The organism is Actinospineispora eucalypti, assembly GCF_039543365.1.
Classification (GTDB): domain Bacteria; phylum Actinomycetota; class Actinomycetes; order Mycobacteriales; family Pseudonocardiaceae; genus Pseudonocardia; species Pseudonocardia eucalypti.
Window position 1 is genome coordinate 507810 of the sequence record NZ_BAABJP010000015.1, and the last position, 115343, is coordinate 623152.

At 68.3% G+C, this 115343-nt stretch carries 105 protein-coding genes, 1 tRNA gene and 1 other RNA gene (2 of these 107 cut by a window edge); 56 read left to right on the forward strand and 51 right to left on the reverse strand.

Annotated elements, in window-relative coordinates; translation table 11 throughout:
• The 4 genes from ABEB12_RS18465 to ABEB12_RS18480 all read right to left on the reverse strand — a co-directional run.
• Positions 1-441, reverse strand: partial view of a TIGR03620 family F420-dependent LLM class oxidoreductase gene (locus ABEB12_RS18465; RefSeq protein ID WP_221497558.1) — the 5' portion only. The gene continues 414 nt to the left of window position 1, outside the view; the window shows 441 of its 855 coding nt (coding positions 1-441); it begins with the start codon at positions 439-441; the stop codon falls past the left edge of the window.
• A gap of 360 nt (positions 442-801) precedes the next feature.
• Complete coding sequence (locus ABEB12_RS18470; RefSeq protein WP_185059185.1) at positions 802-1530, reverse strand: Type 1 glutamine amidotransferase-like domain-containing protein; 729 nt, start codon at positions 1528-1530, stop codon at positions 802-804.
• A 68-nt stretch (positions 1531-1598) separates the two neighbouring features.
• Positions 1599-3788 (reverse strand): catalase/peroxidase HPI, encoded by a 2190-nt coding sequence (gene katG, locus ABEB12_RS18475; RefSeq protein ID WP_221497557.1) that lies wholly within the window; start codon positions 3786-3788, stop codon positions 1599-1601.
• A gap of 54 nt (positions 3789-3842) precedes the next feature.
• Positions 3843-4331 carry a transcriptional repressor gene (locus ABEB12_RS18480; protein WP_185059183.1) on the reverse strand — a complete coding sequence of 163 codons (489 nt, stop codon included), beginning with the start codon at positions 4329-4331 and terminating at the stop codon, positions 3843-3845.
• Between the two features lie 101 nt (positions 4332-4432).
• Here ABEB12_RS18480 and ABEB12_RS18485 point away from each other — a divergent pair, with 101 nt between their 5' ends.
• Entirely contained in the window at positions 4433-5143 is a 711-nt protein-coding gene (locus tag ABEB12_RS18485; RefSeq protein ID WP_185059182.1) for a TetR family transcriptional regulator, read from the forward strand.
• On the opposite strand, the gene ABEB12_RS18490 is transcribed toward ABEB12_RS18485, so the two are convergent.
• Positions 5103-6374 (reverse strand): hypothetical protein, encoded by a 1272-nt coding sequence (locus ABEB12_RS18490; RefSeq protein WP_185059181.1) that lies wholly within the window; start codon positions 6372-6374, stop codon positions 5103-5105. The two genes, ABEB12_RS18485 and ABEB12_RS18490, sit on opposite strands and share 41 nt — an antisense overlap.
• A 428-nt stretch (positions 6375-6802) precedes the next feature.
• Here ABEB12_RS18490 and ABEB12_RS18495 point away from each other — a divergent pair, with 428 nt between their 5' ends.
• Complete coding sequence (locus ABEB12_RS18495) at positions 6803-8542, forward strand: HNH endonuclease signature motif containing protein (protein ID WP_345702918.1); 1740 nt, start codon at positions 6803-6805, stop codon at positions 8540-8542.
• 62 nt (positions 8543-8604) lie between these two features.
• On the opposite strand, the gene ABEB12_RS18500 is transcribed toward ABEB12_RS18495, so the two are convergent.
• Complete coding sequence (locus tag ABEB12_RS18500) at positions 8605-9033, reverse strand: SDR family oxidoreductase (protein ID WP_185059179.1); 429 nt, start codon at positions 9031-9033, stop codon at positions 8605-8607.
• 111 nt (positions 9034-9144) lie between these two features.
• Entirely contained in the window at positions 9145-9801 is a 657-nt protein-coding gene (locus ABEB12_RS18505; protein WP_185059178.1) for an HAD family hydrolase, read from the reverse strand.
• A gap of 73 nt (positions 9802-9874) precedes the next feature.
• Between ABEB12_RS18505 and ABEB12_RS18510 the strand changes: the two genes are divergently transcribed.
• Positions 9875-10531: an FCD domain-containing protein gene (locus tag ABEB12_RS18510; RefSeq protein WP_185059177.1), complete on the forward strand. Its 657-nt coding sequence runs from the start codon at positions 9875-9877 to the stop codon at positions 10529-10531.
• Positions 10532-10635: 104 nt separating this feature from the next.
• Here ABEB12_RS18510 and ABEB12_RS18515 read toward each other — a convergent pair whose 3' ends face one another.
• The 4 genes from ABEB12_RS18515 to ABEB12_RS18530 are packed head-to-tail and all read right to left on the reverse strand — an operon-like array spanning position 10636 to position 13514.
• On the reverse strand, positions 10636-11469 hold the full coding sequence (locus tag ABEB12_RS18515) for a rhodanese-like domain-containing protein (RefSeq protein ID WP_185059176.1): 834 nt from the start codon (positions 11467-11469) through the stop codon (positions 10636-10638).
• A 26-nt stretch (positions 11470-11495) separates the two neighbouring features.
• Positions 11496-12485: a hypothetical protein gene (locus ABEB12_RS18520; protein WP_185059175.1), complete on the reverse strand. Its 990-nt coding sequence runs from the start codon at positions 12483-12485 to the stop codon at positions 11496-11498.
• A 46-nt stretch (positions 12486-12531) separates the two neighbouring features.
• On the reverse strand, positions 12532-12978 hold the full coding sequence (locus ABEB12_RS18525; RefSeq protein WP_345702919.1) for a MarR family winged helix-turn-helix transcriptional regulator: 447 nt from the start codon (positions 12976-12978) through the stop codon (positions 12532-12534).
• Positions 12975-13514 carry an NUDIX domain-containing protein gene (locus ABEB12_RS18530; RefSeq protein WP_185059174.1) on the reverse strand — a complete coding sequence of 180 codons (540 nt, stop codon included), beginning with the start codon at positions 13512-13514 and terminating at the stop codon, positions 12975-12977. The genes ABEB12_RS18525 and ABEB12_RS18530 overlap by 4 nt, the downstream gene beginning before the upstream one ends.
• A 115-nt stretch (positions 13515-13629) precedes the next feature.
• Between ABEB12_RS18530 and ABEB12_RS18535 the strand changes: the two genes are divergently transcribed.
• The 5 genes from ABEB12_RS18535 (at position 13630) to ABEB12_RS18555 (ending at position 16519) form a co-directional block, all read left to right on the forward strand.
• Positions 13630-14229: a NucA/NucB deoxyribonuclease domain-containing protein gene (locus ABEB12_RS18535; protein WP_185059173.1), complete on the forward strand. Its 600-nt coding sequence runs from the start codon at positions 13630-13632 to the stop codon at positions 14227-14229.
• Positions 14226-14738 carry a hypothetical protein gene (locus ABEB12_RS18540; protein WP_185059172.1) on the forward strand — a complete coding sequence of 171 codons (513 nt, stop codon included), beginning with the start codon at positions 14226-14228 and terminating at the stop codon, positions 14736-14738. Before ABEB12_RS18535 ends, ABEB12_RS18540 begins: the two co-directional genes overlap by 4 nt.
• 264 nt (positions 14739-15002) lie before the next feature.
• Positions 15003-15455, forward strand: coding sequence for an ATP-binding protein (locus ABEB12_RS18545; protein WP_185059171.1), 453 nt, complete (start codon positions 15003-15005; stop codon positions 15453-15455).
• Between the two features lie 30 nt (positions 15456-15485).
• A complete protein-coding gene (locus ABEB12_RS18550) occupies positions 15486-16073 on the forward strand; it encodes a TetR/AcrR family transcriptional regulator (RefSeq protein ID WP_345702920.1) in 588 nt (195 codons plus the stop codon).
• A 152-nt stretch (positions 16074-16225) separates the two neighbouring features.
• The gene (locus tag ABEB12_RS18555) at positions 16226-16519 is read left to right on the forward strand and encodes a hypothetical protein (RefSeq protein ID WP_185059170.1); all 294 of its coding nucleotides are present in this window, start codon (positions 16226-16228) and stop codon (positions 16517-16519) included.
• Positions 16520-16927: 408 nt separating this feature from the next.
• Here the strand turns inward: ABEB12_RS18555 and ABEB12_RS18560 are convergent, their stop codons facing one another.
• From ABEB12_RS18560 to ABEB12_RS18570, 3 genes are all read right to left on the reverse strand, one after another.
• Positions 16928-17788: a hypothetical protein gene (locus ABEB12_RS18560; protein ID WP_185059169.1), complete on the reverse strand. Its 861-nt coding sequence runs from the start codon at positions 17786-17788 to the stop codon at positions 16928-16930.
• A 730-nt stretch (positions 17789-18518) separates the two neighbouring features.
• Positions 18519-21842, reverse strand: coding sequence for an NERD domain-containing protein (locus tag ABEB12_RS18565; RefSeq protein ID WP_185059168.1), 3324 nt, complete (start codon positions 21840-21842; stop codon positions 18519-18521).
• A gap of 138 nt (positions 21843-21980) precedes the next feature.
• A complete protein-coding gene (locus ABEB12_RS18570; protein ID WP_345702921.1) occupies positions 21981-22946 on the reverse strand; it encodes a carbon-nitrogen hydrolase family protein in 966 nt (321 codons plus the stop codon).
• A gap of 787 nt (positions 22947-23733) precedes the next feature.
• Here ABEB12_RS18570 and ABEB12_RS18575 point away from each other — a divergent pair.
• Complete coding sequence (locus ABEB12_RS18575) at positions 23734-25371, forward strand: carbamoyltransferase C-terminal domain-containing protein (protein ID WP_185059166.1); 1638 nt, start codon at positions 23734-23736, stop codon at positions 25369-25371.
• 108 nt (positions 25372-25479) lie between these two features.
• Here ABEB12_RS18575 and ABEB12_RS42320 read toward each other — a convergent pair whose 3' ends face one another.
• The 4 genes from ABEB12_RS42320 to ABEB12_RS18595 all read right to left on the reverse strand — a co-directional run bounded on the left by ABEB12_RS42320 (position 25480) and on the right by ABEB12_RS18595 (position 28709).
• On the reverse strand, positions 25480-25962 hold the full coding sequence (locus ABEB12_RS42320) for a polysaccharide biosynthesis C-terminal domain-containing protein (protein WP_459115363.1): 483 nt from the start codon (positions 25960-25962) through the stop codon (positions 25480-25482).
• 223 nt (positions 25963-26185) lie between these two features.
• Positions 26186-26902 carry a pentapeptide repeat-containing protein gene (locus ABEB12_RS18585; protein WP_185059164.1) on the reverse strand — a complete coding sequence of 239 codons (717 nt, stop codon included), beginning with the start codon at positions 26900-26902 and terminating at the stop codon, positions 26186-26188.
• On the reverse strand, positions 26883-27380 hold the full coding sequence (locus ABEB12_RS18590) for a hypothetical protein (protein ID WP_185059163.1): 498 nt from the start codon (positions 27378-27380) through the stop codon (positions 26883-26885). The genes ABEB12_RS18585 and ABEB12_RS18590 overlap by 20 nt, the downstream gene beginning before the upstream one ends.
• 45 nt (positions 27381-27425) lie before the next feature.
• A complete protein-coding gene (locus tag ABEB12_RS18595) occupies positions 27426-28709 on the reverse strand; it encodes a hypothetical protein (RefSeq protein WP_185059162.1) in 1284 nt (427 codons plus the stop codon).
• A 1025-nt stretch (positions 28710-29734) separates the two neighbouring features.
• On the opposite strand from ABEB12_RS18595, the gene ABEB12_RS18600 reads away from it, so the two are divergent.
• Positions 29735-30052, forward strand: coding sequence for a hypothetical protein (locus ABEB12_RS18600; RefSeq protein ID WP_185059161.1), 318 nt, complete (start codon positions 29735-29737; stop codon positions 30050-30052).
• 1046 nt (positions 30053-31098) lie between these two features.
• Here ABEB12_RS18600 and ABEB12_RS18605 read toward each other — a convergent pair.
• Together ABEB12_RS18605 and ABEB12_RS18610 are read right to left on the reverse strand one after the other, a co-directional pair.
• A complete protein-coding gene (locus ABEB12_RS18605; protein ID WP_185059160.1) occupies positions 31099-31410 on the reverse strand; it encodes a hypothetical protein in 312 nt (103 codons plus the stop codon).
• The gene (locus ABEB12_RS18610; protein ID WP_185059159.1) at positions 31407-31574 is read right to left on the reverse strand and encodes a hypothetical protein; all 168 of its coding nucleotides are present in this window, start codon (positions 31572-31574) and stop codon (positions 31407-31409) included. The genes ABEB12_RS18605 and ABEB12_RS18610 overlap by 4 nt, the downstream gene beginning before the upstream one ends.
• A 215-nt stretch (positions 31575-31789) precedes the next feature.
• Here ABEB12_RS18610 and ABEB12_RS18615 point away from each other — a divergent pair, with 215 nt between their 5' ends.
• From ABEB12_RS18615 to ABEB12_RS18630, 4 genes are all read left to right on the forward strand, one after another.
• Positions 31790-32161, forward strand: a complete 372-nt coding sequence (locus tag ABEB12_RS18615) for a hypothetical protein (RefSeq protein WP_185059158.1) — start codon at positions 31790-31792, stop codon at positions 32159-32161.
• A gap of 7 nt (positions 32162-32168) precedes the next feature.
• Positions 32169-32699 (forward strand): DUF6879 family protein, encoded by a 531-nt coding sequence (locus ABEB12_RS18620; protein ID WP_221497556.1) that lies wholly within the window; start codon positions 32169-32171, stop codon positions 32697-32699.
• Positions 32700-33548, forward strand: a complete 849-nt coding sequence (locus ABEB12_RS18625) for a Scr1 family TA system antitoxin-like transcriptional regulator (RefSeq protein ID WP_185059157.1) — start codon at positions 32700-32702, stop codon at positions 33546-33548. It begins immediately after the preceding gene.
• Between the two features lie 137 nt (positions 33549-33685).
• Complete coding sequence (locus ABEB12_RS18630; protein WP_185059156.1) at positions 33686-34927, forward strand: hypothetical protein; 1242 nt, start codon at positions 33686-33688, stop codon at positions 34925-34927.
• Between the two features lie 147 nt (positions 34928-35074).
• Here the strand turns inward: ABEB12_RS18630 and ABEB12_RS18635 are convergent, their stop codons facing one another.
• The 4 genes from ABEB12_RS18635 to ABEB12_RS18650 all read right to left on the reverse strand — a co-directional run bounded on the left by ABEB12_RS18635 (position 35075) and on the right by ABEB12_RS18650 (position 40721).
• Positions 35075-35410, reverse strand: a complete 336-nt coding sequence (locus tag ABEB12_RS18635; protein ID WP_185059155.1) for a hypothetical protein — start codon at positions 35408-35410, stop codon at positions 35075-35077.
• Positions 35411-36900: 1490 nt separating this feature from the next.
• A complete protein-coding gene (locus tag ABEB12_RS18640; protein ID WP_185059154.1) occupies positions 36901-37251 on the reverse strand; it encodes a hypothetical protein in 351 nt (116 codons plus the stop codon).
• A 995-nt stretch (positions 37252-38246) separates the two neighbouring features.
• A complete protein-coding gene (locus tag ABEB12_RS18645) occupies positions 38247-39164 on the reverse strand; it encodes a hypothetical protein (RefSeq protein WP_185059153.1) in 918 nt (305 codons plus the stop codon).
• A gap of 237 nt (positions 39165-39401) precedes the next feature.
• Positions 39402-40721 carry a helix-turn-helix domain-containing protein gene (locus tag ABEB12_RS18650; RefSeq protein ID WP_185059152.1) on the reverse strand — a complete coding sequence of 440 codons (1320 nt, stop codon included), beginning with the start codon at positions 40719-40721 and terminating at the stop codon, positions 39402-39404.
• Positions 40722-40933: 212 nt separating this feature from the next.
• Here ABEB12_RS18650 and ABEB12_RS18655 point away from each other — a divergent pair, with 212 nt between their 5' ends.
• Complete coding sequence (locus ABEB12_RS18655; protein ID WP_185059151.1) at positions 40934-41236, forward strand: hypothetical protein; 303 nt, start codon at positions 40934-40936, stop codon at positions 41234-41236.
• A 782-nt stretch (positions 41237-42018) separates the two neighbouring features.
• Here the strand turns inward: ABEB12_RS18655 and ABEB12_RS18660 are convergent.
• Complete coding sequence (locus tag ABEB12_RS18660) at positions 42019-42639, reverse strand: helix-turn-helix domain-containing protein (RefSeq protein ID WP_185059150.1); 621 nt, start codon at positions 42637-42639, stop codon at positions 42019-42021.
• A 244-nt stretch (positions 42640-42883) separates the two neighbouring features.
• Here ABEB12_RS18660 and ABEB12_RS18665 point away from each other — a divergent pair, with 244 nt between their 5' ends.
• From ABEB12_RS18665 to ABEB12_RS42140, 15 genes are all read left to right on the forward strand, one after another.
• Positions 42884-43243, forward strand: coding sequence for a hypothetical protein (locus ABEB12_RS18665; RefSeq protein WP_185059149.1), 360 nt, complete (start codon positions 42884-42886; stop codon positions 43241-43243).
• Between the two features lie 134 nt (positions 43244-43377).
• Entirely contained in the window at positions 43378-43515 is a 138-nt protein-coding gene (locus ABEB12_RS18670) for a hypothetical protein (RefSeq protein WP_185059148.1), read from the forward strand.
• 103 nt (positions 43516-43618) lie between these two features.
• Positions 43619-43951: a hypothetical protein gene (locus ABEB12_RS18675; RefSeq protein WP_185059147.1), complete on the forward strand. Its 333-nt coding sequence runs from the start codon at positions 43619-43621 to the stop codon at positions 43949-43951.
• 6 nt (positions 43952-43957) lie between these two features.
• Positions 43958-44197, forward strand: coding sequence for a hypothetical protein (locus ABEB12_RS18680; RefSeq protein ID WP_185059146.1), 240 nt, complete (start codon positions 43958-43960; stop codon positions 44195-44197).
• Positions 44198-44270: 73 nt separating this feature from the next.
• Entirely contained in the window at positions 44271-44969 is a 699-nt protein-coding gene (locus ABEB12_RS18685) for a hypothetical protein (RefSeq protein WP_221497555.1), read from the forward strand.
• Entirely contained in the window at positions 44966-45136 is a 171-nt protein-coding gene (locus tag ABEB12_RS18690; RefSeq protein WP_185059145.1) for a hypothetical protein, read from the forward strand. Before ABEB12_RS18685 ends, ABEB12_RS18690 begins: the two co-directional genes overlap by 4 nt.
• A 358-nt stretch (positions 45137-45494) precedes the next feature.
• Positions 45495-45686, forward strand: a complete 192-nt coding sequence (locus ABEB12_RS18695; protein ID WP_185059144.1) for a hypothetical protein — start codon at positions 45495-45497, stop codon at positions 45684-45686.
• Positions 45679-47856, forward strand: a complete 2178-nt coding sequence (locus tag ABEB12_RS18700; RefSeq protein ID WP_185059143.1) for a type IV secretory system conjugative DNA transfer family protein — start codon at positions 45679-45681, stop codon at positions 47854-47856. The genes ABEB12_RS18695 and ABEB12_RS18700 overlap by 8 nt, the downstream gene beginning before the upstream one ends.
• Complete coding sequence (locus ABEB12_RS18705; RefSeq protein ID WP_345702922.1) at positions 47853-48806, forward strand: replication-relaxation family protein; 954 nt, start codon at positions 47853-47855, stop codon at positions 48804-48806. The genes ABEB12_RS18700 and ABEB12_RS18705 overlap by 4 nt, the downstream gene beginning before the upstream one ends.
• Entirely contained in the window at positions 48803-49828 is a 1026-nt protein-coding gene (locus ABEB12_RS18710) for a DNA-methyltransferase (protein WP_345702923.1), read from the forward strand. The genes ABEB12_RS18705 and ABEB12_RS18710 overlap by 4 nt, the downstream gene beginning before the upstream one ends.
• Positions 49829-49876: 48 nt before the next feature.
• Positions 49877-50509, forward strand: a complete 633-nt coding sequence (locus ABEB12_RS18715) for an antirestriction protein ArdA (RefSeq protein WP_185059141.1) — start codon at positions 49877-49879, stop codon at positions 50507-50509.
• Between the two features lie 136 nt (positions 50510-50645).
• Positions 50646-50963, forward strand: a complete 318-nt coding sequence (locus ABEB12_RS18720; RefSeq protein WP_185059140.1) for a hypothetical protein — start codon at positions 50646-50648, stop codon at positions 50961-50963.
• Positions 50964-51118: 155 nt separating this feature from the next.
• The gene (locus ABEB12_RS18725; RefSeq protein WP_185059139.1) at positions 51119-51349 is read left to right on the forward strand and encodes a helix-turn-helix domain-containing protein; all 231 of its coding nucleotides are present in this window, start codon (positions 51119-51121) and stop codon (positions 51347-51349) included.
• Positions 51349-52869 carry a tyrosine-type recombinase/integrase gene (locus tag ABEB12_RS18730; RefSeq protein ID WP_185059138.1) on the forward strand — a complete coding sequence of 507 codons (1521 nt, stop codon included), beginning with the start codon at positions 51349-51351 and terminating at the stop codon, positions 52867-52869. The genes ABEB12_RS18725 and ABEB12_RS18730 overlap by 1 nt, the downstream gene beginning before the upstream one ends.
• An 85-nt stretch (positions 52870-52954) precedes the next feature.
• Positions 52955-54832, forward strand: coding sequence for a recombinase family protein (locus ABEB12_RS42140; RefSeq protein WP_425572257.1), 1878 nt, complete (start codon positions 52955-52957; stop codon positions 54830-54832).
• Here the strand turns inward: ABEB12_RS42140 and ABEB12_RS18735 are convergent.
• Positions 54783-54858 (reverse strand) — tRNA-Ala (locus ABEB12_RS18735). The two genes, ABEB12_RS42140 and ABEB12_RS18735, sit on opposite strands and share 50 nt — an antisense overlap.
• A gap of 85 nt (positions 54859-54943) precedes the next feature.
• On the opposite strand from ABEB12_RS18735, the gene ABEB12_RS18740 reads away from it, so the two are divergent.
• Entirely contained in the window at positions 54944-56296 is a 1353-nt protein-coding gene (locus tag ABEB12_RS18740; RefSeq protein WP_185059137.1) for an AMP-binding protein, read from the forward strand.
• Between the two features lie 106 nt (positions 56297-56402).
• Here the strand turns inward: ABEB12_RS18740 and ABEB12_RS18745 are convergent, their stop codons facing one another.
• The 4 genes from ABEB12_RS18745 to mshB form a co-directional block, all read right to left on the reverse strand.
• Positions 56403-57089 carry a thioredoxin domain-containing protein gene (locus ABEB12_RS18745; protein WP_185059136.1) on the reverse strand — a complete coding sequence of 229 codons (687 nt, stop codon included), beginning with the start codon at positions 57087-57089 and terminating at the stop codon, positions 56403-56405.
• Between the two features lie 2 nt (positions 57090-57091).
• Positions 57092-57550: a MauE/DoxX family redox-associated membrane protein gene (locus ABEB12_RS18750; protein WP_221497859.1), complete on the reverse strand. Its 459-nt coding sequence runs from the start codon at positions 57548-57550 to the stop codon at positions 57092-57094.
• Positions 57551-57658: 108 nt separating this feature from the next.
• Positions 57659-58816: an MFS transporter gene (locus ABEB12_RS18755; RefSeq protein ID WP_345702924.1), complete on the reverse strand. Its 1158-nt coding sequence runs from the start codon at positions 58814-58816 to the stop codon at positions 57659-57661.
• Positions 58817-58854: 38 nt separating this feature from the next.
• Positions 58855-59688, reverse strand: coding sequence for an N-acetyl-1-D-myo-inositol-2-amino-2-deoxy-alpha-D-glucopyranoside deacetylase (gene mshB, locus ABEB12_RS18760; RefSeq protein WP_185061131.1), 834 nt, complete (start codon positions 59686-59688; stop codon positions 58855-58857).
• 215 nt (positions 59689-59903) lie between these two features.
• On the opposite strand from mshB, the gene ABEB12_RS18765 reads away from it, so the two are divergent.
• Together ABEB12_RS18765 and ABEB12_RS18770 are read left to right on the forward strand one after the other, a co-directional pair.
• On the forward strand, positions 59904-60272 hold the full coding sequence (locus tag ABEB12_RS18765) for a hypothetical protein (RefSeq protein WP_185059133.1): 369 nt from the start codon (positions 59904-59906) through the stop codon (positions 60270-60272).
• A 56-nt stretch (positions 60273-60328) separates the two neighbouring features.
• Positions 60329-61165 (forward strand): IniB N-terminal domain-containing protein, encoded by an 837-nt coding sequence (locus ABEB12_RS18770; protein WP_185059132.1) that lies wholly within the window; start codon positions 60329-60331, stop codon positions 61163-61165.
• 231 nt (positions 61166-61396) lie between these two features.
• On the opposite strand, the gene ssrA is transcribed toward ABEB12_RS18770, so the two are convergent.
• Positions 61397-61798, reverse strand: a transfer-messenger RNA (tmRNA) gene (gene ssrA / locus ABEB12_RS18775).
• Positions 61799-61911: 113 nt separating this feature from the next.
• A complete protein-coding gene (locus ABEB12_RS18780) occupies positions 61912-62565 on the reverse strand; it encodes a sigma-70 family RNA polymerase sigma factor (RefSeq protein WP_185059131.1) in 654 nt (217 codons plus the stop codon).
• A 63-nt stretch (positions 62566-62628) separates the two neighbouring features.
• Between ABEB12_RS18780 and ABEB12_RS18785 the strand changes: the two genes are divergently transcribed.
• The 5 genes from ABEB12_RS18785 (at position 62629) to ABEB12_RS18805 (ending at position 74959) form a co-directional block, all read left to right on the forward strand.
• Positions 62629-66651 carry an nSTAND1 domain-containing NTPase gene (locus tag ABEB12_RS18785; RefSeq protein ID WP_185059130.1) on the forward strand — a complete coding sequence of 1341 codons (4023 nt, stop codon included), beginning with the start codon at positions 62629-62631 and terminating at the stop codon, positions 66649-66651.
• Positions 66648-70766 carry an ATP-binding protein gene (locus tag ABEB12_RS18790; protein ID WP_345702941.1) on the forward strand — a complete coding sequence of 1373 codons (4119 nt, stop codon included), beginning with the start codon at positions 66648-66650 and terminating at the stop codon, positions 70764-70766. Before ABEB12_RS18785 ends, ABEB12_RS18790 begins: the two co-directional genes overlap by 4 nt.
• A gap of 93 nt (positions 70767-70859) precedes the next feature.
• The gene (locus tag ABEB12_RS18795; protein WP_185059128.1) at positions 70860-72674 is read left to right on the forward strand and encodes a protein kinase domain-containing protein; all 1815 of its coding nucleotides are present in this window, start codon (positions 70860-70862) and stop codon (positions 72672-72674) included.
• Positions 72671-73495 carry a hypothetical protein gene (locus ABEB12_RS18800; protein WP_185059127.1) on the forward strand — a complete coding sequence of 275 codons (825 nt, stop codon included), beginning with the start codon at positions 72671-72673 and terminating at the stop codon, positions 73493-73495. Before ABEB12_RS18795 ends, ABEB12_RS18800 begins: the two co-directional genes overlap by 4 nt.
• Positions 73496-73504: 9 nt before the next feature.
• Positions 73505-74959, forward strand: coding sequence for a serine/threonine-protein kinase (locus ABEB12_RS18805; RefSeq protein WP_345702942.1), 1455 nt, complete (start codon positions 73505-73507; stop codon positions 74957-74959).
• Between the two features lie 188 nt (positions 74960-75147).
• Here ABEB12_RS18805 and ABEB12_RS18810 read toward each other — a convergent pair whose 3' ends face one another.
• Both ABEB12_RS18810 and smpB read right to left on the reverse strand, forming a co-directional pair.
• A complete protein-coding gene (locus tag ABEB12_RS18810; RefSeq protein ID WP_185059125.1) occupies positions 75148-76062 on the reverse strand; it encodes an amidohydrolase family protein in 915 nt (304 codons plus the stop codon).
• Complete coding sequence (gene smpB, locus ABEB12_RS18815; protein ID WP_185059124.1) at positions 76059-76535, reverse strand: SsrA-binding protein SmpB; 477 nt, start codon at positions 76533-76535, stop codon at positions 76059-76061. The genes ABEB12_RS18810 and smpB overlap by 4 nt, the downstream gene beginning before the upstream one ends.
• A 129-nt stretch (positions 76536-76664) precedes the next feature.
• Between smpB and ABEB12_RS18820 the strand changes: the two genes are divergently transcribed.
• Positions 76665-77021 (forward strand): hypothetical protein, encoded by a 357-nt coding sequence (locus tag ABEB12_RS18820; RefSeq protein ID WP_185059123.1) that lies wholly within the window; start codon positions 76665-76667, stop codon positions 77019-77021.
• Positions 77022-77197: 176 nt separating this feature from the next.
• The gene (locus tag ABEB12_RS18825) at positions 77198-77707 is read left to right on the forward strand and encodes a hypothetical protein (RefSeq protein ID WP_185059122.1); all 510 of its coding nucleotides are present in this window, start codon (positions 77198-77200) and stop codon (positions 77705-77707) included.
• A 651-nt stretch (positions 77708-78358) separates the two neighbouring features.
• Here the strand turns inward: ABEB12_RS18825 and ftsX are convergent.
• Genes ftsX through ABEB12_RS18845 form a run of 4 tightly spaced genes read right to left on the reverse strand, consistent with a single transcriptional unit; the run spans position 78359 to position 82071 of the window.
• The gene (gene ftsX, locus ABEB12_RS18830; protein ID WP_185059121.1) at positions 78359-79255 is read right to left on the reverse strand and encodes a permease-like cell division protein FtsX; all 897 of its coding nucleotides are present in this window, start codon (positions 79253-79255) and stop codon (positions 78359-78361) included.
• Entirely contained in the window at positions 79255-79944 is a 690-nt protein-coding gene (ftsE, locus tag ABEB12_RS18835; protein ID WP_185059120.1) for a cell division ATP-binding protein FtsE, read from the reverse strand. The genes ftsX and ftsE overlap by 1 nt, the downstream gene beginning before the upstream one ends.
• Positions 79945-79974: 30 nt before the next feature.
• Positions 79975-81093, reverse strand: coding sequence for a peptide chain release factor 2 (gene prfB, locus ABEB12_RS18840; RefSeq protein WP_185059119.1), 1119 nt, complete (start codon positions 81091-81093; stop codon positions 79975-79977).
• Between the two features lie 18 nt (positions 81094-81111).
• A complete protein-coding gene (locus ABEB12_RS18845; protein ID WP_185059118.1) occupies positions 81112-82071 on the reverse strand; it encodes a sigma-70 family RNA polymerase sigma factor in 960 nt (319 codons plus the stop codon).
• Positions 82072-82147: 76 nt separating this feature from the next.
• Between ABEB12_RS18845 and ABEB12_RS18850 the strand changes: the two genes are divergently transcribed.
• From ABEB12_RS18850 to ABEB12_RS18905, 12 genes are all read left to right on the forward strand, one after another.
• The gene (locus tag ABEB12_RS18850) at positions 82148-82747 is read left to right on the forward strand and encodes a carboxymuconolactone decarboxylase family protein (protein ID WP_185059117.1); all 600 of its coding nucleotides are present in this window, start codon (positions 82148-82150) and stop codon (positions 82745-82747) included.
• Positions 82748-82851: 104 nt separating this feature from the next.
• Complete coding sequence (locus ABEB12_RS18855) at positions 82852-83421, forward strand: Uma2 family endonuclease (RefSeq protein WP_185059116.1); 570 nt, start codon at positions 82852-82854, stop codon at positions 83419-83421.
• 192 nt (positions 83422-83613) lie between these two features.
• Positions 83614-84591 carry an ABC transporter permease subunit gene (locus ABEB12_RS18860; RefSeq protein WP_185059115.1) on the forward strand — a complete coding sequence of 326 codons (978 nt, stop codon included), beginning with the start codon at positions 83614-83616 and terminating at the stop codon, positions 84589-84591.
• A gap of 5 nt (positions 84592-84596) precedes the next feature.
• Positions 84597-85544, forward strand: coding sequence for an ABC transporter permease subunit (locus ABEB12_RS18865; protein WP_185059114.1), 948 nt, complete (start codon positions 84597-84599; stop codon positions 85542-85544).
• Positions 85541-87691, forward strand: a complete 2151-nt coding sequence (locus tag ABEB12_RS18870; protein WP_185059113.1) for a dipeptide ABC transporter ATP-binding protein — start codon at positions 85541-85543, stop codon at positions 87689-87691. The genes ABEB12_RS18865 and ABEB12_RS18870 overlap by 4 nt, the downstream gene beginning before the upstream one ends.
• Before the next feature lie 4 nt (positions 87692-87695).
• Positions 87696-88682, forward strand: coding sequence for an ABC transporter permease subunit (locus ABEB12_RS18875; RefSeq protein WP_185059112.1), 987 nt, complete (start codon positions 87696-87698; stop codon positions 88680-88682).
• On the forward strand, positions 88679-89623 hold the full coding sequence (locus ABEB12_RS18880) for an ABC transporter permease subunit (protein ID WP_185059111.1): 945 nt from the start codon (positions 88679-88681) through the stop codon (positions 89621-89623). Before ABEB12_RS18875 ends, ABEB12_RS18880 begins: the two co-directional genes overlap by 4 nt.
• Positions 89620-91665: a dipeptide ABC transporter ATP-binding protein gene (locus tag ABEB12_RS18885; protein ID WP_185059110.1), complete on the forward strand. Its 2046-nt coding sequence runs from the start codon at positions 89620-89622 to the stop codon at positions 91663-91665. The genes ABEB12_RS18880 and ABEB12_RS18885 overlap by 4 nt, the downstream gene beginning before the upstream one ends.
• Positions 91666-91697: 32 nt before the next feature.
• Positions 91698-93374: an ABC transporter substrate-binding protein gene (locus ABEB12_RS18890; protein WP_185059109.1), complete on the forward strand. Its 1677-nt coding sequence runs from the start codon at positions 91698-91700 to the stop codon at positions 93372-93374.
• A 43-nt stretch (positions 93375-93417) separates the two neighbouring features.
• The gene (locus ABEB12_RS18895; protein WP_185059108.1) at positions 93418-95115 is read left to right on the forward strand and encodes an ABC transporter substrate-binding protein; all 1698 of its coding nucleotides are present in this window, start codon (positions 93418-93420) and stop codon (positions 95113-95115) included.
• Positions 95112-96776 carry an ABC transporter substrate-binding protein gene (locus tag ABEB12_RS18900; RefSeq protein ID WP_185059107.1) on the forward strand — a complete coding sequence of 555 codons (1665 nt, stop codon included), beginning with the start codon at positions 95112-95114 and terminating at the stop codon, positions 96774-96776. Before ABEB12_RS18895 ends, ABEB12_RS18900 begins: the two co-directional genes overlap by 4 nt.
• Positions 96773-98464, forward strand: coding sequence for an ABC transporter substrate-binding protein (locus ABEB12_RS18905; protein WP_185059106.1), 1692 nt, complete (start codon positions 96773-96775; stop codon positions 98462-98464). The genes ABEB12_RS18900 and ABEB12_RS18905 overlap by 4 nt, the downstream gene beginning before the upstream one ends.
• Here the strand turns inward: ABEB12_RS18905 and ABEB12_RS18910 are convergent.
• The gene (locus ABEB12_RS18910) at positions 98437-99711 is read right to left on the reverse strand and encodes an MFS transporter (RefSeq protein WP_185059105.1); all 1275 of its coding nucleotides are present in this window, start codon (positions 99709-99711) and stop codon (positions 98437-98439) included. The two genes, ABEB12_RS18905 and ABEB12_RS18910, sit on opposite strands and share 28 nt — an antisense overlap.
• A gap of 88 nt (positions 99712-99799) precedes the next feature.
• Here ABEB12_RS18910 and ABEB12_RS18915 point away from each other — a divergent pair, with 88 nt between their 5' ends.
• Positions 99800-100363, forward strand: coding sequence for a CGNR zinc finger domain-containing protein (locus tag ABEB12_RS18915; RefSeq protein ID WP_185059104.1), 564 nt, complete (start codon positions 99800-99802; stop codon positions 100361-100363).
• Here ABEB12_RS18915 and ABEB12_RS18920 read toward each other — a convergent pair.
• The gene (locus tag ABEB12_RS18920; protein ID WP_185059103.1) at positions 100353-102032 is read right to left on the reverse strand and encodes an ABC transporter substrate-binding protein; all 1680 of its coding nucleotides are present in this window, start codon (positions 102030-102032) and stop codon (positions 100353-100355) included. The two genes, ABEB12_RS18915 and ABEB12_RS18920, sit on opposite strands and share 11 nt — an antisense overlap.
• A gap of 112 nt (positions 102033-102144) precedes the next feature.
• Here ABEB12_RS18920 and ABEB12_RS18925 point away from each other — a divergent pair, with 112 nt between their 5' ends.
• On the forward strand, positions 102145-102708 hold the full coding sequence (locus ABEB12_RS18925; RefSeq protein ID WP_185059102.1) for a DUF2087 domain-containing protein: 564 nt from the start codon (positions 102145-102147) through the stop codon (positions 102706-102708).
• Between the two features lie 15 nt (positions 102709-102723).
• Here the strand turns inward: ABEB12_RS18925 and ABEB12_RS18930 are convergent, their stop codons facing one another.
• From ABEB12_RS18930 to ABEB12_RS18975, 10 genes are all read right to left on the reverse strand, one after another.
• Positions 102724-103887, reverse strand: coding sequence for an aminotransferase (locus ABEB12_RS18930; RefSeq protein ID WP_185059101.1), 1164 nt, complete (start codon positions 103885-103887; stop codon positions 102724-102726).
• Between the two features lie 88 nt (positions 103888-103975).
• Positions 103976-104464, reverse strand: a complete 489-nt coding sequence (locus tag ABEB12_RS18935) for a PIN-like domain-containing protein (RefSeq protein ID WP_345702925.1) — start codon at positions 104462-104464, stop codon at positions 103976-103978.
• Positions 104373-105059, reverse strand: coding sequence for a DUF433 domain-containing protein (locus ABEB12_RS18940; RefSeq protein WP_221497554.1), 687 nt, complete (start codon positions 105057-105059; stop codon positions 104373-104375). The genes ABEB12_RS18935 and ABEB12_RS18940 overlap by 92 nt, the downstream gene beginning before the upstream one ends.
• Before the next feature lie 118 nt (positions 105060-105177).
• Entirely contained in the window at positions 105178-106224 is a 1047-nt protein-coding gene (locus ABEB12_RS18945) for an acyl-CoA dehydrogenase family protein (RefSeq protein WP_185059099.1), read from the reverse strand.
• A 183-nt stretch (positions 106225-106407) separates the two neighbouring features.
• Entirely contained in the window at positions 106408-107580 is a 1173-nt protein-coding gene (locus ABEB12_RS18950; protein ID WP_185059098.1) for an acyl-CoA dehydrogenase family protein, read from the reverse strand.
• Between the two features lie 301 nt (positions 107581-107881).
• Positions 107882-108613: a tyrosine-protein phosphatase gene (locus ABEB12_RS18955; protein ID WP_185059097.1), complete on the reverse strand. Its 732-nt coding sequence runs from the start codon at positions 108611-108613 to the stop codon at positions 107882-107884.
• Entirely contained in the window at positions 108610-108939 is a 330-nt protein-coding gene (locus ABEB12_RS18960) for an NIPSNAP family protein (RefSeq protein WP_185059096.1), read from the reverse strand. Before ABEB12_RS18960 ends, ABEB12_RS18955 begins: the two co-directional genes overlap by 4 nt.
• The gene (locus ABEB12_RS18965) at positions 108936-110585 is read right to left on the reverse strand and encodes an ATP-dependent DNA ligase (protein WP_185059095.1); all 1650 of its coding nucleotides are present in this window, start codon (positions 110583-110585) and stop codon (positions 108936-108938) included. The genes ABEB12_RS18960 and ABEB12_RS18965 overlap by 4 nt, the downstream gene beginning before the upstream one ends.
• A gap of 98 nt (positions 110586-110683) precedes the next feature.
• On the reverse strand, positions 110684-111025 hold the full coding sequence (locus ABEB12_RS18970; RefSeq protein WP_345702926.1) for a hypothetical protein: 342 nt from the start codon (positions 111023-111025) through the stop codon (positions 110684-110686).
• A gap of 186 nt (positions 111026-111211) precedes the next feature.
• Positions 111212-111817, reverse strand: coding sequence for a hypothetical protein (locus ABEB12_RS18975; protein WP_185059093.1), 606 nt, complete (start codon positions 111815-111817; stop codon positions 111212-111214).
• Between the two features lie 325 nt (positions 111818-112142).
• On the opposite strand from ABEB12_RS18975, the gene ABEB12_RS18980 reads away from it, so the two are divergent.
• Positions 112143-112892, forward strand: a complete 750-nt coding sequence (locus ABEB12_RS18980) for an alpha/beta fold hydrolase (RefSeq protein ID WP_185059092.1) — start codon at positions 112143-112145, stop codon at positions 112890-112892.
• Positions 112893-113034: 142 nt separating this feature from the next.
• Here ABEB12_RS18980 and ABEB12_RS18985 read toward each other — a convergent pair whose 3' ends face one another.
• On the reverse strand, positions 113035-114189 hold the full coding sequence (locus ABEB12_RS18985; protein WP_185059091.1) for a uroporphyrinogen decarboxylase/cobalamine-independent methonine synthase family protein: 1155 nt from the start codon (positions 114187-114189) through the stop codon (positions 113035-113037).
• 129 nt (positions 114190-114318) lie between these two features.
• Between ABEB12_RS18985 and ABEB12_RS18990 the strand changes: the two genes are divergently transcribed.
• A protein-coding gene (locus tag ABEB12_RS18990; protein WP_345702927.1) for a helix-turn-helix domain-containing protein crosses the window boundary here: on the forward strand, positions 114319-115343 show its 5' portion. The gene runs 97 nt beyond the window's last position; the window shows 1025 of its 1122 coding nt (coding positions 1-1025); it begins with the start codon at positions 114319-114321; the stop codon falls past the right edge of the window.

Below are 115343 nucleotides of genomic sequence, written 5' to 3' on the forward strand. Positions count from 1 at the left end.
GTCGGCGGCCAGCCGCAGCACCTTGGGGCCGAGCGCGGCCAGCGCGCGCCGCTCGGTCGGCACCTTGCGCTCGTCCAGCACGTCCAGGTAGTTCACCAGTGCCTCGTAGGGCTTGGTGTACTCGGCGGTCGCCTCCGGGTGGCCGGCGCCGACGCCGAGGAGGAAGCGGCCGGGGTGGCCGGCCTCCAGCCGGTGGTACGAGTCGGCCACGGTGGCCGCGTCGGCCGACCAGATGTTCACGATCCCGGTGGCCACCGAGATGCGCTCGGTGGCGTCCAGCACGGTCTGGGGCACCGACAGGTCCGCCTCCGGCGACCCACCGATCCAGATCGCGCCGTAACCCAGCCGCTCGATCCCGGCCGCCCGCTCGGCCGTCATCCCCCACTGCCCGACCCAGACCCCGACCCGCCCCAGCCGCACCGGCGTGGCGTCAATGCTCATGATCATCCTCCCGTAGCTGTCGACTCCCGCCTCAACCATCCCGCACCCCCGCCCCATTCCGAGCGGCGCGGTCGGCCTTCCCGGGAGGCCTCCCGGGGGCGTGCCTCGATACTCGGTTCCGAGGCGCGGGGGGCGATCCGGCCCGCGATCGGTGCGACGGTTGCCCTACGACCACCTCCCGTGCCCGATCCGGGAAATGGGACCGCCCGGGAGGCGTGCCACGATGCCGCGGTGAGCATCCGCCCGCGTGCCCTGTGGCTCGGCCTGGCCGCCGCCTCACTGGCGGCCGTTCTGGTCGCCGCCGGGCTCCTGGTGTGGCAGCGCCAGGAGCTTCGGCGGTAGCGCCGGGCCGTTCGAGACTCAGAGCCGGGTGGCCGGCAGGGGCGTCTCCAGCGCCGAGCCGTCCGGGCGGCGTTCCACGAAGTACGCGCGGGCGTCGGCCCGCTCGGTGAGTACCTCGTGCAGCTCGCTGCCGTGGTAGAGCAGCCCGGCGCCGTCGTCGGTGGCGTAGCCGGGTGGCAGTTCGCCGTCCGCGATCAGCCGCTGGAACAGCGGCCGGCGCTGCGCCTCGCTGTCGTAGTGCACGCCGTTGGACCAGGGCAGCAGGGCGAGCCCGTTGGTCACCGGCTGGAGCTCGGGGCCGAACGAGTCGGTGGTTCCGCCGACGTGCCAGCAGATCGACCCGGCGGAGACGCCGGTGAGCACCACGCCGTCCTGCCACGCCTCCCGCAGCGCCGTGTCCACCCCGTGCAGCCGCCACATGGCCAGCAGCCCGGCCACGCTGCCGCCCCACGCCCAGATGACGTCCTGACTGAGCAGGTGTTTGCGCACGTCGTCCACGTTCGGCATGGGGAACAGGGAGACGTGGCTGCCCGCCCAGCCCTGCCGCCACGCGTTGTCGTAGAACGTGCTGACCAGCGCGTGGTCATCGCCGACGGCGGTGGGCAGCAGGCACACGCGGGGCGCCCGGCCGGTCACCCCGGCCAGCGCGACCGCCCGGTGGGTGAGCGCCCCGACCTCCCAGCGCAACCGCGCGGAGTACCGGAAACCGCCGGACGTGGCCAGGATGGTCGGACGCGATGCGGGCATGCCCGCACCTTAGGGCGTCCGAACGCCCGGGCCAGCCCCACGCGGAGGCCGGCCCGGGCGACCGGAGATCAGACCAGGTCGTAGCGGTCCAGCTGCATGACCTTGTCCCAGGCGGCGACGAAGTCCGCCACGAACTTCGCCTTCGCGTCGTCGCTGGCGTAGACCTCCGCGACCGCACGAAGCTCGGAGTTCGAGCCGAACACCAGGTCGACCCGCGTGCCGGTCCACCTGACCTCGCCGCTGGCCACGTCGCGGGCCTCGAACGAGTCGTCGTCGCCGGCCACCGACTTCCACTCGACGTCCATGCCGAGCAGGTTGGTGAAGAAGTCGTTGGTCAGCGTGCCCGGCCGGTCGGTGAACACACCGTGCTTGGACCCACCGGTGTTGGCGCCCAGCACGCGCAGGCCGCCGACCAGCACGGTCATCTCCGGCGCGCTCAGGTTCAGCAGGTTGGCCCGGTCCACCAGCAGGTACTCGCCCTGCAGCCGGTGGCCCTTGCCCCGGTAGTTGCGGAACCCGTCGGCGGTCGGCTCCAGGTGCGACATCGAGTCGACGTCGGTCTTCTCCTGGGTCGCGTCCGTGCGGCCCGGGGTGAACGGCACCTCGACCGGCGTGCCGGCGTCGGCGGCCGCCTTCTCCACCGCGGCCACGCCGCCCAGCACCACCAGGTCGGCGAACGACACCTGCGTACCGGAGGCGTTGAAGTCGGCCTGCACGCTCTCCAGGGCGCGGATCACCTGGGCCAGCTCGTCCGGGTTGTTGACCTCCCAGCCACGCTGCGGCTCGAGGCGGATGCGACCGCCGTTCGCGCCACCGCGCTTGTCGCTGATCCGGAACGACGAGGCGGCCGCCCACGCGGCGGAGACCAGCTGGGACACCGTGAGGCCGGAGTCCAGGATCTTCGCCTTGAGCGCGGCGATGTCCTCGGCGTTGATGACCTCGCCGGTGCGGGCCGGCACCGGGTCCTGCCAGAGCAGCTCCTCCGCCGGCACCTGCGAACCGAGGTAGCGCTGCTTCGGCCCCATGTCCCGGTGGGTCAGCTTGTACCAGGCGCGGGCGAACGCGTCGGCGAACTGGTCCGGGTTCTCGTAGAACCGCCGGGAGATCGGCTCGTAGATCGGGTCGAACCGCAGCGCCAGGTCGGTGGTCAGCATCCCCGGCGCGCGGTTGAGCTCACCGGTCTCCGGGTCCGGCACGGTGTTGCGCGCCGCGCCGTTCTTCGGCTTCCACTGGTTGGCCCCGGCCGGGCTGCGGTCCAGCTCCCACTCGTACTCGAACAGGTTGTGGAAGAACCAGTTGCTCCACCGGGTCGGGGTCGGGGTCCAGGTGACCTCGAGACCGCTGGTCATCGAGTCCCGGCCCTTGCCGGAGCCGAAGCTGTTCTTCCAGCCCAGGCCCTGCTGCTCGATCGGGGCGCCCTCGGGCTCCGGGCCGACGTTCTCCTCCTGGGCGGCGCCGTGCGTCTTGCCGAAGGTGTGCCCGCCGGCGATCAGCGCGACGGTCTCCTCGTCGTTCATCGCCATCCGGCCGAAGGTCTCGCGGATGTCCCGCGCGGCGGCCAGCGGGTCCGGGTTGCCGTTGGGGCCCTCCGGGTTGACGTAGATCAGGCCCATCTGCACCGCACCCAGCGGCTTCTCCAGGTCGCGGTCGCCGGTGTAGCGCTCGTCGCCCAGCCAGGTGCGCTCCGGACCCCAGTAGACGTCCTGGTCCGGCTCCCACACGTCGGCGCGGCCGCCGGCGAAGCCGAAGGTCTTGAAGCCCATCGTCTCCAGCGCGCGGTTGCCGGCGAAGACCATCAGGTCGGCCCAGGAGATCGCCTGGCCGTATTTCTTCTTGACCGGCCAGAGCAGCCGGCGAGCCTTGTCCAGGTTGCCGTTGTCCGGCCAGCTGTTCAGCGGCGCGAAGCGCTGCATGCCGGCCCCGGCCCCTCCCCGGCCGTCGTCGACCCGGTAGGTGCCGGCGCTGTGCCAGGCCATCCGGATCATCAGACCGCCGTAGTGGCCGAAGTCGGCCGGCCACCAGTCCTGCGACGTGGTCAGCACCTGGTCGACGTCCTTGGCCAGTTCGCCCAGGTCGACCGTGGCGAACGCCGCCGCGTAGTCGAAGTCCTCACCCAGCGGGTTGGCCGCCGGGACGTGCTTGCGCAGGATCGACAGGTTGAGCTGGTTCGGCCACCAGTCACGGTTGCTGCCGCCCTCGGTGGGGTGGGAGAAGCGGCCGGTCGAGACCGGGCACCCACCCGCACTCTCAGTGTTCATCTCTCCAACAACGGCGTCAGGCCTGTCAGACACGGGAATCCTTCCAAGATGTGCTCAGGAACTAGTTTCTCCCGCGCGCGCCGAACGGGGCGCGCGCTCGGTCCCAGCGCCGTCGGCGCTGGGTGTGGTGGAACAGTCGGGGCACAGGCCCCAGTAGATGACCTCGGCCTCGTCGATGGCGAAGCCGTGGTCATCGGACGCGGTCAGGCAGGGCGTGCCGCCGACGGCGCAGTCGACGTCGGCGATGGCGCCGCACGACCGGCACACGACGTGGTGGTGGTTGTCCCCGACCCGCGCCTCGTAGCGCGCGGAGGAACCCGCCGGCTCGATGCGCCGCACCAAGCCGGTCGAGGTCAGCGCGTTCAGCACGTCGTAGACGGCCTGGCGGGACACCTCGCCGAGGTCCGAACGCACGATACCGATGATCGAATCCGTATCGGCGTGCGGATGATCGTGTACCGCGGACAGCACCGCCAAACGGGGGCGCGTGACCCGCAGCGCGACCCCGCGCAACATGCGCTCGAAGTCCGAAGTCGTCGGCACGGCACCGAAGCTTGGTGCATTTTCTGGATTGAGTCAAGTTTTCAACCCGGCCGGCGCCGTCACCCAACCGGGTCGACTCGCCATCCCCCATGATGGCGGTGATGACCGACAGCACGAACGTGACCGGACCGGCGGGGCCGGCGGGCAACCGGCGCCGGCGGGCGGACGCGCGGGCCAACCACACCGCGCTGCTGGACGCCGCCGCCCGGGTGCTGCTGCGCGACGGCTACGCCGTTCCGCTGGACCGTATCGCCCATGAGGCCGGCGTCGGCGTCGGCACGCTCTACCGGAACTTCTCCGACCGGGACGAGCTAATCACGGCCGTGGTCGACCGCTCCTACAAGCTGGTCGCCGAGCTGGCGCGCGCCGCGGCCGAGAGCCCCGCCGAGCCGCTGGACGCGCTGGCCGGGTTCTTCGCCGGCGTGGTCGACCAGCGCGACCGCCTGGTCCTGCCGATGATGGGCGGCCCGGCCGTCACCGGCCGGATCAACCCGCACAGCTTCGAGATCAGCACCGCGCTTCAGTCGGTGATCCAGCGCGGCATCAGCGCCGGCACGATCCGCGCCGACGTCGGCGCGCCCGACGTGATGGTCGCCGGCGCGATGCTGGGCCAGCCGCAGCTGCCCCCGGAGGCGTGGCGGGTGGCCTCCCGGCGCATCGCGGCGGTCCTGCTCGACGGCCTGCGCGCCCGGCCCGACCAGCGCGAACTGCCGCTCAGCTTCACCCGGGAGGAGTTCTCCGCCGCGCTCACCGCGCCGGAGGACCGCTCTGCTAGATCCCGTACCGCCAGACGGTCAGTGAGTGGGCGCTGAACCACAGCCCGGCCAGCACCAGGCCGGCGGTGGAGGCGATGGCCCATCTCGCTTTCAGGCCGGACAGCACAATGGCCAGCGGCAACATGAGTGGAAACGCGGAGAGCAGTAGCCGAACCCGGTCCTGAACCAGCCCACCGGAACCGAATGCCATGCCGACGGTGAACAGGCAGTAGGTCCACACCGGCCACGGCAACAATCCGCGCGACCAGATGAGCGCGGCGCCGGCAACGACGATTACCGCCGCCGTTATCAAGGTGAACACATTGGGGTCGGCGGCGAAGGTGGCGAGCACCCAGGTGAGAGTGGTCGCGCCGAAGTCGATTTCGTTTCCCCAGCCCGCCTTGGTGATGGCGAAAAAGCCTCCGGTCATTCCGCTCTTGCGGTCCACCCAGAGCAGGTAGCCGAGCAGTCCGGCCGGGGTCAGCAGTGTCCCGAGAAGGGCCGGCCAGCCGGCCTGCTTCCGGTGCACCACGATCGCCGCGATCACCACGGGGATGAGCGGCACGCCCATCGGGCTGAGGTAGCCGGCGGCGGCCGAGCCGGCGATGGCCAGCCACCACCGCCGCTCCAGCAACCCGACCAGCGCCCACCCGACCACGGCGACCAGCAACGACTCCGGGTACGGCAGCGTGAACACCACCGACATCGGCGCCGCCGCGAGGGCCGCCACGGCGATCAGCTCGCCCCGCCGGTCGGCCCCGCAGTGCCGGGCCAGCCGGGCGACCGCGTAGCCGCCGACCACCCCGGCCGCGGTCGAGACGACCAGCCCGGCGGCGAGGTAATCGTCCCCGAGCAGCGGCGCGACCCCCCGCACCAGATGCGGGTATCCGGGAAAGAACGCCATCGCGCCGAATGGCGAGGGCATGTTGTGTGCGTCGACCATGCCGCGCGCGGCGGTCAGATAACCGAACTCGGCAATGCGCAGATACCACTGGCCATCCCAGGCCAGCAGGTTCACCGGCCGGCGGTTCCACCAGGCCATCACCCAGAAAAGCAGCGACCCCAGCAACCGAATGACCAGATAGAGCAGCGCGGGCGCCACAGCCCGCCGGACAGCCGCGGAACTCGACCAGGCAAAGGTTCGCGGCCGGGCGAGAAAAGGTCCTTCGAGGCCACCCAGAACGGAAAGCCAACCCCGCCGGGCCAGAACGGCGGCGACCATGCCGGTTGCCCCACCGGTCACCAGCAAAATCGCGGCGACCACCCACGGCGGCAACTCCATCGCCATCAAAGGGGTCCTTTTCCTGAGTACCGCCGCGACGACTCAGAGTGCCCCAGGACCCTTGCGGTTTCCTTGCAACGCGCCCCGGAACGGTCCGCCCGCATCGGTGGCCATCGAGATATCCCATCCCACCACCGCCGGCTGTCCCCATGTCATGGCCGCGAACACCACACCTGAGGACCACGGCTCCCTCGATCGCCGCGAGCACCGGCATCACCGCCCGTCGGGGCGCGAGAGCTCGCTGGCGACCAGCTCATATTTGATCTCTAGGCCGACGACGAAGAAGTACAGCGTATTCAACCCCGTTGACCCAGTGCCGCGGGTCCAGGTGCAACCCCGGGCGAGCGCGGCTCCCCGCCAACGCCCTACCCGACCAATATGCGTCAAATAGTCGAACGCATTTTCGATCGATGTGATATTATGGGCTTGTGGTGATGCTCTCGGTGCCGGTACCCGATCTCGAGGATCGGGCGTTGGATGCCGAACTCTATGCGTTTGTCACTTCGCTGGATCCGGATCGTGTGGCGAACCGGGATGTGCCGGCGGTGCTGGCGGCGGTGAGTCGGCTGCATGCCCGGTTGGGCGCGTTCAAGCTGGGCTGGATCAATGAAGTCACTCGCCGCGCCCCGAACGGTCCGCCGGATGGTGTGGATCGGCTGCGTGAGCCGCATCGGTTCGGTCCTGACGAGGTGCGGGTGACGCTGGCCTGGAGCCGGCAGCGCGCCGAGCGTGACAGCAGTGTGGCGCACGAGGTGATCACTCTGCTGCCCGATGTGTATGCGGCATGGAGCGAGGGGCGGATGGACGAGGCCAAGGCCCGCATCTGCCACACGTATCTGGCGAATCTCACCGCACCTGAACGCGCCGCCGTGTGGGCCGCGGTGGCGCCCAGGGTGGCCGGGTGGAACTCTGGCCAGTTGGCCGCGCGGCTGCGCAAGCTGACCCTCGGCGGGTGTCCGGAGAGGGTTGAGGAGCGCTATGCGCGGGCAGTGGAGGCCCGGCGGGCCGTGTGGTTCCTCAGTCCCGACGGCACCGCTTGCCTTGCACTGGACGGGGTGGCGCCCGGTGACGCGGCGGCGGCGAAGAAACGCATCACCGCACTGGCCCGCCGGCTGCGGCGCGCGGGTGCGCCCGGCACCTTGGATCAGCTGCGCGCCGACATCACCCTCGCCCTACTGGACGGCACCCTCGACGGCCTGACCAGCGAACAGATCCTCACCCACTTCCGCCCGGCCACTAACGGCGGGCGATTGGACCTATCGCCTACCGTGAGATCCGACATCACGCCGTCCGGCCCCGCTCCCCGCGATCCCATCACCCCCGCCGTCACACAACCGAGCGCCGCCGAGCCCCACGCGCCCGAACCCGACGCGCCCGAACCCGACGCGGCTGGATCCGACGCGGCTGGATCCGACGCGGCTGGATCCGACGCGGCTGGATCCGAGGCCACGGGACCCGGTGGCGCAGGGAGCCGGCTCGGGACCGATGTCGTGCTCGAGCTGGGCACCCTGATCGGCACCAACCAACGCCCGGGCGAGCTGCCTGATCTGCACGGCGCGATACCCGGCCACGTCGCCCGCGCCGAAGCCCTCAACCAGCAACGCGGGCGATGGGTCGTCGCCGTGTGTGACCACGAGGGCTATCTGCTGTGCTGCGCCACCCTGCGCGCCCGCCCAGACGGCGCCCTCGACCGGTATCGCGGCGGGACCGTGGAGCTTCGCCTGACCGTGACCCAGCTCGAGTACTGGCTGCATGATCCACCGCGAGGGTTCGAGAAGTTGATCGCCGAGATCGCCGCGCGGTATCGCGCCTGGCCACAACAGGTAGCCGGTCTGAACGAACAACCCGATCGGCGGTTCCCCGGTTCGGCGTTGCGCCGGTGGGTCGAGGTCCGTGACCAAACCTGCCTGGGGCCGGGCGGGTGCGGGCGACCGGCGCGCCAGTCCGACAAGGACCACACCCAGGACGTCCAACACGGCGGCAAGACCACCGACATCAACCTCAGTCCTCAGTGCGACCACGACCACCTGCTCAAGACCGAAGGAGGCTGGACACTCGAACAACCCGAACCCGGCGTTCTGATCTGGCGCAGCCCACTCGGCCAGACCTACCGCACCCGAGGAGACCCACTCATCGACCCACCACCCGAACTCGACCCCGACCCGCCGTTCTAACCGAGATCCGCGGGCGGTCAGCCACCTTGCCCACGCCGATCAGATCCCGCCGCCGGCTCCGGTCAGATGCCGCGGTGGGTACTCACGGCGGCGCGCAGCGCGCCGAGCTTCGGGGCGAGGGCGGCGTCCAGGGCGAGCGGGTCCCGGGCGTTGAGGTACTCCATCTCGCGGCGCTCGGGGAGTTGGGTGTTGATGTCGATGCGGCGCTCCTCGAGTCCGGCCAGGATCTCGGCGGCGACCTGGTCGACGGGGCGGAGCGCGTAGCCGAGGTCGGCGCCGGCCCGGGTCGTCGCCATCATGGGCGTGTCCACCGGCCCGGGGTAGACCGAGGCGACGTGCACGCCACTGCCGTACAGCTCGCGGCGCATTGCCTCACCGAACCGAACCAGGGCGGCGTGCCCGTGCAAGGCGCCGGCGGCCCGCAGGTGCGGCAGGGCCGCCCTGGTGACCAGCACCGGGGCCAGCAGAGCCATCTTTGACAGTGCTGTCATGATTGCCGGCGTAGGCACATTTTGACAATACTGTCAAACATGGCCGAGGTGCGCGCCGGCGGAATTACCAGCACGGAGTGCCGCCGGCGGGGCCGTTCACGCGGTCGCGGTTCAGCCGCGCGCGGCGGCCAGGGCGACCGCCGCCGGGAGCATCTCCAGGCTGTCCAGCCGCACGGTGGCCAGGCCGGGCGGATGCCCGGTGTGGTCGCGGTCGGTCCAGATGGACCGGATGCCCATCCGGGCGGCCGGCAGCACGTCGTGGATCCAGCTGGTGCCGACGTGCAGCCAGTTGTCCCGGGTGGCACCGGTCTCCGACGCGAACGTGGCGAAATGCGCCAGGGCTGGGCGGTAGGACCGGACCCGCTCCGCCGTGACCACCAGGTCCGGCTCCACCGGGAGGTACTCGGCGGTGGCGGCGAACAGGTCCTCGTCGCAGTTGGTGATGATCCCAACCTTCCAGCCGTCCGCCCGCACCGCGCACAGCGCCTCCCCGGCGTCGGCGAACACCGGCATGGCCGGCCACGCCCGCACGAAGGCGTCCACGTCACCCGGGTCGACGCCGGCCCGGCCGGCCGCCAGCCGCAAGCCCTCACGCAGCACCTCGCGGTAGGGCCGCCACCCGTGGGCCTCGATCTCCAGCTCGGCGCGGTGGTAGCCGTCCAGCACGGTGGGAGCGGCCGGACCGAGGCCGGCGAGGGCCGCCGCCATCCCCGTCCGCCAGTCCACCAGGGTTCCGTAACAGTCGAAGGTCAGCCAGCGGTCCGTCATCGGGTCGATCCCTTCTCCAGTCGGGCGCCAACTTTGTAACACAATCTCGAAAGATTGCACTACAATTTGCCGGATGGCCGAACGTCTCAGCACCGTGGACTCCCTCAGCGACGAACTCAGGTCGCGCATCCTCCGGGGGGAGTTCGCACCCGGCCGGGCGCTGCGCGAGGTCGACCTGGCCGACGGGTTCGGGGTCGGCCGCAACTCGGTGCGGGCGGCGCTGCAGGCGCTGGTGCACGAGGGCCTGGTGGTGCACCGCGCCAACCGGGGTGCGTTCGTGCGCGAGTTCGACCTGGCGGACATCGACGACCTCTACGGCCTGCGGACCGCCCTGGAGTGCGAGGCGGCGCGCCAGGTCGCAGCGTCGGGAGCGCCGCTGGAACCGCTGCACCGATTGCTGTCCGAGCTGGAACGGTTCCGGCCGGACAGCCCGTGGGACCAGGTCGTCGCCACCGACATGGCGTTCCACCGCCGCGCGGTCCGGCTCACCGGCAACCTCCGCGTGGCGAACCTGCACCAGGCGGTCACGTCGGAGGTGCAACTGCTCCAGTCCCAGGTGCACTTCGACTACCCGGAGCCGGGTGGCCAGCTGGGACGACAGCACCGCGTGCTGGTGGAGGCCCTGGAGAGCCGCGATCCCGAGCGGGCGGACGGCGCCTTCCGTGAGCACCTGCGAATGAGCCGCCACGAGGTGGTCGCGTGCTACCGGGGCGGCCGAATTCCCTCGTAACTACACCAACTGGTCGGTATAGTTACGACCATAACCCTCCAGACCTGGCACTGATGTCGCTGCGCGGGCTCAGCCGCCTGCCTGTCGCGGCCGGGTGGAGCGCGCTACCGCTGGCCGACCTCGACCGGCGCGTCCGGGTGGGCGCACCAGTCACTCCACGAGCCCGGGTAAAGCCGCGCGCCCGGATAACCCGCCGCCTCCAGCGCCAGGATCACATGGCACGCCCGCGCGCCCGAGCCGCAGTAGGCGACCACCTCGGTCCGCTCACCGATTCCCAGACCGGCGTACATGGCCCGCAGCTCCGGGCCGGGGCGAAACCGGCCGGCGCCGTCGACGTTCCGCTCCCAGGGGACGTTGAGCGCCCCCGGGATGTGGCCGGCCTTCGGGTCGACCGGCTCCTCGTCGCCCCGGTAACGCTCGGGAGGCCGCGCATCGAGCAGCACCGTACCCGGCTCCAGCCGCCGCACCTGGCCGTAGTCCACGACCCGGTCCGCGCGCGGCGCTCCGGCGGCGAAGTCCCCCTCCGGCACCCGCACCTCGCCGGACTCCCACGGGCCGCCCCAACCGGGGATGCCGCCGTCCAGGATCGCCACCCGCTGGTGGCCGAAGTAGCGCAGGGTCCACCAGAGCCGCGCCGCCACGAAACCGCCCTGGTCGTCGTACGCGACCACCGCGGTCCGCCGGTCCACCCCGGCCCGGCGCATGGCCCGTTCGAACGTGTCCGGCTCGGGAAGCGGGTGGCGTCCGCCACCGCTCCCGGCCGCGGTCGCCTCGGTGTCGTGGTCCACGTAGACCGCCCCCGGGATGTGTTTCTCCCGGTACCGGTCGAGGCCGGAGGCGCCGTCGATGTACCAGCGGATGTCCAGGATGCGGACATCCGGATCACCGGCATGGCCCCGCAGCCAGTCCGCCGAAACGATCCCGTCGGAGCTTCGCATGCCTACTTCCTACGCCGGGGCGGACATCAGAGCGAGCCGTAGGCGATCGCGCTGTGGTAGACCACGGCCGCCTTCTGGTCCGCGAACTTCGGGCCGGCGACCAGCGCGTGCGCGTCCTCGAAGAATCCCATGGCCTCCCGGGCGTGACCCTGCTTCCACAGAGCCGAACCCAGCTCGTAGGTGCAGCGATGCAGCAGTTGGTGGTACTGCTTGTCGGGCAGCCGCTCGTCGTGGCGCCGCAGCCGGGGCAGGGACTCGCGCAGGATCGCCTCGGCCTCGCCCGGCTGCCCGGTGGCCAGGCAACACCGCGCCAGCGACACGTGCAGCAGGGTGCCGTCGATGAGGTCGTCGAACGAGACGTCGGGCCGGCGGCGCCGGTCGTCCCCGGCGTACAGCTCCCGCAGCAGCGGCACCGCCCGCGCCATCTCGCCGTGGAGTTGGTAGTGCTCGGCGACCAGCCGCTCCTGCCGGGCGATGTACTCCTCGCCGCCGTCCAGCCTGGCCCGCTCGCGCATCAGGCCGTCGTACGCGTCGATCATCTCGTCGTAACGGCCCGCCTTCTCGTAGACCCCGGCGAGGTCGTACATGGCGGACACGTGGCGCCGGTCCCATGTCGCGTCGGCGCGCAGCCGCGCCGCGGTCCGTTCGGCCTGCTCGACCTTCCGGTCGATCGGCTTCCCGGCGGCCTCGTAGGCCCGCCGCCGGAACGAGCGCAGCCGGTCCACCAGCGAGGAGTCCGGTCCGTGCGTCTCGCAAGCCTCCTGGATCGCCGTGCCGACGATGTTGCGCAGCCACCCGGACCTCGGCTTGGCGGCGAACAGGGCCTCCACGTAGAGCGCCCGGATCTCGCTGAACAGCGGGTCTAGCCGGGAGATGCCCGACTCGGCGTCGTTCACCGCGCGCCCGACGATCACCAGGCGGCGGCGCGCCGAGACCGTGGTGCTCAGCTCCGCATCCACCCCGAGGAACTCACGCAGCCGGTCGGAAAGCTCGAGGTACCGGACCCGATCCGCCATGCCACCCTCCACCGCCACCACTGATCATCAACGATAGTGCCGCGACCTACCCCCGCTGGTGGGTGACCACGTCGGCGAAGGTGGCGAGGAACCGCCGGTAGGCGTCCTCGCCGAGGCGGGAGGAGTGCCGCCGCTGGATGTCGCGCATGATCGCGTCGCCGGCGAGCTTCTGCCGCCGTCCCCGGTCGGTGTGGCAGACCAGCTTGGCCCGCCGGTCCTCCGGGTCCGGGTGCCGCTGCACGTAGCCGAGGCTCTCCAGCTCGTCGATGACCGTGCCGACGACCTGTTTGTGCTGGCCCGAGAGCCGGGCGATCTCGGTCGCGCGCATGCCGTCGTCGCTGATGTAGGCCAGCACCGTGCCGTGCCGGGGGTACAGGTCGTCGAAGCCTTCCTGGGCGAGCCGGGCGTACAGCTCGTCCTGGATGGCGAACAGCAGCCGCGCGGCGAGCACCCCGAGGTCGGGTGCCTCGGTCAGGGAGTCCGCCCCGCTCACGAGGAAACACCGCGCAGCGACAGCAGCAGGTAGGCGGCGAGGGTCGGAGCGTCGGTGATCGTGCCGTCCCGGAGCATCCGTTCCAGCTCGGCCCGGGGGAACCACTGCTGCCGCATGTCCTGCTCGGTGGTCTCGCGGTGCGGGTTCCCCGGGGTGAGCCCGGTGGCCAGGAACACGTGCATGCCCTCGCCGGTGACCGAGTTCGCGCAGTGCAGGTAACCGAGCCGCTCCAGCCGGTCGGCGGTGAACCCGGTCTCCTCGACCAGCTCGGCGGCGGCCATCTCCCGCGGGCTGCCGGTCACCCCGCGGGGGAAGGCTCCGGCCGGGAACTCCCAGGACCGCTGGCCCAGCGGGTACCGGTACTGCTCGACCAGGTGGAAGCCGTCGTTCTCCAGCGGGATGACGATGGCGAAGTCCGGCTTCTCCACCACCGAGTAGAGACTGGGCGACCCGTCCGCGTGCTCGATGCGGTCCTCGCGCAGGGTCAACCACGGGTTCTCGTAGACCACCCGGCTGGACAGGGTCCTGATGCTCATGCGGTCATCCTTGCAGCCGCCCGCACCTGGCCGATCCGCTGTTTGCGGAATCAATTTGACGGAACGCACTCACCGGTGGGAGAAACTCCGGATAATTTGCACTCGCTACCCGCGCGTGGGCGCCATCGCCAATAGACTGTCGATCATCTTTGTGGCGACGGCATTCCTGGTGGCGGCCGCAATCTTCGCTGCCCCGCAGAAACCCCAGGTGGCCGATCCGTCCCGGGGCATGGTGCTGGTCTCCGCGAGCGGGGAGGTCTATCGGGGCGGTGCGGCCGTATCCGAATACCGCCGAATTCAGGGATGCTTACCGGGCTGCAAAGTCGTGGTGATCGATGCGGCCAGAATGCCCTTCATCGCGAGAAACATCGACCTGGCCCAGGGCGCGGGCAAGCCGGGCACCCTGACGAGGGCCGGCACGGCGGTGCAGCGCATGAACCGGGCCGCCGCCTGCGGCACGTTCATCCGCCGGTACGGCGGGGAGTGCGACGAGTACCCTTTCGCCTCCAGCCGGCAAGGGGGCGTCGGCTCCCGCACCGAGGAGGTGCCGGCGCGGGAGCAGCGTTGCCAGGGCGGGCTGCTCAGCGCCCAGTACCGGTCACAGGGCATCAAGGAGGGCGATGATTTCGGCGTCCTGGTCTCGAACCTCGACGCCATGGCAAAGGGGCCGTACACCGGCACCGAAACGGCCCGGGAGAGAAACTGCGGCAGATGAGCGAACCCAGCCTGAAAGCGGATATCGGGGTCGGCATCGACCACGGCCAGCTTTACATCTACGACCTCGGCGCCCCGATCGACCTCGGCGGGCCCGACGCACTGGAAGCGCTGGACGACGCCCAGAACTCGGGGCGCTACGTGGGCCGCTCCGGCGACCTGGTGAATATGCTGTCACCGGTCCAGTGGCACTTCGATGCGCCCATGCGGGTGGAGGTCTGGGCCGGCGAGCCGGCGCCCGAGGAAACCGGCTGGGACCACGTCGTGGACCTCGACCTGAACGCCCCCACCGGGCAGCTGGCGTTCCAGGCGCCCACCGAGGAGGAGTACGCCTCCTGCGCGATCCCGCACGGCCGCTACCGCATCCGGGTCTCCGGCCGGGGCTATGACCGTGCCAACCCGCAGGGTGGCGGCGGCGACTCCTACCGGGTCCAGCTCTGGCCCCGCACCGGCGATCGGCCGCCGGCGCTGCGCCAGCGGTGGGCCGGCTGGGCCTCACTCATGGGCTAGGTCGCGAAAAGTTTCGGACGCGGTGTCGGATCGGGGCGCGGCCGTTCGCGGCGGGGATGAACGGACACCCACGAGAGAAGACCCGCGACCATGAAACTGACCACCGTCACGAACGTCTCCGTCGACGGAGTGATGCCGGGCCTCGCAGGTTCTCGCCCCCTACGACCAGCTGGTCCGCCTCAACCCGCTCTAAGTGGTTTGCCCCGTGGTCCGGTCGGGTAGATCGGCAGGCAGTACCGGCCACAACCGGAGCGCGAGAAACCGATGCCAGCAGCGGCCACCACACTCCCGGTCGACGCGAACGCGCCGGCCGTGGCCCGCCGCTGGTTGGCCGACGTGGCCGGCGGGTGGGCGCTCGACCGGTCGCTGTGTACCGACGGGATGCTGCTGCTGTCCGAACTCGTCACGAACGTGTTCGAGCACGCGAGCGAAACCCCGCGCGTGCACGTGCAGATCCTCTGGCACTGGCCCACGCTGTCCGTGGCGGTGACCGACGCCTCGCCGGTCCACCCGGTGATCCGCGAACCGGCGCCGAGCGAGTTCCGCGGCTACGGCATGCAACTGATCGCCGGCCTGGCCCGCCGATGGGGCAGCGAGCCCTATCCCGGCGGCAAGCGCGTCTGGGTCGAGCTCGCCGCGCCCGACGCCCCGCCCTGGACACTCGAGCCCTCGGCCATCGACGAGACGCTCGAACGAATCCTGCGGGACAACGGCTAGGAACTAGTTAGCAACCACCATACTTAGCGCATGGCTCTCACCCGGATGACCGCGCGGCAACGCCGCGAGCAGGTGCTCGCGGTGGCCGAGCGCGAGTTCGCCGCCACCGGCCTGCACGGCACGTCGGCCGAGACCATCGCCCGCCGCGCCGGAATCACCCAGGCCTACGTGTTCCGGATCTTCGGCAGCAAGAAGCGCCTGTTCCTGGAGGTGGTCGACGCGGCGTTCGCCCGGATGACGATAGCCATGACGGCCGCGGCCGGCGGCCTGGAGGGCATCGAGGCGCTGTCCGCCATGGGCGCGGAGTACGACGCGATGCTGGCCGACCGGACCACCCTGCTGCTGCAGCTGCAGGGCCTGGCCGCCAGCGGCGACAGCGAAATCCAGGCGGCGGTCCGGGACAGCTACGGCCGCCTCTGGCAGGCGGTCGCGGCGACCGCCCAACTGGACCCGGTCACCATAAAGGCCTTCCTGGCCTTCGGCGCCCTGCTCAACACCAGCGCCGCCCTCGACCTGGCCGATCACGACACCGACTGGTCCCGCCAAGCCCGCACCCGAATCCGCGCCGCCCTGTTCACCCACATAACCACCGCCACCAACACCGACGAGCACCCCTGAGCGCCCCCGCTACCGGCGCGCCCAACCACCCAACGCACCCACCGCAGGGGGTCCGGGGGCTTCGCCCCCGGCCGGGGTGTGGGGGCTCGGCCCCCACACGACACGCGAAACAAGAAAGGCCCGCGCTCTCCGCGAGCACGAGCCTCCTACTTGTGGACCTCAAGGAGGCCCTGTCATACCCCCGTCCGCCGGTCCGGCGACTACTGGACATGGTTAAGCACTGGGCGAAGGTGCCGGCCGCTGAGCGCGCGGCAGCGTCCGAGCCACGTTTCCAGCCCCGACGGGCTCTGTCACTCGCGGAGCGCCTCGGCGAAGCCGGTGTACAAAAGCTGATCACCGCTTACCGCAACGGCACAACCGGTCCGGAACTGGCCGCAGAGTACGGCTGCAGCCTCAAAACGATCAGGCGGCTGCTGCGCAAATACGGAGTCCGGCTAGCTGACTGACAGCGCTCACCTACCGACCTGCTCAGCGTTACCGCCGACTTTGGCGGAGCATCACTCCCCAGAAGGAAGCCCGCCACACTCCCAGTCAAGGTTCAAGAACACTCCGTAGCCATGTCTCATCTTGCCAATCCTCGATCGCGTGGTTCGAGCACAAGTAGCGATCTTCTTCGCGCGTCACCCTCGGCACCGGGCATCAGATGCGTGTACTGTGGCGCTCCCTGACAGGGAGCGCTTCCCGCTACGAGAGACGCTCTTACCCACTCGGAGAGGCCTGTTTGATCAAGCAAAAGCTTGATATAATAGGCCTCGTAAGAAGGAGATCGCAGTGAGCAAGCAAGCTTTCGGCGGCGACGACGGTGGCGACACCTGAGACGTCTTGCCAGATGTACGAAGTGGGGAGGTGAAGGATCACCTCCCCTTTCGTATGTCCAGCTTGAAGCCCTGCTTCCTCATTGGTGTCGCGTTGGCCACCGAGACCTTGACCTGCTGCCGACCGTCTTGTAGATCTTCCGAGCCGAAGTTACAGTCCTCAGACTCTTTCAAGTTGATCAACTCATAAAAAGCTTTGACACCTCGCGGCAGGACAACGGTGATCGTGAACTCCTCGATCGGTCTGCTGAAGCTCAGTAGGAATGTATCTGGCTCGCGATCACGCACCAACCTCGAACACTTGGCCGGCCAGTCAAGGTCGATCTGAAACGCGATCTCCGCGCCTTTAAGGGCCGACATCGGACAGTGTGCCAAAATTTCTAGTCGGCCATCGGTTAGCCAGGCCTTTGTAACGTCCCAGCGCACGCCGCCAGCCTTATCGACAAGCAGACTGCTAACATCTGCCTTAACTCTTCTCTGGATGCGGCTTGACTGCTGCCAGCCCGGCCCAATCCTGATTCGGAAGAACTCGAGGTGCTCACTCTCGACCACCAGCGAAACCTTCACGGTCTGGCGACAGTCACCATTGGCGTCGATATCGGTGTAAGAACTGTACGTCTTGATTCGCCACGACTGGCCAAGCCGTTCGTTTATAACTTCACAGTACCGGGCCAACAACCGTTCAGCACGCTGGAGGGTCTTTCGGCTTTCGCCGGTGCTTGCAAGGAGGTACGCCATTAGGCCTAAGTTTGCGAACAGCACAATGACGATCGCTGCGGCTCGGATCGCCGTGCTCCCAAACACCACGCTCAGCGTGCCGCCGAACGCAAGTATGCCGAGCGCGCCGCTGACCAGACCAATCAGCCCGCGGTCGAGCACATATTGGTTCAACCAGCTCAAGAAGCTTCGCAACAATGCCTACCCCTCCGTACGCACGAAACGCCGCCAAGCGAAATACGGATGGCGAATGCACCTCGGCATCAAGAGGACGATCTTCGACCACAGCCAAAGTGCCACAAACAGGTCGACGAACACGCGCAGCGCCCAATGGAAACTTAAATCGCACAGCGCTACTGCGCTACCTTCCGGGCTGCACGCGAGTATCCCCCAGAGTATCGCTACCACTATCGTGGCCAGTCGCCAGAATGCCGACCACCCTGAACTCCATGCCCGACTGGACAAAGGCAAAAAGCTCTCATAAGCGGACACGGCTGCAATCTCCTAAAGCTGATTATATTATCTGCTATGCGTACTCGATACAAAGGTTACTCAAAGTCAGTTACTTGTTTCGGCAAACGCGCGCCATCATCGGCCATCTCCGCAGCCAGCGCAGCAGTACACACCCAGCCGGAGTGACGGTCTAGGTCCAAATGGATTAACACTCAACGTTGAGACCGAGCTGTGACCCAAGTGAGACGAGTCGACGCATGAGCACGTTGAGCAGTCTGGCAGTCGGCACCTTGGAGCGATATATCGGCAAAGAGCGTATTCGCGCGCCTACCCGAGCCGCTTGGGAATCTGGATCGATGGCCTCCCCTGTCCAGGGCGGGCCGTCCTCACGAACGCTATGGAGACCCCGCTAGCCGGTGTCAGGCCGTGGGCGGAATCTCTAGACACACAGGACGTAAGGTCAATCGTTGGCGCGTAGCGCCCGAATAGCCTCCAGGGCTGTAGGCCCCAGGTCCGGATCTTCAACGTATCGTTCCAGGCTCTGAATCACGTGCTTAGACCCCGTTTGGCCGAGCGTACGGATCACAAATTTTCCACGCCTGAGAGGGTCGACATGGTTAAAGATTGAGGTCAGATCGGCTAGATCTTCGAGCGCCGGTTCCAAGAGTCGACCAACGTCATTCCGACAAACCTTCAGAATCTGCGGCATTAGACTCAGCCGCCCCGCGTCTTCGTGATCCAGTATCCACGCATGATCGAACTGGTACATGGGATCGACGGCCGCGTGACTGAGATCTTCAACTAGCCGCTGCCACACGGCAGCCAGTCGGTCGGCGTGCTCGTTGATATCCGGACAGTTCAGCAAGTAGACTATTTCTGCGTAACAGCTCCAGGCGGCTTGATCACCACTGCTCGGCTCGGGCAGGAGCTCAAACGGGGCGCCGACGATAGCCAGCCCTTGAAAAGCCCGCACGAAGCAGGCCGTGTCTTCTTGCGGCGCTCCGGAGTCAGCCGGTGGGTAGCGTACGTGGTAGCGGAAGGCCGGCAAGACAGCTGGAGATGGTGCCCGCATCAGCTCCCCCATCAGGCTCGCGACAAAAAGCGGACTATAGCCGCCACCACGGGCAGCGAGCGAGAGCAGCTGAGAGCGGTCATCGGGAGCTAACTTGGCAATGGCTTCGCAATAAGGTGCGGCTACAACATCCTCAAACTGACTGCTGTAGATATAGTATGCTGCACGATAGACTTTGTCGCTTTCCGGCGCTATCAGGAGTGATTGGATGTCGTCGGCGATTGCCTCAACCGAACCGGGCGGTTCAACCAGTCCGTAGGTGTTGAGCACATCGACAAGCATTGATGACAGCATGATATTGTTTGAAACATCGAACCCCTCAAGCAGCGAGACAATCTGCTCTCGGGTATCGGCGGTGACCGTCTGACTGATCATTTGAGCAGCCTCGAGTGCTTGCAAACGCACATGGTAAGCCCCTGAACGCCAGCACTTTTCCAGCAGTACCGGGAACGCGCGCGCGACCTCCGAATCATCAATCGTCTTGCACAGCACACACAACAACGTCAAACGGCTGAAGCTGGTTGGCACCGTCCCGTCGATAAGCTCGTGAAGGATGTGAGGCTCGACGCGTGGCCCGGGCCTTCGACCGAATTCGCGGTCGTATCGCCCGTGCTCGCACCCCTCGATCACAAGCGCGGCGGGTAAGCGCGGTGTTGGACCACCTGACAGACCGCTGGCTACGGTGGCGGCGAGCGCACTTGGCGGCAGCCGACGCCCTAGCTCCCAGCCAGCGTGCCCCTTCGCGCGACCGAGTACCCGATCGGTCGCATCAAGCAGCGCAATCGCCTCCGCCAGGTATTCCTGAGCAGGTAACAGCTGCGCCAATGCGGTCAGCTTGGCTGCGTCGGCGTCGGTTAGTAGTACCTCAGACAGCACAGCCCGAGGGTGTGAATCAAGATCGACAACTCGCAGTTCAGCCCGCCCCATCAAGGCAGTGAGCTTGCCGGCCACGTCATGCAGTTCAGCCGCCGCCACGCGAGCGGCAACGGCACCCAGTTCCGACTCGGCGGCCATCAAGTAGAGCTTGGCGCTCGCCAAGCCGTCCAGGAGTCCGCGGAGGCGAGGAAGCTCCGGCTCCAATGGTAGCACCAGCTCGACGAGGTCGGCATGCCGGGGCCGTTTGAGTTCCGTAACCACTCGCTCAGGATGCTGGGATTCCAGTAATAGGGCTTCACCGACCAGAAACCGCCCAATCAGCTCATGCGCAAATGCGAATGAGCCTTGCTGTAACCGGACCAGGCGACAGTGAAACAGATTGTCCAGCGTGACGTACGCTTCCGCGCTCGTTCCGACCGCCCGTTCCGCACGCCGGCGCGCGACGTCGATTGGCAAGGCCACCACCAGTGCCTCGTCCATCTGTAATGCGAGCTGCCGCAGCGCGGCGCGCGTTGCAGCAGGCGCAGGCAGATCACTGAGGCTTTGACGCACGAAGGCGTCAAAGAGCTGACCGCGACTAACCGGCACTGCTAGTTCCGCCGCGCATGATGCCGCCATCGACAACTCGAACGCTGTCTGGAACGGTTCGCACATGTCTGCTATAGCTGCCGCATTGTACGAAGCCAGTACCGCTCGGCGGTCGCTCGCCGATAGCGCGCCCATCGAGATAGCCGTGAGCTCGAACCCGGCCGGCTGCTGCACAACCTCTTGTGTCGTCAACAGGACCAGCAGGCTTACACGTCGCCGCAAGGCAAGGAGATCAGCGAGCAGCTGCTCGCGTCGACTTGCCGCACATTCATTGAAGCCATCCAGTATCAGCAGGATCGGCGTCGAGGCGCGGGCGGCTGCACCCATCAGTTGTTGGGCTGTTTGGACTGTCATCGGCGCCACACTGCGATCAAGCAGTCGCGACAAGCGCCCTTCGTAGGTGCGTGCCCGCACTAAGATTGGCAGCCACTGCTCCGAAGTGGCCAACGCGGTGTGTAGCGCCAGGTGGCTCTTGCCAGTTCCCGAGGCGCCGACCAGTTGCACCGACTTCCCCGCCTGAAGCAGTTGATCGATGGGCTGGGCGCTACCCGCACCATCCATGATCAGCGGTGTCGCCACGTGTTCGTGCAAATCGGCCCGATAGACGTCGGCGAAAGCTTGCTGGTAGGCAGCAACAATGTCTACAACATTTTCACGATCATCTCGGGGTGTTGTCGCTGCTGCGGTTAGTCCTAAGAACTTTACAAACTCCAGCCAGTCGCCCAACGTCCAAGGGAAACTCGTATCCGTACCGCACGCCAAGCTTACAGTTTCAGGATAGCCGAGAGTCTGCACCTTGTAGTCACTGGGCACCTTCGACCCAACAGCCATCTTTGGAAAGATACATGTCACGCTCTCAAACCATCGATAGAACTGCCCCCGTGGCGGACGGGCTAGCTCCCCATGCTTAGTGGCAAATGCTTGAAGATCGTCGCTGAGAGCGAAGCGCTGACGAACCGTCTGCTCGTACGGGTTCACACTCGACATCTCACGCCAGGAACCGTTAGCATCGCGGACTTGCCAGGCCCCGTTCCGACCTCCCCGCAGCTTGCCGTCATAATTCTTCAGCTCAATGTGGCAAACGCTCTTCGACGTGATTACCAGAAAGTCGACCTGCAAAGCATTACAGAGATAGAAATTAGCGAGCACTAACGCGTCGACACCCGCCTGCTCAAAGTCTGCACCCAGGGTGCGGAGAAAGTCGCGTTCCGACTGGTGTGCCGGCTCGCTTCCCCAAAAAATCTGCACCCTACTCATCATGACTCACTGTGACAGGTTATACCACAGAGCGCAACGATGCGGCCCTGTGGTCTGCGAGCTTGGCGCGCATTCCGTTCTGAGGTGTACGTCCCCGTGCGCTTCTTGCCAACGGGATGTCATCGTTGCCTACTGCAATGATATGCTAAACACCTTCTCAAACCCCTGCACGTGATCAAAGTCAATATCGACGGCTAGTAACTGTTCAGCAACTGAGTCCAATGCAAAGCCCGAACCATCAGGGAAGTACAGCGCACTTCGCCCCAAATACCTAGTGCCGTCGCTCGACATTCCGCATCTATTGCAAAAAACTGAAACCACTTGGTTTTCAAGCGCGCGTGCACGATGGATAGCCGGTAAGAAGTCGACTGAAACGGTCGACGGTGAAAGGATCAGCCTCGCACCGGAGCTAACCGCCTCACGTGAGGCAATCGGATTCGCTATATCGAGACATATCCTTACCGTTGCGGCTACGCCGTTAAGTTTCAGAAGTTCGTTAGTTTCGCCTGATAGAAGGTGCCGAGACTCATCACCGAAGAGCATTTGCTTGGCGAGAGCAGTGCGCTGGAGATGTCCATTGTCGAGCACGACTACCTCGTTGGATGCTGCCTCCGTGTCACCCAGTGGCAGACTTCCTACAAAGACTAGCTCGTTGTCTAAACTCAGCTTACAAAGCGGTGAGAGCTCTTCTTGCACAACATCGAAGGCAAGCGGCATTGGGTCCGTGCGATACTCACCGAGGAAATATTCCGGAAGAACAACGATAGCGCTTTTAAGGGACTCCGCAAGATTGCAGATCAGCTCAACGTTTTCACGCATCGTACGACTTTGAGGTGCATACTGCAAAACGCCGATTCGACTCACGGACCGAGCCGCCACCCGACCCAAATCACGAGGCCACGATTCCATGCGTGGATCAGTTGATTGTGACACGATGCTACTATCGTCCAGTTCGAACAACGGCCACTCGTGCTGAGCGTCGGACAACGGCCGCTGCACTCGACTGCGAACAGGCGGCACTTCTCGGGCAACGCCATCGTGATAAGCGCCCTGGGATACCTCTACACCGTCGAAATATAGCTGCTCGTTACTCATGCTGGACTCGCATTGTTGCACCCGACGGGCGTACTCTGCCACTCACTCCCACTACGAATTTTCTCACATAGGGGAGAATTGTCCAAGAGCAACACAGGAATAGGAGAGACACGGCGGCATGATCGTTGCCCGCGCTGCCCGTGCTTGCTCGTCATACGGGTTCTCCAGGCTACGCCGAGTAGGCGATCACAGGTAGTCACAGGGTCGCGTCCCTCCCTCCGCTTGCTGAGCAGGTGTCCAGGCATCGCGCCTAACGACCTAGACGACCCGCCGTTATTCTCGAGTTGCCGACTAGTAGCTCTGTCAACGAATGAGGCTGCCGGTCGACCAGCCATCTTGGGCGCAGAACCATGGCCCCCGTGCGCGAGAGTACTACGAGCTTGTAAGTCGCGCTCGCCATGACGCGCGGCAGTATCGTCGCTGCTCAAACCTACCGTGCATCTCACGCCTAAACCCGAATTGCCACCCGTCACAGTCCGCTGCCAAGAGCTCCGAAGGTCACCAAGCTTCCGAGATCCTGACCGGCCGTGAGGCTACCCGCTCCGCCTCCCGATCGCGCCCGCACCCAGAACTCGGTCGCCCTCGTTCTCCATCTGCGCACCCGCGCGATGCAACATCACCGCGACAGAAGCAAAAGATCTTTAACAGATCAGATATAGAAACCGTTTTTTCACCGATGAGTCTAGACTTCCTTGGACCTATCTCCTGTATCTTTGCCACGCGGCCGTCATGCGCGGCGGGCACCTGTTCCCAGCTTTAGCAGTCAAGTTGGCGGAAGGGGTTTAGTTTGATTCTCACTAGCCACAATACTTCTTGGCACGACGGGGGCGTCGCATTATGGACCGAAGATACCGGGTTGGTAGCTCTGGCCTCTGAACGTGTCGGTGATCGATTTAAGCACAGCTGGGACTCCTCACTTGCGTACGAATACCTCAAGGAGAGGTTTCCTCACCTACCATTCGGCTCTCAAGATGATCTCTTTGTCGACTCTTCCGCTGGCTTACAAGATCATTCACACCATTTGTACCACGCCGCAAGCGCGGCCTTTGCGTCAGGATTTGACGACGCAGCCGTACTGGTCATCGACGGACAGGGTCCCGCCGGGGACCATCTCTCATGCACGACACTCTGGACGTTCTCTAAAGCTCACGGCTTGCGGATGGTCGAAGACGTACATCCTGAATATGAATCGCCATTTGCCGGCCGATCAGCTGGCCATTTCTATACCGCCGTTGGCGCACTGGCTGGGATGCGGGACCTGTACTGCGAGGGCAAGACAATGGCGCTCGCAGCGTACGGTAATCCGTCCTCCTTCAGCCGTGAGTTTGCTAATTACGGAGCCGTTGGCCAGGACGGGCTTTACGACATTGACCCGTTATTTACGACTGCCATTTTGGCTCACACGCTTGGACCACGTCTGTTCGGTTGGCCAAGCCCGACTGACCAGCAAGCGCAGCTTTGGGAGCGCATCAACGCACTCCGTGAATCATCGCATGAGCAATGGCCGACTCGCGACGACGCGAACATAGCCTTTGCGGGACAACGGCTGTTTGAATCCGTCCTCCTCGGGCTTGCCCGTCGTGTCCAGCAGGCAACACACCACAGCAGACTATGCCTCGCCGGCGGCGGCGCCCTAAACTGTGTCGCTAACGGAAAGCTGGTCGCCGCCGGCATATTTGAGGACGTATATGTTGTGCCGTGCTGCGCTGACGACGGTCAAGCACTCGGAAAACTGTATCTTGAGCTACACCGGCGACAGTTACCGGTCTCCGGCCTCGCAGACGCCTATGTCGGTCCCGAATACTCTGAGCCAGAAATACGTTCAGCGGTCAGCATGTTTCTTGACCAGCACGAGACGAAATTTCTTGTCCGCGAGCTGGACACGAACGCAACAGCCACGGAGGCAGCGAAGCTCATCGCAGATGGAAACGTCATCGGCCTTTTTCGTGGTCGTTCCGAACTTGGCCCTCGGGCACTCGGCCACCGAAGTATCCTTGCTAACCCGTGTCTTGCCAGCATGCGGGCACGACTGAACGCAATTAAAGGCAGAGAAGAATTTCGCCCGATCGCTCCGATGATTGACCTGCGGGAAGCGGTGAAGCTTTTCGATGTGTCGGGTCATCACTCACGCTTCATGACATTTACTCATACCGCCAAAGCAGGCACACGTGACCGGCTACCAAGCGCTGTACACGTTGACGGTTCCGCACGTCTCCAAACGGTCGCCAGCGACGGTGATCCTTTCCTCAGGATACTTCTGGAGCGCGTAGCAACTCACTACGGAACGAGAGCGGTCCTCAATACATCCTTCAACGGGAAAAATGAGCCCCTGGTTGAAACGCCGTCTGACGCACTCAACAGTTTCGAAACCTTGGGGCTTGACGCCCTGGTGTTGGAGTCTTGCATCATCACGAAGGCGGCTTAGTAGCCGATTCGAGATCAACAACACGACCTACTCAATGATGGTGACAAAAGCATGCCGAAGCTTGACAGGTAATGGCTTGTCTCGAGAGTCGACAACTTCCACCGCTGCTTACGGTGACGTCACAACCCGCCGGATAGCGTCCCGCTCGATTTCATTCACGGCATGCCGACTGTATGGCTTATCGCTGGCCGCCACGATCAACATGCTTTGCGAGCCATCGTTTCGAACGGCATGCGACCAATTCTTCGGAGGCACGACCGCCACAGCACCGGCGCCCTGAAATACCTGGCTCCGACTTTCGGTACCATCGCCTTCGTCCCAATGCAGCGACCACTCATCATGGTAGACAATAGCTATAATTTCGCCACGCTTTGCATGGTAGTGGTTGCCCCTAATCTCACCGGGACGTATCTCCGCAATGTGCAAGTCATGCACGCCACCGATGCGACCGAGGTGCTCGCTGAGCAGCGAGAAGCTAAAACCTCGATGGTCGGCGGACTCGTCGAGTGGAACTACTTCCATCTTTTCGTTGCTCAACATCGCCCCCGCAGGTCGATCGCCTACCGCTACCTTTGGGCAACGGCGCTCCATCGTACCGCTTCGATCGCTCGCCGGCTTGTTCTCTCACCGAACAATTTCGAATAGGCCATATCGCCGATCTTCGCCAGCTCGGAAACCGACCCGTCATCGTCGGTCCGATCACGCGCGGAACCCACCGCCCCAGTTCTCCGACCGGTATACGCGCACATGTACGTCAGTAAGGTCTTCTGTCTGATCGTCCAACGCGCTACGCCGGAGAGGTAGCCCGAGCGCACTAGGCTCGTTCCGAAGATACGAGCTCACGCTGCGGCGCTCCGCCGACCTTATAGACGCCGGGCGCAATCTCTACGGACGCCGTCCATAGCTGCTCGTACAGGTCGGCTGAAAAGCGAGTCGATGTCGGCTCCCACTCTGCCCCCATGAAAACAGCGTTTTCGACGTTGGCGCCTGTGAAGTCGGCAGCAATAAGATCAGCGCCGTACAGACTTGCACCACGGAGATCCGCTCCCCGAAGCACCGCTCCGCGCATCTTCGCAAGCACAAGTTTCGCGCCGACCAACCGAGCATCGGACAGGTTCGCTTGTTGCAGACGAGCTTCCGTCAGATTGGCCTGACCCAAGTCCGCGCGCTGTAGCGACGTCCCTTCCAGGTTCGCCAGTGACAGGTCGGCGCCACCCAACCTCGCGCCGTCCAAAGTCAATCCGGCGAGATCGGCCCTGTGAAGTTTGCCTGTCGCGAGATCAGCCGGGCTTGCAGCTCGAAAGTCGGAATCCGGCTTTGTAGGTTGCTGATCCGCCGCCGCTGGCTTTCGAGATCGTTCCCGGTCACGCAGCGACGAGATCAGTTGGCGAGCAGCCTTGCGCGTCGACCGTCTGGATACGCCGAGGAACCCAAACGGAGCTGGCGCGTCGATCGTCACCGCTGCACGAAGTAGATCCGCATCGGTCACGTGGCGCAACGTCGGCTCAAAGTCATCTGTGAATACCGCCATCTGGAACCACCACCCAGGAAGCCAGGATACCAAGTACGACTGCCGCAATCACAGAGCCTGCTTGGAAAATCAGGAACCATTGCATGAAGCGCAGCCGGTTCAGGTTGCTTCGTAGCGCCACGATCTTGGCAAAATACACCTGCCTCACGCGATCTTCTGCCTCGGACGGTGGCATCGAGACGTGACCGGCGGGAGGGTTTGCGATGGTCATCAACCCATCCACCGTCGGCCCCATAGACATCCAGGGAAGGATTGCCGCAATCCCAAGTGCCGCTACAGCGATAACCATCATCAGAGCCGCCAGAGCGACACCACTGGTCTTGAGGGCTGCCAGCTGCGACCCAAGAATGCCGGCGGAGACCGCCGACGCGCTAGTCAGGAGCCCGGCGCGAGCTGCGACGCCATCCGCCTGGCTACGCGCTTCCGTAAGTTGACGATCGAGTTCGGAGAAGAGTCGATCGGTTAGAGTACCTGCCACGCCAACTCCAGTATTGGTCGCAGTCGCTCAGCAGAACTGCTGCTATCACTGTCGTTGCCGACCCCGCGCTATTGTCCGGAGCAGCATTGCTCTGCGTCGCCTCGTTGCCCGACGCCCGAAGACGTACAGGTACGGCCATTGGCGTCCGGTGTACTCAGGCCGAATCCACCCGAGCCTTTCCGGCAGTCCACCTCCCCTGGGCAGATCATCTACTCCAACCTCTGAAAGCCCCAACGGTGTATCGACGCCGAGGACCTGCAGAAAAAGGTCCTCCATTACGTCGACCATCTGACGTTGTGGCCTCTTCCAGACTTTCATGATCGACGAACGTCTTTGCCGCTCCGTCGTCGCTACCTCGGCTCGCAGTATTTCGACGATAGCTGCGTCAACCGGACTATTATGCGCTTGACCGATGGCTTGACACATCTCAGCGAGCCAAGCCGTCACAAGCCTGTGACCTTCAGTCTGAACCCAAGCTATGACGCTGGTCTCCTCGCGGAGCGATCGTCGGTCTCGCAGCTCTTCCATCTGAACCAGCAGGTAAATAAGTTCACGCGTCAGCTCACCAAGCCGCGCTTGGCGCTCGGGACCGTGCTCATCGTTCGCATCAGCCTGATAGTAGAACGGTGCACGGAGCCGGCTCAAGAAACTCAAGAACTCGGTGTCGTCGGCAGATAGGAGAAACGGTGCGAGTGCACCCGACATCGCCATGGCGTCCGCATGGTTCTGTGCATCACGAAGAATGGTTCGCGCCACGGCCTCCTCTATGGACAGTGCCCCGTGCTTCATCTCCCGCAAATCTCTCAGCACAGTTTCTCTGGTCCCAATGGGAATTCGTCGAGCGGACGGATTCTCGAAAGCCTGGTGCAACATACCGACCCACTCGGGGTGATCAGCAAGGAGTTCTCGGGCCGCCTGATAACCTCGCTCTGGTGGCGCAAGGACGACCTTCCGCTCAAAATCCGGCACGCTGGCCAACTCTTCAGAGCGATGAATCGCCATAATGGCGCCATCGATGTAATCATCCCACTCTGCCCCCGGCCATCTGACTGCGAGGGTCTTGCGCGAAGACTCATTTTTGATCCAGGCTTCGCGCCCCAGCACTCTAATACAGCCTCTTTCGATCAGACTGACAAAATCCCGGGGGCGCACGCGACATGTCGGCCTTTTGACAAAATAGCTCGAAGGCGACCACAGGTTAAGCGGCAGGCTCACTGCTACCATGCGGTGCAAGTTCTCATAGCCATCAAAGTTCTTCTCTCCCGGCTGATCTGTCGCATACTCACTAATGTGGCAGAATGTGCTGAAGCCAGAGTCGGCCGTGGTCACGATTTATCATCTCCGCGCTTCTCAATTATTCGCTAAATTGGATCGTTGATGGCGCGTGACAGCGAACGCGTCGGGTAGGTCGAGCGGGATCAGCGAGAGGCGCGAGCGAGCTGGTGTCGTTGCCTCCAACACCCGTCAAAAAGTCACCGAATAAGAAAATATATACAGCTCAGTTACAAATTCGATAGACACAAGCCCTTTCCGGTCGTCTTCTTCTCTGACGGCGCAGCAGTAGACACCCAGCGAGCGAGATGGTCTAGGGCCAAATGGCCTAACGCGCAACGTTGGTATCCAGCTGTAACCCGAGTGAGACGGGTGCACATATGAGGATGTTGGGCAGTCTCGTGCTTGACGTCATGTTCTGGCTGGAGACCGTCGGCATCGCCGGGTTCACCGCTTTCTGGATGGTGTAGACCAACGAGCTGGGCGGGTTTGCTACCCGTGGAGCGGGGCCGGCCGGCGGCAATGGTGGCGCCGAGCTGCCACAGCCACCATCCGAGCCGGCGTCTGTCCAGGCAACGCCGTCGGCAAGGCATGCCGCAGGTGGACACGCTCACAGCTCGCCTGCCCGGCGCAGCGCGGCCGACCTCGCCCAGCAGCGTCCTGTCGGCGGCTGCCCCAGATCTTGCCCGGGGGCTTCGCGTGTCTCGAGGGAACGGTGCGCAAGGGCGACACACCCGCAGCGAGGACGGCGACGCTACTCGGAGTCTTTCTTCGCGTTCGACTTGCGAAGCTCTTCGAGAATTTGCGTCCGGATTATCCGATCCTCCTGCTGTTGCATTTCTTTACGTACCATATCCGAGTCGATTCCGACGGACTTCAATATCGAATTCAGCTCCGAATCGCTTATGCTCATCACTGTCTCCCAGAGTCGGATAGCACTTTACGACGGAGGACGATACGGTGGGCAGTCTGCGTTTCGGCCACTGTTCAGGCTCAGTTGCGACACGATGTTTACTTGCCTGCGGCTGTTACCTATCGCCGGGGTTGCGCCGTGCACACCGGGCGGACGGCACGACGGGCCCTTGAGTTCGCGCAAGCGTTCGCGTGCGGTCGGCCGCCGGCTCGGGATCCCGGCCGCCACGGTGCGCTCTTGGCTACGCCGCGCCCGCGACAACCCCGAGGCACTCTACAGGCTGGGCGTGCAGACCGTGGTCGCCCTCGACCCCGACCTGCTGCCGCCACCCCGAGCCACCTCGCTCAGCGACGCCCTGCAGGCGCTGGCCGCCGCCGCGGCAGCCACGATCGCGCGGTTCGCCCCAGAGATGTCCGCCCCCCAGCTGTGGCCGATGATCAACATGCTCACCCAGAGCCGACTGCTCGCGCCCGGGTGCTCGCCCTGAGCCCACCGTCGTCACCGGCTCGGCCCTGCCCAGGGTCACCCGTCTCGGTACACCACGCCGCCCAACTCTGGGCCGAGGATGCTCACGCTGCCGGATCGGCCGCCACCGTGGCCATCATCGCGTCACCGTGCACACCAACGCGTCACCGTGAAGATCAATGGACCGAACAGCGGACCGATTCGCCCGGCCGATATCGTCATCTCGAATGGCGCCGTCATCCTCATCTTGAACGGCGCGCAATCACCAGCGCGACACCCACCAGCGGCGCGCCATGGACGGTTGGCTGGCGAAGCGCGAACTGGCACATTCGGCACGCTTTGCTTTACGGATGCGTGACGAGCCCGCCCGGCGGCAGCGCTGGTCCGCCGTGCACTTCACGGGATGTGCTTCGTTCGACGACTTCGACGGAGATCACGCCTGTCTGCTGGCCGTTCGTTGCCCTACAGGCAGCATTGCCGTAGATAAGCCCGGTTGAGCCGGGGCGCACGACCACGAAAGTGTCAGCTGACGTCTGTCGCAGCACTTTATCCTCACCACCGGACCAACTAGGTCCGATCGTCCAGCACACTGGATCGCCCGACACTACGAGCTTCTGTCCAATCGGGGGATCGACTTCGTGGTCAATATCAGTCGGATACAGGTGTTGGACAGTGGGTCCGGAGCGGGCTCGGTAGGCTTGCAGGGCCACTACGCCAAGAAGCACGACCGCAAGCCCACCAATAGCGATCCAGAAAACTCTGATAGCGCGATGACGTTCCATCTTTGACGGCATTAGCTTCATACTACGGGCCAATATGCGCCGCTCATGTGATTCCGTCAAGCCCGTTAACGCTAGGAAGGGTCCTACTGCTCACCGCCTGCGGCTTGATCTCCCTTATTGGCATCTGCTGGCTGCTGGTTCACGAAGGCATTTCGGCTGACACACTCGGGACAAGCGGCGACATTCCGACTAGCCAGCTACTCATGCTCGGCGCGGCGGGTCTGCTGACAGTCGTCGGAATCGTGCAGCTCATAGCTCGGGTTCGGCTCCGCGAGGGCAAGACGCGTTAGCCGATAACCCACGGCTGGCCGGGTGGCTTGCGCACATAGACAACCGGGTGCTGCGTGCCCCAGGCGCACTCGCCGATCTTCTCCCACGGGAACGGCGGTGTGATATCGGTGTAGTAGTTCACCATGCTGCCGCGCTGTTCCCACATTGAGCTGTCATCAAGCCGCACCCAGCGCCGAAACAGCGGGTGGTCACCGGGACGCACCAGGTCAGTGCAGACCGCTGCACCAGGGTCGTCTTCCTGGTCCGGCCACCAGCACCGGGCGTCGAGCGGCGCTTCCAGCAGCGCGCCGCAGGAGCAGGCCGTCACCGCGCGGCCCTGGCGCGGCGTTGGTGGCGGTAGGTTCGCCAGCGCGCCAGGTAGTAGGCCACGAGATCGTGCCAGGCCAGCTCGCCGTACGGCGCTTGGCGCTGCCGGCGCGCGCGTTGGGTGGCATGGCGCACGGCGGCGCCGTTGACGATCTTCGTCCCCATGGATCCGACGCTAAGACGGCGACCGGTCGGGCCGGAACGATGTTGCCCCAAGTTGCTCGCATCCACCCCGATGGGGTAGCGGCGGGTCGTGCCGTGCCGTACCGATCCGGCGGACGGGTGGACGTCTGACCGGCGCGTTGACGAGTTGCTTGATCACTTGCAGGATGGGGCCGGTCCGGGCAACATTCGGGGCCAATCCAGACGCGGGAGACGCCATGCAGCTCAGGTTTCTTGGCAAAGAGAGCACGCCGACCAACTCGCCGACGCTCTACGCCAGTGACGAGGGTTCGTACGTGATTCAGGGCTGGATCGTGACCGACACAGCCGTCTTGACGCGGCTCACTGTGCCTGCCAACGAAACGCTCGTCGAGGTGCCGCCGGGACTGCTCGACTACCTGGCGCTGGACGGCATGGACCCCAGCACCAAGCACCCCGTGCCGCCGATTGTGCACGTCACCGAACGCGGCAACTTCATCATCCAAGGCCCACGGGTGACCGACCCGGCGACGCTCAAGCAGATGGACATTCCCGACCACGAGACCTGTATCCACCTGGCCCGCTCGACCGTAGCCGCGCTGGTGGGATGATCGCGCCTTGCAGCCAATTAGCGAAGCCGAACGCGACGCGTTCTTCGACACCTTCCAGCACGAGGCCATCCACCTCGAGATGCGCGACATCTACGCCACCGATATCGAGCGCAGCCGGTTCCAAACCTGGCTGCGCGGTGAGCCGCTCGACCCGGCGTCGGAGGCCGCCTGGTGGCAGCCGTGGCGCGACTTCATGGCCCGCAACCGGCAGCAAGGCAAAGTGCTCAAGCGGCTGCGGATCGTGTCCGAGCCGGTCACCGACTACATCCGCTTCGAGTGGCTCGATGCCGCCGAGCTGGTGCGCGCCGGCGAGGAGGTGCGCTGGCTGCCGCGCCGGCTGGCCTCGACGCTGCTGCTGCCGGGCAATGACTACTGGCTGTTCGACCGCGGCACGGTGGCCTTCACCCACTTCTCCGGTGACGGCCACGTCCTCGGCCACGAGCTGACGACCGACCCGGACATCGTGCGGATGTGCTCCAGCGCGTTCGACGCCGCGTGGAAAGCCGCCATCCCGCACGACGCCTTCCAACCAACGTAATTGACCACGCCAGTCCGCCAGGCACGCGAGGCCCTCGGGGCCACGCTCCGTGAGATCCGCAAGGACGCCGACCTCACGGGGCGTGCCCTGGCGGCCGCCTGCGGCTGGCACTTCACCAAGGTCAGCAAGATCGAGCACGGCACGACGATGCCGAGCGAGCCGGACATCCGGGCTTGGTGCCAGGCATGTGGCGCTGCCGACCAGGTGCTGGACCTCATAGCCACCGCCCGCGCCGTCGAAAGCATGTACATCGAGTGGCAGCGCCACATGCGGGCCGGCATGAAGCGCAGCCAGACCCAAGCCATACCGCTGTACGAGCGGACGCGCCAGTTCCGGGTCTACGAGAACACCGTGCTGCCCGGGCTGTTCCACACCGCCGAGTACGCCGCCGCCATCTTCCGCTTCTGGAACGAATTCCTGGAGTTACCGAACGACGTCGACGAATCGGTGGCCGCCCGCCTGGAGCGTCAGCACATCCTCTACACCGGCCACCGCCGATTCTCGTTCGTGCTGGAAGAGCAAACCCTCCGCACCCAAGTTGGCGGCCCCGACGTCATGGTTGGCCAGCTCGACCGGCTGCTGGCCGTCATGTCGCTGTCGCGGGTCAGCGTCGGCATCATCCCGGCCGGCGGCGTACGGCACTGCCTGGCGCAGGGCAGTTTCTGGATCTTCGACGACACGCGGGTCGAGGTCGAGAGCATCTCGGCGGGGCTCGACATCACCCGGCCACGCGAGGTCGCGGTGCACGCCAAGGCCTTTGCCCTGCTCCAAGAGTCCGCCGTGCATGGTGCGGCGGCGCGGCAGCTTATCCAGCGGGCGCTGGCCGAGCTGCAAGAAGATCGTGAATGAGGATTTGCAGCAATCATCCGGCACTCGCGGACGATCGGTACTAGATGGCCACCGCATCGAGCAGCACTCCGGCAGCATAGGTGGGAAGCGGCCAGCGATCAACAGAGTGTGCTCGATACTCATGAGACAATACGTACATGGAGGCTGCCCTCAAACGCGTACTAGATCAATACCGCACGTCACAGGACTTCAACGGTCTCCATTTTCGAGACGTCTCCACAGTAGCCAAAGAGGAGGTCGTAGCCCTCGTCGCGCAAGGGCTTGTTCAGGTCGTCTCTGAAGAAGACTACCCGAACCCGCACATTCGCCCGTGGCCATCACGCCGATCAGTAGCCCAACAGATCGAGTCGGTGCGACAAATCGACGAGGATTCTCTCGACGTCTGTCTCTACCCAACGCCGCTCGCGCTCTCCAGACACCGCACCCGCAAGACCTACCCCAACGAGCCCTACCGTGCTGCCATGGCCAAAGGTCGCGGCACGCTTGAACTCGCCTACTTCAGCTTCGAGGTTCTTGAGCAATACCGCAACGATCCGCGGTTCCAGTTCAAGTTTTCCGATTTCGGAGCCGAGGTGGTCATTGCCGACGAGCATTACCTCGATGCCGATGAGCCGGAACACGACAAGATCGTCATGAGCCATATCGGCTTTGCGTACGACCTCAGCGACTACAGCCGTGACGACCCGGAATCTCCGATCATCCGGCGCGTCTGCGCGTTCTATGGCGACTTGGCAAAACTGTCGGACATCCACCAACAGCGCTGGAAGACGTACGAAGTAGCCGAGACCGGCCTCAGCCCTCACCCCATGTGGTGGGCGCAGCAGATGGGCCATTGGCCCGACGGGCTAGGCCCGTTCGAACGCTTCTTCTTCGAATTGGAAGCGCTCAATGAGCTAAACGCAAGCATATGCGGCGAACCACTGTTCAGGTCGACCGACCGCCCCGACGACTTCGGCTGGATCTTGCGAGCCTCCCAACGCGAGTGGGATCAGTTCATACACCAGCTCGACAAACTGCTGTCAGAAAATCTGAACAGTAAGGCGCTGAACGCGCTCGGCGCACCCCGCGAGAACGTCGACGGGCAACCGCTGGGAAGCCTGAACCGGCTGGCCGAACTGCTCAAGCAACGCAAAGTCCCGACTGACGCCATGATGGCAGTCATGAAGCCGTTACGGTCGATCAGGCAAGCCCGCCAAGGGCCGGCACACGCTATTCGGGCCAACCTCAGTGACAAGACCTACATCCACAAGCAAGTTGCTTTGCTGGAAGATGTCACGTCGAGCTTGGACAGCCTTCGTCGCTTCTGGCACAGCCACCCCGGAGCCCAGAACTGGCAGGAGCCCGACTACATTCGAGACGGCCAGATGTACCGCATGTAGCGAGGCTCCTTGACCTGCAATTTTTACGCGTGATCGGCGCGCATCCGGCTAGAGCCAGAGGCAACGCCGACATGCCGAACCCGAGAAGTTAACGAAGCAGCTCAAGCCCCACGCCATTTGGGGAGCCGCCGCCATCTGCAAGCGTCATCATTCCCAATCTGTATGGCGACGATCACGCGGAGATGGACGTTTCCCGACTTTCGGCTTTAGCTGGTCCGGGGCGATGACACGTTGCTTCCAGTAAATAAGCATCAGTCCGACAATGACAGCCGCAAAACCAACCCAGTAATAATAAGGGATGTTATGCTCAGGCATGAATAGTAGCAGAAGTGCGGCCACCAATGTCAGGGCGAAGTGGAGAAGCCTTCCGACAGTCGTCAGCGAACCCCAAAGACCTCGAGACTCTGGCGGCAGGGTGCGTTCGATAAGGAAGGTCACCAAAACGATAGCAAGGAGTGTGAGCGAAGAAGTGAAGTTCAACATATGGAATATTTAATACGTCCTGCTACATTGTACCGCACACCGCGCTCTTCACAAATTATTCCCGAAACGCAAACTGCATCGATTGCACAGTTCTGCTGCTTCAGCTTACAGCCACCCGGGCGCACGAAGAACTTACAGAGAGTCGTAGGACTATTTCGTTACTATACCATGTAAGCATCCAACGCTAAAGGTGATCCAGCCCAACGGACCGGCTCCGACCTCTGGCAACCCAATTATACAGCCGATGAACACATCTGGCGGGAGAGGCGGACTTGGCTTGCTCGGCGGAGAGGGTCGCACACACATGAATTGCAACTGGGGCGGTAGCGTACATTTCACCGGCTGCACCGGACCCACAATTGACGGGGGCAGCACGGGCTGCTGCGGCACCGATCCAGTACCCGGCGGGAGGTTTGGACTAGGCCCTGGCAGCGGACTGGGACTTGACGTTACCGGTGTGCCTAGGCCGGGGGCAGGCTGCAAGCAGTCCGGCGGGCAGAAATATGTGCGCGGAGACCACCCGCTCGAGCCGCACTGTACAGCGGAGAGATCGGCAGGACAACGCCGAAAGTCGGAGTAGGCCGGAACCTTGTCAGAGCTCTGATAGCACACGTAATCGGGCCGTGGCGGTGGGACATCCCCGATGGTTGCGTACGCCGTCCCGGCTCCGATCCAGACGCATTTTGCTGGCAAGCCATCATTCCCTGGAGGTATCGGGCTACAACTATCACCGCCACATACCTCAGCCGCCTTCACCTGGTCGGGCGCTTGTGGCGCCAGCGATGCCGACATGGGCGGCACAGATGGGGGTGAAGGTGTCGGTCCCACAGTACCTGACAGCGGCGCGCTCGCGGTTTGCGACGGGCTGCTCGGTACCTTTCCTGCAGTCAAACTCGGTGGTCCTATAGGTTTTGGACGCGTCGGAGGTGCGGTTGGCTTGGCGGTCAGTTTGACAGGCGGTGGCGCTGCCGTCGGCGTCGGCTCCGCTGTTTCTGTGGAGCGGGAGCCATTTGAACCAACACTTGCGGTATCAACACCATGGGCTGTCGCCTGGATACGAACATCAATGTTCGAAATCATTCCAGCGGAAGCGGCTTGCGCTTCCGCCAAACCCAGCGCCATAGCAGTTAGGGTTGCCGCTAGGACCGTACTCAGTTTCATGGAATTCTCCGAAGCACTGGGCAGGCAATCGACCGAGATTTTGAGCGAGCTTAGCTCTTAAAGCTTTCACACAATCTCACTAGGCGAGTACGAGCCATCACCTCAGAGAACGAACACTAGAATCAGCACCATGGACTAGCACAGAGCCCTTTGATGTAGCTCAAGTATCTCCGCGGCAATAACCACGTCTATCCATCAGCTAGCAAAGCATGTTCCCGGTTCAGCCGCAATCTTGAACAGTTCGGCCCGCCAGCCCGCTCGTGTTTGCCTCCGGCGAGCCAGCAGGTCGAACTACCGTCATGTATGCGAGCCACACGGACGACCCGTTGCTAGCCCCGTGCCAACAGCTCCTGGCTGACGGCCGATACAAACTCCTCTGCTTCGGCCCGCGTCCACGGCCAGCTCACCGACGGCCGTACGACACCATCGGCCGCCGTCACCGCCACGCGCGGCGAGCCCCAAACCAGCAGGACGCTGAGCGCGAGCGGCAGTATCGCGAGGATAGCGGCACCACTTCCCGCTGCCAGGCCGCCGAGGAGCCAGATCACACTGGTGATCAGCAGCAGGCTGCCAACGACGGCATGCCGGGACGTTTCCAATCGGGCGGCAACGACGTGCCGCATAATCAGGTCTTCCCGACGGACGCCAGCGAACAGACTCTTTTTCATGTTGTAGTGCACGGCCAGATTCGTGACTCTGCCAAAGCGATTCACAGCCGTTGTTGTCTCACGGACTGGTGAGCCGCTATCGGTTACTTCTCCCCCGGGCGGAGGAGAGGGGCTGGTGGTCATTTGATCGCCCTTCTATGTGATGCGGTATCAAACTTCCCCGGCCCGCCTGTTTCGACGGGCTAACGCCTCTTGCGAGCAAGAGACGGACAAGAACACTAAATGCGGACGAACCACTCGGCGTGAGCCGACGGCCGGAACATTCGAGTCGCTGAGCCTCTAGCTCAGACAACACATTCCTGCTACGAGCCAGCAGCGCCGCTCGATAAGATCACCGAATTAGGAAGACCGACACAACCCAGTTGCTACAAACACGCGCCCTCTCCTGTCAGCTCGTCTCTGACGGCGCAGCAGTAGACACCCAGCGAGCGAGATGGTCTAGGGCCAAATGGCCTAACGCGGGGCGTTTGGTATCCAGCTGTGACCCGAGTGAGACGGGTACACGCCTGAGCTTGATGGACAGTCTTGTGCTCGAGGAACACGGCGCCGCTGAGCGCTGCGCCGGCGGCAAGCACCTTGACCAAAGTGTGACGTAACGCACTCTGACCACCGGCCGACGACCATAGAGCGCAAACCGCGAACCACGAGGAACACCGGCACCAGCGGAGGATCGTGATAATCGCCGATCTCACACCTGATCGGGAAGAACGCGTCCGGCAAACCTACTACAGCCTGCGGCTGGCCATAGTCGTGCTGGCGATCATGCTCTACGTCGCCATCGGCGTCGGCCTATCATCTACCGGGGTGGCGGCATCCGACAGCTGGAGAACGAGCTGCTCGACGTCGCCGGCTTCCTGGCCGCCGTCGTGGCCTTCGTGCCTACCGGCGTGCCCCAGCGCGACGGAGATGGCTAGCTAGCCGCCGCACATAGGTCAGCGCACCTCCGATGAGGCCCTCTGTTGCGCTTCATTACTGGCATGCAGGCCGACTCTATACGGACGGACAGCTCAACCGACAGCGCTCCGATATGCCAGCGCCACGGACTGATCGATTCTACGGCCTATTTCGCCATCGCGAACGATAACATCGATCAACTCCATCGTCCGGATAAGCTGCAACATCTCGTTGTAAGCTGCATTGAAGGCTCGTCTGAAGTACCCTACATCAGCCACCTTCTCAGGCCGCCAGTTTGGAAAATCTTCATAGAACAGTCCGCTAAGCACAACGAGCGGCTCCGCATATAAGATCCACGGACGAGTTGCGACTATTCCCGGAAACGAATCAGGAGCATGTCGAGCTATCCGTTCGCGAATTACAGCATCAGTGTGATAGGCCGATGAGAGTGCGATTGAAACCTGTCTGGAAAACTGAGCGATAAGAGCCTCGGTCGACGGGCTCGAATCTCGGCTTACGGCCCGCTGGAATGCATTTAAGTCGAGTCGCTCCAAAGCGCGTAGGCGACGACTTCTGCCACCCTCGAAATCATATTGTTGAACGCTCCGTGCCGCTACGGTGAACAGCGCGTACTCGTGCTCAGAAGGGACTCGCGTATCCATCGACGTACGCACTGCCTGGGCGGCCGCTCGCAACTCTTCGGCCATTTTTCGAGCACCGGCCGACAGTGCTTTGGTGCCAAGTTCCGGTGGCGCAACGCCATTTGGACGACTCCAGCCAGAAATGGCTAGATCGAGACCTTCGGCCAAAGCGTAGAAATTGGCCATTCGACTCGACTCCCACCGGTTCGCCTCAATCCGTTCAAGCAGTATCACAAGGATAAACGCCGTTGCGAACGTCGACGTGACACTGGAGAGCGCTTCGGCCCACTTCCACTGCCCACTGGCCGCGTAATTTAACAACATCTGCACGACACCGGCTACTGCAGCCACGGACAGCACAGACGCGAGTCGCAGTGCTTGTCTGCCCATTAGGGCTCCTCAAAATGCGACTAAAGATGAGAGGTTGCAGCACGGCACACGGCCCATCCAAATTACCCTGAACTATGCTGCCTGAGCTGCTGGACGAATCACCATACTCCAATGGCATGGCAAAAGCCAGGAATAACGTGGGCGATGCACTTCGACTGTGCTCATCGACGCAAGCCGGCAGCCAACGGGGCAAACCGTATATCTCGGACGAGGACAAATCTTGGTAAGTGGGTAAACCTACCCCCGCCGCATCCCCTCATACGCCTCGCGCAAGCCCGCCGCTTCCGGCAACTGCCGCGCCTCGACCGCCTCAACGACTTCCGCCGCCCGCCAATGGTTGGACGGCACCACCCGGCCCGACGAAATTGCCCGTAGCGTCGCGTCACAAGCCTCGTCCAGCCGGTCAGTCACCAGCAGCGCCAGCGCCAAATCAATGTTGGCGCTGGCCGCCCGCCGTGGCCACTTGGCGACATCGTCATGCGGGGCCAACCGGCTAATAATCTCCCGGCTAAAGCCTTCCGCCGCCGGGTCACCCAACCACGCCAAGGTGGTAGCGACATACGCCACCGACTTGTCCGGGTCATAGCGGTAGTGGTGCTCCGGCCGGTCAGGCTTCGGCAGTGGCGACACCAGTTTGTTGACCCGCTCAATCGCGGCGTAGGTCTCTTTCGGCTGCCCGAGCCGCGCCCAGGCCCGGCCTTCCTGGGCCGTCGCTTGGATCGCCGCCGAACTGCCGGCCGGCGCGATCGCCTGCGCCGCCCGCGACAATTCCAGCGCCCGGCGGTAACCGCCTTCCGTCAGCACCCGCCAAGCCTCGGTTTCGTAACACCAGGCCCGGATTTCGTCGTGGCCGGCATGGCGCGCCAGGCTGGCCGCCGTCTTGAGCCGGGCGGCCGCCGCCGGGTACTGCTTCAGGTCAATGTGCGCCGTCGCCCCGAGCAGTGACAACCATGCCCCGACGACCAGCAGACGCTGGTGCTCGTGCAGCGTCTTGCGGGCATCGAGCAGCCGGGAGACGTAGCCGAGGTGCTGCCGGATGCGCTCGAGCAAGACGGCCGGCGGTGTGGTCGGGTAGGCCACGGCCAGCTCGTCCACCATGGCTTCCAGCCGGGTCAGGGTCTCGTCACCAACGTCGCTCGCACCGACCCGGCGGGCGAGCTCCAAGGCTTCCAGCTCGTCGCCGTCGCCGAGGTCCGGCACCGCCAGCCAGAGCGATGACGATGCTTGTCCGTTGGGTTGTTGGAGCTGCGCCGCCGTGGCACGGGCAACTTCCAGTTCGCGCTGACGCTCCTGCTGGTCGTAGGTGGCCTTGGTGGCTTCAAGTTCGCGATAGGCGGTGAGCAGCGCCCCATCTGCCCGGCAGGCCTGGTCGGCCGTCTGCCAGAAGCGCTCATCTGCCCGGCTTCTGCCCTTCTCGATGTGGTTGACGGTGGTGCGGTCAAAGCCGGTGGCGTCGGCCAGTTGGCCTTGCGTCAGGTCGGCGGCGCGGCGGAAGGCGGCCAGATGGTGGCCGAGTTCGCGGCGCATGCCGGCGATGGCGGCCGGTTCCCGTGCCATGCCTCCAAGCGTAGCCGCTGGTGGCGGGAGGTGTGGCAACCGCACGCACAGCGTGACGCACACCCACCCGCACGCCTTTTGATGATCTTCCGGCGTCCGCTACCGGCTCGCCATGCCCGCTCACCCCCGGCGGCATGGCGCTTGGGTGCGTCATCCCCGGTAGCGGATGCCTTCCAAGTCGTACCGATACGGGAGATCAGGGGACATCCGCCGTGGCAGAGATCGTGAAGCAACAAGTCGTGTACGGCGTGCATGCCGTCCGGGCGCGGGAAATCTGCGCCACGCAGTTCGTGACCGGTCGGCTCGCCAAGGCCGAGAAATATGCCAAAGAGATGAGCACCGACCCCGGCGTACTCGCGGCCGCCGTGACCCGCTACGTCATGGAGACGGAGGGGCAGCACCGGGCGGAAGCGCTGTACGTGGACGGCAAGCGGCAGGAAGTGCCGTACATCTCGGATAGCCGGCGGATTCTGGCCAATGGGCACGGCGCGGCTTCGGCCTGGGGTTTGCAGTGAGCTCCGAGGCGCTGAGCGTGTTCACGCTGTCTGGGTCGGGCGTGCTGATTCACTATTTGGATGGCGTCGGGCTGTCCGGGCTGCTGGCACGGTTGCCGACTGAGCTGGTCACCGTTGAGCGTGAGCACCGGGACGACGGTGGGGTGTGTTCTCGTTGCCCGGATGGGCGGGAGTGGCCGTGTGTGCATGTGCAAGCGGCTTGGGATGCGCGGGTGGTGCTGGGGTGGCCGTTGCCGGGGGAGGCGCGGGATTGGGCTGGTTAGGGTTAGAGGTTCTGCGAGTGGTGGCGGGCACCACGGTCGGCCGTGTGCCCCGTGGGCTTTGTCTTGATGCCTGCCCCAGCAGTGAATTCACTATATGGTGTCGAGGGGATGAGGGTTCTATATCAGTAGAAAGCTCGTCCAACCGGGCTTTCTTGGAGGGGTTGCAGTTGTTCCTCGATCAGGTAGCGCCGGGGCTAGCCCTCGGTCGTCGTTGACTTGCTCGGTGAGTTCGTCCAGCTGGTCGTAGCTAGCCTGGTCGCTCAGGGTTTGGTGACAGGTAAGGGTTGTTGAGCTCCGTAGCTTGAATTTATTGATCTTGCTCAGTCTTTCCTTCAGTCTCCATCGGGAGTATAAACCGTCGTATAAATGCCTGGACGGCATAGCGCTGCGCCTCTAGGCGGCCACGCTCATAGATATCATCTATCTGAGCTGCGTTAGGCGGTCGCTCTGACTGTTCAGTAGAGCTTTCGACTAATTCGTCATCGGGGGAGATTTCTTGCATGCATCTTTGTTATATCACTAATCGTTAAGCTGATCAAGCAACTCGCTAATAGATGCAGCCGGACCACCGGAGCCCTGCTTGAATGCTCCACCCTGCTTACCCCAGGCGATAATTTGTCGCTTGAGTTCATTCTTACTCATGCCGCGCGCTTCGGCAATATAATCGAGTATAAACTCGTAGAGCTCGCGCTCCTTGGCTTCCCGAATTTTTTCATCGTTGACCCAACGGTAAATGGTGTTTTCGTGCACGCCGAGCTCTTGGGATGCCTGTCGCCGAGTAATTTTTTTAGCCTTGATTCCCTGTATGGCAAGGAGATGAGAGCTTAGATTAGTGATTTGACCGAGCGTGTTTAAAGTATTGAGAATTGCCGAGTACTGCTGTTTAGCGGTTAGCAAATGGCCAGCGTGGCGGACTTTGCGCATATGAGCTGTAGCAATGTCGCCAAAAACAGCAAGGTATTCCGCAACTTCTTCAGCGCTCACAGTCGGCAGATTTTGAATTGCCCGTATGAGTTCATAAGTTATGGCGAAGTTGTCGGCATGACCGCGTTGGAGCCGGCCGCCTTGTTCGCTGGTGATAACAGCGTGACGCACATCGTCGGGGATCGGCTGGTCGTCAGGTGTCGTGGAGTTGTCCATGGTCTTTGACTCCCAACCGGGCGACGTGGTAGAACACTACCTACAACGGTAGTAGGTTCTAGTCGGGCGTGGCGGTGCACTTGGCTAGAGTACCGGGTGGATAGATCAAGTAGCGGGTGGGTAGAGGTGGCGGCACGCCAAGGAGACATGTAGCCCAGTCCCGATCAACATCAACAAACCCGCTGGTTGGCCCCTGAGGCCACCAGCACGCGCAGGAGCTGACGGCTCCCGAAGGGTGGCAAGGATGTTTGACACGGTGCGGGTCTCTCCTGACACGTTCCAGTCCGTCATGTTCATGAGCAGCCAGCCGCGCAAGGAGTTCACGCGCGACCGCAACGTCCGGGACGAGGACAAGCCGCAGAAGTGCACGAAGGACGGCGTGCCACTGTGGTCGGTACAGGTTGCGGTCGTCACCTGGCGCGGCAAGTCGGAGCTGTTGATGGTGACGGTGCCGCTGAGCGACGACCCGGCGACCACCTTCACGACCGGGGACCCGGTGACGCTGCCGGGGCTGGTGTTCGGCGTGACCGCCAAGCGTGAGGGCGGCTTCGTCACGTGGTGTTCGGCCGACGATGTTCGGCTGGCCGCTAGCGCCAGGGCCTAGACCGCCATGAGCGCCGTATTCGGCCTGGTTGGTGGTGTCCTCGTCCCCTATGCCTTGGCCTTCGTGGCCGGCACCTACTGCGCCGTCTGCATCTATCGCAGACACATTGAGCAGCTGACTGCTCTCAAGGTGAGATGGGCCAACGGGAGCGCAACCTAAAGGCCAAAGCTCAGCGCCTGGCGATCAAGGCCGAGAAGCTGCGCGAGCGTGAACTCCGGCAGACCGGCCCCGCCGTGGTTGAAGGCGACCTGCCCGACGACCGCGCGAGCTAGTCGGCGGTGCTGGGTCGGCGCGGTGGTGCACACCGTGCCCGCACCGACCCAGCGCGCCTCACTTGGCACTTCCAAACTCATTCGATCAAGAAGGAACCTGCGCATGTTCAACCTCGCACCCCGTTTCGCCGCAACGGCGAGCACCCAAGACCTCATCGCCCGGCGGGTTCCGGGGCACTACCGCGCCCCGGCCCGCATCGAGCGCGCCGTCCGCGACAGCGTCGCCGTCGAGCACGGCCGTAGCCTCGTCGAAGGCGCCCGCGTTCGCGCGCTGGAGTACGTCTCCACCGAGGCGCTGCAGGCGGTCGGCGGCCTGACCGAACTCGAGGCGCACTACATCCGGCGCTGTCCGCTCGGAGAAGCGCGTTACCGCGCGATCGTCGACACCGCCGCCATGGCCCTGGCGCAGATCGTGGCCGAGACCGGACGGAGCTGATCCGCCATGACCGAGACCGTCGTGACGCTCGCCAGTGTGCTGCTGGTGGAGACGATCGGACTAGCGCTGGTGCTGCTCGGCTGGCTGCTGGCGCGGGAACAACTGCGCACCGAACGTGAGCGGCTGCGCTGCCAGCGCTCGGCCCTCGACGCCGAGTGGCGGGCACTGGCTGGCGCGCACCAGGTCCGGGCCACCGTCCGGCAGGCCGGCCAGGCGATGCACCAGCAGGCCGGATACGGCCGCTAGTCGTAACCCGACCGCCACGCCATTTCGACCGACCAATTCGTGAAAATATCGCCATTCCACGCAGGGGTGAGCTATGCCCAAAACCAGCCCAAACCGACAACTGCCGAACGCTGAACTCCAGGCCGGCAGCGAACGCTACTGTCACCGCTTCGGCCGGCCCTTCGATAGCCGGTTGGATTACCAGCGGATTGTCAGCTGTCGCCACACCAGCCGGCGGATTGCCGCCGCCTATGAAGCCGCGCCGGTGCTGGACCGCACTGCCGTGCCGGCTTACCGCCGCTTCCGGGAGGAAACCTGGTGGCAGTTGGATTTCCTGACGCGACCACGAGCCCGGGGTGGCCTCGGATTCACAGTGGTCATCAGCCCGCTTGACCCGTACCGCAACGTTCGGGAACTGCTCGCCGAATTGGCCGACCGGCGATTGCGCATCTGGGCCTCGGCCGGCTGCGGCAATCCGCATCCGTGGTTGTCCGAGCACGACAATGATGCCTTTAGGGCGGTGCACGACGGATTCGGCCACGGCGCCACCGGCCGGGGCTTCGATCCTGACGGCGAAGAGGCCGCCTGGTGGAAGCACGCGGCGCTGTACTCGCCACTGGCCCGGCGGGCGCTGCTGACTGAGACACGCGGCCAGACCTGTGCGCTGTTCGAGGGGCCACAAGTGGGCTTCGCGCCGCAGAAGGCGGTGCTGCTTGACCCGCGCTTCGCGGATCGCCGGACGCTGCACCTCGATGCCGGCTGTGATGGTCGCTGTGTCAAGTGGGCGGCGTGAAGCTGACCTGGCTCGGCCGAGCCGCCGGCTACGCCGTGCTGGTCGTCATGGTGGCCGCAGCCGCCCGGCTGGTCTGGGAATTGCTACGGCCACTGCTGCCGACCGTGGCCGGCGTGTTGTTCGCGCTGGCGGCCCTGTATTGGCTGTTCAGCTGGCGGCGTATGTAGCTGCCGCGATTTGCGAAATGGCGACATGGACGGCGACTAAAACAGATGTCAAAGCCGACCGTTCGGTGTTGTCAAAAATAAAAAAATGCTTGCAAATCGCAAGCACAGTACGCATAGTCTTAAACCGGAGCTCGGGGATACCAAAACACAAGCAGTGCGATCTGGCAAGACTTTTACTGCTCGTGCGTTGACGGTATCACCCGAAGCTCGCGGTCTAATTAACCGCTCCCCCGGTGTGCGTGGGAACTGGCTGTTATTAAACACCTGCTGTCTTGATTCGTCAAGACGGTAGCCGCTTAGTAACGCCAGATTCCCACCTCTGTTCCACTGGTGAGCGAGAGAGGGAATGGAAAACAAAATGGCGAAAAGTACAACAGGCCACGGCGATACGCCGGCGGTGCGGGGCGAGCCACACCAGCAGCCGGCGGTGCGGCGGCTAGCCCGGGCCTGCATCGCACTGGTGCGCTGGCAGCGCGGCGGCAGCGTCGTGCCGACTACGGAGAACACCGAGCCGACCGCCGGCCCGGCAGCGGAGACCGGCCATGACTGACCTGGCCTGGTTCGACGCCACCCCACCGGAGCGGCTGACGCTGGACGACGTCACCCGGCTGCTGCGGGTGCTGTCCGGCCGGCCGCGGCGGGGTCTCGTCCAGCGGCTGACCCCGATCGTCGTCTTCGAGCTGCGTCTGAGCCGCGACGGAGTGCGCTGGCTGTTCGGCTGCGACCGCTGGATGGCGCGGACGCTGCCGGCCGAGCTGCGGGCGCAACTGCCGGACCTCAGTCTGGTCGCCGCGCCCGAACCGGACCGCCGTCCCATGACCACGGCGCGCGAGGTGCGTTTCACCGGCCTGGCCTACCCGCTACGGCTCGACACCGGCGACGCCGTGGCTGCCGGGCTGTACCACCTGGCCGCCGAGCTGGCGGGCGACGAACAGGCGGTGGTGCAGTGGGTCGTCGGCCCGAGCAACGACCGCCGCCGACAACCGCCGGAGGTGGTCCCACCACTGACAGCCCTCGGCTTCACCCAAGCCGACCCACCGGCCGGCGAGCAGCAGCTCTGGAAGACCAAGGTCGCTGAGCCGCTGTTCGGGGTGCGCGGCCGGATCGGCGTCCAGGTCGGTGATCCGAAGCGGGCAGCGCTGTTGCTGCGCAGCCTGCAAGCCGGGCTGTGGCTGGCCAGCGGGCCGCAGGTGCCGCTCAAGAGCAGCCACCAGTCGAGCCGCACCGCCCGGCTGCTGCACGACGTCATGGGTAGCAGCCGCACCTGGTCGAGCCTGGTCAACGCCCGCGAGCTGGCGGTCCTGATCGGCTGGCCGGTCGACGGCGCGGCGGTGCCGAACCGGGGCGTGAGCTTGGCGCCACCGCCGCCGTCGCTGCTCGTGCCGCCAGAGCGCGAAGCCGACAGCCGCTTGCTCGGCCGCAGCTTGCACCCCGCCAGCCGGGGCCGGGCGGTGATGCTGCCCATCAAGGCGGCGCTGAGCCACAGCCACCTCATCGGGCCGACCGGCTCCGGCAAGTCGACCCTGTTGGCCCAGCTCATCGCCGCTGATGCCGCCGCCGGCCGCAGTGTGCTAGTCGTCGAGCCGAAAGGTGATCTTGTCACCGACGTACTGCGCCTGCTGCCGCCGGAGCGCCACGACGACGTGATCGTTATCGAGCCGTCGGACAGCGCACTGTCGGTGGGGCTCAACCCGCTGGCCGGCCCGCCGGCGGAAGCCGAACGCCGGGCTGACGAGCTGCTGGCGCTGTTCCGCGAGCTGTTCGGCAGCGCCATCGGCCCGCGCAGTTCCGATGTCCTGCTGCACGCCCTCATCACGGCGGCCCGGCTGCCGGACGGCAGTCTGGTTGACGTCCCGGCACTGCTGACCCAGGCCAGCTTCCGGCGGCGGGTACTGGCTGGCGTCAGTGACCCGCTGGTACTCGGCCCGTTCTGGGCCGGCTTCGAAGCCGCCCTGTCCGACCGCGAGCGGACGATGGTGGTGGCGCCACTCATGAACAAATTGCGGGTACTGACCACCCGGGCAGCCATCCGGCGCATGCTCGGCCAGCCAGCGCCCGGCTTCCAGCTCGACGCCCTGTTCAATGAACGCAAGATCGTGCTGGTCAACCTCAACAAGGGCCTGATCGGGCCGGAAACCGCCCGGCTGCTCGGCACGCTGGTACTGAGCCAGCTGTGGCGCGCCATCCAGCGCCGCGCCGCCACGCCGGCCAAGCAACGCCAGCCGGTCACGGTGATGGTCGACGAGTGGCAGGACTTTGCCGGCGCGCTGGACTTCAGCGACGTGCTGAGCACCTCGCGGGGCTTGGGTGTCGGCTGGACGCTGGCCCACCAGCACCTCGGCCAACTGCTGCCGACTTTGCAGGCGGCGGTGCTGGCCAACGCCCGCAACCGGGTGGTCTTCCGGCCGGCCCAGAAGGATGCCGCAGGACTGGCGGCGGTACTCGGCGCCGGTGTCACGGCGGCCGACCTGGAGCGGCTCGGCGCCTACCAGGCCGCCGCCCGCGTGCTGGTCGACAACGCGCCGAGCCCGGCCTTCACGCTCGCCACCGAACCGCTGCCGGCGGCGATCGCCAGCGCCGCCCGGCTGCGCCGCGCCAGCCAGCAGCGCTACGGCCGGCCCGGCCAGGAGATCGACGACGCCATCCGTGCCCGGTGCTACCCGACCGACAGCGCGCCAGATGCCCCGATCGGCAGCCGACGACGGAGGCCGCAGCCATGAGTTCGTTGTTCTTTTCGTCTTCATCCGGGGTAGCCGGTCGCCCGTCCGATCGCCTCGGATCAAAAGCTGCCTCCACCAGCGGTAAGGCTGCCGATGTCGTACCGACAGTTCCGCTCGGTACGAGCGGGAACCTCCGATCTGGCCGTGCCCGGACGCTGCGCGCCCGCCTGACGGAGCGCGACATGGCGGTGCTGCGGTCGCTGGCCAGCTTCCGCCTGATGACCGGCCGCCAGTTGCAACAGCTGCACATCACCAGCGACCAGCCGGCCACCAGTGCCCGCCGGGGCCGGGCGGTGCTGAAGCGGCTGACCGAGCTGGGCGCCGTCGTCCGGCTGGAACGGCAGATCGGCGGCGAGCACGGCGGCTCTGAGAGCCTGATCTATACCCTGTCCGGCCTCGGCCAGTCCGTACTGGCGCTGGACGCGGACAGTGACGTCCATGTCCCGCGCGGCCGGATGATCTGGGACACCAAACCGGCCTTCCAGAACCACCTGCTGGCGATCGCCGATCTGTACGTCGAGCTGCATGCGCTGGACGCCCAGGGACAGCTTGAGCTGCTGCAGTTCGAGACCGAGCCGGCTGCCTGGCGCTGGTTCGCCGGCCCGGCCGGCGGGCGCCAAGCCGTTAAGCCGGATGCCTTCGTGGCCCTCGGTGTCGGCGACTTCGAGCAGCAAGCGTTTGTCGAGATCGACCGAGGCACCGAGAGCCGGCCGACGATTGCCCGCAAGTGCCGGCGCTACGTCGACTACTGGCAGAGCGGCCAGGAACAACAGCGCTCCGGCGTCTTCCCGAAGGTTTGGTGGCTGACCAGCAAACCGCGCTGGGCCGCCCGGATCGCCGACGTCATCGCCAGCCTGCCCGCCGCACACCAGCCGCTGTTCGGCGTCGGCCTGGCCGCCCAGGGCGCCGAGCTGCTGCGCCGGCTCGACGATGCCGGAGGCCAGCCGTGAGCGGCGCGGCCGGGGACGCACCCCGGCGGCAGTTCCTGTGCGGCGACGCGGTGAAGCGCTTGCGCGGCTTGCCGGAAGCGTCAATCGACTGCGTCATCACGTCGCCGCCGTACTGGGCACAGCGGGACTACGGCGTCGCCGGGCAGATCGGCGCCGAGCCGACCGTCCAAGGCTGGGTGACGGAGCTGGTCGGCGTGGCGGCCGAGCTGCGGCGGGTGCTGAAACCGGGCGGCGCGCTGTGGCTCAACATCGGCGACGGCTACAGCCGCCACCCGCGCGAAGGCGCACCGCGCAAGAGCCTGCTGCTCGGCCCGCAACGGCTGGCCGTCGCCCTGCAGGAGGACGGCTGGCTGGTGCGCAACAACGTCATCTGGGCCAAGCGCAACGCCATGCCGAGCAGCGTCACCGACCGGCTGTCCTGCAGCCACGAAACGATCCTGTTGCTGACCCAGCAGCCCACCTACTACTTCGACCTCGACGCCATCCGCGTGCCGGCCACCACGCCGAGGCACAGCGGCCGGGCCACCCAGCGCGCCGTCTACCCGCCGCCAGCCGCCGCGCCCCAGCTCCACGGCTCGCCGCGCATCGACCTCAACCGGGGCCTGGCCAGCCTGAAAGCCGCCGGCCAGGAGAGCCACCCGCTCGGCAAGAACCCCGGCGACGCCTGGCTGCTGCCGACCGCCGCCTACCGCGGCGCCCACTTCGCGGTCTTCCCGCTCGATCTGGTGCGCCGGCCCTTGCTGGCGACCTGCCCGGAACGGCTCTGCACCGGCTGCGGCGTGCCGTGGCGACGTGCTCAGCAGCGCGTCAATGGCCGGCTGCTGGCCAGCGGCCCGCTGCGGGCCGGCTGCGACTGCGGCGGCGACTGGCGGCCCGGCATCGTGCTCGACCCCTTCATGGGCGCCGGCACGGTCGCGCTAGTGGCCGAACAGGAACGGCGCGACTGGCTCGGCATCGAACTCAACCCGGCCTACGTCGAGCTGGCCCAGGCGCGGCTAGCACAGGCCCGGGGCCACCCCTGACCGACGCCCGTCGGTCACCAAAACAACTGAATAAGCAGGAGCAACACCATGGAACACCACCCCACCGATGACACCGCCGAAGCCTGGCACTGGCACGACAACACCCCGCCGGAGACCGCCGAGCCGGCCAGCAGCCCGGAGCGCAGCCTCGACGCGCCGCGCATCTACCTGCGCGACAACGGCGCCGCCGCCAAGCGGGTCGAGCGCGGCCAGTGGCTCGACGCCACCGCCGACCCGAAAGTACTGGAAGCCGCCAAGCACGAGCTGCTGGACATGTCGCCCTTCCGAGGCGCGACCGTCAGCATCCGCCAACACAGCTGCTTCGAGGGACTGGACATTGACGAGTGGGAGGACCTGGCCACCGTCAGCCGGCTGGCCCGCGGCGTCGCCGCCCACGGCCGGGCCTTCGTGGCCTACGTCGAGGCCTGGGGCCGCAGCCCGGAAGCCGTCGCCGCCTTCGGTGCCCACTACGTCGGCAGCTGGCCCGACGTCGCCACCTGGGCGCAAGCCGTCGCCGAAGACCGGGGCTGGTGGGACCAGCTCAACGAACACGTCGACGAGCAACTGCTACCGCACCTGCGCATCGACTACGAAGGCCTCGGCCGCGAACTGACCTATGACGCCCACGTTGTCGAGGACGACGAACGATCACAAATCCACGTCTTCCGACTGCACGCCTGAGCCAAGGGCCACCTCGTCGGTGGCCTGCGGCTTCCAACAGGAGATCCCAACCCCGGAATCGCCGGCCGCACCCAACCGAGGAGGAGACCATGCGTCACCCCACACACAGCCCGTCCGCCAGCCCGGCGGTGGCCTCATGAAGACCACCGCTGTCCGGCTCGAAGACGAGCTGTACGCCCAGCTGACGATCGTTGCCCAGCTCGAAGGCCAGACGGTCACGGACATCATCCGTCTCGCCGTCATCGGCTACATCGAGCAGCGCAAGACGTCACTGAGCAGCCAGGCAGATGCCGCCCTCGCCGAAATTGAACGCGAGGCCGCTATCCGCCGGCAGGCCATCACCGCCCTGTTTGGCAACGGTGACAGCGCCGCTCCGGAGGTTCCAGCCGAGGCCGACACCACGTCGACCGGCCGGAACCGGCGGGGCAAGGACGGCGGGGCCAGCAGCAGCTAGCCCGGCCAGCCATTCCCGGCAGGGAGTTCTTCTTGCAGTCGCCGCCAGCGATTCGAGAACTCCCTGCCGGTTTTACCAACATCACCGAATGGCCCCGCAGAAGGCCTGTTCACAAATTAAGCAAGCTGCTCTTAAATAGAGGGGAGGATATCGCTATGCAATCCGCAGACCATAACTCATCCGGCAACCAGCCAAGTCCACCAGCCGCGCCACAGCTGCTGACGATTGACGAGGCCTGCCGGCACCTGCGTATCAGCCGGTGGCTGCTGTATCGGCTAATTCAACAGCGCAAACTCACCACGGTGCAGATCGGCCGGCGGCGGCTGATCCCCGCCGATGCAATCGCTCGGTTTATCAATAGCCAAACCGACGAGGGCGACCGGTAATGGCCGGGAGAAACGCCAACGGCGAAGGCTCGGTTTACCGGCGCCAGGACGGCCGCTGGGAAGGCGCGTTCTATGCCCGCACCACCGGCGGACAGCGCAAGCGGGTCCGCATCTACGCCGGCAGTCGCGCCGAGGTACAGCGAAAGCTCACCAGCTTGAAAACCCGCCAGGCTCAAGGCATACCCGTGGCAGATAAGGCGTGGCGAGTAGCCGCGTACCTGGACTACTGGCTGGCCCACGCAGTACAGCTTCGGCGCCGCCCGCTGACCTACCGCCGCCATGAAGCCGTCACCCGGCTGTACCTGAAGCCAGGGCTCGGGCGACACAGCTTGGAGGGCCTGTCCGTCCTTACCGTGCAGGAGTTCCTTGACAACCTGTATCAGGCTGGTCAATCACCAGCGAGTATCCACCAGATCCGCAAAGTCCTGAGCGCCGCGCTCACCTACGCGGTCCGTACCGAACTCCTCACGCGCAATGTCGCACGGCTGGTTGAGCTGCCGAACTATCGCGCGCGGGAGGCCGAATACTGGAACGCGGCCGAAGTCCACCGCTTCTTACAGGCTGCCGCCTCCGACCCGCTGTACCCGCTGTTTGTGCTGCTCATCCTGTACGGCTTACGCAGCGGTGAAGCGCGTGGCCTACGCTGGCGCGACGTCGACTTTGCGCGTGGCGAACTCCGTATCCGGCAACAGGTCCAGCGAATCGACGGCGCAATGCGTGCAGTCGAACTCAAGACCGCGACCAGCAGCCGCGACGAACCCCTGCTGGCTACCGCCGTTGCCGTGCTGAACGAACGGCGCGAACAGCAAGCGACCGACCGACTAGCGGCCGGCACCGGCTGGGCGGGTACGAGCGAGGGCAACGAGCTGGTCTTCACCACGCGCAGCGGGCGACCGATCGAGGCGCGCAACGTCTACCGTTCGTTCAGACGCATCTGCGAACACCACGGCCTTAGCCGGATCACCTTGCATGGGCTGCGCCACACCAACGCGACGACGCAAAAAGACCTCCAGGTGCACGCCCGCGATATTCAGGCGGTGCTCGGCCACAGCGACGTACGCATGACAGGCTTATACACCCACGTCGACATCGCCAGCAAACGACAGGCCCTCACCAAGGTTGAACAGCACCTTTTCCAGCAGCCTGCTGACGGCAACGACCGTCCGCGTTGCCGTCAAGAACAGCCGTCAGACCATTTTGCCGCCGCCGGCCGACGGCCGCCGCCGGGCACAAAAAAGAGCGCCGACCTCTGGCAGGTTGGCGCTCTATTCAATGATCTTTCTGGTGGCTCCTCCCAGACTCGAACTGGGGACACAAGGCTCTTCAGCAAGACTGGAGGTAGCGCGCTGGCTCGCGTCAATCTCGTCAGAGAAGTTGCGCGTTCACAAACGCGCGTGCACGTACTTGGCGTTGTTGCCGTCAGCTTAGCCGTCAGTGTCAGTGAGCCTGGTTCTCAAATCACTGCTATTCAAATGCCTCCAACTGCTATCCACCCAGGCCAGCCTGGCCTTTATTGTTGACGTCCGCTTCCGCCTGCGACAATGGAACGAATCGAAATACCGTCTGACATGTCGTTCCAAAAGGATCAGTCGCCGAGGAGGCGGAATGTCCCGCGAGTGCGAATCCGACGATCAATCACGCCGAGCTGACCAGCGGCGCCACAGCCGGCGCCGCGTCATAGATGAGCTGCGGACCAGCCAGCAAGACGACGAGAGTCCAGCCCTCAGACGGGCTGCGGACGCGGTGCTGCGCAGCGGCCAGCAGACACAACCATTCACTGACAACGCCGGCATTGCTGACATCGCCTTTATCTATGTCCGGGTCAGTACCCGTGAGCAGGCCCGTACCGGCGGCGGTGAAGAGGGCTATTCCATCCCTGTCCAGCGCGCCGCCGGTGTCACCAAGGCCGAGCAGCTCGGCGCGGTGGTCGGCGGCATTTACATTGACGCCGGCCAGTCAGCCAAGTCGGCCCACCGGCCGGAATTGCAACGCATGCTGCGCGATATCGCCGAGCAGCGGCCACGCTACGTCATCGTGCACAAGATTGACCGCTTGGCACGCAACCGGCTCGACGACGTCGCTATCAACATGGCGCTGCGCAAAGCCGGCTGCGAGCTGGTGTCCTGTACTGAAAGCATCTCGGATACGCCGTCCGGCAAGTTCCTCTACAACATCATGGCCGACATGGCGCAGTTCTACTCCGACAACTTGGCGCAAGAGGTGCTCAAGGGCATGATCGCCAAGGCACAAGAGGGCGGCACGCCGTTCCGGCCGCCACTCGGCTATCTGCCCTTCCGGGAGTACCGCGACGGCATCGCGGTTTCAACGGTCATCGTCGACCCGCAGCGGGCACCACTCATGAAGTGGGCTTTTGAGCAGTACGCCACGGGTGACTGGACATCCCTGCAACTGGCGGAAGCGCTCCAGGAGAAAGGCCTGACGACACGGCCGACTGCCCGGCGGCCGGAACGCGACGTCAGCATGACGTCGCTACTGAACACGCTCCGTAATCCCTACTATATGGGCGTCGTGTCCTACCGGGGCGCGACCTACGAGGGCAAGCACCAGGCACTGGTGACACCGGAGCTGTGGCTGGCAGTGCAGGACGTGCTGGCAGTGCACGCCCATGCCGGCGAGAAGGACCGCGTCCACACCCATTACCTGCGTGGCACCATCTTCTGTGGCGGCTGCGGCCGGCGGCTCATCTTCAACCGCGCCACTGGACGGCACGGCGGCACCTTCAACTACTTCATCTGCCCCAAGCGCCACCACGAGAAGGTTCACTGCACGCGGCGGTCGATCCGGGTCGAGCGGATCGAGGACGGCATTCTGGCGCTGTACCAGCGGCTTGAGCTACCGCCCGAGACGGTGCACAGCATCCGGCTCGGCGTCCACGCTGAGCTGGCCGGCGAGAGTGCCGAAGCCCACCAGCAGGCCGAGCGGTCCAACCGCCGTCTGCAGCAGCTCGGCGAAGAGCGAGCCGCCCTAATGCGGGCGCACTATGCCGGTGCCGTGCCGCTTGACTTGCTCAAGTCGGAGATGGACCGGCTGACGCGGGCTATGACGGCGGCCGAACGGCAGGTTGAAGTCAGCGGCAAGCATCTGGCCGAGGTGGAAGCCGTGCTGGAGCAGGCACTGGCGGTGGCAGGTGAGTGCAACGTGCAGTACCGGCGGGCACCGGACTTTGTGAAGCGGCAGATGAACCAGGGGTTCTACAAGCGGCTGTGGATTGCCCAGGACGGGACGGTGGAGCGCTATGAGCTGACTGAGCCGTTCGCGGCGCTGCTGGGCGGGGACGGCCTGACGGCCGTCCGAGCGAGGGTCAGGGGTTCGAATGCCGAACCGACTGGGTTTGAGGCAGGTGAGGCTGTCCTGGGCGGGGAAAGCAAAACCCCGACCTCTGTGGGAGGTCGGGGTTTGAACGAGAACGTTTTGGTGGAGCTGAGGGGACTCGAACCCCTGACCCTCACACTGCCAGTGTGATGCGCTACCAGCTGCGCCACAGCCCCAATAGCGAATAACTTACCCCAACGCCAACGGTGACCGACATTTGGGGGCCTCAACTCCGGGCCGAGGCGCATTACGCTCTCAGCCGTGACCACCGACTCGCTCACGCCACCGCCCCTGGTCGACCCGGACGCCGAGGGCTGCCCGCCGGAGCAACGCCGCGACCTGCAGCAACGGCGACTCCGCGAGCTGGTCGACCGGTTGCTGCGCGCGGACGGCGAGCAGGCCGGCCGGCTGCGCACGGCCGGCGTGACCGCCGGGGCCGAGGTGACCCTGGACGACCTGGCCAAGCTCCCCACGGTGACCAAGCCGGACCTGTGGGCGCACTACCCGTGGGGCCTGCTCGCGGTGCCCCGGGCGGACGTGGTGTGCATCCACGGCAGCTCCGGCACCAGCGGCCGGCCGACCCTGGTCCCGTACACCGCCGCCGACGTGGCGATCTGGGCCGACGTGATGGCCCGCGCCCTCGGTGGCGCGGGTGCCACGCGAAACAGCGTGATCCAGGTCGCCTACGGATACGGGCTGTTCACCGGTGGGCAGGGCGTGCACCACGGCGGGCTGCGGCTGGGCGCGACCGTGCTGCCGATGTCGGCCGGGATGACCGACCGCCAGCTGCGCGTCCTCGCCGACCTGCGCCCCGACGTGCTCTGCTGCACCCCGTCGTACGCCATCTACCTGGGCGAGGCGCTGCGGGCCGCCGGCACCGACCCCGCGTCGCTGTCGTTGCGCGTCGGCGTGCACGGCGCCGAACCGTGGACCGAGGGCATGCGCCAGCAGATCGAGTCGCTGCTGGGCATCCGCGCGCTGGACATCTACGGGCTTTCCGAGATCATCGGCCCGGGCGTGGCCTGCGAGTCGCTGGACTCGGCCGGCCTGCTCAACGTGGCCGAGGACCACTTCTACGTCGAGGCGATCGACGCCTCGGGCCACCCGGTGCCCGACGGCACGCCCGGCGAGCTGGTGTTCACCACGCTCACCAAGACCGGCATGCCGCTGCTGCGCTACCGCAGCGGGGACGTGGCCACGCTGGCCGGTCCGGCGGCCGGTTCACCCCGCACGCTGCGCCGGATGAGCAAGCTGCTCGGCCGGGCGGACGACATGCTGGTGGTGCGAGGGGTGAACGTCTTCCCCACCGAGATCGAGGCGGTGCTGCTGGCCGACGAGCGGGTCAGCCCGCACTACCTGATCGTGGAGGACCGGCGCGTCCCGGCGCGCGCCGAGCTGCGCGTGTTCGCCGAGCCGATGAGCGCCGACCCCGCCACCGCCGAGGCACTGCGGGCCGAGCTGACCAACGCGCTGCGGGAGCGCCTGGGCGTCGGCTGCGCGGTGCGGGTGGTGGAGCCGGGCACGGTGCCGCGCACCGAGGTCGGCAAGGCCCGCCGCCTGCTCCGCGTCGCCGAGGGCGAGGAACTCCCCACCCCGTGGAACTCCCTCACCTAACCCCACCTAGCCATATCGCGGGTTTCACCAGGCCATGTCGCTCATTCTGACCGTCAGCAAGACCGCGAAAAGCCGCGACACAGCCCGGGAAAACCCGCGATATGAGCTACTTGGTGATGTCGGAGAGCCAGGAGCCGTCGGTGTCCTCGACGACCTTGCCGTCCACGGTGATCCGGGGGGTGCCGAAGCGGCCCTGGGCGCTCTTCAGGGAGGCGTCCTTGGTCGCGCGCTCGGTCTCGCTGGCGATCACCTTGGTGAACTTGCCGGACGTGATGCACTTCTCGATGGTCGCGGGGGCGCCCACGTCCTTCGCCTTCTGGACCAGCTCCGCGTCGGAGAAGCCGGCCGTACCCTCGGCGGGCGCCTCGTCGAACAGCTTCTTGTGGTAGGCGCTGAACACGCCGGCCTCGGCGGAGCACACGCCCGCGTTCGCGGCGCGCAGCGAGTATCCGGCCGGGTTGCTGTACTTGTTCAGGAAGCCCAGCACGTGGTACCGGACCTGGATCTTGCCGTCGTTGACCGCCTTCGCCATGTCCGCGCTGTGCTCGGACTCGAAACGGGCGCAGAACGGGCAGATGAAGTCCTCGTAGACGTCCACGGTGTGCGGCGCGTTCTTGTTGCCCGCCACCACCAGCGCGCCCTGCACGCTGGCGGAGAAGTTCGCGTCGCCACCCGCGCCACCCGAACCGCCGCTCCGGAAGGAAGCGAACGACCAGCCGGCCAACCCGGCCACCACCAGCACGCCCAGCACGATGTAGATCGCCGTGCGGCCGCCGCTCTTGGTCCCAGCCACCTCTACGAGCCTCCTTCGGGGGACAGTCGCGCATCCAACGCGAACAGGGAGCGCGGTCTAACCACCAGCCAGGCCGCGAGCAGCAGGAATCCCGCGTCCCGCAGCAGCTCGGTGCCGTACTGGGTGGCCCCGGGCTCGACCTCGCCGCCGCCGCCGAAGCAGCCGCAGTCGATGTAGAGCCCGCGCGCCCAGGCCTGCGTCACGCCGGCCATGAACGCCAGCAGCACCAGCCCGGACAGCACCGCGACCAACCGCGTACCGACGCCGATCACCAGCAGAACGCCCAGCGCCAGCTCGAACCAGGGCAGCACGGCGGCCACCACCTCGACGCCCATCTCGGGCAGCACCCGGTAGGCGTGCACGGCCACCCAGGTCTGGGCCGGGTCGGCGGCCTTGATGCCGCCGGAGATCAGCCAGACGGCGGCCAGCCCGAGCCGCGCCACGGTGCCCACCACGTCCAGCCAGAACGACTGGCCACGCGTGGGTTTTGACGCCTCGACGACCGACACGGGCGCAGCCTAGCCGGACGGTTTGACCGGCTCGTCAACGGGATCGAGGTGCGCATGTGATCAATGGGACCGACTGAGCGTCTCCGGCGCGCGCAGCCACACCGCAAAACCGAGCAGCAGGACGGCGCCGGCGGCGAGGAACGCGACCTCGTACCCGGACGACTCGACCAGCATCCCGGCCACCAGCGGGCCGATGATCCCGCCCAGGTCGGAGACCATCTGGAAGGCGGCGAGCACCGGCCCGCCGCGCCCCCGGGGACCGATCAGGTCGGCCACCGAGGCGACCATCGCCGGGGTGATCAGCCCGCTACCCAGCCCGCCGAGCAGGGACACCGCGACGAACACCGGCAGCGAGTCCACGAAGCCCAGCGCCCCAGTGGCCACCCCGGTGGCCAGCAGCCCGGTGAGCAGGGGCGGTTTGCGCCCCACCCGGTCGGCCCAGCGGCCGGCCAGCGGCATGGTCACCGCGTTGCCGCCGGCGAAGAAGGTCAGCGCGATGCCGGCCCAGCCCGGCGGCTGGCGCAGCGCCTCCACCACGAACAGCGGGATCAGCGAGATCCGCACGCCGAACACCGCCCACCCGTTGGCGAAGCTGGACACCAGGGCGGCGCGGTAGGCGGGGTGCCGCAGCGCCACCCGGACGCCGCTCGGTGCCTCGCCCTCACCGGGTTCCTCCGGCGCCCGTCCGGCCAGTTCCGACCGGTACAGCAGCAGGCCGCTGACCAGCACGGTCACCGTGAGCGAGGCGGCGTAGGCCAGGAACGGCGCGCGCAGGCTGATCGCCACCAGCCCGCTGCCGAACAGCGGGCCGGTGATGCTGCCCAGCAGGAAGCCGACCGACCACACCCCGGACGCCCGGGCCCGCCCGTCCGGCGGGGCCAGCCGCATCAGCAGGGACACCGCCGACACGGAGAACATGGTCGAACCGATGCCGCCCACCGCGCGGAACACCAGCAGCTGCCAGTAGCTCTGCGCGAACGCACAGGCCGCCGTGGACAGCGCCACCACGCCGAGCCCGAGCAGGAACACCGTGCGCTCGCCACAGCGGTTCACCAGCCGCCCGCTGACCGGCGCGAACGCCAGCCGGAACACGGCGAACGCACTGATCACCGCGCTGGCGGCGGTGACCCCGACGTCGAAGCTCCGGGCGAACGTGGGCAGCGCCGGCGCCACCAACCCGAAACCCACCGCGACCAGGAAGGCCGCCCCCACCAGCACCCATACCTCGCTGGGCAGGGGCGTCGGTCTTTCCCGCGTCACCCTAAGCCGGCGAAGAGGTCGTCTTCCCAGCCCTGCTCGTTGGCGCCGGCCGGACCGCGTTCCCCGCGCACCAACTGGAAGTGCTCGTAGCCGAACTCCGGCCGTTCCACGATGAACCTGAAGAACCCGCTGACCAGGTCCACCTGGCTGCGGTGCGCGCGCAGGGCGGCCACCTTGGTCTCCCGGTAGTCCCGCCCGTCCACCCGCGCGGTGATCACCTCGTCGGGCACGCCGGGCATGTCGTCGGAGATCGGGAAGTCGAACTCCTCGACCATCCGCAGCACCGCCTCGCGCGGGATCACCGACCAGTACGCCTTGCCCACCCGCCACGGTTCGCCCAGCTCGGGGGCGTAGTCGGGGTCGGCGGCCGGGTCCAGTGCGGCCATCGTCACCCGGTGCGCCTGGATGTGGTCGGGGTGGCCGTAGCCGCCGTGCTCGTCGTAGGTGACGACGACCTCGGGGCGTTCCTCGCGCAGCAGCCGCACCATCTCCCGGGTGGTCTCGGCCGGGTCCGCGCGGGCGAACGCCCTCGGGTCCTCGTTCTCCGGGGTGCCGACCATGCCGCTGTCCCACCAGCGGCCGGCGCCGCCGAGCCACTCGTGCCGGGCGATGCCGAGCAGCTCCACCGCGTCGGCTAGCTCGGTCTCCCGGTGAATGGCCAGCTTCTCCGGGGTGAGCGCGCCCAGCCGGTCCCGCTCCGGCTCGACGATCTCGCCCCGCTCGCCCCGGGTACAGGTCACCAGGCACACCCGCACGCCCTCGGCGGCGTAGCGGGCGATGGTGGCTCCGGTGGGAATCGCCTCGTCGTCCGGGTGGGCGTGCACCAACATCAGCCGCCGGGTTTGCGCCATGCCATCAGTCGACCACATACCCCTGACAACTTCCGCCGGTGCGCGGGTTATTTCCGACCGCCAAGGCATGTCCCGTGGATCTATGCCGACAACGCCGTGAGGCATTCGTCTGGGCGCCGCGCAGCCGGCTGGATGATCCGCGGGACATGCCTTAAGCTCGGCGGCCGGCTCGGCGGGAACGTGGGAGGAACCAGGTGGCGAGGCTGGCTCGGTTGATCACCACGGTGGTCGCCTGGTCGCTGCTCGCCGGCTTCGCCCTCACCCCGGCGAGCGAGCTGGTCGCCGACCCGGCCCGGTTCGCCCCGGAGGTCGCGTCCAGCAGTACGGACGGCGGGGGCGGCCCGCACGACTGCCACCTGCTGCCGCTGCACGGCACCCAGGCGCTCGCGGACCGGGGCACCCCGACCCGGCCGGTCGGGCACGACCCGGTCACCGGCCCGGCCGGCGCCCCGGTCGGTGCCGCGGCGCCGGTCACCACGTTGGCCCTGGCCGCGGGCCCGCTCGAGCGGGCGGACGCGCACTCGGCCCATGCACCCCAGGTTCTCCAGGTCTTTCGGCAGTGACCGGACCGGTCTGAGTTCCGGTTCTATTCGTTGCCAAAACCTTTTGGAGATCTCCCGTGCCCGAAACCACCTCTTTGCTGGACTGGATCATGGACCTGCTCCGTGACCCGGAAGCCCGAGCCGACTTCCAGGACGACCCGAACGGCTACGCCGCCGACCACGGCTTCGAGAACCTGACCGCCGCCGACGTGAACGACGCCCTCACCCTGATCGCGGACGACCACGCCCCCGGCCACGACCACAACGGCGGCGGCCACGCGGTGCACTACCCGCCGCCGCCTCGCGCCGACCACGGCGACGACAACGGCGCCGACTACCTGAACAACTACGTCACGAACAACTACACGACCGTCGAGGACCACAGCACCAACATCGACAACTCGGTGCACCAGGACATCGACACCGACGGTGGCGACTTCGACCAGGTGATCGACAACGACCCGGTGGTCGCCTCCGGGGACGGCGCGGTCGCGGCCGGCGGGGACATCCGGGACAGCGACATCACCACCGGCGACGGGAACGTGGTCGGCGACAACAACCAGGCGGTGACCGGCGACGACAACACCACGAGTTTCGGTTCCGGCGACGCCACCAGCTCCGACATCGGCCACGCCAACTTCGGCGACGGCGGCTCCATGTCCGTCGGCGGCGACTCGTCCGGCTACAACAGCGACAACGACACCAACACCTCGGTGCACAACTCCGGCGACGGCGACACCGCGGTGAACACCGCCGGCAGCGGCGGCTACGCCGACCAGGGCGTGGACCAGAGCAGCCAGGACAACAGCGAGTACTCCAACTACGAGGACAACTCGCGCACCGACAGCCACGACGACATCAACTCGAACAACCAGTACGAGCAGACCGACAGCCACAACGTCGACGTGAGCTAGCCGCTCCCCAAGGTGGGCCGGCCCGCCCTCCCCCACGGCGCCGGCCCACCACAGCACCGCACCGCACCCAAAGGCTCGCGTCTCGCGGCGGCAGTAAACCGGCGCTGGTGGCGCCTGCCGCCCCCACGCTGGGTCCGGCAAAGCTCGCACCGTAGGGGGTGTCGGGGGACTCGGTCCCCCGACGTAACCCGGAACGATCAGGTGAGCGCTCTGTGCGAACAGAGCACCCCAGAGTGGAGGTGCCGGGAATCGAACCCGGGTCCTCCGGCGCTTCACGAGGGCTTCTCCGTGTGCAGTCCGCTGTGTCTCTGCTTGGATCCACCGGTCCCGCGAACAAGCCGGTGTGACGATCCCAGTCGCTGTTTGATTTCCCGTCCGACCCCTGCGACCGGGTCGAGCGGTAAGTCCCCTAGCTGATGCCGGACACCGGGTCGGGAACAATCCCGGGCCGACAAGGCCTAGCTAAGAACTAACCGGCGAGGGTGACCTCGCCCTGGTTCGAAGCAACAAACGGCCTGGCGACAACATTGTTGGCGCTTAATTGGTTTGCGACGGGTGGTTAACGAGATCATCGTCGCCTTCCTCGACACGCTTCCCCTTGATCAACGTCCGAAGTCGAAACCGTTCACCCCCTGGTCATCGTTGGTTGCCCAACCTCTCCAGGGTAACGCCTCCGCGCTTGCGGATCATCCCGGTTCCCCGAACCGGGCCGTGACCTGGGTCAACTGCTCGGTGGCCAGCGACCGTCAGGCGGCGGCCAGGCGTTCGCGGAGGCGGCGGAGGCCGTCAGCGGTGTAGCGCTTGACCGCGCCGGAGCTGAGCTGCATCAGCTCGGCCGCCTCGGCCACGGAGAGTTCCCACTGCATCCGCATGACTACCGCTTCTCGCTCCCTCGGCGGGAGCTCGGCCAGGGCGGCGCGCAGCGCCAGCGCGTCGGCGACCTGGGCGGACACGTCCGGGCGGGGGCTGGGCAGCTCGGGTCGGTCGTCCGAGGGGTCCGGCAGGCTGGCCAGGTTCTGCCGCTCCGGGATGACCGAGCGCAGCTCCCGGTTCACCTCGTTGCACACGGCGGTGTGCAGGTAGGCCTCCAGGTTGCTGATCTCGGGGCGGTCACCCTTGTGCCGGCGCACGATCTTCTCGAAGGCCCGCTGCACCACGTCCTCGGCGCGGCCCCGGTCCCCGACCTTGCCGGTGGCGTACCGCACCAGGATCGGCGCGCGGTCCCGGTAGGCGTCGGACAGCCGCCGCTCGAACTCCTCGGCCAGCGCCTTGGACACCCGCCGGATGCCGGCGCGTCCGGCGGCGGGCAGGCCGAGCACGGTGCCCTCGCCCAGCTCCGCGAGCTGCCGCAGCAGTGCGCCGACCTGACCGAAATCTTCCTTTAGATCGACTTCGCTCATGGTTAGGACCCCTCCCCTGATGTCATTATGGCTGCCGGGTCGGCGGATGGGGGACCGCTCGAGATGACAGGCGCGCAACGGGACGATCTCGTCGTCGCGGGTGCGGTGCTGCGGGTGCTGGCGGACGGGCGCGAAGCGGTCGGCGGCGCATTCCTGGTGGGTACCGACCTGGTGGCCACCTGCGCCCACGTGGTGGCCGACGCGCTGGGCGGCGATCCGTACTCGCCGGCGGCACCGACGGCGCCGGTCCACCTGGACTTCCCGCTGATCAGGGACGAGGAAGGCGCGCCGGTAAGGACCACCGCACAGGTGGCGGGCTGGACCCCGATCGCCGAGGACGGCTCGGGTGACCTCGCCCTGCTGCGGCTTCGCCGGGGTGACGCCCCGGAAGCGGCCCGCATGCCCCCGCTGCGCCGGATCGAACAGCTGTGGGGGCAGGGCTTCTGGGTGCTGGGCTTCCCGGACGGCGGGACCCACGGGGTGTGGTCCACCGGCCTGATCCGGGGTGAGCAGGGCACCCGCTGGTTCCAGCTGCAGAGCACACCGGGCGAACGGCGCATCGAAGGCGGCTTCTCCGGCGCGCCGGTGTGGCACGTGGAGTCCGGCGCGGTGGTCGGCATGACGGTGGCCGCCGACCGGGGCGACACCACCACCGCCTACCTGATCCCGATCGATCAGGTGCTCGGGCAGGACCCGGAGCTGCTGCCCTGCCCCTACCGGGGGCTGCGCCCGTTCGGCGAGGAGCACGCGCACGCCTTCCACGGCCGGGACGCGGAGATCGAGCGGCTGGTCGACGCGGTCGCCCGGCAACCCGTCGTCGCGGTGGCCGGGCCGTCCGGGGTGGGCAAGTCGTCGCTGGTCCGGGCCGGGCTGCTGCCCCGGCTGCGGGCCGGTGGAGCCGAGATCGTGGACCTGCGGCCGGGCGATCCCGAACCCCGTGCGAACGGCAACCAGGTACTGCTGCTGGACCAGTTCGAGGAGCTGGCCGGCGCCGACCCGGCCGGCGCGCGTCGGCTGCTGGAGCGGGTCGTCGCGCAAGGCACCCGTGCCGTGCTGACCATGCGCTGGGCCGCGCTGGACGAGCTGCTCACCCCGCGGCTGGCGCGGACCCTGGAGGCGGGCACCGTACTCGTCGCCCCGTTGGACCGGGCGCGGCTGCGCGAGGCGATCGTGCGGCCGGCGGAAGGGGCGCCCGGGCTGGCCTTCGAACCCGGGCTGGTGGAGCGCATCCTGGACGACGCGGGAACCGAGCCGGGCCAGCTGCCGCTGGTGGAGTCGCTGCTCGCGGACCTGTGGGAACGCCGCGAGGGCGGCTACCTGACGCTGCGCGGCTACGCCGACGCCGGTGGGGTGGCCGGGGCGCTGCGCCAGCACGCGGAGCGGGTGCTCGAGTCGATCGAGACCCACCCCGACCCCCTCCGGAGGCTGTTCACCTCGCTGGCCCGGCCGGACGCCACCGGACGGTTCACCCGTCGCCCGGTGTCACTGGCCGAGCTGCCCGCCGAGCAGCGCGCGCTGGTCGGGCCGCTGGTGGCCGGGCGGCTGCTGGTGGCCGACGGGGACGTGGTCGAGCTGGCCCACCAGGCGCTGATCGACCACTGGCCCCGGCTGCGCGACTGGCTGACCGACGACCGGGAGTTCCTCTCCTGGCGGGCCCGGGTGCAGGAGCAGCGCAAGCAGTGGGAGGCCACCGCGCGCGACGACGGCGCGCTGCCGCGCGGCACCGCGTTGGCCGCCGCCATCGAGTGGACCGCGAGCCGGGGCGACGAGGTTTCCGAGGTGGACCGGGACTTCGTCCGCCGGGGCCGCGCCCGGCAGCGCCGCGAGGTGCGGCGGTGGCGCGCGGTCACCGCCGGCCTGGCCGTGCTGGCGCTGCTCGCGGCGACGCTGTCGGTGTACGCGGTGAACCGCCGCCAGGTGCTGGCCGGCCAGCTGGCCACCGCCAACGCGGAGACCCTGGGCCTCCAGTCGCAGGCGCGCGCGGCGACCGACCCGGCGCTGGCCGCCCAGCTGGCGCTCGCCGCCTGGCGTTCCGACCCGGACAACGCCCAGGCCCGCACCGCCCTGGCCCGCTCCTACCTGGCGTTCGGGTCGGTGGACCTGGAGCTGGCCGGCCTGACCGCCAACCCGGTGAACGCGCTGCTGGCCGCCGGGGACACCGCCGTCCTGCAGACCACGCCGCACCCGGTGCTGGTCACCGGCCTAGCCGGGCCAACCCCTCGACACTCCGAGCTGCCCGACGTCCCGGGCGACCAGGCCGTCACGCTCAGCCCGGACGGCCGGCTGCTCGCCTACCCGGGGCCGGGCGGCGTCGGCCTGCGGGTGCGCGAGCTGACCGGGAACGCCGGACCCAGGACCATCGCCGGCGGGTCGCGCGTGCTGCAGCCGCTGTTCACGCCGGCCGGGGACCGCCTGCAGGCCGTCGTGCAGACCGGGGCGGGCGGGTTCGAGGTGCGCACCTGGGACGTGCGCACCGGCGCCGAGCTGCCCGGGCGGCTCGGCCAGCTGCCCCCGGAGGCCACGGCGGCGTGGCCGACCGCCGACCCGGACCGGGCGCTGGTGCGGTACGGGTCGCAGGACCGCCAGGGCTCCCGGCTGGTGCTCCGCTCGCTGACCGACGGCTCCGAGGTGGCCACCCTGCCGGACGGGGCGCTGGTGGCCGGTTCGGGCGCGTTCGCGGTGTCCTGCGCCGACTACCAGACCCTGGCGATCACCCCGCTGGGCGGCACCGGCACGCCCCGGACCCAACCCGCCGAGTCGGGCTGCGGCGCGTGGCGGCTGCGCTCCGGCGACGGCGGGTGGCTGGTGGACGACGTCTCGGCGGGCCTTCCCGGGGCGGACTACACGACGCTGCGGCTGACCAACATCGCCACCGGCGAGGCCCGGGACGTGCTCGCGCCCCGATCGGTCAACCCGGGCCAGCCCTCCAGTACACCGGTCTTCCGGCCCAGCTCAGATCTGGCGGTGGTCTCCTCGGGTGGCCGCACGTCGGTGCTGTTGGCCCAGGGCGGCGCGTTGCTGCGGCTGCGCACGACGGCCGCGCCGGACCGGGCCGAACCGCCCCGGCGGGAGGCGGTCAGCCTTTCCGACTCGCTGGTGCTGGCCATGTACCACAACGGGGTCGCGGTGGTGGACCGGGAAACCGGGCGGCGACTCGGGCAGATCGACGGACTGGACGCCAACTTCTACGACCCCGAGATCGACGGTGACTCCATCTGGACCGTCGACCCCAAGGACCACAGCTGGGTGATGACCCGCTACCAGCTGCCCGACCTGCGCCGGATCACCTCGGTGGAGGTCCCGGACCGGCACCCGGACGGCACCTCCCCACGCGAGCCGACCACCAGCCCGCTGCACAAACGCATCCAGGTCTCGCCGGTGCCGGACAGCAACCGGCTACTGGTCGCCAACGGCGGCTGGTTGTACACGTTCGACCGGACCACCGGTGCGCCGGTGGGCAATCCGATCCAACTGGCCACCGACCCCAAGGCGATCCGGTTCGCCAGCCTGTTCACCAGCGCGATGTCCCGGCCGAAGCACCCCGACCAGGTGGCCATCCTGACCAACGACATGTCCATCCAGCTGTGGGACCTGAACACCGCGAAGATCATCGGCACCGTGCCGGCCCGGTGCGGCTGCGTGGCCCTGTTCGACCCTTCCGGCGACCAGATAGTGGTGCAGACCGACACCCGAACCCTGGAGGTGTGGAACCTGTCGCCCATCGGGCTGGCCCGGCCGGCCCTCCCGGCGCCCGACCAGAGCATCTACGGCGTCGACGACGACGGTCACCTGCTCACCTGGTCCTATTCCGACCGCCGGATGTCCTTCCTGGACCTGGCCACCGGCCGCGAGGCGGGGTCGATGATGCTGGCCGGGTTGCCCAGCACGAGCAGCACCGAGGACGGGCGTCAGATCCGGCTGTCCGTCCAGGGTCTGACCGGCAGCGTCTCCACTCAGCCCGGCCAGCTGTCGGTCACCGCGCCGGCCTGGCGCGACCGGCTCTGCGCGGTCGCGGACCGGCCGTTCACCGAGGCCGAGCGGGCCCTGCTGCCGGATGGAACCGACATCGACCGGCCGTGCTCATGACCGCCGTGGCGAACCGGGACGCGGCCGCCGTCGCCGGTGCGGCGGCGCGGGTGTGGCTCGGCACCCGGGAGGTGGTCGGCGGCGCGTTCCTGGTCGGCCCGGACCGGGTGGCCACCTGCGCGCGGGTGGTCGCGGATGCGCTGGGCACCGACCCGGCCTCCCCCGCGCCACCAACCGGCGCGGTGTGGCTGGACTTCCCGCTGGTCAGGAACGGGTCGGGGGCCCGGCTGAGCGCGCGCGTCGAACGATGGACACCACCGCGCGCGGACGGCACCGGCGACGGCGCGCTGCTGCGGCTCACCGCGCCCGCGCCCGCCGGGGTCCGGATGCCGCCGCTGCGCCGGGCGGACTCACTGGTCCGGCGGGGTTTCTCGGTGCTCGGCTTCCCCGCCGGCCTCATCGACGGGGTGTGGTCGACCGGCGAGTTCCAGCCGGTCGGAGGCAACGGCCGGCTGGGGCTGCTGCGCAGCGCGCCCGGGGAACAGCCGGTCTCCGCGCGGTTCGCCGGCACGCCGGTGTGGGACACGGCGGCCGGCGCGGTGATCGGCATGACCGTGCCCGGCCCGCCGGGGCACCCGGCCCGGCTGATGCCGATCGCGGAGGTGCTCGGGTTCGATCCGGAGTCGCTGCCCTCGCCGTACCGGGGACTGCGGGCGTTCGACGAGGCTCAGGCCGGGCGGTTCTTCGGCCGGGACGCCGACATCGAGCGGCTGGTCGCGGCCAGCCGGCGGCTGCCGGTGGTCGCGGTGGCCGGGCCGTCCGGCGCGGGCAAGTCCTCCCTGCTGCGCGCCGGGCTGGTGCCCCGGCTGCGCGCCGAGGGCACCCGGATCATCGAGCTGCGGGCGCTGCCCGGGGTGCGGCCGGACGAGGTACTGGCCTTCGCCTCGGGCGCCGGTCCGACGCTGCTGGTCGTCGACCAGTTCGAGGAACTGGCCTCGGTAGACCCTCGGGCCGCCCGCGCGCTGCTGGACCGGATCGTCCGGCTCACCGGGAACGGCCGGGTGCGGGCCGCGCTGACCCTGCGCTGGGCCGCGCTGGACGAGCTGCTCACCCCCGAGCTGGCCGGCACGCTGGAGGCGGGCACGCTGCTGCTCGCCCCGCTGGACCGTGACCAGCTGCGCCAGGCCATCGTCCGGCCGGCGGACCAACCACCCGGGCTGGGCTTCGAGGAAGGCCTGGTGGAACGGCTGCTGGACGACGCGGGCACCGAGCCGGGACAGCTGCCCCTGGTCGCCGCGCTGCTCGCGGACCTGTGGGAGCGCCGCGAGGGCGGCTACCTGACGCTGGACGCCTACCGGGCCGCCGGAGGGGTGGCCGGCGCGGTGGCCCAGCACGCGGAACGGGTGATCGCCCGGCTGCCCGAACCGGCGCGCGCCGAGGTGCGCCGGCTGTGCACCGCGCTGGCCCGCCCGGACCAGCTGCTGCACGGCGACCGGTTCGCCCGCCGTGCGGTGCCGCTCAACCAGCTGCCGCCGGCCCAGAACGAGCTGGTTCCGGGCCTGGCCAGGGACCGGCTGCTGGTCGTCGGTGGACCGCCCGGCGGCGAGCTGGTCGAGCTGGCGCACCAGGCGCTGATCGACCACTGGCCCCGGCTGCGCGACTGGCTGGCCGAGGACCGCGACTTCCTGTCCTGGCGGGAGCAGCTCGGCGCGAACCGGCAACGCTGGGAGGCGGCGAGCAAGGAGCACGGCGCGCTGCTGCGCGGCACCGCGCTGGCCACCGCCACCGAGTGGCTGTCCGCCCGCCGGGCCGACCTGACGCCGGCGGACCTGGACTACGTGCGCCGGAGCACCGCGCGGCAGCGCCGGGAGGTACGCCGGTGGCGAGTGGTGGCGGCCGCGCTGGCCGTGCTGTCCCTGGGCGCCGCCGTGCTCGGCACGGTCACCGTGTACAACTCCAACCAGATCGCCACCCGGCTGGCCGCCGCGAACGCGGACAGCATCGGCCGGGCCGCGCTGGCCCGGTTGCCGGACGACCCCGTGGCCGGCACCCAGCTGGCGTTGGCCGCCTACCGGTCCGACCCGAGGAACCCGCGGGCCCGCACCGCGCTGGCGCGGGCCTACCTGGCGATGCGCTCCGTGGATGCGGTGCTGCCGAACCTCACCTCGGCGCCGATCGACTCCGCGCCGGTCCGGGGGGACATCGCGCTGGTGCAGGCCGGCACCGACCTGGGCGTCCTCTCCGGGGTGAACGGCACCGCGCCCCGCTACCGGCAGGTCACGAACCTGCCGAAGAGCAAGCTGGCGGTCAGCCCGGACGGCCGGGAGCTGGTCGGGGTCGCCCCGGACGGGGCCATACTGGCGTACGAGCTGACGAACCCGGAGGCACCGGCCCGGCCGTTGCCCGGACCCGGGGTGGGGCCGCCGGACACCGTGTTCGGCCTGCGCTACTCGCCGGACGGCCAGCGGCTGGCCGCACTGGTGCGCGACGCACCCGGGCAGCTGCGCCTGGTGATCAAGGACATGCGCACCGGAGAGCTGGTGGCACACGGGCTCGGCCCGTTGGCCGAGGCGGACCGGCCCGACGTACAGCTCACCCTGGACCCCAAGGTGGCCGGCGTGCGGACCCGCCCCACCCCCGACCGGCCGGCCGACCGCCAGACGCTGCGCTCCCTCGTCGACGGATCCGACCTCGGCGAGCAGCCGAAGCTGGCCGTCGTCTCCGGCTCCCGGCTGCTCACCTGCGACCCGGACAGCTCGGGTCCGAACGCGACGAACATCTTCGCCACCAGCGTGATCGGCTCGCCGGACCCGCCCCGGCGGATCGGGCTGCGCGGCGGCAGCTGCTACTCGGTCGTGCTGTCCTCGGACCAGGGCTGGCTGATCAGCACCCGGAACACGCTGGACGGCGACCACGGCAGCGTGATCACGCTGACCAACCTGCAGACCGGCGAGGTCCGCGAGACCACGCTGCCCCACCTGCGGCCGACCAGCTTGGGCCTCACCTCGACGGCGGCCTTCGCCGACCTCAGGGTGCCCGGCGTGGTCACCGTGGACGGGCGCCCTTCGCTGCTGCTCGGGGTCGGCACCTCGGTGCTGCGGCTGAGTACCGAGCCGTCGGTCGGCGCGGACCAGCTGGGCCAGGGCGACTACCTGGACACCACGGCGAACCTCCGGGTGAACCGCTCCGGCTCGGACCTCACCGTGCGGGACAGGGCCACCGGTCGCGAGCTCGGCGCGGTGCACGACCTGCCGCCGCGTACCACGGTGGCCGGGTTCGACGGCGCACGCGTGTGGACGGTCACCGGGCAGCAGGACCGCACCGTCGAGGCCACCGCCTACGCCCTGCCCGAGCTGCGCCCGGTCAGCCGTTTCCGGCTGCCGGCCAGGTCACCGGACCTGCCGCCCCCGTCCGCGCCGTCCCGGGGTTTCGTGCTGGACGTGCAGTCCGAGGCGGACGGCGGACGGCTGTTGGCGCTGAACGACGGCGTGCTGACCGCGTGGGACCCGGCGACCGGCAAGCCGGACGGCGCACCGGTACCGCTGGAACCCGCCGGCCCGACCAACGCCCCGGCCGGGATCACGCCCCAGATCTGGGCGCGCCCCGGTCACCCCGGGCAGGTCGCGGTGCTCACCCGCGACATGTCGGTGCAGGTGTGGAACGTGCCCGAGGGCCGCAAGCTGGCCACCCTACCGGCCGAGATCAACCCCGAGCTGGCCCGCAAGGGGGCGGACGTGGCCGTCTTCGACCGATCCGGTGACCGGTTGGCGGTGCTCACCAAGGACCGGGCGGTGCGACTGTGGAACGTGGACGACACGGTGCCGGCCGGGCCGCCGATCCCGGCCCCGAACGCCGGCGAGCTGGCCGGGTTCGACCCGGACGGCTACCTGGTGGTGTTCGGCAACGAGCTCGGGATGTACAACTCGGTCACCTTCCTGGACCTGGACACCGGCGGTGAGGCCGGCTCCATCGACCCGCCGATGAAGCCGGGGCGGATGACCGGCGAGGGCCGGACCCTGGTGCTCGAGCTGGGCCTGGACGAGCAGCGGCTGGAGGTGCCGCTGTCCGCGTCAGCATGGCGGGACAAGCTTTGCGCGGTCGCGGATCGCCCCTTCACCCCGGCCGAGACAAAGGTGCTGCCGCCCGGCGCGGACACTGACCCTCCGTGCCAATGAGCACTAGATGACCCGCGTGCGCCGAACTGGGCGCACGCTCGGCAAGCGCGTGCCGCGCTAGGCTTTGGCCGGTAAGGCGGGCAGGGCGGGTGAATGGAACGCTTGCGGGGCGACGACCCGGTGCGGCTGGGGCCGTTCCGGCTGCTGGGCCGGCTCGGCTCGGGCGGCATGGGACAGGTGTTCCTGGGCCGCACCTCCCGGGGCGCGCTCGCGGCGGTGAAGGTGATCCACCCGGGTTACGCCGCCGACCCGCACTTCCGCGAGCGGTTCGACCGGGAGATCGAGACCGCCCGCTCGGCCAACGGGCCGTGGGTGGCCTCGGTGATCGACGCGGACGCCTCGGCGGGCCAGCCCTGGCTGGCCACCGAGTTCATCGCCGGCCCCACGCTGTACCAGGCGGTACGCAGCAACGGCCCGCTGCCCACCCGCGCCGTGCAGGTGCTGGCCGGCCGGCTGTCCGAGGCGCTGGCCGCGCTGCACGCCAAGGGCCTGGCCCACCGTGACCTGAAGCCGTCCAACGTGGTGCTGGCCGAGGACGGCCCCTACCTGATCGACTTCGGCATCGCCCAGGCCGGCGACGCCACCCCGATGACCCACACCGGCACGGTGCTCGGCCCACCCGGCTACATGTCCCCGGAGCAGGCGCAGGGCGAACCGGCCCGCGAGCCGTCGGACATCTTCTCCTTCGCCGGGGTGCTCACCTTCGCCACCACCGGACGCGGGCCGTTCGGGGACATGAGCGGCCCGGTCGCCATGCTGATGAAGATCAGCAACGACGAGCCCGAGCTGGGCCGGGTGCCGGAATGGCTGCGCCCGGTACTGATCCCCTGCCTGGCCAAGGACCCGTGGTCGCGGCCCAGCGCGGCCCAGCTGGTCTCCCGGTGCGCGCCCTCGCTGGGCGCGCTGGCCGCCTGGCCACCGCCGGCGGTCACCGAGGCGACCGCCTCCGGCGAGCTCACCACGGTCATCAACCCCCCGTCGCCGGCCTCGGCCCGGCGGTCCCGCCGGCTGGGCTACGCACTGGTCGGCTGCGTGGCGGCCGCGCTGCTGCTGATCGGCGCGGTGGTCATGTTCCGGTCCGGCTCGCCGCCGTACTTCAGCACGCTGGACGACCTGCGCGCGGAGATCAGCTCGCAGCTGCTCAGCGACCGCTCCTACCAGATGACCACCACCTCCGAGTGGTCCGCGATCGGCGCCGAGCCGCTCAAGGTCACCACCGAGGGCTCGGTCCGGCTGGACGGCGCCGGCCCGTCCGCGCAGCTGACCAGCCGCACCGTCGAACCGCACACCTCGCCGTCCAGCACCCCCGCGTCCCCGCCGCCGGGGGGTCCGGGATCCGCCGGCACGGCGGCGCTGGACACCACCCCGACGCCGGCGCCGATCGTCATGATCATCACACCGCAGCAGGCCTGGGTGTCCGCGTCCGGCTGGCCGAACCCGGCGCGCATTCCGCCGGGGAAGAACTGGATCGCGGTGCCGCCCGACTCCGCGGACCCGGTGATCGCCGCCTACTCGCGGGAGATCCGCAGCCAGCGCGAACTGGCCAACCCGGCGGCCCGGTTCAGCGAGTACGGCGACGCGGTGAGCCTCGCCGGCTCCGCCGAGGACATCCTGGAAGGCGTGCCGACCCGCCGCTATACCATCCGCCTGGACCTGGCGATGGCCGTACAGCGGGAGTCCTCGCCGCTGGTCCGCCGATACCTCTGGGAGGCCGTGCAGGGTGGCGAACAGGTCCGGGATGTGCTGCTCTGGTTGGACGGACGGGGGCGCCCGGTGCGGGTGCGATCGGAGTTGCGCATGAACGGGGACAGCATCACGGTCACCGACACCCGGTACCGGGGTTGGGGCCAGGCGATGCAGATCAACCCCCCGCCGGCCGACCAGGTTCTGGTGGACCCGCCGAAATGACCATCCGGGCTCGAACCCTGTGGATCGGCATGGCCACCACGTCGCTGGTCGCCGTGCTGATCGCGGCCGGGTTCATCGTGTGGCTGAACCAAGGCCCGCGCCGGTACACCACGATGGCCGAGCTGAACTCCGCGATCAACACCGCCGCCGGGTCGGTGACCTCCTACCGGTCCGTCTACACCTCCGACTGGCAGGGTGACGTGCCGAGCCACAGCCGGTCGGAGATGGTCACCCAGCGGGACGGCTCCGGGGTGCGCTACCAGCTGACCGCGTCCTTCTCGAGCGAGGGTTCGCCGCGCCGCGAACCGACCGTGGTGCTGGTCACGCCGGAGGGGGCCTGGGTGTCCGCGTCGGTGCTCTCCGACTCCGAGCGGGCGAGCCTGCCGGCGGGCAAGTCGTGGATCGTGGTCGATCCGGCCTCGTCGCTCCCGCTGGTGAAGTCGTACGCGGAGACCGCGACCCGAGTGCGCACGCGGCCGGTCTTCGAGTCCCCGTTCAACGATGCCTACCAGATCCTGGAGGCCGCGAAGGACCAGCTGGACGGCGTCCGCACCTACCGCTACTCGCTGCGCCGGGACCTGGCCAGGGCGGCCGAGCTGGAGGACAACCCGACGCTCAAGCGGTTCCTGGAGGAGTCCGTGCGGGACGGGGAGAAGACCACCGACTCCCGGCTGTGGATGGATGCCGAGGACCGCCCGTTGCGCACCTCGGCGGACCTGAAGACGCCCGGCAGCCGGGGCGTCAGCGAGACCCGCTACAGCGACTGGGGGGCCGATTTCCACATCGCCTCGCCGCCGGCGGACCAGGTGTGGGGCGGCTGAACGGTGGCCATGGAAGAACTGCGCGAGGACGACCCGACCGGGGTCGGCCGGTTCCAGCTGCTCGGCCGGTTGGGCACCGGCGGCATGGGGCAGGTGTACCTTGGCCGGTCACCGGAGGGGTGGCTGGCGGCGGTCAAGGTGATCCAGCCGGAGTTCGCCGCCGACGAGGGCTTCCGCCGACGGTTCGACCGCGAGGTGCACACCCTGTGGGCGGCCCGGGCGCCCGGGGTGGCCGCGCTGATCGACGCCGACCCGGCCGCCGACCAGCCCTGGCTGGCCACCGAGTTCATCGACGGGCCGACGCTGCGCCAGGCGGTGCGCTCCGCCGGCCCGTTGCCCCCGGCCAGCGTGGACTTCCTGGCCGCCCGGCTGGCCGGCACGCTGGCCACGCTGCACGCGGCCGGGCTGGTGCACCGGGATGTGAAACCGGGCAACGTGGTGTTGGCCGCCGACGGCCCGCGCCTGATCGACTTCGGCAACGCGCAACCGGCCGACACCGGCGCGGTCGCCCCCACCGGCACGATCATCGGCACCCCCGGCTACATGTCGCCCGAGCAGGCCGACGGCCGGGCCACGCACGCACCGTCGGACGTGTTCTCGTTCGCCGGCGTTGTGGTGTACGCCAGCAGCGGGCACGGCCCGTTCGGCGGCGCCACCGGCAGCACCGGCGACGCCGACCACTCGGCCACCCTGGAGCGGGTCCGCACCGCCGAGCCCGACCTGTCCGGCGTGCCGGTCCCGCTGTGCGAGCTGCTCCGTCGCTGCCTGGCCAAGGACCCCGGCGAGCGTCCCACCGCCGCCACCCTGGCCGGCCACTTCACCACCCTGATTCAGTCGCCCCAGCAGGCCGGTTCGGTCATTCCGGCACCCCCGGCCCAGCGCGGCACACCGCCCGACGAGACCCCGCTCGGCACCGCACCCGCTCCGGCCCGCCAGCTCTCCGCCGCACCCACCCTCGCGGCCCCCTCCCTCGCCGAGCCCACCCCCACGGCACCTTCCCCACCCGGAACCGCTCCCGCGGAGCCGGCCGAAGCCACCCCCGCCACCCCGACCCCAGCCGAACCCGCCCCACCCAACGCCACCCCCGCCCAGCCAGCCGAACCCGCCCTGTCGACGGCCACCCCCGCCGAGCCAGCCGGACCCGGCCGGCCCGAGGCCACCCCCGCCGAGCCAGCCCTGCCCCAAGCCACCCCCGCCAGGCCTTCTGCGGGCGAGCCCGGCCGGCCCGAGGCCGGCCCGACCTCAACCGGACCTGCCGGGTCGGGCCGCTCAAAGACGCCGGCGAAGCCGCCCGCATCGGTCACCGCCGACGAGAAGCCGATCCCGGCCTGGGCCGAGATGGACCCCCCGAAGGCGCGCGGCGTGCTCATCGTCGCGCCCGAGCCCAAGCGATCGAACGACCTGTGGGTACTGATCGGTCTCACGCTGACACTGTTGCTGATCCTGTTGTTCCTCTGGCTCTAGTGTCCGGAGCCCAGCGTCAATAGTTCGGCACCAGCCGCGCCCGGGCACTTCAGAGACGGGCCCAACACAAGATCAGCAGGGCATGGCGGCAATCTCCGGCGTCCGAGGCGACCCTGGTGTCCTGATGACCATGTCAGCCGGTGATCATCAGGCTGATCATGAACGCAACGGCACGAAACAGCACGAGGTCAGCCGAGCAGGCGGGCCGGGGTGTCGTGCAGCACCGCGCGCAAGAAGTCCCGGCCGAGCCGTGCATCGGCGGCGGCCCAGCCGTGGATGGCGCGCAACTGCTCGCTGTACTGGTAGGGAATCGAGGGGAAGTCGGTGCCCAGCACCACCCGGTCGGCCAGGCCGGCCAGCCGGTCGGTCCAGTCGGGCGGCAGCGGGTTGCGCCCCTCGGTGTACGCGACGCCCACCATGGTGGTGTCGATGTAAACCCGCCCGTACCGGCCGACCAGGTCCAACGCCTCGCCGTAGTCGGGCATCCCGGCGTGCGCCAGCACCGCCGTCAGCCGGGGATGCGCGGCCAGCACCTCGCCGAACAGGTCGAGCCCGGTGAAGGCGCCGCTTCGCGGCCCGTGCCCGCAGTGCACCACCGCCGGCACGCCGGCCTCGGCGATCAGCCCCCAGGCCTGGTCCAGCTCGGGGTCGCGCGGGTCGAACCCGCCGACCTGGACGTGCACCTTGACGCAGCGCGCCCCGTCGGCGAGGGCCTTGCCCAGGTAGTCGGCGACCCCGGGCTCGGGGTACATGGTGGCGGTGGGCACCGCGTCCGGGGTGCGCGCGGCGAACTCGGCGACCCAGCCGTTCAGCCAGGCCGCCATGTCCGGCTTGTGCGGGTAGACCAGCGGCGCGAACCGGGAAACCCCCAGCTCCCGCAGGGTCTCCACCCGGGTCGGCTCATCGGTGCGGTAGGTGATCGGCCACGGCCGGCCGTAGTGCTCCGCGCCCCGGTCGAAGTACGCCCACACCTTGCGCTGCACCGACTCGGGCAGGAAGTGGACGTGCAGGTCCACCAGCCCGTCCAGGCCCAGCCCGGCCCACCAACGCGGCACGTCCGCGTCATCGACGGGCGGCTCCGGGAGGGCCGCCGCCTCGGTCAAGCGATGCCCTTGGCCCGCCGGCCCATGACCCGGCTGATCTCCCGCTGGGCGTCCCGTTTGGCCATGTCCTGGCGCTTGTCGTGGGACTTCTTACCGCGCGCGAGAGCCAGTTCGACCTTCACCTTGCCGTCGGAGAAGTACAGCTGGAGGGGGACGAGGGTCAGCCCGCCCTCCTTGGTCTTGCCGATCAGCCGCTGGATCTCCGAACGGTGCAGCAGCAGCTTGCGGGTGCGCCGGGACTCGTGGTTGGTCCAGCTGCCCTGCACGTACTCCGGGATGTACAGGTTGCGCAGCCACACCTCGCCGTCGTCCACCGTGGCGAACGCGTCCACCAGCGAGGCGCGCCCCAACCGCAGGCTCTTCACCTCCGTGCCGACCAGCGCGATCCCCGCCTCGTAAGTGTCGAGGATGGCGTAGTCGTGCCGCGCCTTCCGGTTGCTGGCGATGACTTTGACGCCCTGCTCCTTGCCCACCTACTCAGTTTACGGCCCCCCGCACACGGGTTCTCACGGTCGCGATCGCGAATGGCTGGGCGGGATTCGGGGCGACTCCGGCGCTGGTGGGGCAGGGTGGTGGGGGTGTGGGGCGTGCGGGTGGGTGCCGTGGCTGCGGTCGGGCTGTTCGGTGCCTCGGCACTGGTTGGCGGGGCACTGAGTGACGCGGAGCCCTCGCCGGTCGAAGCCAAAGCGGCACTGCTGATCAAGCCGGGCGACGGCGAACCGGGCGAACCCGAGGCCGAACCCGAGGAGGACGGCACCGCCACCGCGCCCGGCATCATCGTCCCGAGCACCCGCCGGAGCACCGGCACGCGCACCAGCACGACCCGCCGGACCACGGCGACCACCTCGGGCGGACTGCTCGGCTGCACCAAGCTCCTGCCCGACCTGGCCAGCGTGAAGCGGGCCCTGACCAGCGCATCCCCCGGCGAGGTGCTCTGCATCCGGGCGATCAGGCGCTGAGCCGGCGCGGAACGCGCTCACCGAGCGGGCGCCCAGTTTGGCGCACGCTGGAGCCCAGCGCGGAACGCGCTCACCGAGTGGGCGCCCAGTTTGGCGCCCGCTGGAGACACAGTGCGATCGCGAACGATCCGCGCCGATCGGGGTCGCGCCGGCGGCCGGGGTGCAAGACTTCGAGCATGCGACTTGCCGAACGCAACGGGCTCGCGCCGCGCGCGGTCATCGCCGGGGCGGCGCTGGCCGGCGTGCTGCTGCTCGCCGCCGCGGTCACCGCGCTCACCCCGTCCGGCGACGCCGCCTCCCGCGCCGCCGCCGTCCTGGACGCCAAGCAGGCGAAGGGCGGCGGCAAGCACCACCAGAACGCGGACTGCGACGAGAAGATCAGCGACCTGGACAAGGCCGAGGACGTACTGAACAACCTGGACGACATCATCGCCAAGGGAGACACCCAGAAGGTCTACTGCGTCCAGATCAACGACAAGGAGTTCGGCAGCCTGGAGGAGGCCGGCCTCGACCCGGACGACTTCCCACTGGACGGCATCCGGATCAGCGGCAAGGGCGTGGACGGCCTGAAGATCGGCGGGATCGACCTGGACAAGCTGATCGACCGGGCCAAGGACGGCAAGCACTCCGACCACTCGGACAAGGACTCGGAGAAAGACGACGAGGACGACGACTCGGGAAACTAGGACGTGTTTCGAAGTGCTGACTCTTTGACATCGTCTCCTCCAACCTAACCGGCGCGCCGGCTCTGAGCCCGCCTCTCGGAGTGAGCCGGACGGGGGCTGCCGATCGGGGGCCAGCTGGCCGGGGATCTTTGCTCGGGAGGGACGCCGCTGGCGTTAGGTGGACAGTTGGAACCGGCTCTTCCGTGGAGTGGGCGTCGGCCGGAGGTGCCGGCGGGGGTTTAAAGATCGGCTTGGACGGGCGCGGTTCGGTTGGTGTGTCGGGTTGGGTGCCACCCGTTGCGTTTCTCGGGCGGTCCTCGCTCTGTGTAACCGGTAGGCGTCGGTTTCCTGGGTCCTGTTTTCGCCGAGCGGTAGTCCAGTCGCCTTTGATCTTGCTGTTCGGGCGACTGTGCTGCCGCTCGGCGCGACGCGGCCCTCGACCCGCCCGATCGCCCGCGCGCTGTGGCTACGGACGGTGACAAGTGGTGCGGACCGACCCGTGCCCAAACGTTTGGCCGGCAGCCGTCGTTGACCCGCCGGCTTGCCTGGGGGTTCGAGGTCGCTTAGCGCTGCGCGGGAGCTCTGCCACAGACGTGGCCGGCCCGACCACCATGTCATGCTGATCGGTGACGAACGGGAACGCGTCAGATCGTCAAGTCACTGGTACTGGCTCTAGAGCCGCACGTAGAGCCGCAGCGTCACGTAGCCGGTGACGGACGCGATGCCGATGCCCAGCAGGAACAGCAGCGGCGAGATGGCCAGGATGTCCGAGTACTGGATCAGCGGGATCACCCCGTTGCCCAGGCCCTTGGTGATCGCGTCGTCCAGGAACAGCGCCTTGCCCACCATCAGGCTGCCCACCGCCAGCGCGGTACCCACTATCCCGGTGAACGCCGCCTCCAGCAGGAACGGCAGCTGGGTGTACCACCGGGTGGCGCCGACCAGGCGCATCACGCCCACCTCAGTCCGCCGGTTGTAAGCGGACAGCTGCACCATGTTGGAGATCAGCAGCGCGGCCGCGATCACCTCGATGATCGCCAGCGTGAAAACCACGTCGCGCACCGTGCGCAGGAAGCTGAACAGCCGCTCCACCACGTCCCGCTGGTCCAGCACGGCCTTCACGCCGGCCTTGCCGTCCAGCAGCTTGCGCAGCTCGGCGGTCTGCGTGGGGTCGTGCAGCTTCACCCGCAGGGAGGCCGGCAGGCTCTTCGGCCGGGCCAGCGCGGCCAGCGTCTGGCCCTCGAACAGGCGCTGGAACCGGGCGTACGCCTGCTGCTGGTTCTCGAAGTTGACCGCCGCCACCAGCGGCGAGTCGGTCAGCTCGCGCTTCAGCCCGGCGCACACCGGCTGGCTGCAGTCGGCGTCCGAAGCGGCCGCGTCGGTGAGCGAGACGACGACCTCCAGCCGGTCGCCGTAGATGTCCTCCATCGCGTCGATGGTGTGCACCGCGAGCAACCCGGTACCGAGCAACCCCAGCGAGACGGCGGTGGTGAGCACCATCGCGATGGTCATCGTGACGTTGCGCCGCAGCCCCGTGAGGACCTCACGGACCAGGAAGTTGAACCGCACTAGCGCCCCACCCCGTAAACCCCTCGGGTCTCGTCCCGGACCACCCGGCCCAGTTCCAGCTCCACCACCCGGCGACGCATCGAGTCCACGATGGAGTGGTCGTGCGTGGCCATCAGCACCGTGGTTCCGGTGCGGTTGATCCGCTCGAGCAACAGCATGATGTCCTGGCTGGTGTCCGGGTCCAGGTTCCCGGTCGGCTCGTCGGCCAGCAGCACCAGCGGCCGGTTCACGAACGCCCGGGCCACCGCGACCCGCTGCTGCTCGCCGCCGGACAGCTCGTTCGGCATCCGGTTGGCCTTGCCGTCCAGGCCGACCAGCTCGAGCACCTCGGGCACCACGTTCTGGATGGTGCGCGCCGGCTTGCCGATCACCTCGAGCGCGAAGGCCACGTTCTCCGCCACCGACTTGTTCTGCAGCAGCCGGAAGTCCTGGAACACGCAGCCCACCCGCTGGCGCAGCCGGGGGACCTTGCGGCGGGGCAGCTTGGCCACGTTCCAGTCGGAGACGAACACGTCGCCCTTGGTCGGGGTGTCCTCGCGCAGCAGCAGCCGCAGGAACGTCGACTTGCCGGAACCGGAGGGGCCGATGAGGAAGACGAACTCCCCCTTGGTGACCTCAACCGAGACATCCTCCAGCGCCGGCCGAGTGGACGTCTTGTACGACTTGGAGACGTTTTCCAGCCGAATCACGGATGGCAGGCTACCCGGGCCCGGCCGGCGTCAGTTGCTCGCCTGCTGGGTTTGCCGGCGCCAGCGGATGCCGGCCTCCAGGAAGTTGTCGATCTCGCCGTCCAGCACGGCGGCCGGGTTGCCCACCTCGTAGTCGGTGCGCAGGTCCTTCACCATCTGGTACGGGTGCAGCACGTAGGAGCGCATCTGGTTGCCCCAGCTGGAGCCGGTGTCCTTGAGCGCGTCCATCTTGGCCTGCTCCTCCTGCCGTTGCCGCTCGAGCAGCTTGGCCTGCAGCACGGCCATGGCGCTGGCCTTGTTCTGCAGCTGGGAGCGCTCGTTCTGGCAGGAAACCACGATGCCGGTGGGCAGGTGGGTGAGGCGGACGGCGGAGTCGGTGGTGTTCACGCCCTGCCCGCCGGGACCGGACGAGCGGTAGACGTCCACCCTCAGGTCCTTCTCGTCGATCTCCACGTGGTCGGTGGACTCCACCACCGGCACCACCTCGACCCCGGCGAACGAGGTCTGCCGGCGGCCCTGGTTGTCGAACGGCGAGATGCGCACCAGCCGGTGGGTGCCCTGCTCCACGGACAGCGTGCCGTAGGCGAACGGGGCGTGCACCGCGAAGGTCGCCGACTTGATGCCGGCCTCTTCCGCGTAGGAGGTGTCGTACACGTCGACGGAGTACTCGTGCCGCTCCGCCCAGCGCAGGTACATCCGCATGAGCATCTCGGCGAAGTCGGCGGCGTCCACCCCACCGGCCTCGGAGCGGATGGTGACCAGCGCGTCCCGGGGGTCGTACTCGCCGGACAGCAACGTGCGCACCTCGAGCGCCTCGATGTCCTTGCGCAGCCGGTTGCGTTCGGTGTCCGCGTCCTCGAGGGCCTGCTGGCCCTCGGCGCCCTCGGTCTCCTCGGCCAGCTCGTAGAGCACCGGCAGATCGTCCAGCCGGCGGCGGATGTCGGTGATCTGGCGCAGCTGGGCCTGCGCGCGGGACAGCCGGCTGGTCACCTGTTGGGCCCGTTCCTGGTCGTTCCACAGGTCCGGGTCGCCGGCCTGCGCGGAGAGCTCGTCCACCTCGGCCCGCAGCTTGTCGACGTCCAGCACGGCCTCGATGCTGTCGAGGGTGCTGTCCAGGGCCTTCAGTTCGGCGGCGACTTCGAGGTTCACAACGATCCAGGGTACGACCTAGGCGTGGGGCGCCTCGCTCAGGTGGAGCCGGCCGAGGCGTTCCGGGTCCGCGACGATCTCCAGTCTGGTGATCATTCCGTCGGCCACGGTGAAGGTAAGCACCCGGACGGGCCGGTCCAGTGGCCCCGCCGCGATCCCGGCCAGGCCGTCCACCAGCACCAACCGGGCGTCCGCCACCCGCCGGCCGTATGCCGTGGCCTGCCCGGCCACGGTCGAGGCGCCGCGCACCAGCGCCACCGCGCCGCCGGCGGCCACCGCGTCGGCCCGCAGCTCCACCTCCGGGTCCAGCACGGAGAGCAGGCCGGTGAAGTCGCCCTCGCGGGCCGCGGCCAGGAAGGCGGCCACCACCGCGCGCTGCCGGGCCCGGTCCACTGTGTCCTCTTCCCGCTGCCACGTTGTGCCGCCCTGCGCCTCCTCCCGCTGCCGCGTTGTGCCGGGCTGGGCCTCGGCCCGCGTGCCGCGAACCCGGCGGCGGGCACGGGAGGCCAACTGCCTGGTCGCGTCCGTCGACCGGCCGACCAGCGGCGCTATCTCCTCGAAGGACACCGCGAACATGTCGTGCAGCACGAACGCCAGCCGCTCGGCCGGCGCGAGCGTGTCCAGCACCACCTGGAGCGCCGGCCCCACCGAGTCGGCCAGCACGGCCAGCCGCTCCGGGTCCACCGGCTCCCCGGTCTCCGCCACGGGCTCCGGCGGGTGCGCACCGGCCAGCCGTTCCCGGCGGGACTCCCGGGAGCGCAGCATGTCCAGGCAGATCCGGGCGACCACGGTGGTCAGCCAGCCGGTCGGGTTGCGCACCTCGGCGCGGGCCGAGGGGCCGGCCCGGTCCACCCGCAGCCAGGCCTCCTGCACCGCGTCCTCCGCCTCGGCGGTGGAACCCAGCATGCGGAACGCGACCGCGCGCAGGTGGTCGCGCTCCGTGTGGAAGGCCTCGGTCAGCCGGTCGGTCCCGTCCATCGGTCACATCCTTCCCGCCCCGCCCGTCGTAACCGTGACGGATCCCGTGCGACGAACGTGACGAGAGGTGACCGGCATGCCCCGCATCCCGACCGTGCCCGCCCGCGAGGCCGGCCTTTCCGCCCGACTGGCCTACTGGTTCACCCGACGCGCGCTGCGCAAGCTGACCGGGCGCGAGCCGGACCGGATCATCGAACCCGTCGAGCTGTGCGCGCACTCGCCGTCGGCGCTGCGCGGAGTGTCCAAGCTGGAGCAGGCCGCCGCCGGCCTGAAGTTGCTGGACAAGCGCACCATGCTGCTGGCCGAGCTGAAGTCGGCCACCCTGGTGAACTGCGAGTTCTGCATCGACCTCGGCTCCCAGGTCGCTCGGCGGTGGGGGGTCGGCGAGGCCGAGCTGCGCGCGCTGCCGGCCTACCGGTCCAGCGAGCTGTTCTCCGAACGGGACAAACTGGTGCTGGACTTCGCGGTCGGCGCGACCCGCACCCCGGCGGCGGTCACCGACGAGCTGTTCGACCGGCTGCGCGCGCATTTCACCGACGCGCAGCTGGTCGAGCTGAGCTTCCTGGTCGCGCTGGGCAACTTCCGGGGCCGGCTCAACCACGCCCTGGGCGTCGGCGCGGCCGGTTTCAGCGAGGGCGCCTTCTGCGCCATCCCGGAACCCGGCCCGGCGTCCTGAACGTCCCAGCCCTCGCCGGTGCATTGGGTCGGACTCATACAAAACGCAGGTCATACACTTGCACTCGGACACGCCAAGTTCGGTGACGTCGGAAGGTGGAGCTGATGGCCGCGGTCGCCGCGCTGGACCACCCTCTCGGGCCATACACGGTGGATGAATGGTTGACTCTGCCCCCCACGGTGGATGGGTCGACGGTGGAGCTGATCTATGGATACCTGCACGTGAGCCCCGCTCCCTCCACCCAGCATCAGCGGATCGCCCGCCGTCTGACGCGGCTGTTGGAGGACGCGGTCGAAGCGTCCGGCCGACCCGATCTCGAGGTTCTTCCGACAGTCAACGTACGGATCAGCACGGCTTGGCGGACGGCACTCATCCCGGACGTGGTGGTACTGACCAGCCGCGCCAACGGTGTCACCGTGCCGGCCGACCTCCTGGCGCTCGCGGTTGAGGTCTGGTCGCCGGGCAACTCCCGCGCGGAGCAGGAGACCAAAACCGCTGGTTACGCGACTGCGGGTGTCCCGTTCCTGTGGACGGTCAGCGAAGGCCAGTTGGTCACGCACCGGTTGGTGAACGGGCAGTACGAGGTGGAGAACAGGGTGACCGCCGACGCCGCCGTAAGGGTCACCGCGGCCCCGGTGGCCGTGACAGTCGATTTCGCGGAACTGACCCGCTGACCGAAGCCAACGGGCTGAGCGGGGGCTGAGTCCCGGGTCCTGGCTTACCCGGAACAAACGCGGCGGAAAGCTACCGTTCTCCTCACGCGCCCGCCCCGGCTGGCGGGAACGCGCCGACCGGGCCATATACTCCGCCGAACGCCGGGGGGCTTGGGCAGCGGCCCAGAAAGCTAGACACACGTAGGGACGCCGATGGCACTGTTCCTGGCTCGCAGGTTCGCCAATTACCTGGTGCTCTGCGTGCTGGCCACCTTTCTGGCGTTCGCGCTCGCCTCGTTGACGTTCCGGCCACTGGACCAGTTCGCGCAGCGCCAGCCGCCGCCCCCGCCCAGCACCATCGAGGCGAAGCGGGTGGAGCTGCGGCTGGACAAGCCCATCCCGGAACGGTTCGCGCTGTGGGCGGGCGACGCCCTGGACGGCGACTTCGGGCGGACCGTGGCCAGCGCCCCGATCAGTGACGAGCTGTGGCGGCGGGCCGGGATCAGCCTGCGGTTGTTCCTGGTCGGCACGGTGATCGGGGTGATCGTCGGTGTGCTGCTCGGGGTCACCGCCGCGATCCGGCAATACAAGATCTTCGACCACGTGTCCACGTTCTTCTCGTTCCTGATCCTGTCCACGCCGGTGTTCGTCATCGGCACGCTGCTCAAGGTGGTCTGGCTGCCGGTGAACCAGGCGGCCGGCACCCAGATCCTGTACTTCAACGGGGAGTCGACGGCCGGCTTCTCCGGCACCGGGTGGGAGCTGGCGGTGGACCGGCTGCAACACCTGGTGCTGCCCACCGTCGCGGTGGCGCTGCCGCTGATCGCGTACTACAGCCGCTACCAGCGCAGCGCGATGCTGGACGTGCTCGGCTCGGACTTCCTGCGCACCGCCCAGGCCAAGGGGCTCACCCGCCGCCGCGCGTTGTTCACCCACGGGCTGCGCACCGCGCTGATCCCGATGGCCACGCTGTTCGCGTTCGGCTTCGGGCTGCTGGTCACCGGCGGGGTGTTCACCGAGCGCATCTTCGGCTGGTTCGGCATGGGTGACTGGCTGGTCTACGGCGTGCAGACGCAGGACGCGAACATCGTGGCCACGGTGACGCTGTTCATCGCGGTGCTGGTGTTGCTCTCCGGCTGGCTGTCCGACCTTCTCTACGGCGCGTTGGACCCCCGGGTCCGGGTGCGGTGAGCCCCATGACCGCGACCGAGTCGAGCCCGTCCACGGCCCCGGTGGCGGTGCCCGAGGTGCCGCCCGGCCGGCCGGCCGGGCGCGGGCGGCTGGTGCTGCGCCGGCTGCGGCGCAACCGGCTGGGCATGGCCGGCGCGGTGGTGATCGTGCTGCTGTTCCTGGGCGCGTTCGTCTCGCCGCTGCTCTACCCGTGGGACTACCGCACCCAGGACGACCTGGCGCTGCTCATGCCGCCGTCGCCGGAGCACTGGTTCGGCACCACCAAGCTGGGCGAGGACCTGTTCGCGCAGTGCATGCGCGGCCTGCAGAAGTCGCTGCTCATCGGCCTGCTGGTGGCGGTGATCTCCACCGCGGTGGCCTCCGTGGTCGGCGCGCTGGCCGGCTACTTCGGCGGGGTCACCGACCGGGCACTGATGTGGGTGGTGGACCTGCTGCTGGTACTGCCGTCGTTCCTGGTCGTGGCCATCCTGAGCCCGGCGTTCCGGGGCAAGTCCTGGCTGCTGCTGGTGCTCATGCTGTCCGCGTTCGGCTGGATGATCATGTCCCGGATCGTGCGGGGGATGACGCTGACCCTGCGCGAGCGGGAGTACGTGCTGGCCGCGAAGTTCATGGGCATGCCGGCCTGGCAGATCATCGCCAAGCACATCATCCCCAACATGGCGTCGTTGCTGATCATCGACGTGACCATCGGGGTGGGCGTGGCCATCCTGGCGGAGACCTCGCTCAGCTTCTTCGGCTTCGGCATCCAGCCGCCGGACGTGTCCCTGGGCACGCTGATCGCCTCCGGCACCGAGTCCGCGCTGACCTTCAACTGGCTGTTCAGCTTCCCCAGCGGGTTGCTCATCGTCACCGTGCTCGCGGTCAACTTCTTCGGTGACGCGGTGCGCGACGCGCTGGACCCGTCCGCCGGCCGGGCCAAGGCCGCCGGGCGGAAGAACGGAGCCCGCCGGTGACCGAACCGATCCTCCAGGTTTCCGACCTGCACGTGTCCTTCCCCAGCGAGGCGGGACCGGTGCGCGCGGTGCGCGGGGTCAACTTCGAGGTCGGGGCCGGCGAGGTGCTCGGCATCGTGGGCGAGTCGGGCTCGGGGAAGTCGGTATCCGCGCTGGCCACGATGGGCCTTCTGCCACCTCAGGCGCGGACCACCGGCTCGATCCGGTTCCGGGGTGAGGAGTTGCTCGGCCGCTCGGACGAGGAGCTGGCCAAGGTCCGGGGCAAGCGGATCTCCATGGTGTTCCAAGACCCGCTGTCCGCGCTGACCCCGATCTTCACCGTGGGCGACCAGGTGGCCGAGGCGCTGCGGGTGCACGGCACGCTGGGCAAGCAGGAGGCGGCCCGGCGCGCGGTCGAGCTGCTGGACGTGGTGGGCATCCCGCGCGCGGGTGAGCGGTCGCGCGCCTTCCCGCACGAGTTCTCCGGCGGTATGCGGCAGCGCGTGGTGATCGCCATCGCGATCGCCAACGACCCGGACCTGATCATCGCCGACGAGCCGACCACCGCACTGGACGTCACCGTGCAGGCCCAGGTGCTGGACGTGCTGCGCACCGCGCGCGAGCTCACCGGCGCCGGCCTGCTGCTGATCACCCACGACCTCGGAGTGGTGGCCGGGGTGGCCGACCGGGTACAGGTGATGTACGCCGGGCGGGTCGTCGAGTCGGCGCCGGTGGACGACGTGTTCGCCCACCCCCGGATGCCCTACACGCTGGGCCTGCTCGGCTCGATCCCCCGGCTGGACGCCGACCGGCACGCCCCGCTGGTGCCCATCGAGGGCCAGCCGCCGGCCATGGTCGACCCCGACCCCGGCTGCCCGTTCGAACCGCGCTGCCCGCTGGCCGTGCCCCAGTGCACGCACGAGGAACCGCCGCTGGAGACCGACAGCCAGCACTCCGCCGCCTGCTGGCGGGCCGGTGAACTGCGCCGGAACGAGCCGGACGCCGCCGAGATCTTCGGCATCCCGACGACCGGCGAACCCGAGGCGTCGCAAATTTCCACGCAGAGCGGCTCTGCGTGGAAAAAAGCAACAAACGGTGCACCGGATGTCGTGCTCCGGGTCACTGACCTGCACAAGCATTATCCGATCAGCAAGGGTGCGGTGATCCGCCGCCGCGTCGGCACGATGCGCGCGGTGGACGGGGTGAGCTTCGAGCTGCACGCCGGCGAGGTGCTCGCGCTGGTCGGCGAGTCGGGGTGCGGCAAGACGTCGACGCTGATGGAGATCCTCGGGCTGGGCAAGCCGTCCCAGGGCGCGATCGAGGTGCTCGGGCGGGACGTGGCCGGGCTGGACCGGGGTTCCCGCCGGGCCGTGCGGCGGGACCTGCAGGTGGTCTTCCAGGACCCGATGGCCGCTCTGGATCCCCGGATGCCCATCGGCGACGTGATCGCCGAGCCGCTGCGGGTGCACGGCGTACCGGCCGACCGGCAGGCGCAGCGGGTGAGCGAGCTGCTGCGCCTGGTCGGACTGCGCCCGGAGCACGCCGAGCGCTACCCGGCGGAGTTCTCCGGCGGCCAGCGCCAGCGGGTCGGCATCGCCCGCGCGCTCGCGCTCGAGCCCAAGGTGCTGGTGCTGGACGAGCCGGTGTCGGCGCTGGACGTGTCCATCCAGGCCGGCGTGATCAACCTGCTGAACGAGCTGAAGACCCGGCTCGGCCTGGCCTACCTGTTCGTCGCGCACGACCTGTCGGTGGTGCGCCACCTGGCCGACCGGGTCGCGGTGATGTACCTGGGCAAGCTGGTCGAGTCCGGCCCGGTGGACGAGGTCTTCGCCGCGCCGAGGCACCCGTACACCCAGGCGCTGCTCTCCGCCATCCCGATCCCGGACCCCGCCGTGGAGCGGCGCCGCGAGCGCATCCTGCTGCGCGGTGACCTGCCCAATGCGGCCGAACCGCCGTCCGGCTGCCGGTTCCGCACCCGCTGCCCGCTCTACGTCACGCTCGGCCCGCTGGCCCAGCAGCTGTGCACCGACCAGGAGCCGCCGCACACCGCACCGGAAGGCGCTGTGTCCCCGTCGGGCGCCAAACTGGGCGCCCGCCCCGAAGCGGCTCCGCCGCCGAGGAACCACCTGGTGGCCTGTCACCACTCCCGGGTGCGGGAGGTGGTCTGACGCCGTGCTGAAGTACGTGCTGCGCAAGTCGGTCGGCTGGCTGCTGATGATCGTGGTGGCCACCAACCTGACCTACCTCCTGGCCAACCTCTTCCTCGACCCGAGGGCCAACTACCTGCAGCTGCGCCCACCGCGCTCGCCGGAGCAGATCGACGCCTCGCTGGCCCAGTACAACCTGGCCCCGTCCACCCCGCTGGCGGAGCGCTGGTGGCACTGGGTGAACGGGATCGTCCGGCACTGGGACTGGGGCTCCTCGCCGATCGGGGAGAGCGTGAACGGGCAGATCGCCTTCCGCATCGGGGTGAGCGCACAGCTGGTGCTGTTGTCCCTGGTGCTCTCCGCGGTGATCGGCATCGCGCTGGCGGTGTACACCGCGGCCCGGCAGTACCGACTCGCGGACCGCTTCCACCAGGGACTTTCCATCATCACGCTGAACATCCCGGTGGTGGTGGCCGGCCTCGCGGTGGTGCTGCTGGCGATCGCGCTGAACCAGTCGGTGGGCACCACGCTGCTGTTCGTGGCCGGGGCGCAGTCCCCCACGGTGTCCGGGTTCTGGCCGCTGGTTCTGGACCGGCTGCAGCACCTGGTGCTGCCCACGATCGCGCTGACCGTGATCAACTACGCCGGCTACCACATGCTCCAGCGGTCGCTGCTGCTGGACACGATCAACTCCGACTACGTGCGGATGGCCAGGGCCAAGGGGCTGACCCGGCAGCGGGCGATCCGCCGGCACGGCCTGCGCACCTCGCTGATCCCGGTGGCCACCTCGATCGCGTTCGCCATCCCGGCGCTGTTCACCGGCGCGGTGATCACCGAGACGATCTTCGCCTGGCAGGGCATGGGCCAGTACTTCATCACCACGATCAGCAAGAACGACGTGCACGGCGCGGTGGCCGTGGCCGCCTTCGGCGCACTGATGACCGCCGTCGGCGCGATCCTGGCCGACCTCGCCGTCGTGGCACTGGACCCGAGAGTGCGGGTGACCGTATGACCACACACATTCCCGAGCTGCGGCCCACCTTCGGGCAGTCACCGGAGGCGAGCGCGCCGGGCGAGGTGACCCAGCGGGCGAACCGGCACCTGAGCCGGGGGCGGCTGTACACCCGCCGGTTCATGCGCAACCGCCCGGCGGTCGCCGGCCTGGCCATCCTGCTGCTGCTGGTGCTGTTCGCGCTGTTCGGCGGGTTTCTCACGCCGTACACCTACGCCGACGTGGACTTCGCCAACCTGACCTCGGCGCCGTCCCCGGAGCACTGGTTCGGTACCAACGGCGCCGGCAACGACACGTTCGCGCAGGCGGTGCACGGCCTTCAGCGGTCGCTGGTGATCGCGCTGACCGTCTCCCTGCTCACCACTCTGGTGTCCGCGTTCGTCGGCGCGGCGGCGGCCTACCTGCGGGGCAGCGCGGAGAAGATCATCCTGGGCACCATCCACTTCCTGATGGTGGTGCCGTCCTTCCTGATCCTCGCGCTGGTCTCGCAGAAGGCCGGCGGCGACTGGCGGACGCTGATCCTGGCGCTCACCGTGTTCGGCTGGATGCTCAGCGCGCGGGTGGTCTGGTCGCTGACCATCTCACTGCGCGAGCGGGAGTACGTGCAGGCGGCCCGGTTCATGGGGGTCAGCTCGTTCCGCATCGTGTTGCGCCACCTGATCCCGAACATCAGCTCGCTGCTGATCGTGTCGTTCACCCTGGGCGTGGTGGCCACCGTGCAGGCGGAGACCGGGCTCTCCTTCATCGGCTTCGGCGTGCAGCTGCCCGACGTCTCGCTCGGCACCATGCTCAGCGACGGCGCCAACACGCTCTCCAGCACACCCTGGCTGTTCTACTTCCCGGCCGCGCTGGTCACCCTGCTGACCGTGTCCATGGCGCTGATCGGCGACGGCCTGCGGGATGCGCTGGACCCGATGTCCCAGTCGGGCGGCCTGGCGTGACGGCACCGCTCCTGTCCGTGCGCGACCTGCGGGTTTCCTTCCCGTCCGAGGCCGGCCGGGTGGACGCGGTGCGTGGCGTCGACTTCGACCTCTACCCGGGCCGCACACTGGGCATCGTCGGCGAGTCCGGTTCGGGCAAGTCGGTGACCTCGCTGGCCGTGATGGGCCTGCTGCCGGAGTACGCGGCGGTCTCCGGGTCGATCACGCTGGCCGGCCGCGAGCTGCTCGGGCTGGACGACGAGCGGATGTCCGAGGTGCGCGGCCGGCAGCTGGGCATGATCTTCCAGGATCCGCTGTCCTCGCTGACCCCGATCTTCACCGTCGGCGACCAGATCGTCGAGGCGCTGCGCATCCACCAGGACCTGGCCAAGGACGTGGCCGCCAAACGCGCCGTGGAGCTGCTGGACCTGGTCGGCATCCCGAACCCCGAGGTGCGCGCGCGGTCCTTCCCGCACGAGTTCTCCGGCGGCATGCGGCAGCGGGTGGTGATCGCCATGGCGATCGCCAACGACCCACAGGTGATCATCGCCGACGAGCCGACCACCGCGCTGGACGTCACCGTGCAGGCGCAGATCCTCGAGGTGCTCAAGCTGGCCCAGGCGGAGACCGGGGCCGCGCTCATCATGATCACCCACGACCTCGGGGTGGTCGCCGGCACCTCGGACGAGGTGATGGTGATGTACGCCGGGCGACCGGTGGAGAAGGCGCCGGTGGACGAGCTGTTCGCCCGGCCCCGGATGCCGTACACAATCGGCCTGCTCGGCGCGGTGCCCCGGGTGGACACCGCCGAACGCGCGCCGCTGGTGCCGATCAGGGGCAACCCGCCGCTGCTCATCGATCTGCCGCCGGGCTGCCCGTTCGAGCCCCGCTGCCCGGTGGCGGTGCACGACTGCGCGGAGCGGGAGCCCGAGCTGGTCGGGGACGCACACGCGGTGGCCTGCCTGCGCGCACCGGAGATCAGCGACGGCTGGATCGGCGGCGCGCCGGTCTACCCGGTGCCCGCGCCGGTCGCCGAGGGCAGCGCCGCCCGGCCGCGCGAGCAGCGCCCGCCGGTGCTCCAGCTGGCCGGGTTGTCCAAGACCTTCCCGTTGTACAGCGGGAGCCTGCTGAAACGCCGGGTGGGCTCGGTGTACGCGGTCTCCGACGTGGACCTGGACATCCGGCGCGGCGAGACGCTCGGCCTGGTCGGCGAGTCCGGGTGCGGCAAGACCAGCACGCTGATCGAGATCATGAACCTGCGGCCGCCCGAGCGCGGCCACATCCGGGTCGCCGACGTCGACGTCGCGGACCTGCGCGACCACGACGCCGAGCGCGCGCTGCGGCGCCGGATCCAGATGGTCTTCCAGGACCCGGTGGGCGCGCTGAACCCTCGGCTGACCGTGTTCGACATCCTGGCCGAACCGCTGCGCGCGGTCGGCGAGACCGACCGGGCGGTCATCGGCGAGCGGGTGGACCGGCTGATGGAGCTGGTCGGCCTGGACCCCGAGCACACCGACCGCTTCCCCACCGCCTTCTCCGGTGGGCAGCGCCAGCGCATCGGCATCGCCCGCGCGCTGGCCACCGAGCCCTCGCTGCTGGTGCTGGACGAACCGGTGTCCGCGCTGGACGTGTCCATCCAGGCCGGCGTCATCAACCTGCTGAACGAGCTGAAGGCCAAGCTCGCGCTGTCCTACCTGTTCGTGGCGCACGACCTGGCGGTGGTACGGCACATCTGCGACCGGGTGGCCGTGATGTACCTGGGCCGCATCGTGGAGATCGGCGCCACCGACCGGGTGTTCGCCGCGCCCCAGCACCCGTACACCCAGGCCCTGCTGTCCGCCATCCCGGTGCCCGACCCGGCGGTCGAGCGGACCCGGGAACGGGTCATCCTCCGCGGCGACCTGCCCAGCCCGACGGAGTCCGCCCCGGGCTGCCGGTTCGTCAGCCGGTGCCCGCTGCACCCCACCCTGACCGAGGACCGGCGCACCCGCTGCGCCACCGAGACCCCCGCCCTGACCGGCAGCCCGGAAGTCGACCAGCTCAACGCCTGTCACTTCCGCTGACGCTCCCCCACCCGGCCGGAGATGAGGAACCGATGAAGCACATCGTGCAGAGGAGTGCCGCGCTCGCGGCGGTCGCCGCGCTGTCCATGGCGCTGGCCGCCTGCGGGGGCGGCGGGAGCGGCGAGGGGGGTGACACCGCGGCGTCGCTGGCGGCGAAGACCCAGTTCAACCCGCAGCCGTACGAGAGCCTGAAGGACGGCGGCTCGCTGACCACGGCCATCACCGAGATCACCCCGCAGTTCAACACCTTCCAGACCGACGGCACGCTGTACACGCTGAACGTGTGGCGCTGGTACAACCCGACCCTGATCACTTTCACCGCCGACGGCGACCCGGTGTACAACCCGGACTACCTGACCGACGTCAAGCAGGACACGGTCAACGGGAACACCCGGATCACGTACACGATCAACCCGAAGGCCACCTACAACGACGGCGCGCCCATCGACTGGCGCTCCTTCGAGTCCACCTGGCAGACCAGCAACGGCCGCAACCAGGCCTACTTCGTCAGCTCCACCGACGGCTACGACCGGATCGCCTCGGTCACCCGGGGCGTGGACGACCGGCAGGCCGTGATCACCTTCAACGGCATCGACGTCTGGTGGCCCGGCCTGTTCAACGTGCTGCTCAACCCCAAGGCCACCGACCCCAAGGTGTACAACCAGGGCTACATCAACAACCCGCACAACGAGTGGGGCGCCGGTCCGTACCAGATACAGAAGTTCGACCAGCAGAACGGCACCATCGTGTTCGAGCGCAACCCGCGCTGGTGGGGCAAGCGGGGCAAGCTGGACACCCGGACCTTCCTGACCATGGAGTCCTCGGCGGCCATCAACGCGTTCCGCAACGGCCAGCTGGACATCGTCGCGGTGAACAGCCAGAACGACTACGCCCAGGTGAAGACGCAACCCGGCACCGAGATCCGCAAGGGTCCTTCGTTGCAGCTGGACTTCTTCACCCTGAACGGGCAGAGCCCGATCCTGTCCGACCCGAGGGTGCGCAAGGCGGTCTTCGAGTCCATCGACCGCCAGCAGATCGTGAAGTTCCACTTCAACGGCCTGGACTACACCGCCGACCCGCAGGGCTCGATGAACCTGCTGCCCTTCCAGAAGGGCTACCAGAACACCTTCGACCAGGTCATCCGGTACGACCCTGAGCAGGCGAAACGGGACCTGGACGCGGCCGGCTGGGTGCCCGGTCCGGACGGGTTCCGGCAGAAGAACGGCCAGCCGCTGCGCTTCACCTACGTGAACACCGGCGACGACGTGGTGGGCAAGGCGGTGGCCGGCGGCACCGCCGCGATGCTGAAGAACGTCGGCATCCAGCTGGACATCCGCCAGGTACCGTCCTCCGACTACTCGAAGATCGTCACCGGACGCCAGTTCGACATGTTCTACTCCGGCGTGAGCCAGGGAGACCCGTACGGCCTGGCCTACATCTGCCAGATGTGGTGCTCGAACACCGGGCTGATCAAGTCCGGGCTGAACGACCCGAAGAACGACGCGCTGGTCCGCTCGGTCAACACGCTGCCCACCCCGGAGGAGCAGTACGCGCGGGGCGCAGAGGCGGAGAAGGCGGCGCTGGCCACCTACGGTGTCATGCCCACGGTCAACCTGCCGGCGATCTACGCGGTGAAGCAGGGCCTGGCCAACTACGGCGCGGGCCGCTTCTACGTCGCCACGCCGGAGACCATCGGCTGGCAGAAGTAACCGGCCGGGCTGCCGGAAAACCGCTGGACCTATCCTGATCGCCGTGCTCAAGGTCACCCCGGGACGGAACAGGCACGGTGGGGCGCTGCTCGCCCTGGTGTTGGCGGCGGCGCTGGCGCTGTCCGGGTGCGGTGGCGGCACCGGCCAGCGGCTGTCCCCGGACAAACAGGCCAGCGGCAACGACATCAACTCCAAGCCGCGTGACCAGGTGCGCGACGGCGGCACGCTGCGCTGGCCGATTCCGGCGCTGCCCACCAACTACAACTACAACCACCTCGACGGCACGGTGGCGGAGACCAGCGACATCGTCGGCGCGGTGATGCCGAGGCTGTTCCCCGGCACGGTGGACGGTGGTTTCCGGATCAACACCGACTACCTGACCGACGCGCGGGTCACGGCCACCGAGCCGAACCAGGTGGTCACCTACACGATCAACCCCAAGGCGGCCTGGAGCGACGGGACGCCGATCACCTGGCGGGACTTCGAGGCGTTCTGGCGGGCCAGCAACGGGAAGAACCCGGCCTTCCAGACCGCCGGCACGGTGGGCTACGAGGACGTCACCTCGGTGGTGCGCGGAACCGACGACAAGCAGGCCGTGGTGACCTTCGGCAAGCGGGTCGGCGAATGGCAGGCGCTGTTCGAGCCGCTCTATCCCGCGTCGCACTACTCCACCCCGGACGCGTTCAACAAGGGCTGGGCCACGTCGATGCCGGTCACCGCGGGGCCGTTCGTGGTGGACGCGATCGACCAGACGGCCAAGACGGTGACCCTCAAGCGCAACCCGAACTGGTGGGGCGCTCCGGCCAAGCTGGACACGATCATCTTCCGGGCCATGGACCAGGCCGCGCAGCCGGACGCGCTGGCCAACAACGAGCTCGACTTCTACGACGTGGGCTCCAGCGTCGACCTGCTCCGCCGCGCCCAGGGCATCCCCGGAGTGGCCATCCGGATCAGCCCGTCGGAGTACTACAACCAGCTCACGTTCAACGGCTCGCCCGGCGCGGCGCTGTCCGACGAGCGGGTGCGGCTGGCGGTGGCCAAGGGCATCGACCGGCAGGCCATCGCCCGGCGGATGATCGGCCAGATCGTGCCCCAGGCACACACCGCCGGAAACCACATCTACCGGCTGGGCAGCAAGGACTACCGGGACAACTCGGCCGCCCTCCCGTTCGACCCGGCCGCCGCCGAGCGCGAGCTGGACTCGCTGGGCTGGACCCGGCCGGCGCCCGGCGCGCCGAGGCAGAAGGACGGCCGGCCGCTGCGGCTCCGGCTGGGCTTCTACGACCAGCAGGCCAACACCGACCTGTGCAAGACGGTGCAGAACCAGCTGGCGCAGCTCGGCGTCACCGTGGAGCTCACGCCGTTCCCCGGCAGTGAGTACACGACGAACCTGACCAGGGGCAACTTCGACCTGTTCAGCTTCGCCTGGGGCAACACCCCCACCCCCTTGACCAGCTCGCTGGGCATCTACTCCAGCCCGCTGGGCAACAACGTCCGGCAGAACTACGGCCGGATCGCCAGCCCGGAGGTGGACCGGCTGTTCGCCGAGGGGGTCACCGAGCTGGACCCGGCCAGGCGCACCGAGATCGGCGACCGGATCGACCAGCTGCTCTGGCGGAACATGCACGACCTACCGCTGTACCCCCGGCCGGCGGTGGTGGCCGCGAAGGACAACCTGGCGAACTTCGGGGCACAGGGTTTCGCCACCTACAGCTACACCGACATGGGGTTCACCAAGTGAGACGGGCAGTAGTGGTAGTGATCGCGGCGGCGGCCTTGGTGCTGTCGGGGTGCGGGGACGGCGGGGCGGACCGCCCGGCCCTGCCCAGCGCCTATGCCGGCAAGATTGACATCAACCCGATGACGGCGGCCGAGCTGCGGGACGGCGGGGAGCTGCGCTGGCCGCTGGAGTACATCCCGGACAGCTTCAACCGGTACCAGCCGACCGGGACCTCGCACCAGACCGAGATGGTCACGGACGCGGTGATGCCGCGCACGTTCCGCACCGCTCCGGACGGCAAGCCCAAGCTGGACACCGAGTACCTGGTGTCCGCCGACCTGACCAACCAGCTGCCGCAGACGGTCACCTACGTGATCCAACCGGCCGCCACCTGGAGCGACGGCACGCCGATCACCTGGCGCGACTTCGAGGCCCAGTGGAAGGCGCTGACCGGTGCCGTCCCCGGCGAGCAGGCGGTACGCGAGCAGGGCTACGGGGAGATCGCCTCGGTCAAGCGGGGCAGCGACGACAAGCACGTCGTGGTGACCTTCGCCGACCAGTTCCCGGAGTGGCAGGGGCTGTTCAGCCCGCTCTACCCGGCGTCCACCAACACCAACCCGGTGGTGTTCAACACCGGCTGGCTGCGCAAGATCCCGACCACGGCCGGGCCGTTCAAGGTGCAGGAGGTCAACGCGCTGGCCAACACGGTCACGCTGGTCCGGAACGAGCGCTGGTGGGGTCCCCGGCCCAAGCTGGACAAGATCACCTTCAAGGTGGTGCCGCCCAACGACCTGCCGGACGCGCTGCTGCGCAACGAGATCGACTTCTATCCGATCGAGTCCAGCGGGGAGCGGTTGCGCCGGGCGCAGACCACCCCGGGATTGGTCATCCGGCAGGCCACCGAGCGCGGCTACGACCAGCTGATCGTGAACGGCGGCCCCGGCGCCGTCCTCGCCGACGTGCAGCTGCGCCGGGCCATCGCGCGCGGCATCGACCGGCAGGCGATCACCAAGAAGGTCATCGGCCAGGTGGCGCCGAACGCGAAGCAGCTGGGCAACCACCTGTTCCCGGCCAACTCGTGGCGGTACACCGACAACTCCGGCGTGCTGCCCTACGACTCGGCCGCCGCCGGGCAGGACCTGGACGCGCTGGGTTGGGTCAAGCGCGGTGACCGCCGGTTCCGCGGCGCCACCCCGCTGCAGCTGCGGCTGGTCACCACGGCCGGCGACCCGGTGGGCGATGTGATCGCGGCCGAGCTGCGGGAACAGCTGTTCCGCATCGGCGTCGTGGTGGTGCCGCAGCCGCTGCTCGGGCCGGCCAAGGACGTCGCCATGCGGACCAGCAACTTCGACCTGTTGCTGGCCGGCGGCAGCACGTCCAACACCCCACTGGCCAGCGCGCGGCCCCGGTTCTACCAGCCGGTCGGGGCGGACCTGGCGGCCAACTACGGGCGGATCTACAACCAGCAGATCGACGACGACCTCGGGGACGCCACCGAGGAGCCGGACGACACCCAGCGCGCCACCATCGCGGACGGCGTGGACCAGCTGATCTGGACGGTGGTGCACAGCCTGCCGCTGTACGCCGACCCGGGCATCTACGCGGTCCGGACCTCCCTGGCCAACTTCGGCGCCCCCGGGCTGACCGAGGTGGACTACTCGGCGATTGGCTTCGCCTCGTGAGTGATTTGTATGGCTATAGCCACACTCGCCGCTCACGGGTCGCGGCGGTGCTAGCCGCCGCGACATTGCTGCTGGCCGGATGTGCCGGCGGGGGCGGGCGCCTGGAAGCCCCGCGACACGGCACCCAGGACGTGAACCCCCAGGACCCCGCCACCCTGCGCGACGGCGGTGACCTGCGCATTCCGCTGGACAACCTGCCGACCAACTACAACTACAACCACGTCGACGGGCACGAGAACGCGACCCAGTCGGTGTTGGCCGCGCTGATGCCGCAGGTGTTCGAGGACGCGCCGGACGGCACCCAGCGGCTGAACACCGACGTGGTCACCTCGGCCCAGCTGGTCTCCACCAACCCGCAGGTGGTGCACTACCGGATCAACGACCGCGCGGTCTGGTCGAACGGCCGGCCGATCGACTGGGAGGACTTCGCCGCGCAGGTGCGCGCCAGCAGCGCCGCCAACCAGGCCTACCAGGTCGGGGACAAGTCGGGCTACGCCGACGTGGCCAAGGTGGACCGGGGCGAGACCGACAAGGACGTGCTGGTCACCTTCGCCCATCCGTACTCGGAGTGGCAGCAGCTGTTCTACCTGCTGTACCCGAAGGAGACCAACAACGACCCGGCCGTGTTCAACACCGGCTGGCTGCTCGCCCCCCGGGAGACGGCCGGGCCGTTCAAGGTGGGTGTGGTGGACCGCACCGCAAAGACCCTCACGCTGGTGCGCAACGAGCGCTGGTGGGGCGCCAAGCCCAAGCTGGACCGGGTGATCTTCACCGTCACCGAGCGGCGCGCCCGGGCCGATCGCCTGGCCAACAACGAGATCGACACCTACGAGATCGGCTCGGACGTGGACCTGTTCCGGCGCGCCCAGGGCATTCCCGGGGTGCGGATCCGGCAGGCCATCCCCAAGCAGTACCCGCACCTGACCTTCAACGGCGCCCCCGGGGCGGTGCTCTCCGACCTGAGGCTGCGCCAGGCCATCGCTCGCGGGGTCGACCGGAAGGCGGTCGCGCAGCGGCTGGTCGGCCAGATCGTGCCGAACCTGGTGCCCATGGGGAACCACATCTACCCGGTCGGTTCGAAGGGCTACCGGGACAACACCGCGTTCCCCTTCGACCAGGCGGCGGCGAACGCCGAGCTGGACGCGCTCGGCTGGGTCCGCCCGGCGCCGGGCGCGGTGCGGGCCAAGGACGGCAGGCCGCTGCGGCTGCGGATGGTGGTGCCGGCCGGAAACCCGCCGTCCGACGCCACCTCGAAGACCGTGCTCGACCAGCTCGGGCAGATCGGCGTGCAGGTGGTGATCGAGGCGGTGCCGCCGAACGCGTTCTTCGACGAGTTCGTGAACCGGGGCAACTTCGACCTGACCACCTTCCAGTGGGTGTCCAGCTCGGCATCCTTCTCCAACAGCCTGAACGTCTACCAGTCACCGAAGGGCAACGACACCGGGCAGAACTTCAGCCGGATCTGGGACCCCCGGATCGACGAGCTCTACCGCCAGGGCTTCGCCGAACTGGACGACAACAAGCGCATCGAGATCGGCAACGAGATCGACAAGCTGATCTGGCAGGAGGTGCACAACATCCCGCTGTACCCGCAGACCGGCGCGTTCGCGGTGCGGGAGAAGCTGGCCAACTTCGGCGCCAAGGGCCTCGGCGACTGGGACTACATCCGCGCCGGCTGGATGAACTGAGCCTCGGGCCGGGCGCGCTCGTCGTCCACGAACCCGGGACGCGCCGCGCGCAGCCCGACCACGAGCTGCACCACCAGCACTCCGGCCAGGGTCAGCACCGCGGGGGCCCACGACTCCGTGAGGTCGCGCAGCACCCCGACGGCCAGCGGACCGGTCGCGGCCAGCGCGTAGCCGCCGGTCTGCACGAACCCGGACAACGCCGTGGTCACCTCCGGTCGCCGGCTGCGCAGGTTGATCATGGTGACGGCCAGCGCGAAGCCGCCGTGCGTCGCGGCGAGCAGCACCGCCCAGAGCACCGGCGCCCCGCCGGGTGCGAGCAGCAGCCCCAGGTAGCCAACGATGCCGGCGGCCGAAACGCCGATCACCGACAGCCGCGCGTACCCCGGATCCCTGGCCGCCAACCACGGCAACACCAAGGTCACCGGCAACCCCAGCGCGGCCGTCAGCGCAAGCAACCCAGCCGCCCGGCCGGCGCTCACCCCCGCCGCGGTGAAGATCTCCGGCAACCACCCCATCAACGCAAACGACCCCGTCGACTGCAACCCGAAAAACGCCGTCAACGCCCAAGCCGTCCGACTCCCCCACAACCCCTCCCCCCGGCCCCGCGAGTCGGGGATCGAGGTACGGCGAGTCGGGGATCCGGATACGGCGAGTCGGGGTTTCGTGCACGGTGAGTCGGGGTTTGAGGTACCACTCGGCCCACGGTAGGTATCGGCCCCCGGGCGAGGCGCGATCAGCCAGGGCAGCAGCGCAACGGCCGCCACCGCCGCCCAGATCGCCAGGCCACCGCGCCAGCCGTGGCCGAGCGCCTCCGCGAGCGGGATGGTGGTGGCCGCCGGCACCGCCACGCCGGACACCGCACTCATCGAGTACACGCCGGTCATGAACCCGACCCGGTCCGGGAAGTACCGCTTGACCAGCGCCGGCAGCAGGATGTTCGCCACCCCGATGCCGACCAGGGCGAGCAGGCTGCCCAGCAGGAACGGCGGCACCGACGGCGCCACCGCCCGCCCGGCCAGGCCCAGCGCGATCGCCGCGATCGCTCCGAGCAGCAACCCGTAGCTCCCGAACCGCCGGGACAACGCCGGCGTGACCGCCGCGCACAGGGCGAAGCACACCACCGGCAGCGCGGTGAGCAGGCCCGCCGTGCTCGCGCTCATCTCCAACGCGGCGCGCACCTGGCCGAGCACCGCGCCCAGGCTGCTCACCGCCGAACGCAGGCTCAGTCCGGTGACCACCACCGCCACGGCCGCAATCCATCGGTTTCTAACCATCAAACCTGTATAGCTGGTTTGCAACTAACCAGTCAAGCCTCTTAGACGGTAAGATGAGGGGATGACCGGTCAGCCCGCCCCGGCACCGTTCGACCTGGTGCAGGACTTCGTGAACACCCGGCGGATCAGCGCGAACCCGGCCAAGAACGCCGACGCGCTGTCCTCCCCGGCCGCACTGCTCGCCTGGTGTCGCGCGCACGGCCGGCTCGTGGGCGCCGACGTGCCGACCGAGGCGGAGTGGGCGGACGTGATCGCCGTGCGGGACGGCCTGCGCGCGGTGTTGGCCGGCCACAACGGCGGCGCGGTCGACGAGGACGCGGACGCGCTGCGCCGCCTGGCGGCGGTCACCGCGGACATCCCGCTGCGGGTGGACTTCCCGGACGGTGCGCCGGCCCTGCGGCCCGCCGGCGACGCGAACACTGTTCGCGGGCTACTCGGCGAGGTGCTGGCTGCCGCCGCGAGCGGCGCGGACTGGTCGCGCCTCAAGGCCTGCCGCGACCCGTTCTGCCGGGAGGTCTTCTACGACACGTCGAAGAACCGGTCCGGCGCGTGGTGTTCCATGCGCGTCTGCGGCTCGCGGGCCAAGCAGCGCCGGTTCGCCCAGCGCCAGCGGGTCAGGGGGTGAAGCCGGTGCGGGCGTAGTCGGGGTCGGCCAGGCCTCGGGCGCCGAAGTTGGCCAGCGTGTCGCGGACCGCCCAGGCGCCGGTCTGCGGGAACAGCGGGATGTGGTGCACCTCGTCCCAGATCAGCTTGTCGATCTCGTTGCCCAGTTCGGTGCGCTTGGCGTCGTCCAGCTCTCCGACGCCGGCGGCGAACTTCGCGCTGATCGCCGGGTCGTGGATGCGCCCGAAGTTGCCACCGATGTCGCTATCGCGCGGCTCCTGGTAGAGCCCGGCCGCGTCGCTGAACGGGGAGCCGGTGTTGACCCACTGGAACGCGGTGAGGTCGAAGTTGCCCACGTTCACGAAGTCGACGAAGAACCGTGCGGTGGGCACCGCGTCGATCACCACCTCCACCCCGAGCCGCGCCAACTGGTCCAGCACGATCTTGCCGACCTGCTCGGAGATCGGGTTCGCGCTGGGCACCACGAACCGCAGCCGCAGCGGCCGGCCGTCCTTCACCCGAACCGCGCCGGGCGAGGGACGCAACCAGCCGAGCGCGTCCAGTTCCCGCTGCGCGGCGGCCGGGTCGAAGCCGAACCCGCCGGAGTTGTCCCGGTAACCGGTGGAGCCGATCGGGTAGATGTGGTTGCCCATCAGCGTCGGCGGGCCGACGATCCGCCCGACCAGCCGCTGGGCGATCGCCGCCCGGTCGATGCCCCGCGCGATGGCCTGGCGCAGCGCCCGGTCGGCCAGTATCGCGCCGGGCGCCCCGTTGAAGGTGACGTGGTAGTACTGCTTGGGAATCGCCCGCCGGACCGCCACCCCCGGGATCGCGCGGGCGCGTTCGAACAGGTCGGTGCTGGACCCGATCTCGTAGGCGTCGATCTCGTTGTTGGCCAGCCGGTCGGCCAGCGCGGTGCGCTCGGTGACCGTCCAGACGATCTTCTCCAACCGGGGGCGGGCGCCCCACCAGCCCTCGTTGCGCACCAACGTGATGGTCTTCGCGGTCTGGTCGATCGACTCCACCCGGAACGGCCCGGCGGTGACCTCCGGCCGCTGCGTCCAGCCGGCGTTGAACAGCGCGGGGTCGGCGTTGAACTCCTCCGGGTAGAGCCCGTTGAACAGCCGTCCGCGCCACTCGGCGAACGGCTTGCGGAAGGTCACCACGACCTCCTTGCTCGTGGCGCCCGGCCCCACCCGCCAGATGTCCACGTACCCGGTCTTGTCGCTGAACTGGTAGGTCGGGTCCGAGCCGTCGTTCGCGCGCACCTGCGCGGCGAAGTCCTCCCAGGTGATCGGCCGGCCCGTGGACCACACCGCCTTCGGGTTGATCCGGTAGCGCACCACCTGCGGGTTGCTGGAGATCAGGTCCGCGGCCTCGAGCAGGTCGGTGTTCAGCGTGACCCCGCCGTCCGGGGACTCGTCGAACGCACGCGGCATCAGCGCCCAGAGAACGTCGTGGGTCTGGTCCTCGTGCCCGTCGGTCTGGTTGTAGTTGTAGTTGACCGGAAGGTTGTCCAGCGGCAGCCGCAGCGTGCCGCCGTCGCGCAGGGTCGCCGGGTCGCGCGGGTTGATGTCCTGCGTGCCGTGCGGCGCGGCCACCCCGGGCTGGGCTCCGCCCGCGCAACCGGCCAGCACCAGAGCCACGGCCACCGCCACAGCCACCGCCGCCCGCCCACGCCAGGAGATCATCGGTGGACTGTAGCGTGATCACACCGGAAACCGGCCGTATCCTCGCGAAACATCCGCCCGTAATGCCCACGGGGCTCACCGGTCTCAAGATCGTTGAGTACCCTCGGCCGACGTGAACGCCGCTGAGCTGCTCGGCCTGCTCGCCGAACCCGAGCGGTTGCGGGTGCTCGCCGCCCTCGTCCTCGGCGCCCGCAGCCGGACCGAAGTGGTCGAGGCGACCGGGCTGGCGCCCCGGTCCGTGGCCACCGCGCTGAACCGGCTGCACGGCGGCGGCCTGGTCGAGGAGTCGCCGAGCGGACTGATGCCGCGGCTCGAGGTGTTCTCCGAGGCCGCCCGGGAGGCCCGGCAGGAGCAGAGCCCGTCGACCAGGGTCGAGGAGTCGCACGGCTACGCCGATCCCGACGTGGAACGGCTGGTGCGCACGTTCGTCAGCGGCGGCCGGCTGGTCGGGCTGCCGGCGCACCGGGCGAGGCGGCGGATCGTGTTGGAGCACCTGGCCACGATCTTCCAGCCCGGCGTGCGGTACCGGGAGCGCGAGGTGAACGTGCTGCTGCGCGCGTGGACGCAGAACGGCCCGGTGGACTACGTGACGCTGCGCCGCTACCTGGTCGACGAGAGCCTGCTGGACCGCGAGGACGGCGAGTACTGGCGTTCCGGCGGCTGGGTGGACGTCTGACGCGCGGGTCGACGTCTAGTACGCCCCGGCTGCCGCCAGGCGCTCGGTGAAGTCGGTCAGCTCGGCCCGGTCGGCGTTGCTGAGGCTGATCCGCAGCGTGCCCCGGTCGTCCGGCAGGAACGCGTTGCCCGGGATGACCAGCGTGTCGTACTCGACGACCAGCTCGCGCACCACCTCCTCGGTGGCCCACCCGCCGAACGGGTGACGCAGCCAGCCGAACAGCCCGCCGACGGACAGCAGTTCGAAGCCGCCGGGCCGCTCGGCCATCAGCTTGCCGAACCAGTGCCGCCGGTCGGCGATCTCCCTGGCCCGCTCCCTCCGCCACTCCCGGGCCCGGGTGAGGCCGGCCCAGGCCGCCTCCTGGCCGATCCGGGGCGCACAGATCGCCACGCAGTCCAGCAGCTTGGCCAACTGCCGGCTCAGCTCGGGGGATCCGACCACGGCGCCGACCCGGTAGCCCGGAATGGCGAACTCCTTGGAGAAGCTGTGCAGGCTGATCATGGTCTCCGCCCAGCCCGGGTCGGCGAACAGCGCGTGCGCCGGTTCGTCGGTGTCCCGGAAGGACCGGTACGTCTCGTCCAGGATCAGCGCGATGCCCCGCCGCGCCGCCAGCTCGGCCAACGCGGCGATCCGGTCCGGCGGCACGACCACGCCGCTCGGGTTGCCGGGCGTCACCACCACGATCGCCCGGGTCCGCGCGGTGATCAGCGCCTCCGCCGCCTCGGGGGTGGGCAGCCGCTCGTCGCCCGGGTCGAGGTAGACCGGCCGGATGTCGTTCATGCGCAGCCACATGTCGTGGTTGAAGTAGTACGGCAGCACCAGGATGAACTCATCGCCCGGCCTGGCCAGCGCGCCCGCGACCAGGCAGAAAGCCTGGTTGCAGCCGGCCGTGACGAACACGTGCTCGGCCCGCACCGGCCCCCGGTACGCCTCGGCGAGATCGGCGGCGAACGCCTCGCGCAGGTGCGGCAGCCCGGCCACGTTCACCACGTACTCCCCGCCGCGCGGGTCGCGGGCGGTGGCCACGACGTGCTCGAGCACCTGGGGCGCGGCCGGGTACCGCGGTGCCGCCTGGGCCAGGTCCAGCAGGTCGCGCTTCTTCGCCCGGTGCTCGACCAGAGATTGCGCCATGCCGATCGGCGAGTCGGCCACCTGGACCGTCAACGGGTTCAATCGCACAGAACGAGCCTAATGCGGTGGCCGCTAACGTTCACCGGGTCCTCGCGGCGCAAGCAGTTCCTGGCGGGCTGGTCGATGAGGCCGCCACTCACCTGCTGCGTGTCGAGAATCGGATTTCTTCAAGCCCGCTTGGCTTCACGTACCACAGCCGCGGCTGCCTGCCCATGGTTTCGGTGCCGATCGCGGCAAGGTTGGCTTCCATCAGGTGCACGAGTTCGGCGACCTTCGCCTCACCGGGCAGATAGAACATGTGGACCCCCGCGCGCTGGTAGGCAGCGAGTTCGTCGGGCTTACGCGAGATGCTGACGTCTCGATTAATCACTGCCCAGCCAGTTCCAGCGACCCGCGCCAGCCAGACCTCGTCATCCTGGCTGAGCGCGGCTTCGCGTGTTCCGAACAACCCAGCCGGAGTATGCACCGTGTATCCGAGGCCCAAGAGTAGGCGCCGGACTGCCCGTGTAGTGATGTTCTCGTCGAGGTAGAACTCAGGCGGCGTGGCCCAGGAGGATGCGGGCGGCGGCGCGGGCGTCGTCGACGGTGATCCCGTGCTCCTCGGCGGCCGTCTCAACGTCCTCACCCGCCTTGATCATGTTCGCTACGTCCGCCAGACGGGTGCCACTGCCAACGAAGTACGGCCGACCGAACTGATGATTCGGGTTGACCTCGACTTCGGACGGCATGGCGACTTTGAGTTTGAGGCTCACCGGAAGACGGTCAGAACCAAAGTTGAGGTACTTGAGGTAGTCCGCGACTATCGCACGCATCACCTGCTGGCCGGTGCGCGCCTCGATCAGGCCCGCGCCGCTCGTGGTCTTGGAGAAGTCCCACAGAAGGTCTACCCCATCGGTAGCCAGTTCAGGAGCCATCAGGACGTACTCGTCGCCAAATTGGCGTTTCAGCTCGTCCAGACCCGGGCGGATCTTGTGTGGCTTCACGCCTGCTTTGCGGAGTCCGTTCAGCACCCATGCCTCGGCCAGGGCAATAAAAGGGACGGACGATTCGCGACGAGCGTCCCGGTCGAGCATGTGCAGCAGCGGCGCCCCACCCGAGTAGCCCTTCGCCCACCGATGGAACGTTTGCTCAGGTAGGTCTACCAGGCGCGCAGCTTCGCCAACGTCGTACAGGCCGAGGGACAGTCGCACATCATCGACCACTGCGGTTCCGCTCCCCATAGGAGCAACGGTAGCGCGCTACACAGACATTTCCGCGATTCGCCATAGCCCGCTCACTCACCTTGTGACGAGGTCGTTAGGCGGCAAGCCAATCCCTGGGTGAAGGTCGTGCCACGGCTCAGCCCAGGGTCAGCTCGGCGATGCGTTCTCGCTGCTCGTCCACGGTGCCGCCGACCCCGGCCAGGCGCTTGGCCCGCTTGTAGAAGAAGTGCGCCTCATGCTCCCAGGTGTACCCGATGCCCCCGTGGTACTGGATCATCGCGCCGGTCACCCGTGCGGCGGTCTCGCTGGCCTTGGCCTTGGCCACCGAAACGGCCAGCGCGGTGGCCGTGCCGGTGGCGGGGTCGGTGTGGTCGGTGTCCAGCGCGTGCGCGGCGTAGAGCACCGCGTGCTCGGCCATGGTCACAGCGATGTGCAGGTCGGCCAGGTCGTGCTTGAGCGCCTGGAAGGAGCCGACCGGCACGCCGAACTGCCGGCGGTCCCGGTCGTAGTCCACCGTGCGGCGCAGCGCCTCGCGGGCGTTGCCCACCAGGTCGGCGGCGATCAGCACTGCGGACCGCGCGTGCAGCGCCTCCAACACCTCGGCGGTAGCGCCCGGCAGGGGCTCCCCGGCGCTGTCGGCCAGGCTGACCGAGCCGAGCCTTGTCGTGCCGTCGAAGGTCTCCTGGCTGGCCACGGTGACCTCGTCGGCGCGGAGCAGGCGCAGGCCGGGGCCGTCCGCGACCACGATCAGCCCGGCCACCCCGGCGTACTCCACCGCCGGCCAACCCGACTCGGACGTGCCGCGCAGCGCCAGCGCGCCGGCCACCGCGCCGGTCGCTAGCTTGGGCAACCACTGCTCCCGCTGGGAGTTCGAACCGGCCAGCCGGATCGCCTCGGCGGCCAGCACGGTGCCCCGCCACGGCCCCGGCGCGGTGCCCGCGCCCAACGCGCGCGCGATGACCTGCGCGTCCACCAGGCCCAGCCCGAGCCCCTCGTGCTCCTCGGGGACCATCACGGCTAGCCAACCCTGCTCGCCCATGGCCCGCCACAGCGGCTCCGGGTGGCCGTCCCCTCCCGGGTCCTCGACCACGCGGCGCACCGCTTCCAGGTCGAACTCGCTGGTCAGGTAGTCGCGCACGACATTGTCGAAGTCTCGCTGGTCATCGGTGAGTGCGAAGAACATGCCGCTCCTTCTAGTGTCGTGGAAACGATGTTCCTTGCCCGGATTCGGTGATCCAGGCGGATGCATCGCAAGGCTGGTGTCTAACTCGGAGGAGTGCGTAGCGGAGCTAAGTGCGACGACGACAACGCGGCGAGGCGCCGGCTGGGCGCCGAAGACGGGCAAGAAGACATCGTTTCCACGACACTAACGAGGCAGGCCGAGCACCCGCTCGGCGACGATGTTGCGCTGCACCTGCGACGAACCACCCCAGATGGTCACCGACCGGGACCACATCGCCTGCCCGTGCAGGGCGGCCAGGTCCAGCCCGGCGACCGGCTCGCGCAGCGTCGCGTCCGGGCCGAGCACGTCGTCGAACACCTCCCACAGGTCCTGGAAGGTCTCCGACCAGATCAGCTTGGTCATGGACGCCTCGAAACCGAGGTCCCGGCCCTGTTCAACCTGGGTGAGCACGTGCATGGCGTGGTAGCGCAGGCACTCCAGGTCGGTGAGCACCTTGGCCAGCTTGTTGCGGATGACGGGGTCGCTATCGCGCCCGAGTGCCCGGGCCACGGCGGCGATGTCGTCGTACTGCCGGCGGAACTCGGTGTACTGCGCGATGCCGGAGGCACCCCGCTCGAAGGAGAGCAGCAGCATCGCGGTGCGCCAGCCGTCGCCGATGTCGCCCAGGCAGGCGGCGGCCGGGACCCGCGCGTCGGTGAAGAACACCTCACCGAACTCACTGGCCCCACTCATCTGCTTGAGCGGGCGGGCCTGCACGCCGGGCTGGTCCATGTCGATGAGCAGCATGGAGATGCCCCGGTGCTTCTCCGAACCGGGCTCGGTGCGCACCATTGTGAAGATCTTGTCGCCGTGCACGGCGTTGGTGGTCCACACCTTCTGGCCGTTGACCACGAAGTCGTCGCCGTCCCTCACGCCCTTCGTGGACAGCGCGGCGAGGTCGGAGCCGGCGCCGGGCTCGGAGAAGCCCTGGCACCAGATCACCTCGTTGCGCAGCATCGGCCCGATGATCTCCTTCTTCTGCGCGTCGGTGCCGATGGCCATCACGGTGGGCGCTAGGAAGGTGAGGCCGAGCGGGTTCACCGTGGTCGGCGCGTGCGCCTTGACCATCTCCTCGTCGTAGATGGCCTTCATCCCCGGTGTGCCGCCGCGCCCGCCGTACTCGGTGGGCCACTGGATGCCGGCGAACCCGGCCAGCGCCTTCTCCCGCTCCCAGTCGCGGCGCATCTGGAAGCTCTCCTCGGACGGCAGCGCCCCCCAGAACCCGGGCCTGGTCCACTCCTCCGGGATGTGCGCGCCCAGCCAACCGCGCAGCTCCTCGCGGAACTTCTCCTCTTCGGCGCTGTAGCTCAGGTCCATGTGACCAGCTTCGCATACTCACCGGTAACCTGCCGCCCAAATCACCCCACCCCGTATCACGCCCGAACACCCCGCGAGTCGGGGATCGGGGTACGGCGAGTCGGGGATTGGGGTACGGGGCCGGGCGTGGAGATGGGGTATGGCGTCGGTTGGTCGACGTGCGAACCGGCTACCGGCCTCCGGCGATGATGGCCCCGGGCCGGCCGACGCCGTACCCAGATCCCCGACTCGCCGTACTCAGATCCCCGACTCGCCGTACCCGGATCCCCGACTCGCCGTACCCAGATCCCCGACTCGCCGGTTAGGTGAGGCGGGTGCGGAGGGTGGTCAGTTCCTGGTCGGTGAGGCCTCGAGACTTGAGCCAGGTGGCGGGTGAGCCGTGGGCGTCCAGTTCCGCCATCAGGGCGGCCATCACGGACGGCGGGCACAGGTAGAGCTCGGGGTTGTCCACGTCGATGCCCGGTTCCACCACGGCCAGCCGGCGCAGGATCTGTGGCAGGCGCTCGTTGGACAGCGCGTAGTCGTCCACCACGGCGTCCCGCTCCACGCCGGCGACCTCCTGGACCAGCGCGCAGATCACCCCGGTCCGGTCCTTGCCGGCGGCGCAGTGCACCACCGTGGGGCCGTTCTCCGGGTCGGCGAGCAGGCGCAGCGCGGCGAGCACGTTCTCCGGCCGGTGGTTCAGGTAGCCCCGGTAGGCGAACAGCTTGGGGTCCTCGTCCTCGCGGGGTACCGGGCGCTGCCCCTCGGGGAGCACGGAGAGGTGCTCGGTGCGCACGCCGGCCCGCTCCAGCGGCGTGGGGCCGTCCCGGTCCACCTCACGGGGCGAGCGCAGGTCGATCACCAGGCGGATGCCGTACTTCTCGGCCAGCAGCTCGGTGCCGGACTCGGTCAGCTCGGCCAACCGGGCACCGCGCAGGATCTGCCCGGACCGGGTCACGCCGCCGGTGCGCAGGGGCAGCCCGCCGAGGTCGCGGACGTTGTCCATGCCGTCGACATCCACCCACCGGCCGTTCGCTTCCAGCCGGCTCACTGGGCCGCCTCGAACGCCGAAGGGCTGAGAATCCGGCGGCTGATGTTCGCCACGATCGGGCCGTCGGCCTCGCTGGCCGCCTTGGCGGCCTGCCAGTCCGGGTCGCCCTGGAACGCGGCCCATTTGCGCTCGAGGTCACCGTAGTCCTCGAAGCGGACCACGTAGACCAGCTCGTTTCCGGTGTTGTCGCCGAATCCGGTGAGCGAGATGAAGTCGAGGTCAATGCCGTGCTTCTGGAAAAGTCCGAGGGTGTGCTCGTTGAATCGTTTGACCAGTGCGGGCATCCGGCCGGGGACCGTGGTGTACTCCCTGATCTCGTAGATCACGCTTCCAGTCTGCCCTGCGGGCGGGGCAGGCGCAGGGTGACCATGGTCCCTCCGTCGGCCGGCAGGCTCACGTCCAGCGCGGCCGCCGCCGGACCGGGTGCGGCGCGCAACCGGTCCCGCACGTCGGACAGCGCCTCGGTCAGCCAGGACGGCTCCCGGGCGTCCGAAACGACCGTGGCGTCCTCGCTCAGCGTGACCACGCACTCGGTGCCGAGCGTCGCGGCGGTCACCGTCACCGTGCCGCCGCGCGGCATACCCTCGATGCCGTGCCGGACGGCCGCCTCCACCAACTGCTGCACCGCGAGGAACGGCAGCTGCACGTCCTCCAGCCCCTCGGCCACGTCCCGCTTCACCGTCAGCCGCTCGCCGAAGCGCGCGCACTCCAGCGCCAGGTAGCGGTCCACGTTGGCCAGCTCGGCGCCGAGCGTGCTGATCTGCTCGCCGCGGAACGAGTAACGGGTGTACTCGGCGAAGTCCAGCAGCAGCTCACGGGCGCGCGGCGGGTCGGTGCGCATGTAGGAGGCGATGGTGGTGAGCACGTTGTAGAGGAAGTGCTGGGAGATCCGCGCCCGTTCCGCGCGCAGCTCCGCCTGGGCCAGCCGGACCGCCTCGTTCAACAGCGCGAGATCGTCCGCCCCGGCCGCCGGGTCGGCCACCACGACCTCGTCCGAGACGGTCAGCCACGGCGCCGCGCCGACGCCGGCCGGGTGCACGGTCGGGCGCAGCCGCTGCCAGCTGGCCTGTCTGGGCCGGCTGCCCGGGTCCGGCCGCCGGTAGGAGATCTCCCCGACCAGCCGGGGGGACACCCAGTGCGTGTCCCGCTGGCCGGCCGGCTCGGGCGGTGTGCCGAACGGGCAGTCCGGCTGGGCCAGCTCGGCCAGCTGGCGGGTCAGCTCCCGGCGCTCGACCGGGGTGAAGCCCGAGCTGACGCGGGCCAGGAAGCGCAGGCCGTGGCGATCCGGCACGCCGACCAGCAGCGCGGCCAGCTCACCGTTCTCCCCTGGCTGCCAGCCGCCGACGACCACCTGCTGGGTGTGCCGGGGCAAGGTCTGCACCCAGGCCCGGGAACGCCGGCCGGGCTGGTAGCGCGAGTCCAGCCGCTTGGCCACCACGCCGGCCAGGCCGTGCCGGGTGGCCTCGTGCAGGACCGTCTGCCCGTCGGTGTCCACGAAGTACGGCGGCAGCTGCGCGGGGACGCCGCTCAGGTCCAGCTCACCGAGCAGCTCACGGCGCCGCTGGTAGGGCGTGTCGGTCAGGTCGTCGCCCTCCGCGCGCAGCAGGTCGAGCAGGTAGAACCGCACCGGTACGCGGCGCAGCAGGGCGGGCGACGGCGACGCGTTGCTCATCCGTTTGCGCAGCAACCGGGCGCTCGGCCGGCGCAGCTGGTCCAGCGCGATGATCTTGCCGTCCAGCACCAGCGGGCCGTGCCGGTCGGCCAGTCCGGCCAGCGCACCCAACTCCGGGTAGCTGGCGGTGATCGGCCGGCCGGTGGCGCTGTACAGCCACACCCGGCCCGGCTCCAGGTAGGCCAGCGTGCGCAGCCCGTCCCAGACGAACTCGAAAGCCCACCGCGAACCGCTCGGCATCGCGCCGTCGGACGCGAGCATCGGGCGGATCGGGTCGGGGGTGCCGGCCACCGCTGCCACGGTTCGAGCTTAATTGGCAATCACCCGGCCGAGCGGCGGCAATATGCCGAACGGCGGACCGGCTGAGACAGCCGCGCCGCCGCCGGCGGCGGACGGGCTCAGCAGCCCACGCCGAGGCCGAGTGCGTTGAGCAACCCGCCGACGATGCCGCTGCCACTGCAGCCGCGGGCCGGGGGCGGCGGTGCGGCCACCGCGCCGCCGGACGGGGTGGCGCGGGAGACGACCGGGGCCGGGCCGGCGGCCTCCACCGGCGCGGGCGGCGCCGCCGGGCGGAGCGCCTCGGGCAGGTACTGGTTCATCTCGAAGCTCGCCAGGCTGTGGCCGGGGACGCCGGCCTGGCCGCCGCCACCCGGCGGCCGCGCCTGGTCCTGCGCCCGGTGGGCGTTGAACGCGATTACCCCGACGATGATCGCCAGAGCGGCCGCGGCAACGGCCGCCACCATCCCGATTGAACGAACCACAGCGCTGCTCCGCCCGTGTGACGTTTGTTATCTGCGTTAACGATTACGGTCGGGACGAGTTACGCGATCATCCCGGTCGCAGGTGATGTTGAAGGCCTGGCGCGTCTGCCGCGCATCTTACTCAAACCCCTGCTCAGCGCCTACGCCGAGGCACCCGTCCGGGGGTCACTCACGGGGCTTGCGCGCCTGGGCGAGCAGCCCGGAGGGGCTCACGTCCAGCTGCGCGGTGAATCCCGGGTAGAACGCCAGCTGGTCGGCCTCCAGCGGCGGGCCGACCTCGGACTCCGGGTAGGCGCACACCACCCTGGTGACCACTTCGGTACGCGCGGAGAGGGTGCGCACGTGCAGGTGGAACAGCTGCCGGCCGTCCAGCAGCTGGCGAGCCACCCGGACGTCCGCGCCGTGGGGTGCGCCGTCCGGGTTCCACGGGCCGGCCAGCGCGCGCAGTCCCGCCGGCAGCTCGATGCGCGGGCGGCGGTCGCGCAGCGCCTCGTCATTGGCGCCGTCGTGCAGGTCCAGGTCCAGCTGGCCGGCGTTGCGCACCGAGATCTCCAGCACCACCAGGTTGGTCACCACCTGGGCGCCGATCTTGATCTCCGCCCGGACGCCCACGGCGGCCGGGTCGATCCGGGCCAGCTCCACCATGCCGATCTCCAGCCGGTGCCGCGCGGCGCCCCCGCGCCGGTAGTAGAAGTGCGAGACGGCGACCCCGCCGAGCAGCCCGACCACCGCCAGCACCACGTTCAGCGCTATATCCCACGTTTCCTGCACAAGAGTCCTTGACCAAGGCTTAGCGTTCCGGACGTTGACACATTAGTGGCCCTATACCAGGATCGGTACAACGGCTGCCCGAGATTGCCGAGAGGAGGGCACCGGATGTTTACCTACCTGGAACGATTGCTGTACCGGATCCACACCATGCAGGTCAACGACGTCCGAGGACCCTCTTTCGTCGGCCGCCTTTTCGTCAGGCCATAGCGGACTCCCCGGACGGAAGAGGGCTGCCTCCCTCTTTTCGTCGCGGCTGGCAGCCCTCTTCCGGAATTCTCCCGAAATCGACCGCGCGGTATGCCCGTGATGGTGCAATCATGCCTTCATGACGGTGGTATTCGTGCACGGAAATCCCGAGACCGAAGCGGTATGGGGTCCCCTGGTGGACGCGCTGGGCACCGACGACGTGGTCTGCCTCTCCCCGCCCGGCTTCGGCGCGCCGTTGCCTCAGGGTTTCGGCGCGACCATGCTGGAGTACCGCGACTGGCTGATCGCCGAGCTGGAGAAGTTCGAGGCGCCGGTGGACCTGGTCGGCCACGACTGGGGCGGAGGCCACGTGGTGAACGTGGCGATGCACCGGCCCGACCTGCTGCGCAGCTGGGCGTCGGACATCGTCGGCGTGTTCGACCCGGACTACGTGTGGCACGACCTCGCACAGATCTGGCAACAGCCGGGGGCCGGCGAGGAGCTGGTGGACACCATGATGGGCGGGACGCCGGCCGACCGCACCGCGCGCATGGTCGACCTGGGCATCAACGCCGAGGTGGCCAGCGAGCTGGCCGACGGGCAGGGCGCCGAGATGGGCCGCGCCATCCTGCTGCTCTACCGGGACGCCGCGCAGCCGGCGCTGAGCGAGGCCGGCCGGAACCTGGAGGCGGCCCGGGCTCGGCCCGGGCTGGAGATCCGGGCCACCGAGGACCACTTCGTCGGCACCGAGGAGATGATCCGCCGGGCGGCCGAACGGGCCGGCGCACGGATCGAGGTGCTGGACGGGCTCGGTCACTGGTGGATGGTGCAGGACCCGAAGCGCGGCGCGGCCGCGTTGAGGCGGTTCTGGGACTCCCTGCCGGATTGAGTTGTCAACAGCCCGTAACCGTCTTCGTTACTGTTCGTTGTGATAAGTAAGGCTGCCGGCCAGAGCGGCTCTTGAAAAACAGTGGTGGTGCGTCCGTCCTTACGCGCCCATCGTTCGGCCGGCAGCCTCGCTAATTCCCAGCTCAGACCCGGCTGTAGAGCCGCTGGCTGGCTATCCGCGCCCCCTCGGCCATCGCGCGCAGCTTCGCCCAGGCGATGTCCGGGTCGACGGCGGACATGCGCGCGCCGGTGGCGAACCCACAGTCGGTGGCGGCCAGTACATTCTCCGCCCCGACCGCGTCCGCGTACCGGGTGAGGCGCTGCGCGATCAGCTCGGGGTGCTCGATGTAGTTGCTGGTCGAGTCGACCACGCCGGGCATCAACACCTTGCCCTCGGGCACCTCGACGTCGGTGAACACCTGCCACTCGTGCTCGTGCCGGGGGTTGGCGCCCTCCAGCACTATGCCGTTGGGCCGGGCGCGCAGCACCACGTCGATGATGTCCGCCAGCGCCACGTCCAGGTGGTGCGGCCCCTCGTAGTTGCCCCAGCACAGGTGGATGCGCATCCGGTCGGGGTCGATGTTCGCCGTGGCGTGGTTGATCATCTCGACCGCCAGCCGGGCCTGGCTCCGGAACTCCTCCAGGCTGAGCTGGTCGAACAGCACGTGCCGGCACATGGCCAGGTCCGGGCAGTCCAGCTGCAGGATGATCCCGGAGGCCGCGATCGCCTCGTACTCGTGGCGCATCGCCTCGGCCAGCGCCAACAGGTAGGCCTCGCGGTTCGGGTAGTGGTGGTTGGCGAAGAAGGAGGCGATCACGCCGGGGGACGCGGCGGAGAGGAACAGCTCGGTCGCCCCGGTGCCCTCGGCGGCCGCGCGCAGGTTCCGGATGTCCGCGTCCACCGCATCCGGGTCGGCCACCGCGATGGGTCCGGAGCACGCCGGCGGGCCGAGCACCTCGGCCACGTCGTTGCCGGTGACCTGCATGAACTTGTCCCGCGCGCCCGGGTACGCGTTGAGGTCGGCCAGGGAGAGCACCGACTCGGGCTCGCCGTCGAAGCCGGTCAGCCGCTCCCGCACGTAGGTGGAGTAGCTCTCCTTGCCGGTTTCGCCGTCGTTGACCACGTCGACGCCGGCGTCCAGCTGCCGGCGCACCACGTCCGCGACGCCGGACCGCACCAGCTCGGCCCGCTCGGCCGCGTCTACCTGGCGTTCACCGGCGAACACCGCGCGCATCTCCGGGGTGCGGGGGAGGCTGCCGGTGTGGGTCACGAGGATCCGTTCGCTGCTTCGCTGCACCTCCGTCAGCCTAACGACATTTGGTGAAGTGACAAACGCTGAAGGCGACACGCCGACCAGGCCGAAGTACTGTGACGGTTTCGACCTACAACGGCTCGACCTACAACGGCGTAGTGCCCGGAGTTGACGATGGCGCCGCTCACCACCGAACACCGCGATCGGGTCGTCGCGCTGCTCGCCGGGTTGGACCTGCCCGACCTGCCGGCGCCCGACGACCTGGTGACGGTCGGGGACGCCCGCGTCGCGCTGGACCTGGCCTGGCGGGAGCTGCTCACCTCCGCGTCACACCGGGTGGAACCCGACCATCTGGTGCTGCTGAGCCAGGTGCGCGACCTGGACCAGGCCCTGGAGCGTGAGGCGCTGCGCCACCGGGACACCGCCCTGGACCGGGTGGGCGACGCGCTGGACCTGGTGGCCGGGTGCCGCACCGGCGAGGAGTTGCTCGGCGCGGCCGCGCGGGCGATCAACGAGCTGGGCTTCGACCGGGGCATCGTGTCCCGGCTGGAGGACTCCGCCTGGGTGGCCGAGCAGGTTTACGTGGACCGGGACGCGGACTGGGCACGGGAGATCCTGGCCGCCGGCGGGGCGAACCCGCCGCTGCTGGACGGGCGCCTCCCCGAGACCGAGATGGTGCGCCGCCGGGTCGGCATCGTGGTGCGGGACGTGCAGCACCGCGCCGCCGACCTGCACCGGGCGATCGCGGAGTCCTCCCGCTCCCGGTCCTACACGGCGGCGCCCCTGGTCATCGGCGACCGCGTGGTCGGCTTCCTGCACGCCGACCTCTATTACCAGCGGCGGGACCCGGACGAGTTCGACCGCCGGATGCTCACCGCCTACGCCACCGGGCTCAGCCAGGTGACCGGGCGGCTGGCCGCCCTGGACCGGCTGAACGCCATCGCCGCCGGCCTCGGCCAGCTCGGCAACCTGGCGACCGCGCCGGGGTTCGGGTCCTCGTTGCCGGCGGGCGGTCCCACGAAACTCGGCGACGCCACGAAACTCGGCGAACCATCGAGGCTCGGCGAACCCAGGTACGGCGAGACGCTGCTGACCGGGCCGCACGGCGAGACGCTGACCCGCCGCGAGGTGGACGTCCTGCGCCTGCTCGCCGCCGGGGAGACCAACCAGCGGATCGCCCGCAAACTGGTGGTTTCCGA

Coding starts and splice junctions, on each gene's coding strand:
- ABEB12_RS18470 (WP_185059185.1), bottom strand. CDS start 1,530: ATGCCCGCATCGCGTCCGACCATCCTGGCCACGTCCGGCGGTTTCCGG.
- katG (WP_221497557.1), bottom strand. CDS start 3,788: ATGAACACTGAGAGTGCGGGTGGGTGCCCGGTCTCGACCGGCCGCTTC.
- ABEB12_RS18485 (WP_185059182.1), top strand. CDS start 4,433: ATGACCGACAGCACGAACGTGACCGGACCGGCGGGGCCGGCGGGCAAC.
- ABEB12_RS18490 (WP_185059181.1), bottom strand. CDS start 6,374: ATGGCGATGGAGTTGCCGCCGTGGGTGGTCGCCGCGATTTTGCTGGTG.
- ABEB12_RS18495 (WP_345702918.1), top strand. CDS start 6,803: ATGCTCTCGGTGCCGGTACCCGATCTCGAGGATCGGGCGTTGGATGCC.
- ABEB12_RS18500 (WP_185059179.1), bottom strand. CDS start 9,033: ATGACAGCACTGTCAAAGATGGCTCTGCTGGCCCCGGTGCTGGTCACC.
- ABEB12_RS18505 (WP_185059178.1), bottom strand. CDS start 9,801: ATGACGGACCGCTGGCTGACCTTCGACTGTTACGGAACCCTGGTGGAC.
- ABEB12_RS18510 (WP_185059177.1), top strand. CDS start 9,875: ATGGCCGAACGTCTCAGCACCGTGGACTCCCTCAGCGACGAACTCAGG.
- ABEB12_RS18515 (WP_185059176.1), bottom strand. CDS start 11,469: ATGCGAAGCTCCGACGGGATCGTTTCGGCGGACTGGCTGCGGGGCCAT.
- ABEB12_RS18520 (WP_185059175.1), bottom strand. CDS start 12,485: ATGGCGGATCGGGTCCGGTACCTCGAGCTTTCCGACCGGCTGCGTGAG.
- ABEB12_RS18530 (WP_185059174.1), bottom strand. CDS start 13,514: ATGAGCATCAGGACCCTGTCCAGCCGGGTGGTCTACGAGAACCCGTGG.
- ABEB12_RS18540 (WP_185059172.1), top strand. CDS start 14,226: ATGAGCGAACCCAGCCTGAAAGCGGATATCGGGGTCGGCATCGACCAC.
- ABEB12_RS18545 (WP_185059171.1), top strand. CDS start 15,003: ATGCCAGCAGCGGCCACCACACTCCCGGTCGACGCGAACGCGCCGGCC.
- ABEB12_RS18550 (WP_345702920.1), top strand. CDS start 15,486: ATGGCTCTCACCCGGATGACCGCGCGGCAACGCCGCGAGCAGGTGCTC.
- ABEB12_RS18570 (WP_345702921.1), bottom strand. CDS start 22,946: ATGAGTAACGAGCAGCTATATTTCGACGGTGTAGAGGTATCCCAGGGC.
- ABEB12_RS42320 (WP_459115363.1), bottom strand. CDS start 25,962: ATGGAGCGCCGTTGCCCAAAGGTAGCGGTAGGCGATCGACCTGCGGGG.
- ABEB12_RS18585 (WP_185059164.1), bottom strand. CDS start 26,902: ATGGCGGTATTCACAGATGACTTTGAGCCGACGTTGCGCCACGTGACC.
- ABEB12_RS18610 (WP_185059159.1), bottom strand. CDS start 31,574: ATGGGGACGAAGATCGTCAACGGCGCCGCCGTGCGCCATGCCACCCAA.
- ABEB12_RS18615 (WP_185059158.1), top strand. CDS start 31,790: ATGCAGCTCAGGTTTCTTGGCAAAGAGAGCACGCCGACCAACTCGCCG.
- ABEB12_RS18630 (WP_185059156.1), top strand. CDS start 33,686: ATGGAGGCTGCCCTCAAACGCGTACTAGATCAATACCGCACGTCACAG.
- ABEB12_RS18635 (WP_185059155.1), bottom strand. CDS start 35,410: ATGTTGAACTTCACTTCTTCGCTCACACTCCTTGCTATCGTTTTGGTG.
- ABEB12_RS18645 (WP_185059153.1), bottom strand. CDS start 39,164: ATGGGCAGACAAGCACTGCGACTCGCGTCTGTGCTGTCCGTGGCTGCA.
- ABEB12_RS18650 (WP_185059152.1), bottom strand. CDS start 40,721: ATGGCACGGGAACCGGCCGCCATCGCCGGCATGCGCCGCGAACTCGGC.
- ABEB12_RS18660 (WP_185059150.1), bottom strand. CDS start 42,639: ATGGACAACTCCACGACACCTGACGACCAGCCGATCCCCGACGATGTG.
- ABEB12_RS18665 (WP_185059149.1), top strand. CDS start 42,884: ATGTTTGACACGGTGCGGGTCTCTCCTGACACGTTCCAGTCCGTCATG.
- ABEB12_RS18670 (WP_185059148.1), top strand. CDS start 43,378: ATGGGCCAACGGGAGCGCAACCTAAAGGCCAAAGCTCAGCGCCTGGCG.
- ABEB12_RS18675 (WP_185059147.1), top strand. CDS start 43,619: ATGTTCAACCTCGCACCCCGTTTCGCCGCAACGGCGAGCACCCAAGAC.
- ABEB12_RS18680 (WP_185059146.1), top strand. CDS start 43,958: ATGACCGAGACCGTCGTGACGCTCGCCAGTGTGCTGCTGGTGGAGACG.
- ABEB12_RS18685 (WP_221497555.1), top strand. CDS start 44,271: ATGCCCAAAACCAGCCCAAACCGACAACTGCCGAACGCTGAACTCCAG.
- ABEB12_RS18695 (WP_185059144.1), top strand. CDS start 45,495: ATGGCGAAAAGTACAACAGGCCACGGCGATACGCCGGCGGTGCGGGGC.
- ABEB12_RS18700 (WP_185059143.1), top strand. CDS start 45,679: ATGACTGACCTGGCCTGGTTCGACGCCACCCCACCGGAGCGGCTGACG.
- ABEB12_RS18705 (WP_345702922.1), top strand. CDS start 47,853: ATGAGTTCGTTGTTCTTTTCGTCTTCATCCGGGGTAGCCGGTCGCCCG.
- ABEB12_RS18715 (WP_185059141.1), top strand. CDS start 49,877: ATGGAACACCACCCCACCGATGACACCGCCGAAGCCTGGCACTGGCAC.
- ABEB12_RS18720 (WP_185059140.1), top strand. CDS start 50,646: ATGAAGACCACCGCTGTCCGGCTCGAAGACGAGCTGTACGCCCAGCTG.
- ABEB12_RS18725 (WP_185059139.1), top strand. CDS start 51,119: ATGCAATCCGCAGACCATAACTCATCCGGCAACCAGCCAAGTCCACCA.
- ABEB12_RS18730 (WP_185059138.1), top strand. CDS start 51,349: ATGGCCGGGAGAAACGCCAACGGCGAAGGCTCGGTTTACCGGCGCCAG.
- ABEB12_RS42140 (WP_425572257.1), top strand. CDS start 52,955: ATGTCCCGCGAGTGCGAATCCGACGATCAATCACGCCGAGCTGACCAG.
- mshB (WP_185061131.1), bottom strand. CDS start 59,688: ATGTTGGTGCACGCCCACCCGGACGACGAGGCGATTCCCACCGGAGCC.
- ABEB12_RS18780 (WP_185059131.1), bottom strand. CDS start 62,565: ATGAGCGAAGTCGATCTAAAGGAAGATTTCGGTCAGGTCGGCGCACTG.
- ABEB12_RS18785 (WP_185059130.1), top strand. CDS start 62,629: ATGACAGGCGCGCAACGGGACGATCTCGTCGTCGCGGGTGCGGTGCTG.
- ABEB12_RS18790 (WP_345702941.1), top strand. CDS start 66,648: ATGACCGCCGTGGCGAACCGGGACGCGGCCGCCGTCGCCGGTGCGGCG.
- ABEB12_RS18795 (WP_185059128.1), top strand. CDS start 70,860: ATGGAACGCTTGCGGGGCGACGACCCGGTGCGGCTGGGGCCGTTCCGG.
- ABEB12_RS18800 (WP_185059127.1), top strand. CDS start 72,671: ATGACCATCCGGGCTCGAACCCTGTGGATCGGCATGGCCACCACGTCG.
- ABEB12_RS18805 (WP_345702942.1), top strand. CDS start 73,505: ATGGAAGAACTGCGCGAGGACGACCCGACCGGGGTCGGCCGGTTCCAG.
- ABEB12_RS18825 (WP_185059122.1), top strand. CDS start 77,198: ATGCGACTTGCCGAACGCAACGGGCTCGCGCCGCGCGCGGTCATCGCC.
- ABEB12_RS18845 (WP_185059118.1), bottom strand. CDS start 82,071: ATGGACGGGACCGACCGGCTGACCGAGGCCTTCCACACGGAGCGCGAC.
- ABEB12_RS18850 (WP_185059117.1), top strand. CDS start 82,148: ATGCCCCGCATCCCGACCGTGCCCGCCCGCGAGGCCGGCCTTTCCGCC.
- ABEB12_RS18855 (WP_185059116.1), top strand. CDS start 82,852: ATGGCCGCGGTCGCCGCGCTGGACCACCCTCTCGGGCCATACACGGTG.
- ABEB12_RS18860 (WP_185059115.1), top strand. CDS start 83,614: ATGGCACTGTTCCTGGCTCGCAGGTTCGCCAATTACCTGGTGCTCTGC.
- ABEB12_RS18865 (WP_185059114.1), top strand. CDS start 84,597: ATGACCGCGACCGAGTCGAGCCCGTCCACGGCCCCGGTGGCGGTGCCC.
- ABEB12_RS18880 (WP_185059111.1), top strand. CDS start 88,679: ATGACCACACACATTCCCGAGCTGCGGCCCACCTTCGGGCAGTCACCG.
- ABEB12_RS18890 (WP_185059109.1), top strand. CDS start 91,698: ATGAAGCACATCGTGCAGAGGAGTGCCGCGCTCGCGGCGGTCGCCGCG.
- ABEB12_RS18915 (WP_185059104.1), top strand. CDS start 99,800: ATGACCGGTCAGCCCGCCCCGGCACCGTTCGACCTGGTGCAGGACTTC.
- ABEB12_RS18920 (WP_185059103.1), bottom strand. CDS start 102,032: ATGATCTCCTGGCGTGGGCGGGCGGCGGTGGCTGTGGCGGTGGCCGTG.
- ABEB12_RS18940 (WP_221497554.1), bottom strand. CDS start 105,059: ATGGGGAGCGGAACCGCAGTGGTCGATGATGTGCGACTGTCCCTCGGC.
- ABEB12_RS18945 (WP_185059099.1), bottom strand. CDS start 106,224: ATGTTCTTCGCACTCACCGATGACCAGCGAGACTTCGACAATGTCGTG.
- ABEB12_RS18950 (WP_185059098.1), bottom strand. CDS start 107,580: ATGGACCTGAGCTACAGCGCCGAAGAGGAGAAGTTCCGCGAGGAGCTG.
- ABEB12_RS18980 (WP_185059092.1), top strand. CDS start 112,143: ATGACGGTGGTATTCGTGCACGGAAATCCCGAGACCGAAGCGGTATGG.